At 72.3% G+C, this 94881-nt stretch carries 70 protein-coding genes and 1 pseudogene; 36 read left to right on the top strand and 35 right to left on the bottom strand.

The window, feature by feature from the left end:
- The 3 genes from P3T41_RS30700 to P3T41_RS30690 all read left to right on the top strand — a co-directional run bounded on the left by P3T41_RS30700 (position 1) and on the right by P3T41_RS30690 (position 3966).
- Positions 1-2550 carry an acyltransferase domain-containing protein gene (locus P3T41_RS30700; protein ID WP_348533708.1) on the top strand — a complete coding sequence of 850 codons (2550 nt, stop codon included), beginning with the start codon at positions 1-3 and terminating at the stop codon, positions 2548-2550.
- Positions 2551-2607: 57 nt separating this feature from the next.
- Positions 2608-2808, top strand: coding sequence for a ferredoxin (locus tag P3T41_RS30695; protein ID WP_280693838.1), 201 nt, complete (start codon positions 2608-2610; stop codon positions 2806-2808).
- Positions 2809-3363: 555 nt separating this feature from the next.
- Positions 3364-3966: a helix-turn-helix domain-containing protein gene (locus tag P3T41_RS30690; RefSeq protein ID WP_280693837.1), complete on the top strand. Its 603-nt coding sequence runs from the start codon at positions 3364-3366 to the stop codon at positions 3964-3966.
- An 18-nt stretch (positions 3967-3984) separates the two neighbouring features.
- Here P3T41_RS30690 and P3T41_RS30685 read toward each other — a convergent pair whose 3' ends face one another.
- Complete coding sequence (locus P3T41_RS30685; RefSeq protein ID WP_280693836.1) at positions 3985-4866, bottom strand: TetR/AcrR family transcriptional regulator; 882 nt, start codon at positions 4864-4866, stop codon at positions 3985-3987.
- A gap of 143 nt (positions 4867-5009) precedes the next feature.
- Between P3T41_RS30685 and P3T41_RS30680 the strand changes: the two genes are divergently transcribed.
- Positions 5010-5471: a nuclear transport factor 2 family protein gene (locus P3T41_RS30680; protein WP_280693835.1), complete on the top strand. Its 462-nt coding sequence runs from the start codon at positions 5010-5012 to the stop codon at positions 5469-5471.
- An 89-nt stretch (positions 5472-5560) separates the two neighbouring features.
- Here the strand turns inward: P3T41_RS30680 and P3T41_RS30675 are convergent, their stop codons facing one another.
- From P3T41_RS30675 to P3T41_RS30665, 3 genes are all read right to left on the bottom strand, one after another.
- On the bottom strand, positions 5561-6151 hold the full coding sequence (locus tag P3T41_RS30675) for a TIGR03086 family metal-binding protein (RefSeq protein WP_280693834.1): 591 nt from the start codon (positions 6149-6151) through the stop codon (positions 5561-5563).
- A gap of 88 nt (positions 6152-6239) precedes the next feature.
- A complete protein-coding gene (locus P3T41_RS30670) occupies positions 6240-7463 on the bottom strand; it encodes a cytochrome P450 (protein ID WP_280693833.1) in 1224 nt (407 codons plus the stop codon).
- Positions 7464-7544: 81 nt separating this feature from the next.
- Positions 7545-9071 carry an FAD-dependent oxidoreductase gene (locus P3T41_RS30665; protein ID WP_280693832.1) on the bottom strand — a complete coding sequence of 509 codons (1527 nt, stop codon included), beginning with the start codon at positions 9069-9071 and terminating at the stop codon, positions 7545-7547.
- 274 nt (positions 9072-9345) lie between these two features.
- On the opposite strand from P3T41_RS30665, the gene P3T41_RS30660 reads away from it, so the two are divergent.
- The 3 genes from P3T41_RS30660 (at position 9346) to P3T41_RS30650 (ending at position 10942) form a co-directional block, all read left to right on the top strand.
- On the top strand, positions 9346-9534 hold the full coding sequence (locus P3T41_RS30660; protein ID WP_280693831.1) for a ferredoxin: 189 nt from the start codon (positions 9346-9348) through the stop codon (positions 9532-9534).
- 150 nt (positions 9535-9684) lie between these two features.
- Entirely contained in the window at positions 9685-10149 is a 465-nt protein-coding gene (locus P3T41_RS30655; protein ID WP_280693830.1) for a nuclear transport factor 2 family protein, read from the top strand.
- Between the two features lie 199 nt (positions 10150-10348).
- Positions 10349-10942 carry a nuclear transport factor 2 family protein gene (locus tag P3T41_RS30650; RefSeq protein ID WP_280693829.1) on the top strand — a complete coding sequence of 198 codons (594 nt, stop codon included), beginning with the start codon at positions 10349-10351 and terminating at the stop codon, positions 10940-10942.
- A 101-nt stretch (positions 10943-11043) separates the two neighbouring features.
- Here P3T41_RS30650 and P3T41_RS30645 read toward each other — a convergent pair whose 3' ends face one another.
- From P3T41_RS30645 to P3T41_RS30630, 4 genes are all read right to left on the bottom strand, one after another.
- Entirely contained in the window at positions 11044-12498 is a 1455-nt protein-coding gene (locus P3T41_RS30645) for an MDR family MFS transporter (RefSeq protein ID WP_280693828.1), read from the bottom strand.
- A 170-nt stretch (positions 12499-12668) separates the two neighbouring features.
- Positions 12669-14171 (bottom strand): MFS transporter, encoded by a 1503-nt coding sequence (locus P3T41_RS30640; RefSeq protein ID WP_280693827.1) that lies wholly within the window; start codon positions 14169-14171, stop codon positions 12669-12671.
- A gap of 22 nt (positions 14172-14193) precedes the next feature.
- Positions 14194-14730 (bottom strand): hypothetical protein, encoded by a 537-nt coding sequence (locus P3T41_RS30635; RefSeq protein ID WP_280693826.1) that lies wholly within the window; start codon positions 14728-14730, stop codon positions 14194-14196.
- Positions 14731-14767: 37 nt separating this feature from the next.
- Entirely contained in the window at positions 14768-15976 is a 1209-nt protein-coding gene (locus P3T41_RS30630; protein ID WP_280693825.1) for a cytochrome P450, read from the bottom strand.
- Between the two features lie 249 nt (positions 15977-16225).
- Between P3T41_RS30630 and P3T41_RS30625 the strand changes: the two genes are divergently transcribed.
- The 5 genes from P3T41_RS30625 (at position 16226) to P3T41_RS30605 (ending at position 49801) form a co-directional block, all read left to right on the top strand.
- Positions 16226-16810: a hypothetical protein gene (locus P3T41_RS30625; RefSeq protein ID WP_280693824.1), complete on the top strand. Its 585-nt coding sequence runs from the start codon at positions 16226-16228 to the stop codon at positions 16808-16810.
- Between the two features lie 168 nt (positions 16811-16978).
- A complete protein-coding gene (locus P3T41_RS30620) occupies positions 16979-17800 on the top strand; it encodes an alpha/beta fold hydrolase (RefSeq protein ID WP_280693823.1) in 822 nt (273 codons plus the stop codon).
- A gap of 77 nt (positions 17801-17877) precedes the next feature.
- Entirely contained in the window at positions 17878-42261 is a 24384-nt protein-coding gene (locus P3T41_RS30615; protein ID WP_280693822.1) for a type I polyketide synthase, read from the top strand.
- A gap of 38 nt (positions 42262-42299) precedes the next feature.
- Entirely contained in the window at positions 42300-48872 is a 6573-nt protein-coding gene (locus P3T41_RS30610; protein WP_280693821.1) for a type I polyketide synthase, read from the top strand.
- Between the two features lie 188 nt (positions 48873-49060).
- Positions 49061-49801, top strand: a complete 741-nt coding sequence (locus P3T41_RS30605) for a chitinase (RefSeq protein ID WP_280693820.1) — start codon at positions 49061-49063, stop codon at positions 49799-49801.
- 166 nt (positions 49802-49967) lie between these two features.
- On the opposite strand, the gene P3T41_RS30600 is transcribed toward P3T41_RS30605, so the two are convergent.
- Positions 49968-50678 (bottom strand): hypothetical protein, encoded by a 711-nt coding sequence (locus tag P3T41_RS30600; RefSeq protein WP_280693819.1) that lies wholly within the window; start codon positions 50676-50678, stop codon positions 49968-49970.
- 76 nt (positions 50679-50754) lie between these two features.
- On the opposite strand from P3T41_RS30600, the gene P3T41_RS30595 reads away from it, so the two are divergent.
- A complete protein-coding gene (locus tag P3T41_RS30595; protein ID WP_280693818.1) occupies positions 50755-51672 on the top strand; it encodes a LysR family transcriptional regulator in 918 nt (305 codons plus the stop codon).
- Here P3T41_RS30595 and P3T41_RS30590 read toward each other — a convergent pair.
- Positions 51665-52159: a universal stress protein gene (locus tag P3T41_RS30590; RefSeq protein ID WP_280693817.1), complete on the bottom strand. Its 495-nt coding sequence runs from the start codon at positions 52157-52159 to the stop codon at positions 51665-51667. The two genes, P3T41_RS30595 and P3T41_RS30590, sit on opposite strands and share 8 nt — an antisense overlap.
- Before the next feature lie 142 nt (positions 52160-52301).
- The gene (locus P3T41_RS30585; RefSeq protein ID WP_280693816.1) at positions 52302-52445 is read right to left on the bottom strand and encodes a hypothetical protein; all 144 of its coding nucleotides are present in this window, start codon (positions 52443-52445) and stop codon (positions 52302-52304) included.
- 225 nt (positions 52446-52670) lie between these two features.
- Between P3T41_RS30585 and P3T41_RS30580 the strand changes: the two genes are divergently transcribed.
- Positions 52671-53252, top strand: a complete 582-nt coding sequence (locus P3T41_RS30580) for a DUF5994 family protein (protein WP_280693815.1) — start codon at positions 52671-52673, stop codon at positions 53250-53252.
- A gap of 15 nt (positions 53253-53267) precedes the next feature.
- Here the strand turns inward: P3T41_RS30580 and P3T41_RS30575 are convergent, their stop codons facing one another.
- Positions 53268-53519, bottom strand: coding sequence for a hypothetical protein (locus P3T41_RS30575; protein ID WP_280693814.1), 252 nt, complete (start codon positions 53517-53519; stop codon positions 53268-53270).
- A 272-nt stretch (positions 53520-53791) separates the two neighbouring features.
- On the opposite strand from P3T41_RS30575, the gene P3T41_RS30570 reads away from it, so the two are divergent.
- Positions 53792-54148: a PRC-barrel domain-containing protein gene (locus P3T41_RS30570; RefSeq protein ID WP_280693813.1), complete on the top strand. Its 357-nt coding sequence runs from the start codon at positions 53792-53794 to the stop codon at positions 54146-54148.
- Positions 54149-54180: 32 nt separating this feature from the next.
- Positions 54181-54345 carry a hypothetical protein gene (locus tag P3T41_RS30565; protein WP_280693812.1) on the top strand — a complete coding sequence of 55 codons (165 nt, stop codon included), beginning with the start codon at positions 54181-54183 and terminating at the stop codon, positions 54343-54345.
- 38 nt (positions 54346-54383) lie between these two features.
- Here the strand turns inward: P3T41_RS30565 and P3T41_RS30560 are convergent, their stop codons facing one another.
- A complete protein-coding gene (locus tag P3T41_RS30560; protein WP_280693811.1) occupies positions 54384-54977 on the bottom strand; it encodes a helix-turn-helix domain-containing protein in 594 nt (197 codons plus the stop codon).
- Between the two features lie 124 nt (positions 54978-55101).
- Here P3T41_RS30560 and P3T41_RS30555 point away from each other — a divergent pair, with 124 nt between their 5' ends.
- Positions 55102-56214 (top strand): NAD(P)/FAD-dependent oxidoreductase, encoded by a 1113-nt coding sequence (locus P3T41_RS30555; RefSeq protein ID WP_280693810.1) that lies wholly within the window; start codon positions 55102-55104, stop codon positions 56212-56214.
- 49 nt (positions 56215-56263) lie between these two features.
- On the opposite strand, the gene P3T41_RS30550 is transcribed toward P3T41_RS30555, so the two are convergent.
- A complete protein-coding gene (locus P3T41_RS30550; protein ID WP_280693809.1) occupies positions 56264-56857 on the bottom strand; it encodes a cupin domain-containing protein in 594 nt (197 codons plus the stop codon).
- 37 nt (positions 56858-56894) lie between these two features.
- Positions 56895-57017, bottom strand: a complete 123-nt coding sequence (locus tag P3T41_RS30545; protein WP_280693808.1) for a hypothetical protein — start codon at positions 57015-57017, stop codon at positions 56895-56897.
- A gap of 147 nt (positions 57018-57164) precedes the next feature.
- On the opposite strand from P3T41_RS30545, the gene P3T41_RS30540 reads away from it, so the two are divergent.
- A complete protein-coding gene (locus tag P3T41_RS30540; RefSeq protein ID WP_280693807.1) occupies positions 57165-57767 on the top strand; it encodes a TetR/AcrR family transcriptional regulator in 603 nt (200 codons plus the stop codon).
- A 25-nt stretch (positions 57768-57792) separates the two neighbouring features.
- Positions 57793-57945 (top strand): annotated as a pseudogene (locus tag P3T41_RS30535) (IMP dehydrogenase); the annotation flags it as partial.
- Here P3T41_RS30535 and P3T41_RS30530 read toward each other — a convergent pair.
- Both P3T41_RS30530 and P3T41_RS30525 read right to left on the bottom strand, forming a co-directional pair.
- Positions 57885-58025: a hypothetical protein gene (locus P3T41_RS30530; RefSeq protein WP_280693841.1), complete on the bottom strand. Its 141-nt coding sequence runs from the start codon at positions 58023-58025 to the stop codon at positions 57885-57887. The pseudogene P3T41_RS30535 and the gene P3T41_RS30530 sit on opposite strands and share 61 nt — an antisense overlap.
- A gap of 328 nt (positions 58026-58353) precedes the next feature.
- A complete protein-coding gene (locus tag P3T41_RS30525; protein ID WP_280693806.1) occupies positions 58354-58824 on the bottom strand; it encodes a MarR family transcriptional regulator in 471 nt (156 codons plus the stop codon).
- A 115-nt stretch (positions 58825-58939) separates the two neighbouring features.
- Here P3T41_RS30525 and P3T41_RS30520 point away from each other — a divergent pair, with 115 nt between their 5' ends.
- Complete coding sequence (locus tag P3T41_RS30520) at positions 58940-59296, top strand: VOC family protein (protein ID WP_280693805.1); 357 nt, start codon at positions 58940-58942, stop codon at positions 59294-59296.
- 207 nt (positions 59297-59503) lie between these two features.
- Here P3T41_RS30520 and P3T41_RS30515 read toward each other — a convergent pair whose 3' ends face one another.
- On the bottom strand, positions 59504-59938 hold the full coding sequence (locus P3T41_RS30515) for a nuclear transport factor 2 family protein (RefSeq protein ID WP_280693804.1): 435 nt from the start codon (positions 59936-59938) through the stop codon (positions 59504-59506).
- A 184-nt stretch (positions 59939-60122) separates the two neighbouring features.
- On the opposite strand from P3T41_RS30515, the gene P3T41_RS30510 reads away from it, so the two are divergent.
- Positions 60123-60995, top strand: coding sequence for a helix-turn-helix domain-containing protein (locus P3T41_RS30510; RefSeq protein ID WP_280693803.1), 873 nt, complete (start codon positions 60123-60125; stop codon positions 60993-60995).
- Between the two features lie 53 nt (positions 60996-61048).
- The gene (locus tag P3T41_RS30505) at positions 61049-61198 is read left to right on the top strand and encodes a hypothetical protein (RefSeq protein ID WP_280693802.1); all 150 of its coding nucleotides are present in this window, start codon (positions 61049-61051) and stop codon (positions 61196-61198) included.
- Between the two features lie 64 nt (positions 61199-61262).
- Here the strand turns inward: P3T41_RS30505 and P3T41_RS30500 are convergent, their stop codons facing one another.
- From P3T41_RS30500 to P3T41_RS30490, 3 genes are all read right to left on the bottom strand, one after another.
- A complete protein-coding gene (locus tag P3T41_RS30500; RefSeq protein ID WP_280693801.1) occupies positions 61263-61853 on the bottom strand; it encodes a cellulase in 591 nt (196 codons plus the stop codon).
- A gap of 11 nt (positions 61854-61864) precedes the next feature.
- Complete coding sequence (locus tag P3T41_RS30495) at positions 61865-62371, bottom strand: SigE family RNA polymerase sigma factor (protein WP_280693840.1); 507 nt, start codon at positions 62369-62371, stop codon at positions 61865-61867.
- Positions 62372-62472: 101 nt separating this feature from the next.
- The gene (locus P3T41_RS30490) at positions 62473-63477 is read right to left on the bottom strand and encodes a YafY family protein (protein WP_280693800.1); all 1005 of its coding nucleotides are present in this window, start codon (positions 63475-63477) and stop codon (positions 62473-62475) included.
- Positions 63478-63569: 92 nt separating this feature from the next.
- Here P3T41_RS30490 and P3T41_RS30485 point away from each other — a divergent pair, with 92 nt between their 5' ends.
- The 3 genes from P3T41_RS30485 to P3T41_RS30475 all read left to right on the top strand — a co-directional run bounded on the left by P3T41_RS30485 (position 63570) and on the right by P3T41_RS30475 (position 65460).
- The gene (locus tag P3T41_RS30485; RefSeq protein WP_280693799.1) at positions 63570-63977 is read left to right on the top strand and encodes a VOC family protein; all 408 of its coding nucleotides are present in this window, start codon (positions 63570-63572) and stop codon (positions 63975-63977) included.
- Positions 63978-64120: 143 nt separating this feature from the next.
- Complete coding sequence (locus tag P3T41_RS30480) at positions 64121-64678, top strand: GNAT family N-acetyltransferase (RefSeq protein ID WP_280693798.1); 558 nt, start codon at positions 64121-64123, stop codon at positions 64676-64678.
- Positions 64679-64749: 71 nt separating this feature from the next.
- Positions 64750-65460: a class I SAM-dependent methyltransferase gene (locus tag P3T41_RS30475; protein WP_280693797.1), complete on the top strand. Its 711-nt coding sequence runs from the start codon at positions 64750-64752 to the stop codon at positions 65458-65460.
- Between the two features lie 93 nt (positions 65461-65553).
- Here the strand turns inward: P3T41_RS30475 and P3T41_RS30470 are convergent, their stop codons facing one another.
- On the bottom strand, positions 65554-66696 hold the full coding sequence (locus tag P3T41_RS30470) for a DUF5954 family protein (RefSeq protein WP_280693796.1): 1143 nt from the start codon (positions 66694-66696) through the stop codon (positions 65554-65556).
- Positions 66680-67759, bottom strand: a complete 1080-nt coding sequence (locus P3T41_RS30465; protein WP_280693795.1) for a bile acid:sodium symporter family protein — start codon at positions 67757-67759, stop codon at positions 66680-66682. Before P3T41_RS30465 ends, P3T41_RS30470 begins: the two co-directional genes overlap by 17 nt.
- 179 nt (positions 67760-67938) lie before the next feature.
- On the opposite strand from P3T41_RS30465, the gene P3T41_RS30460 reads away from it, so the two are divergent.
- Complete coding sequence (locus tag P3T41_RS30460) at positions 67939-68856, top strand: LysR substrate-binding domain-containing protein (protein ID WP_280693794.1); 918 nt, start codon at positions 67939-67941, stop codon at positions 68854-68856.
- A 99-nt stretch (positions 68857-68955) separates the two neighbouring features.
- Here P3T41_RS30460 and bla read toward each other — a convergent pair whose 3' ends face one another.
- Complete coding sequence (gene bla, locus P3T41_RS30455) at positions 68956-69903, bottom strand: class A beta-lactamase (RefSeq protein WP_280693793.1); 948 nt, start codon at positions 69901-69903, stop codon at positions 68956-68958.
- An 83-nt stretch (positions 69904-69986) separates the two neighbouring features.
- Here bla and P3T41_RS30450 point away from each other — a divergent pair, with 83 nt between their 5' ends.
- Together P3T41_RS30450 and P3T41_RS30445 are read left to right on the top strand one after the other, a co-directional pair.
- Complete coding sequence (locus P3T41_RS30450) at positions 69987-70874, top strand: LysR family transcriptional regulator (RefSeq protein ID WP_280693792.1); 888 nt, start codon at positions 69987-69989, stop codon at positions 70872-70874.
- Entirely contained in the window at positions 70871-71773 is a 903-nt protein-coding gene (locus P3T41_RS30445) for a class A beta-lactamase-related serine hydrolase (RefSeq protein WP_280693791.1), read from the top strand. Before P3T41_RS30450 ends, P3T41_RS30445 begins: the two co-directional genes overlap by 4 nt.
- 72 nt (positions 71774-71845) lie before the next feature.
- On the opposite strand, the gene P3T41_RS30440 is transcribed toward P3T41_RS30445, so the two are convergent.
- The 3 genes from P3T41_RS30440 to P3T41_RS30430 form a co-directional block, all read right to left on the bottom strand.
- Positions 71846-73957, bottom strand: a complete 2112-nt coding sequence (locus P3T41_RS30440) for an alpha-galactosidase (protein WP_280693790.1) — start codon at positions 73955-73957, stop codon at positions 71846-71848.
- A 300-nt stretch (positions 73958-74257) separates the two neighbouring features.
- A complete protein-coding gene (locus tag P3T41_RS30435) occupies positions 74258-75619 on the bottom strand; it encodes a tetratricopeptide repeat protein (RefSeq protein ID WP_280693789.1) in 1362 nt (453 codons plus the stop codon).
- Between the two features lie 60 nt (positions 75620-75679).
- Positions 75680-76519: a glycosyltransferase gene (locus P3T41_RS30430; protein ID WP_280693839.1), complete on the bottom strand. Its 840-nt coding sequence runs from the start codon at positions 76517-76519 to the stop codon at positions 75680-75682.
- 190 nt (positions 76520-76709) lie between these two features.
- On the opposite strand from P3T41_RS30430, the gene P3T41_RS30425 reads away from it, so the two are divergent.
- The 5 genes from P3T41_RS30425 (at position 76710) to P3T41_RS30405 (ending at position 80513) form a co-directional block, all read left to right on the top strand.
- Positions 76710-77126: a hypothetical protein gene (locus P3T41_RS30425; protein WP_280693788.1), complete on the top strand. Its 417-nt coding sequence runs from the start codon at positions 76710-76712 to the stop codon at positions 77124-77126.
- A gap of 91 nt (positions 77127-77217) precedes the next feature.
- Positions 77218-77787, top strand: a complete 570-nt coding sequence (locus P3T41_RS30420) for a hypothetical protein (RefSeq protein ID WP_348533707.1) — start codon at positions 77218-77220, stop codon at positions 77785-77787.
- Positions 77751-78602, top strand: coding sequence for a hypothetical protein (locus P3T41_RS30415; protein ID WP_280693786.1), 852 nt, complete (start codon positions 77751-77753; stop codon positions 78600-78602). Before P3T41_RS30420 ends, P3T41_RS30415 begins: the two co-directional genes overlap by 37 nt.
- A 2-nt stretch (positions 78603-78604) precedes the next feature.
- Entirely contained in the window at positions 78605-79054 is a 450-nt protein-coding gene (locus P3T41_RS30410) for a GNAT family N-acetyltransferase (RefSeq protein WP_280693785.1), read from the top strand.
- Between the two features lie 286 nt (positions 79055-79340).
- Positions 79341-80513, top strand: a complete 1173-nt coding sequence (locus P3T41_RS30405; RefSeq protein ID WP_280693784.1) for a glycosyltransferase 87 family protein — start codon at positions 79341-79343, stop codon at positions 80511-80513.
- Between the two features lie 68 nt (positions 80514-80581).
- Here P3T41_RS30405 and P3T41_RS30400 read toward each other — a convergent pair whose 3' ends face one another.
- Positions 80582-81925, bottom strand: coding sequence for a hypothetical protein (locus tag P3T41_RS30400; protein WP_280693783.1), 1344 nt, complete (start codon positions 81923-81925; stop codon positions 80582-80584).
- Between the two features lie 303 nt (positions 81926-82228).
- Between P3T41_RS30400 and P3T41_RS30395 the strand changes: the two genes are divergently transcribed.
- The gene (locus P3T41_RS30395) at positions 82229-84157 is read left to right on the top strand and encodes a ricin-type beta-trefoil lectin domain protein (protein ID WP_280693782.1); all 1929 of its coding nucleotides are present in this window, start codon (positions 82229-82231) and stop codon (positions 84155-84157) included.
- 124 nt (positions 84158-84281) lie between these two features.
- Here P3T41_RS30395 and P3T41_RS30390 read toward each other — a convergent pair whose 3' ends face one another.
- The 4 genes from P3T41_RS30390 to P3T41_RS30375 are packed head-to-tail and all read right to left on the bottom strand — an operon-like array spanning position 84282 to position 88798.
- A complete protein-coding gene (locus P3T41_RS30390) occupies positions 84282-85622 on the bottom strand; it encodes a GH1 family beta-glucosidase (RefSeq protein ID WP_280693781.1) in 1341 nt (446 codons plus the stop codon).
- 59 nt (positions 85623-85681) lie between these two features.
- Positions 85682-86560: a carbohydrate ABC transporter permease gene (locus tag P3T41_RS30385; RefSeq protein ID WP_280693780.1), complete on the bottom strand. Its 879-nt coding sequence runs from the start codon at positions 86558-86560 to the stop codon at positions 85682-85684.
- Positions 86553-87482: a sugar ABC transporter permease gene (locus tag P3T41_RS30380; protein ID WP_280693779.1), complete on the bottom strand. Its 930-nt coding sequence runs from the start codon at positions 87480-87482 to the stop codon at positions 86553-86555. The genes P3T41_RS30385 and P3T41_RS30380 overlap by 8 nt, the downstream gene beginning before the upstream one ends.
- A gap of 2 nt (positions 87483-87484) precedes the next feature.
- The gene (locus P3T41_RS30375) at positions 87485-88798 is read right to left on the bottom strand and encodes a sugar ABC transporter substrate-binding protein (RefSeq protein WP_280693778.1); all 1314 of its coding nucleotides are present in this window, start codon (positions 88796-88798) and stop codon (positions 87485-87487) included.
- A 168-nt stretch (positions 88799-88966) separates the two neighbouring features.
- Between P3T41_RS30375 and P3T41_RS30370 the strand changes: the two genes are divergently transcribed.
- Together P3T41_RS30370 and P3T41_RS30365 are read left to right on the top strand one after the other, a co-directional pair.
- Positions 88967-90274 carry an ROK family transcriptional regulator gene (locus tag P3T41_RS30370; RefSeq protein WP_280693777.1) on the top strand — a complete coding sequence of 436 codons (1308 nt, stop codon included), beginning with the start codon at positions 88967-88969 and terminating at the stop codon, positions 90272-90274.
- 293 nt (positions 90275-90567) lie between these two features.
- Positions 90568-92796 carry a discoidin domain-containing protein gene (locus P3T41_RS30365; RefSeq protein WP_280693776.1) on the top strand — a complete coding sequence of 743 codons (2229 nt, stop codon included), beginning with the start codon at positions 90568-90570 and terminating at the stop codon, positions 92794-92796.
- 69 nt (positions 92797-92865) lie between these two features.
- On the opposite strand, the gene P3T41_RS30360 is transcribed toward P3T41_RS30365, so the two are convergent.
- From P3T41_RS30360 to P3T41_RS30350, 3 genes are all read right to left on the bottom strand, one after another.
- The gene (locus P3T41_RS30360; protein WP_280693775.1) at positions 92866-93399 is read right to left on the bottom strand and encodes a nuclear transport factor 2 family protein; all 534 of its coding nucleotides are present in this window, start codon (positions 93397-93399) and stop codon (positions 92866-92868) included.
- A gap of 205 nt (positions 93400-93604) precedes the next feature.
- Positions 93605-94639 (bottom strand): alanine racemase, encoded by a 1035-nt coding sequence (locus P3T41_RS30355; RefSeq protein WP_280693774.1) that lies wholly within the window; start codon positions 94637-94639, stop codon positions 93605-93607.
- A gap of 59 nt (positions 94640-94698) precedes the next feature.
- A partial coding sequence (locus P3T41_RS30350; protein ID WP_280691332.1) for a peptidoglycan bridge formation glycyltransferase FemA/FemB family protein occupies positions 94699-94881 on the bottom strand: 183 nt, incomplete at its 5' end.

Genomic DNA, 94881 nt, shown 5'->3' with positions numbered 1-94881 from the left:
GTGCCGGATGTGGTGGGTGGTCATTCGGTGGGGGAGTTGGTGGCGGCGTATGTGGCGGGGGTGGTGTCGCTGGCGGATGCGTGTGCGTTGGTGGCGGCACGCGGGCGGTTGATGCAGGCCCTGCCTACGAATGGCGCGATGCTCGCTGTTCAGGCCGCCGAGGAGGCGATCCTTCCGCTGCTGGCGGGTCGGGAGGAACGGATCGGGATCGCCGCCGTCAACGGGCCCACCTCGGTGGTGGTCTCCGGCGAGCGGGAGGCCGTCGAGGAGTTGGCGGGCACGCTCGCCGCGCAGGGCCGCAAACTGCGCCGGCTCAACGTCAGCCATGCGTTCCACTCGCCGCTGATGGAGCCGATGTTGGCGCAGTTCCGGGCGGTGGCCGAGAAGGTGGAGTTCCGGCCGCCGTTGCTGCCGGTGGTCTCCAACGTGACCGGTGAGATCGCTGACCCGGACGAGTTGTGCAGTCCGGACTACTGGGTGCGGCACGTGCGCCAGGCCGTGCGCTTCGCCGACGGGGTCCGCGCCCTGCACGCCCAGGGCGTGCGCACCTTCCTGGAACTCGGCCCCGACGCCGTGCTCACGCCGCTGACCAGCGAGAGCCTCGGGCACGACCGCGACTGCACGGTCGTCGCCACCCTGCAACGGGACCGGGCCGAGCCGCGTGCGGTGGCGCTGGCGGCGGCCCGGCTGTACGTCCAGGGCCGGTCGCTCGACTGGAACGCGGTGCTGCCGGCCGGCGGGCGTCCGGTCGACCTGCCCGGCTACCCGTTCCGCCGTCGCCGGTACTGGCTGGACGCGCCCGCCAAGGCCGCCGCCGAGGACACCGGCTTCTGGCAGGCGGTGGACGGCAACGACCTCGCTGCCCTCGCGGCCGAGTTGGGCCTGCCCCGGGAGAGCCGGGCGGCGCTGGGCGAGATCGTCCCGGCGCTGGCCTCCTGGCGGCGGCACCGCCGCAGCTGGTACCGCGAGGTGTGGCGCCCGGTGCCCGAGCCCGCGGCCGCCACGCTCTCCGGGACCTGGCTGGTGGTCACCCCCGAGGCGGGCGGGGACGAGAAGCTGGTCGACGGGATCGTGGACTCCCTGACCCGGCACGGCGCGACGGTGCACCGGCTGAGCCCGGACGCACTGGACGAACTCGCCGTCCCAGCCGGCCCGCAGCCGGCCAGCCCGCAGCCGGTCGGCCCGCAGCTGGTCGGCGTGCTCTCGCTGCTCGCCGTCGGCACCGTGGGCGACGGGCCCGGGGCGGCGGCGCTCGCCGCGACCACGCGCCTGCTGGCCGCGCTGGAGTCCGCTGGGATCGACGCGCCGCTCTGGCTGGCCACCGCGGATGCGGTGGCCGCCGACCACCTGGACGAGCCGGCCGAAACCGAGGGCGGCGCGCTGTGGGGCCTGGGTCGCGTGGCGGCCGAGGGCAGCGCGCTGCATGCCGGCGGCCTGCTGGATCTGCCCGCCGTGCTGGATACCCGGGCGCGTCAGCGGCTGGCCGCCGTCCTGTCCGGAGCCAGCGGTGAACGGGAGTTGGCGATCCGCGCCTCCGGCCTCTTCACCCGCCGCCTGGTCGAGGTGTCCACCGAGGGCCTCGGGACCGAGCGGTGGCGCCCGCACGGGACGGTCCTGGTGCACGGTGGCATGCAAGGGCTCGGTGCGGAGGTCGCCCGCTGGCTGGCCCGGGAGGGCGCCGAGGAACTGCTGCTGACGGGTGCTCAGGACGCTGCGGCCGAGCTGGTGGCTGAACTCGGCGCGCTGGGCTGCCGAGTGAGGACGTCGGCGGGCGCGGACCGGGAGACGCTGCCGGCGCTGACCGCCGTGTTCTGCGTCGGGACGCCCGGCCCGAGCGCGGCCGACGGCCTGGCCGAGGCCGCCGCCATCCGCACCCTGGACGAGCTCACCCGGGAGAGCGGCCTGGAGGTCTTCGCGGTCTTCACCGGCTTCGACGGCGTCCTGGGTGCCGCTGACCAAGCCGGCACCGCCACCCTGGCCGTGCTGGCCGACACCCTGGTCCGGCGGCGCTGCCGGGCCGGACTGCCGGGCACCGCCCTCGCCTGGGGACCGTGGGCCGCCGCCGCCGCCGCCGCCGGCTTGGCGCCGGGACTGCGCCCGCTGGTCCCCGGTGCGGTGCTGGGCCGGCTGCCGGTCCGCACGGCGCCGGGCACGCTGGTCGCCGCCGACATCGACTGGGACGCCTTCCCCGCCGGTCATGCGCGCCTGCTGGCCGACCTGCCGGGCGCCCGGCAGGCGGCGGTCGGCGGTACCGAGGGCCGCGATCCGGCCGCGCTGCGGGCCGGCCTGGCCGGGCTGTCGGCGGAGGCCGCCGAGCGAGCGCTGCTCGACCTGGTCGACTCGCACGTCGCCGCGGTGCTGGGCAGCACGCCGGCGGAGATCGACGGCACCAGGAACTTCCTGGAGCTGGGGTTCACCTCGCTGACCGTCCTCGAACTGGGCAACGGCCTACAGGACGCACTCGGCATCGAGGTCGAGCCCCGCACGGTGTTCGAGCACCCCACCCCCGAGGCGCTCGCCGCCTACCTGCTCGGCCGACTCGCCGGCTGAGCACCCCGGGCCGGTCCGGGATCCGCCCGGCCGGCACTGTGAAGGAGCCTTGCACGAATGGACGTTGACGTCGACATCGACCGCGATGCCTGCGTGGGCGCCGGTCAGTGCGCGCTGACCGCGCCGAGCCTGTTCGACCAGGACGAGGACGACGGGCTGGTCGTCCTGCTGCGCCGTCCCGAGGCGGCGGACCGGACCAAGCTGAGGGAGGTCGTCTCGATGTGCCCGGCCAGGGCGCTGCGGATCCGGGAGAGCTGAGCTGGGCGGGCCGGCGGTGGTGCCGGGACTCGTTGACAAGCGGAGAGACCGCCCCGTATCGTCCAATCGGGGCGCTCGTTCCGATACGGCTGCCTGGAGCCCAACTGCTGATCGCTGAGCTGGAGTCGGTCATGACGGAGCAGAGCCAAGCCACTTCGACCGCGCGTGAGGTGGTCGAACGCTTCCTCGCCGCCGCGCTGGACCCCGCCGGGAGCAAGCTGGCCGATCTGCCCGATCGTCGCCTCGAAGGCCCTGGGTATGCTCCCCAAGCTCCTCGAGCTGCTCGCGGCCGACAGCGTGAACGATAACGCGTAGTGGTCGCAGGGCGGTTGGCGTCGACGGTAGTACCGCCCGGGGGTGGCGGCCGTCGGCGCCAACTGTCGTTCGGCCCCAGCGCCTGGGCCGGCGTGCACGGTGGCGAGGTGCCGCAAGGCGCCGTCCTCGCCGGGCTCACGGGGCCCGGCGAGCCGTGTACTAGCCTGTGACGTGCCAATCCGGCTGCAGTGATCACCGCGGGAGCCGCGCCTGACCGGCCACGATCCGAGGAGGACCAGAGTGAACGCGCAGTCGACACCCCCGATGAGAGCGGACGCCCGGCGCAATCGGGCGCGCGTGCTGAAGGCGGCTCAGGAGGCCTTCGCCGCTGACGGCCTGCTGGTCCCGCTGGACGAGATCGCTCGGCGGGCGGGGGTCGGTGCCGGAACGGTCTACCGGCATTTCCCGACCAAGGAAGCGCTCTTCGACGCGGTCATTCTGCATCGGATGCAGAGCCTGGTGGAGGAGGCCCGGGAGCTGGCCCTCGCCGGGCGGGACGACCAGGCGCTCTTCGACTTCGTCATCCACCTGACTCGGGAGAGTGCGGCGAAGAAGGACCTGATCGACGCGCTCGCGGGTGCGGGCATCGACGTCACGGCGAACCTGGCCGAGGTGAACCGCGAGTTGCGGTCCGCGATCGCGGAACTGTTGTCGAGAGGTCAGCAGATCGGTGCGGTTCGCTCGGACATCGACATCAACGACCTGATGGCGCTGCTGCGGGGCGTCTTCCTCGCCATCCACCAGGAGAGCGACGACAAGCAGCTGGCGGACCGGGTGCTGAGCGTCATGTGTGACGGCCTGCGGGCAGCCGCGAGCGGGAGCTCTGACCGTCCGGCTCGCTGACCGCGGCTCCGGCCCGGCTCAGGGGGTGCCGACGCGATTGCCGTGGCGCTGCCGGTGGGCCTTCTGGCGGCAGGCCGCGCCGCAGAAGCGGGCGCGCCGTCCCGTGGGTGCCAGCCGCAGTGGGCGGCCGCACACCTCGCAGTGAACGGTGCCCACCGGTCCGCCGGTCGGGGTTTCGTTCCACCGACCGGGCTCGGTTCCACTTCCGGTTTCGTTATGAAACGTTTCGCTACTCAGGTGGTCGGAGCCGCCGCTTTCGTTATGGAACGCCGCGCTGCCCGGGCGGTTCGTGACAAGCGGCCGGGAGCCCGGCGGGTCGGCCCGCAGGATGGCGCTGTGCAGGGCGGCCAGGCGGCCGGGGCGCGCGCTGTCGGCCCGGACCCGCTCGGTGGTCGCCGCGCCCACCACCAGGGCGCGCACGTCGGCCGCGTCGAGGTCGGTGCGGATCGCGCCGGTGGCCTGGGCGCGGGCCAGCAACTCGCCGAGCGCGGCCAGGAAGTCCCGCTCGGCCTCCGGGGCGCTGCGCAGGCCCGGATCGCCGTCGAGCGACTCGAGCCCCTCGCAGAGCGCTTTGTTGAGCATGGCCTGCTCGGTCATCCGGCGGAAGAAGTCGAGCAGTGCCTGCGCCGGGTCGCCGGCCTGCGACTGCCGGCGGGCCTCGTCGGTCAGCACGCGGATCCCGTCAGCGAGGACGGCGCGGAAGAGGTCGTTCTTGGTGGGGAAGTGCCGGTAGACCGTGCCGACTCCGACGCCCGCGTGCAGCGCCAGGTCGTCGAAGGAGACCCGCATGCCGTCGGCGGCCAGCAGCCGGTGGGCGACCGTCAGGATGTGCGCCCGGTTGCGCCGGGCGTCGGCCCGCTGGGACCCCACCGGCGCGGGTGTGGTGCTGCCGGATGTCATACCGCCTCCTCGGGCCGGTCAGGGTGTGACTGCTTGACATCCGGAGGATCCTCTCCGTATTGTCAAGCGGAGTTGTTTCTCAAGTTTTCCACCGGTCCTGGGCCCGGGGCAACCGGGTGCAGGCAGCTATCTGGGAGTGTTTCGTGACTGAAGCGACCAACGGCTCGGCGGCGACCCCTGTGGAGGTCGTCGAGCGGCTGCGCAAGGCCATGGAGGTCAAGGACCGGGCGGCGTTCGTCGACGAGTTCGCCGCCGACGGTGTGTACGAGCTGCCCTTCTCGCTCGCCGGCGCCCCCTCGACGTACACGGGGATCGACGAGGTCCGCGCGCTGCTGGTGCGGGACAACCCGATGTCGAAGGTGATGGAGTTCAACCGGGTCTCGGCCGAGGTGCACCAGAGTACCGACCCCGAGGTGGTGACCGTCGAGTTCACCATCGACGGCAAGAACAACAGCAGTGGGGAGTCGTTCACCTTCCTGTCGTCGGTCGGCGTGATCCGGGTGCGCGACGGCAAGATCGTGCACTACCGGGACTACCCCAGCATGCTGCGCGGCGCGCAGGTCGCCGGGATGCTCAAGCCGTTCGCCGAGTCGCTCGCGAAGTAAGCCCAGGCACCGGACCCGGGAGACAGCACAACGGCCGCCGAGGAGTTCGGCGGCCGTTGTGCTGTTCGGGGTCCGGGCCCCGGCCGGGGTCAGCCGAGCCCTGGACGGTCCCACTGGGGGTCGCGGCCGCTGCAGGCCAGTGCGCGGTCGAGCGCCGAGGCCGTGGCGGGGACGGTGACCGGCGGGCCGAACATGCGCATCGCCCGGGTCTCGTCCGCGGTGGCCAGGATGATCCGGTTGGCGTGGTCGGCGACCGCGTCCGTGACCTGGAACTCCTGCCCGGTGGCGCGGGCCAGATCCCAGCCGTGCACCGCCAGTTCGACCAGCGTCTTCTCGCCGATGACCGCCGCCGGCACGGTGGCCGGGCCGAGGGTGGCCGTGCCCTCCCAGGCCGAGTCGCTCGCCCAGGCCCGGTCGATCCGGTCGAGCCAGCCGAGGTAGTCCGCCTGCCAGTCGCCACCGGTGTGGTCGTCGCGGCCCTCGGCCGCCCGGTCGATGACAGCGGTCTTGTGCAGGCCAACTCCCTCGATGATCGGTGCCCAGAAGAGCAGATGGTTGACCAGGCCGCGCACGTCGTACTCGGCGCAGGGCGTCGCCGCGGACAGCCGGGCGGGGTCGACCGAGCCCACCACCGTGGCCATGCGGGCGACGGCGTCGGACAGCGGTTGGTGCAGGTTCACTGATGCTCCCTGAGATCCGGGATGGGCCTCGTCCGGAACGGACGGGGCCGATGAACGTGGTTCGTCGGCTGGACGTGGTTCGTCGGCGTCACCAGGCGACCGGGAGGGTGTGCACACCCTGGACGTCCCCGGCGCCGCGCACCGGGAGGCTCGCGAAGGGTTCGGCCAGGCGCAGCGTGGGGATCCGCCGGAACAGCGCCTCCAGGGCGACCTCGATCTCCAGCCGGGCCAGGTTCTGGCCCAGGCACTGGTGGACGCCGTGGCTGAACGCCATGTGCGGCCGGGCGTCGCGCTGGATGTCCAGGCTGTCCGGGTCGGGGAAGACCTTCTGGTCCCGGTTCACCAGCGTGCTCGACACCACGACGCCCTCACCGGCGCGAATGGTCTGGCCGGCGATCTCGATGTCCGCCGTCACCACCCGCATGGCGGCGACGTCGGTGATCGCCAGGAGGCGCAGCAGCTCGTCCACCGCGCCCGGGAGCTTCGTGGGGTCGGCGCGCAGGATCGCGAGCTGTTCGGGGTGCTCCAGCAGCGCGGCGACGCTCAGCGAGATCATCGAAGCGGTGGTCTGGTGCCCGGCGACCAGCAGCAGCATGGCCATCTGGACCAACTCGTGGTGGGCCAGGGCGCCGCTGCCGACCTGCTCGACGGCGAGTCGGCCGATCACCCCCTCGTTCTCCCCGCTCGACTCCTGCTGCTTGGAGATCAGCTCGTTCAGGTAGCCGGCCAGCTTCGCCCCGGCGGCCTTGGAGCCCTCGGGGGTGGTGGCCTGGACCATCTGCAGGCTGTGCTCTTCGAAGAACGCATGGTCCTCATAGGGCACGCCGAGCAGGTCGCTGATCACGATGGCTGGCACCGGCAGGGCGAACTCGGTCACCAGGTCGACTGGTTGCCGCATCGCCAGCATCCTGTCGATGCACTCCTCGACGACCCGCTCGATGCCGGGCCGCATCGCGCGCATCCGCTTGACGCTGAAGTCCGGGATCAGCATGCGGCGGTGGACGGTGTGGGCGGGCGGGTCCATCCCGATGAAGGACGGCGGCTGCGCCTTCATCCCCTCCATCCGGGGCGCGACGAACGGGTAGCCGTCGGCGCGCGAGTTGGCCGACAGCCGGGAGTCGGTGAGCAGTTGGCGCGCCTCGGCGTGGCCGGTCACCAGCCATGCCGAGGTCCCGTTGTAGAGCGTCACCCGCTGCAGCGGCGCGTCGTCGGCCCGGTTCGCGAAGCCCTTCGGCGGTTGGAAGGGGCAGGTCCGTGCCTCGGGGAAGGCGCGGCCCCCGGAGTGGGCCGTTGAGGTGGTCACCTCGACCATGAAGTCTCCTAGAGCGATTGGAGCGAGCGGAGCGGTTGGACAGAACGAAGGGAGCGGAGGAATGCCGAACGGCGCCGGACGTCAGTCGATGGCCTGGCCGAACTGGAAGAAGCGGTACGGGTCGTACTGGGCCTTGGTCGCGACGAGCCGGGGGTAGTTCTCGGCGTAGTAGGCGGTGCGCCAGTCCGGCAGAGCCGTGTCGGGGTAGTTCTGGTACGTCTCGTGGTTGGAGTAGGCGTCGATGACCGCGAAACCGTTCGCCGCCCAGGCCTCGGCCGCGGCCTGGTCGCCGGGGGTCGGCGTGCCGGTCGGCAGCGAGTCGGCCATCAGCAGCAGGAACTGGGTGTCCCGGTGCACGTAGGCGGTGTCGGTCCTGGCCGGGTCGTTGGCCGCGCCGCCGAGCGCCGCGAAGTTGACGGTCCGGCCGTGACCGGCGGCCCGGGCCGAGTCGAACGCTGCCAGGATCTGCGCCACCCCGGTCTGGGGTATCCGGTTGCTCACCATCCGGCTGCGGGCGAGCAGGTAGTTGCCCCGGGCCAGTTGGCCCCCGGAGGTGGCGCCGATCGTGTGGCACTGCTCGACGCTCATGGTCGAGCAGCCGTAGGTGGTCAGCATCGCGTCGTGGTACGAGTAGGCGGTGGCGGACCTGGTGGCGGGGGCCGCGCCGGCGAGTGAGACCAGCTGATCCAGCACCGCGCCGAGCGCGTTCGGATCCCCGGACCACGCTCCGGCCACGATCGCCACCGGCACGTTGCCGGGGGCGGCATCGGAGAGCGCCACGGTCAGGTTGCTGGCCAACTCCCGTGGGCCGCCGATGATCCAGTCCTGCCAGGCGCCCATGACCGCGGCGGCGTTCGCCCAGGGCCAGGTCAGGGTGAACAGGCTCAACTGGGTGACGGCCACCGGGCTCAGCTCGAACCGGGTCACCACACCGAAGTTCCCGCCGCCACCGCCGCGCAGCGCCCAGTAGAGGTCGGGCTCCTGGTTGGCGGAGCAGACCACCGTGGTCCCGTCGGCCAGCACCACCTCGGCGGAGACGATGCGGTCGCAGCCCATGCCGTAGTGCCGGGTCAGCAGGCCGAAGCCGCCGCCCTGCAAGAACCCGGCCACGCCGACCGTAGGGCACGAACCGCCCGGCACGGCCAGCCCGAGCGGTGCCAACTGGGTGGTCACGTCCACTAGTTGAGCACCGGATCCGACGCTCACCGTCGCCCCGTCGGGCCGCACCGAGTTCAGCCGGGACACGTCGAGAACCAGGCCCGTGGTGGTGGAGTAGCCGGCCGGGCTGTGGCCGCCGCTGCGCGGCACCAGCGGGAGGCCGTTGTCCTGGGCGAAGCGTATGCAGGCGGCGACGTCCGCGGCCGACTGGCAGTAGGCGACGGCGCTCGGGTTCACCCCGTCGAACTCCGTCCAGTGCAGCTGCTTGGCCACGGCGTAGCCGGGATCGGCGGGCAGCACCAGCGTGCCGGTCAGTTGGCCGCTGAGGTTCCCCCAGGGGGCGGTGGCACGGCGCGCTCGCGGGGTGCTGAGCAGACCGGGAAGTCCTGGCGTCGCCAATGCGGTGACACCGGCTCCGGCGCGTAGAAACGACCTGCGGGCGATGGGCATCCGTACCTCCGGCTCTGCGGCTGCGACCTGTCTGCGGCCTCGCCCGGATCGGGCCGACGCCGCAGTCCGGCAGTCAGGATGGGGGGCTGCGCTAAACCGTGCCTAAACCTCCCGAAGGCCGGTGCCTGCGCTGTCCGGGTGGTGCCCGGCGTCCCGCCGTTGACCTGGGGCTTTAGCGGGCCTTTGGAGTCGGCTGCTGACGATGGGGCCCGCTGGAGTCCGAACCGGCTCGGCTGAGGCCTCAACGAGTAGGCCTTCAAAGAAGAGGCAGAGTATGGGTGTTGAGGTTGACAGGGATGTCTGCACGGGGGCCGGTCAGTGCACCATGATGGCCCCGCAGCTGTTCGACCAGGACGACGACGACGGTCTCGTGGTGCTGCTGCGGCAGCCGGGACCCGCTGATGAGGCGAACGTCAGGCAGGCGGTGTCCCTCTGCCCCTCCCGGGCGCTGCGGCTGCGCTAGGGCTGAAGCCCACGCCGGCGAGCGGGGCGGAAGACCATTGACTACCGGGGCGAGGGCCCCGCATAATCCGTAACCGGGCCAGCCGTTCCGGTTATCTGCCGCAGGCTCACCGGCCCCCGACGAACAGAAATGCCGAGCAGGGGAACTGTCATGAGTGATGATCAGAAGGTCCTGACGCCCCTTGAGGTCGCCGAGGCGATCGCCAAGAGCGTGGTGACGAAGGTGATGCCCGACGTCTTCGCCGAGGACGCCGTGTACGTGCCGCGGTTCGCGCTTCCCGGTGCACCGCAGTCCATCGCGGGCAAGGACGCGATCCTCCAGTACTTCGCGGCGGCCAGTTCGAGCCCGGCCTCGGGGATCCTGAAGATCGAGGATCTGGAGCCGGCCTACTACCAGGGCAAGGACCCTGAGGTCGTGGTCATGGAGTTCACGATCAAGGGTGTGAACAACAACTCCGGCAAGCCCTTCGGCTTCAACTCCTCGATCGGCATGCTGCGCGTGCGCCACGGCCGGATTGTGGAGTGGCACGACTACCCGAACATGATCGCTGGTGCCACGGCCGCGGGCACGCTGCCCCAGCTGATCTCGGTCCTGGAGAAGATCGCCGCCCAGTAGCCGGCGCCGACTTCGACCGACCCATCTCGCACGGGCGGTCTCTGCGAGCACGTACCACGGCTCGCGGGGGCCGCCCGTACGTCTGGCGCCACGGTACGTCTGGTGCCACCGGGCGCCGGTGCCGCCGGCGCCCGGACCGTTGCCGGCCGCGGGGAACGGTTCCCCGTCCGGCTCGACTCACCCATCTCCGGAGGTATGCATGCACATCGCCCGAAGACACTTCATGCGCGCCGGCGCCGGGGCCGCCGTGGCGGTGCCCGCCGTGTTCGGTGCAACGCAGGCCAGGGCGGCGGCCCCGACCGCCCCCCAGGCCCCGACCGTCCCCCAGGCGGTCACGGACGACACCGTTGCGACTCCGCTCCAGGTGGCGCAGCAGATCGCCACCAGCGTGGTGACGAAGGTGATGCCCGACGTCTTCGCCGACAACGCCGTGTACCTGCCGAAGTTCGCGCTTCCCGGTGCGCCGCAGTGCATCGTGGGCAAGGACGCGATCCTCCAGTACTTCGCGGCTGCCAGCTCCAGCCCGGCGTCAAGTGCCCTGCAGATCCAGGAACTCGACCCGGTCTACTACCCGGGCAGCGACCCCGAGGTCGTGACGATGGAGTTCACCATCAAGGGTGTGAACACCACCACCGGCAAGCCCTTCGACTTCAACGCCTCGATCGGTGTGCTGCGCGTGCAGAACGGGCGGATCGTGGAGTGGCACGACTACTCCAACTCGATAGGCGGGGCCACGGCTGCCGGAATGCTTCCGCAGCTGATCGGGGCCCTGCAGACGATCGCCGCTCAGTAGCGTCCGAAGGGCGGGAGCAGTACGCGGGCGGTCCCGTGCGGTGGTGCTCGACCACCCCGGGGCCGCCCGCGCTGCCGCCGCGCCGCCGTCCGCGGCTTGGGCTACTCGGCGCTCGACGTGCTCACGGTCGCGGGTGTCGGAGCGCTCGTGCCGGCGCTCTTCGCCGCCCGCCGGGGCAGCAGCAGCGCCGGGACCAGGGAGAGCACGGCGAAGGCGATCGTCCACAGGAAGGTGGTGCCGAACGCCGTGGCGCGCCCGGCCGGGTCCGCCGCGTGATCGGCGATCTGGCCCTGTAGGACGACAGCGAGCAGGGCGGTGCCGAACGACCCGCCCACCTGCTGCACGATCCGGGTGGCGCTGCTGGCATGCGGCACGAGCGAGGGCTGCATGCTCTGGAAGGCCGAGGCCATGACCGAGACGGTGGCCGCCCCGAGACCGGCGCCGCGCACGACCAGGCAGAGGTCGAGGAGCACGTTGTTCGCGTGCGGCTGGCCCAGGGCGAAGGGCACGGTGCCCAGGGCCGTGACGGCCATGCCGACCAGCACCACCGGCCGCGGGCCGAGCCGGTCGGTCAACCGCCCGGCCAGTCCCCGGGTCAGGATGCCGCCGATGCCCTGCGGAACCAGCAGCAGACCGGTGGTCAGCGCCGAGTAGCCGCGCAACTGCTGGTAGTAGAGCGGCAGCAGCATCAGCACGCCGTAGAGCGACAGGCCGGAGATGAAGAGCAGCACGGCCGCGCCGGTGAACGAGCGGATCCTGAACAGCCGTACGTCGACCACCGGTTCCTCGGTGCGCAGCGCGTGTCGGGCGAACACCGCCAGCAGCGCCGCGCCGGCCAGCAGGGGGGCGAGTACCTGGAGACGACCGAAGCCGCCGTGCCCGCTGATCTGGGAGAGCCCGAAGAGGAGGGCGGCCAGCGCGGGGGAGAGCAGCAGCAGACCGCGGACGTCCAACGGCTTGCTGCTGCGCGCCGTGGACCGGGGCAGTCCGCGCCAGGCCAGGTACATGGCGATGAGGCAGATCGGGACGTTGATGTAGAAGATCCAGCGCCAGCTCAGATTGCTGATGATCAGCCCGCCGACGAACGGCCCGAGGATCGGCACGATCATGGCGGGCATGCCGACGACGGCCATCACCCGTCCGATCCGCTGCGGACCGGCGGCCTGGACCAGCAGGGTCTGCATGATCGGGACCAGCAGGCCGCCGCCGACACCTTGCAGGATCCGGAACGCGATCAGGCTGCCGATGTCCCACGACAGACCGGACAGCACCGAGCCGAGCAGGAACACGGCCAGCGAGAACAGCCACATCCGCTTGGCACCGAACCGGCCGACGGCCCAGGTGGTCAACGGGATGACCATGCCCAGAGCGAGCAGGTAGCCGGTGTTCACCCACTGGATCATCGACACCGGCACGTTCAGGGACTGCCGCATCGTGTCGATCGCCACGTTGACGACCGTGGTGTCCAGCAACGCCGCGCTGGTGCCGATGATGAGGATCCACATCAGCCTGCGCAGCTCCGGTTCGAGCCCGGTCGTCTTGTTCGCCCTCGCCATGCTTTCGCGCGCTCCTAGGTAGGCGACGTCGCTGACGGGTAGTCGGCCCGGGGGCGGACGCGGCTGGGGCCGTGGTCGGGTGACCGGGCAACTCCCGCAGAGGGCAGAGAGATTGGTGCCCCATCAGAAAAATACGGGGCGGCCGCCCCGGTTGTCAACGTCGCCCCGCGCTAGCCGGCGGCCGCCCGCACGCCCGGCTGCGGCTCGTCCGGTCGTGACCGGTCCGGCTGTGGCATCTGGTCGGGTCGGGGGCCGGCGGGCTCGGCGCGCCGGCGCGGGATGCAGGCCGCACCGACGCCGCCCAGCGCGACGACCGCGGCACCCACGAAGATCACCCAGCGCATCCCACGGACGAACGCCTGCGCGGTGTCGACCGGTGACAGCAGGGTGGCGCGGAGCTTGTACAGGTCGCTGGTGTCGACGAAGTGGGCGTGGAAGACCGTGGTCAGCACGGCGATCCCGAGCGCTCCGCCGACCTCGCGGATGGTGTTGTTCGCCCCGGACGCCTTGCCGGCCTCGTGCGGCTGCACCGAGCCCAACACCACCGCCATGGTCGGGGCGAACACCAGCCCCATGCCGACCCCCGCGGCCAGCAGGGCCGGCACCAGCGCGCCGTAGTCCAGGTCGAACCGGGCGACCCAGGCGATCCAGGCGAGCGCACCGGCCTGGAGCAGCAGACCCGCGGTCATCAGCCGCCCGCCGCCGATCCGGTCGATGAACGGTCCGACCAGTGGTGCGACCACCATGGGCATCGCCGTCCACGGCAGCGTGCGCAGTCCCGCGGCGAGCGGGGAGAAACCCAGCGGTCCCTGGAAGTACTGGGCGAGGAAGAAGATCGAGCCGAACACGCCGAAGAACATGGCCAGCGAAGCGACGTTGCTCAGCACGAAGGCCCGCACCCGGTAGAAGCGCAGCGGCAGCAGCGGTGCCTTGGCCACCCGCTCCCACAGCACGAACAGCACCAGCAGGGCGGCCGCGCCCGCGCCCCCCAGCACGACCACCGGGGAGGTCCAGCCGGCCCGGCCGGCCTGGACGATCACCCACACCGCCAGCGTCACGGCGCTGGTCACCAGCAGCATCCCGGGCAGGTCGAGGCTGGCGTCCCGCCCCTTGGACTCGGTGATCACCCGCAGCACCAGGCCGATCGCCACCACGGCGACCGGCACGTTCACCCAGAAGATCCACTGCCAGGACATGCCTTCGGTGACGGCACCGCCGACCAGCGGCCCGAGTGCCACGCCGAGACCGTTGACGCCACCCCACATGCCGATGGCGGCGCTGCGCCGGTTCGCCGGGGCGGCCTCGGCGACCAGGGTGAGCGACAGCGGCTGCACCGCTGCCGCCCCGACGCCCTGGAGCACCCGGGCCGCCACCAGGGTCGCCACCGAGTGCGACAGCGCGCAGCCGATCGAACCCGCGGCGAACAGGGTGATCCCGCAGAGGAAGACCGTCCGCCGCCCGTAACGGTCGCCGAGCGCTGCGGCGGTGAGCAGCAGGCCGGCGAACGCGAGGATGTAGCCGTTCACCACCCACTGCAGCTGGGCCACGTCGGTCGACAGGTCACGGCTGATCTCGGGCAGCGCGTTGGTGACGACGAGGTTGTTCAGGGAGACCATCAGCATGGGCAGCGACGCGGCCAGGAAGGCCAGCGCGGTGCGCGCTCGTCCGGTCATTTCCGCTCCGATCAGTGTCTGGTCAGCCGAACATCCCGGTGGGGCACATCTGGATCTCGGCGCTGAACTCCCGGCCCGGCTGCACGGTTCGGAAGGTGAGGCGGCCCGCCTTGTTGTGGAACACCCCGGTGGCGCCGATGGTGGGGATGTACTGCGAGCCGCCCGCCGTCGCATCGGTGAGGTCGTAGAACCCCTGGGCCTGCACCGTCCCGTCGTCGAAGACGATCTGTTCGTCGGCGTAGGCCAGCAGGTGGCCGTCGGACTGGCGCAACTGCACGCCGCCGGCGCCGTAGACGGTCGCGGCGGGGCTGGTGCCGCCGTCGTAGAGCTCCCGCAGGTAGACCCCGCTGTCGCCGACACCGGGGGTACTTCCGCCGAGCGGACCCGCGACCTCGCCGATCTGCTGCTCGCGCAGGTTCTTCATGGTGATGCAGCCGGGGCGGGCCTGCGGCTCCGCCGCCCGGCTCCCGCACGACACCGTGCCGGCGGCGAGCGCCACGACGCCGAGCAGCACGGCCGCCCGGCGTCGTGGCGCACGGGGGCGCAGGCCCAGGGGCATGGGTTCCCTCTTCTCTGTCGGGCTGAGGTCGCGGGCCTCACCAGGTGACGGGCACCTCGTAGATGCCGTAGAAGGCCGCGTTGTGCTTGAACCGCAGTTGCTCCGCGGGAACGGTCAGCCGCAGGTCCGGGATGCGGCGGAACAGGGTGGTGTAGACGATCTCCAGTTCCAGCCGAGCCAGGCTCTGACCGAGGCACTGGTGGATGCCGTAGCCGAAGGCCATCTGACGGCGCGCATCCCGGTGGGCGTTGAACTCGGCCGGCTTCTCGAAGACCGTCTCGTCGTGATTGGCCGCCGAGTTGAGGGCGATCACCCCCGAGCCCTCGGGGATGACGACGCCGCCGATCTCGATGTCGGCCGTCGTCACCCGGCTGGTCGAGTAGTCGGCGATGCTGAAGTAGCGCAGCAACTCCTCGGCGACCTGCGGGGCGGTCTCCGGCCGGGCCTTGAAATCGGCCAGCACGTCCGGGTGTTCCAACAGGAAGACGGTGCCCAGCGAGATCATGTTGGCCGTGGTCTCGTGGCCCGCCACCAGGAGCGAATTGGTGAGACCGGTGAGCGTCTCCAGGTCGAAGATCTCCGCCTCCTGGTACTTCTTCACCAGCCGGCTGAGCAGGTCGTCCTGTGGCTGCGCCACCTTGCCGGCCACCAGGTCACGCAGGTAGCCGCGCAGCGCGCGCCAGGCGGTCATCCGCTCCTCGACCGAACTCTGGTGGTTGAGGATGACGTTGGTGCGCTGGTCGAACAACTCCCGGTCGTCGTAGGGCACCCCGAGCAGCTCGCAGATCACCCGTGACGGCACGGCCAGCGAGAGCGACTGGACCAGGTCGACCGGTCCGCCGGTGCGGAGCATCTCGTCCAGGCAGGAGTCGGTGATCTGCTGGATGTGCGGTGCCATCGCCGCGACCCGCTTGGTGGTGAACTCGTTGACCAGCATGCGCCGGTGAGTGGTGTGCTCCGGCGGGTCCATCCAGGTCAGCAGACCCTTCGCCTCCGCGCTCGACACCGGCTGGCGGGGCAGCATGGACGGGTAGGCCGGCAGGGTGCGATCGGCGCTGCCCCGCGGGTCGGCCAGGAACTCGCGGACCAGCTCGTAGCTGCTGAGCACCCAGGCGGTACTGCCGCTGGGCAGGGTGACCTGGGACACCGGCTGCTCGGCACGCAGTTCGGCGTATTGGGCGGGTGGCTGGAACGGGCACCCGCGGGCCATCGGAAAGTCTGGAAACGCGCCTGTGGTCTCGGTCAAGTCCCTCTCCTCTGCGCGAAGCTGTGGCGGCGGCAGCCCCGCAGAAGAGTTTCGAACGGGGCTAAAGGAAGACTTTCGCGCCGCTTAGGCACCCACTCCGGAAATGCGGGGGTCGGGATTTCGGGCTGCCGCCGCAGGCGTAAGGACGGCTTTAGCGTCGATGGCTAGCCTCCCGGCGGCAGCAGCCGTGATCCGGCCGCCGGGGGCGGGCGGACGCGGGAGGCAGACGACGGCGAGGGAAGGAAGGCCATGGCCTTCGGGTTTCGTTCACGCACTGGTCTGGCGGCGCTCGCCGCCCTGGTGGCGGCGCTTTCCACCGCCGCCGTACTGGTCGGGCCGACCAGCATCGATGCCGCCGCGGCCGGGGCGGCGGCGCCGGCCCCCGGGCAGACGTGCATCACCATGAAGGACATGACCGAGACGATCCTGGACGGCTCGGTTCGCGATCTCGGCGGCCCCTACCCGCACAGCATCGGCGGCAGTTCCACTTATCTGGACTACCTCTACGACTCTACGGGCAAGAAAGTCGCCACCCTGTACGGGAAGGCGAATGTCCCGCTGACGCTCCCGGGCGGGGACCTGGCCGAATTCTCCGACGAGCGGATCGAGTTCTCCGACGGTGTCATCGAGACGACGGGGTTCTACGACATCACCGAGGCCGAGACGGGGAGCTGGCAGTACCTCCCGGTGATCGGGGTGGAGGGGAAGTACCAGGGCATGATCGGGAAGCGCCATTTCCAGATCACCAAGATGGGCAAGTCCCTCAACGGGTGGATCGAGCTCTGCCCCGCCGGGCAGGCGGCCAGCCTGTCGAGCGGACCGGCGGCCCAGTGACCCGCCCGTTCTGACTCCCGGCGACCCGGGGTGCCGTGCTCGGTCTGTCCGGCCGAGGGCGCCCCGGGTCGCGGCCGTCGCGGCCCAGGGCCTGGGGAAGGTCCGCCTTAGAGCCGGTTAACCATCCCCGCTGAGCATGACGTGATGACGATCCGGGGGAGGCACACCGTGACAGCAGGACTGACGGCGGACCGGCTCGGCGGGCCGAAGCCGGCCACCGCCTATCTGGCCTCCCGCCCCGTGGCGGACGGACGGCCCCGGCTCTTCTGCTTCCACCACGCGGGCGGCGGCGCCGCGGCCTACACCGCGCTGCGCCGGGCCCTGGCGCCGAGCGTCGAGGTCCTCAGGGTCCAACTGCCCGGCCGCGAGGGGCGGATCGGGGACCGGTTGCCCGGGACCATGGCCGAGCTGGTGGCCGAGCTCGACGAGCAGCTCGACCCGTACCTCAGCGGACCGTACGCCTGCTACGGCCACAGCATGGGCGCGCTGGTGGCGCACGACCTGCTGGCGGTCCGGCAGGCCAGAGGAGCCGAGCCGCCGCTGCGGCTGATCGCCGGCGCGTGCCGGGCGCCGCAGTTGCCGGCCGCGTTCGTGAGCGCCTACGCCGGGTCCGACGACCAACTGGTGCGCACCATGCTCGACATCGGCGGCCTGTCGCGGCAACTGCTCGACTACCCGGATTGGTTGGCCGCCGCAGTGGCGCTGACCCGAGGGGACCTGCGGCTCTGCGCGAGCCGCGACACCGCGCCCGGCGCACCGCTGTCCTGCCCGATCGAGATCTTCCACGGCGCCGCAGACCCGTTGGTGAGCGAGAGTGACGCGCTCGCCTGGCGGGAGCGCGCCGCCGCCGGCTTCCGGCTGCACCGCTTCGAGGGCGGGCACTTCTTCCACCTGGGCGCCGCGCGTGCGCGGTTCGCGGACCGGCTGGCCCGGCTGCTGACCGACCCGCCGGTACCGGCGCGGAACGCCGGCCTGGTGAGCGGAGTGTGACGAGCCCGGCGCCGAGCGCTGGACGGAACCGAACGGGCCCGAAGAACAGCCTTTCTGACGAGAAAGAGACGAACACGGTGACGGCTGACATCACTTCCGCATCCCTTCCCCGGCACGCCGAGCACGAGCCGATCGCGGTGGTCGGGCTGGCCTGCCGGCTGCCCCGGGCCGCGACTCCCGAGGAGTTCTGGCGGTTGCTCAGCGACGGGGTCGACGCCATCACCGAGGCCCCCGAAGGCCGGTGGGAGAGCGCGGAGTTGCCGCTCCGGTACGGCGGATTCCTGGACCACATCGACCAGTTCGACCCGGCGTTCTTCAGCATCTCCCCGCGCGAAGCGGCCGCCATGGACCCGCAGCAGCGGCTGATGCTGGAACTGAGCTGGGAGGCCCTGGAGAACGCCGGCGTGGTGCCCGGTGCGCTGCAGGACAGCCGCACCGGCGTCTTCGTCGGCACGGTCTGGGACGACTACGCCACCCTCGCGTACCAGCAGGGCATGGCGGCGATCGGCCGGCACACCCTGACCGGTTCGCATCGCAGCATCATCGCCAACCGGGTCTCCTACACGCTCGGCCTGCAGGGCCCCAGCCTCACCGTCGACACCGGTCAGTCCTCCTCGCTGGTCGCCGTGCACCTGGCCTGCGAGAGCCTGCGGCGCGGCGAGTCCACCGTGGCCATCGCGGGCGGGGTGAACCTGAACATCCTGCCGCAGAGCACCATGAGCAGCGTCCGGTTCGGCGGCCTGTCCCCGGACGGGCGGTGCTTCACCTTCGACGCCAGGGCCAACGGCTACGTGCGGGGCGAGGGCGGTGGCGCGGTGGTGCTCAAGCCGCTGTCGCGCGCACTCGCCGACGGTGACCGGATCTACTGCGTCATCTCCGGCAGCGCGGTCAACAACGACGGGGCCTCCGAAGGACTGACCGTGCCGAGTGCCGAGGGGCAGCAGCGGGTGCTGCGCGCGGCGTACCGGCGGGCCGCCGTGGACCCCGCCCGGGTCCAGTACGTCGAACTGCACGGCACCGGCACCCGGGTCGGCGACCCGATCGAGGCGTCCGCGCTCGGGGCGGTGCTGGGTGCCGGGCGGACGGCGGACGCACCGCTGCTGGTCGGCTCCGCCAAGACCAACGTCGGTCACCTGGAGGGCGCCGCAGGCATCGTCGGCCTGCTCAAGGTGGCGTTGAGCGTCAGCCACCGGCAACTCCCGGCGAGCCTGAACTACCGCACGCCCAACCCGGACATCCCGTTGGACGAGTTGCGGCTGCGGGTCCAGGACGAGTTGCGCGCGTGGCCGGACCGCGAGGGCGAACTGCTCGCCGGGGTCTCCTCGTTCGGCATGGGCGGGACCAACTGCCATCTGGTGGTCGTCGAACCGCCGGCCGTCCTGCCGGTCCCCGCGCGGAGCATCCCGGTGGTGCCCGAGCCGCTGCCCGTCCTGGTCTCCGCCCGGACCCGGCCGGCGCTGCGTGCCCAGGCCGCCAAGTTGCTCGGTCACCTGCATGAGCAGCCCGAACTTCCGGTGTCTGAGCTGGCGTTCGGGTTGGCGACGGGGCGGTCGGTGTTCGGTGAGCGGGCTGTGGTGTTGGGGGGTGATCGGGCGGAGTTGTTGGCGGGTTTGGCGGCGGTGGCTGCGGGGGAGCCGGCGGCGGGTGTGGTGACCGGGAGTGCCGTGGATGGTGGTCGCACGGTGTTCGTGTTCCCGGGGCAGGGGTCGCAGTGGGTGGGTATGGCGCGGGAGTTGCTGGCTGAGTCTGCGGTGTTCGCGGCGGAGATCGCTGCGTGTGAGGAGGCGTTGGCTCCGTTCACGGACTGGTCGCTGACCGAGGTGCTGTGGGGTGCGGACGGGGCGCCGGGGTTCGATCGGGTGGATGTGGTGCAGCCTGCCCTGTGGGCGGTGATGGTGTCGTTGGCGGCGGTGTGGCGTTCGCTCGGGGTGGTGCCGGATGCGGTGATCGGGCATTCGCAGGGTGAGATCGCGGCGGCTTGTGTGGCCGGTGTGCTGTCGCTGAGCGAGGCCGCCAAGGTGGTGGCGTTGCGGAGTCGGGCGTTGGCGTCGGTGGCGGGGTCGGGTGGGATGGTCTCGGTGCCGTTGGCGGAGGTTGAGGTGGTGTCGCGGTTGGCGTCGTGGCCGGGGCGGATCCATGTGGCTGCGGTGAACGGGCCTGGGTCGACGGTGGTGGCTGGTGATGTCGAGGCGTTGGAGGAGTTGCTGGCGGCGTGTGAGGTGGAGGGGGTGCGGGCGCGGCGGGTTCCGGTGGATTATGCGTCGCACACGCCGCACATGGAGGTGTTGCGTGAGCCGTTGGCGGAGGCGTTGGCGGGTCTGACGCCGCGTCGGTCCGAGGTCGCGTTCTACTCCACGCTGCACGGTGCCCGGATCGAGACGGACGCGTTGGATGGTTCGTACTGGTTCGAGAATCTGCGCAATCCGGTGCGGTTCGAGGAGGCGACGCGGGCGCTGGTGGCGGATGGTCATCTGGTGTTCGTGGAGAGCAGTGCGCATCCGGTGCTGACGGTGGGCATTGGCGAGACGCTGGAGAGTCTGGGTGCGGGCGGGGTGGCGGTGGGTTCGCTGCGTCGTGACGACGGTGGGTTGCGCCGGTTGTTGACCTCGTTCGGTGAGGCGCTGGTGCGGGGTGCGGTGGTGGACTGGCAGGTGTTCTTCGGCGGCGCGTCGCGTCGTCCGGTCGACCTGCCGACCTACGCCTTCCAACGGCAGCGCTACTGGCTCGAGTTGTCCGACCCGGCGCCGACCGGCTCCGCTCGCCCCGCCGCCGCCAGGGCCATGGCGGCCGAGCCGGCCGACACCGATGACACCGGGACGCTCGCCGGGCGCCTGACCGGGCTGCCCGAGACCGATCGGACCCGGATCCTGCTCGACGTGGTGCGCACCGCCGTGGCGATCGTGCTCGGGCACGTCAGCGGCGACACCGTCGAGGGCGCCGACACCTTCAAGGGCCTCGGGTTCGACTCGGTGAGCTCGGTCGAGCTGCGCAACCGGCTGGCCGAGGCCACCGGCCTGCGGCTGCCGGCCGCCCTGCTCTTCAACCACCCGACCCCGAGCCGGCTCGCCGCCCACCTCGCCGCCGAACTGGCCGGGGCCGCTCCGGATCGCGCCACCGTGACCCGGTCCAGTGCCGGGCTCGACGAGCCGATCGCCATCGTCTCGATGAGCTGCCGCTACCCCGGTGACGTCCGCTCGCCCGAGGACCTGTGGCAGCTGGTGGCCGAGGAACGCGACGCGGTCGCGGACTTCCCGACGAACCGCGGCTGGGACCTGGACGCGCTCTACGACGCCGACCCCACCCGGCCCGGCACCACCTACACCCGCAAGGGCGGATTCCTGTACGACGCCGACCAGTTCGACCCGGCGTTCTTCGGCATCAACCCGCGCGAGGCCGCCGCGATGGACCCGCAGCAGCGGCTGCTGCTGGAGAACGCCTGGGAGGCGTTCGAGCGGGCCGGGCTGGACCCGGCCGCGCTGCGCGGCGAGCAGGTGGGCGTCTTCGTGGGCGCGATGGCCCAGGACTACGGCCCGCGGCTGCACGAGAGCGTCGAGGGCAGTGACGGCTACCTGCTGACCGGCAGCACCACCAGCGTGGCCTCCGGGCGGATCGCGTACGCCTTCGGCCTCGAAGGGCCCGCCGTCACCGTCGACACCGCATGCTCCTCCTCGCTGGTCGCGCTGCACCTGGCGACGCAGGCGCTGCGGCAGGGCGACTGCCGTCTCGCGCTGGCGGGCGGTGTCGCCGTGATGGCGAGCCCCGGGATCTTCGTCGAGTTCAGCCGGCAGCGCGGGCTCTCCGTGGACGGGCGGTGCAAGGCCTTCGCGGCCGGCGCCGACGGCACCGGCTGGGCCGAGGGCTCGGGCCTGGTGCTGCTGGAGCGGCTCTCCGACGCCCGGCGCAACGGCCACCAGGTGCTCGCCGTCCTTCGTGGCTCGGCGATCAACCAGGATGGTGCCAGCAACGGCCTGACCGCCCCCAACGGGCCCTCGCAGGAGCGGGTGATCCGGCAGGCGCTGGCCGGCGCGGGGCTCTCCACGGCGGACGTGGACGCGGTCGAGGCGCACGGCACCGGGACCACCCTCGGCGACCCGATCGAGGCGGGCGCGCTGCTCGCCACCTACGGCCAGGACCGACAGGCGGGCACGCCGCTCTACCTGGGCTCGCTGAAGTCGAACATCGGCCACTCCCAGGCGGCGGCCGGCATCGGCGGCGTGATCAAGATGGTCATGGCGCTGCGCCACGGCCGGCTGCCCCGCACCCTGCACGTGGACGCGCCCTCGCCGCACGTGGACTGGACCGACGGCGCCGTCGCGCTGCTCACCGAGGCCGTCGACTGGCCCGCCACCGGCCGCCCGCGCCGGGCGGGCGTCTCCTCGTTCGGCATCAGCGGCACCAACGCCCACGTGATCGTGGAGGAGGCGCCACAGGACCAACCGGTGGCGGCGGACGAACCCGCCTCGGCGCTGGGCGGCCCGCTGCCCCTGCTGCTGTCGGCCAAGGACGGCGCGGCGCTGCGTGCCCAGGCCGCCAAGCTGCTCGGTCACCTGCACGAGCAGCCCGAACTTCCGGTCTCTGAGCTGGCGTTCGGGTTGGCGGTGGGGCGGTCGGTGTTCGGTGAGCGGGCTGTGGTGTTGGGGGGTGATCGGGCGGAGTTGTTGGCGGGTTTGGCGGCGGTGGCTGCGGGGGAGCCGGCGGCGGGTGTGGTGTCGGGGAGTGCCGTGGGCGGTGGTCGCACGGTGTTCGTGTTTCCGGGGCAGGGGTCGCAGTGGGTGGGTATGGCGCGGGAGTTGCTGGCTGAGTCTGCGGTGTTCGCGGCGGAGATCGCGGCGTGTGAGGAGGCGTTGGCTCCGTTCACGGACTGGTCGCTGACCGAGGTGCTGCGGGGTGCGGACGGGGCGCCCGGGTTCGATCGGGTGGATGTGGTGCAGCCTGCCCTGTGGGCGGTGATGGTCTCGCTGGCCGAGCTCTGGCGCTCGCTCGGGGTGGAGCCGGCTGCGGTGATCGGGCATTCGCAGGGTGAGATCGCGGCGGCTTGCGTGGCCGGCGCGCTGTCGCTGAGCGACGCCGCCAAGGTGGTGGCGCTGCGCAGTCGGGCGTTGGCGTCCGTGGCGGGGTCGGGTGGGATGGTCTCGGTGCCGCTGCCCGAGGTTGAGGTGGTGTCGCGGCTGGCGTCGTGGCCGGAGCGGATCCACGTCGCGGCGGTGAACGGGCCCGGGTCGACGGTGGTGGCCGGTGATGTCGAGGCGTTGGGGGAGTTGCTGGCGGCGTGTGAGGTGGAGGGGGTGCGGGCGCGGCGGGTTCCGGTGGATTATGCGTCGCACACGCCGCACATGGAGGTGTTGCGTGAGCCGTTGGCGGAGGCGTTGGCGGGTCTGACGCCGCGTCGGTCCGAGGTCGCGTTCTACTCGACGTTGCACGGTGCCCGGATCGAGACGGACGCGTTGGATGGTTCGTACTGGTTCGAGAATCTGCGCAATCCGGTGCGGTTCGAGGAGGCGACGCGGGCGCTGGTGGCGGATGGTCATCTGGTGTTCGTGGAGAGCAGTGCGCATCCGGTGCTGACGGTGGGGATCGGTGAGACGCTGGAGAGTCTGGGTGCGGGCGGGGTGGCGGTGGGTTCGCTGCGTCGTGACGACGGTGGGTTGCGCCGGTTGTTGACCTCGTTCGGTGAGGCGCTGGTGCGGGGTGCGGTGGTGGACTGGCAGGTGGTCTTCGGCGCCGCGCCGCGTCGTCCGGTCGACCTGCCGACCTACGCCTTCCAACGGCAGCGCTACTGGATCACCGCGCCCGCCCGCACGGACGCGGCCGAGCTCGGCCTGGCCGGCGCCGACCACCCGCTGCTGGGCGCCCGGATCACCCTGGCCGAGGACGACGGGTTGCTGCTCACCACCCGGCTCTCCCGGCACACCCACCCGTGGCTGGCCGACCACGCCGTACTCGGCACCGTGCTGCTGCCCGGCACCGCCTTCGTCGAACTGGCGCTGGCCGCCGGTGACCACCTGGGTTGCGGGCAACTGGACGAGCTGATGCTCCAGGCACCGCTGGTGGTCGCCGAGCACGGTGCCGTACGGGTGCAGGTCCGGGTGGGCGCGTCGGACGAGTCCGGTCGACGGACCGTCAGCGTGCACTCGCACCTCGAAGACGACGACGATGAGGCGCTCTGGACCTGCCACGCCACCGGCCTGCTGAGCGCGGCCGCGACGGGCGAGCGCCCCGAGGGCCTCACCGCCTGGCCGCCGGCCGGCGCGCGGCGGCTCGACCTCGACGACGTCTACCAGCGGCTGGCCGACCGGGGTTACGAGTACGGGCCGGTCTTCCAGGGGCTGCGCGCGGCCTGGCGCGCGGGCGACGAGCTGTACGCGGAAGTCGCGCTCGCCGAGGAGCAGCGTGCCGAGGCGGCCCGCTACGGCCTGCACCCGGCGCTGCTGGACGCCGCACTGCATCCGCTGGTGCTGGACCTCGGCGGCGCCGGGACCGACCCCGGCGCGCCGCCCCGGCTGCCGTTCTCCTGGACGGGCGTGCGGCTGCACGCGGTGGGCGCCGGCACGCTCCGGGTGTGGATCACCCCGGTCGGCGAGGACACCGTGGCGCTGACCGTCGCGGACGCCACCGGCGCCCCGGTGGCCTCGGTGGACGCGCTGGGGCTGCGGGCGCTCGCCCCGCAGGGGCTGGGCGCGGGACGGCACGGCGGCGCGCTGTACGAGTTGGGCTGGCAGCCGGTCGCGCTGCCCACCGAGTCGGCGGGTCCGGCCGGTGCCGATGAGTGGACGGTGCTGGGCGGCGGTGCGCTGGCCGACGGCCTGTCGGCGGCCGGCGCCCGGGTCGCGCCCTTCGCCGAGCTGGGTGAGCTGCTGGCCGCGCACGACGAGACGGCGGAGCTGCCCGGCCTGGTCCTGGCCGACTTCACCGGCCTCGTCATGGAAGCCGGCCAGGGCGCGGCAGCCGACCCCGTCACGGCCGATCCCGTCACGGCTGTCCACCAGGTGGCCCACCGGGCCCTCGCCCTGGTCCAGCAGTGGCTGGCCGAGCCGCGCACCGACCGGACCCGGCTGGTGCTGGTCACTCGCGGCGCGGTCGCGGCCGGGGACGGTCGGGTCGACGATCCGGCGGCCGCCGCCGCATGGGGTCTGCTGCGCTCCACGCAGCTCGAACACCCGGACCGCTTCGGCCTGCTGGACCTCGACGACATGGCAGGGCCGGCGCTGTCGCCCGCCCTCTTGCAAGCCGAGCCGCAGCTGGCGCTGCGCGGTGGCGCGGCCTTCGTGCCCAGGCTAGGCCGGGCCGCCACCGCGGCCGCCGCCCCAGACGCCGCCACCGTGACGCCGTTCGACGGCGAGGGCACGGTGCTGATCACCGGTGCGACCGGCACGCTGGGCGCCATGCTGGCCAGGCACCTGGTCGCCGAACACGGCGTGCGGCACCTACTGTTGGCCAGCCGCAGCGGGCAGCAGGCCGCGGGCGCCATCGAGTTGGAGGCCGAACTTCTCGCGCACGGCGCCGCGGTCACCATCGCCGGCTGCGACGTCGGCGACCGCGCAGCCCTTGCGGAACTGCTCGAACTGGTCGATCCCGAGCACCCGTTGAGCGTGGTGATCCACGCGGCCGGGCTGCTGGACGACGGCACGGTGGAGGCGCTGGACGCCGACCGCCTGGACCGGGTGCTGCGGCCCAAGGCGGACGCGGCCTGGCACCTGCACGAGCTCACCGCGGGTCTCGACCTGCGGGCCTTCGTGCTCTTCTCCTCCGTGGTGGGGACCGCCGGCAACGGCGGGCAGGCCAACTACGGTGCGGCCAACGCCTTCCTGGACGCGCTGGCCGCCCAGCGCCGGGCGCTCGGACTGCCCGCGACCTCGCTCGGCTGGGGCCTGTGGGCCGAGGCCAGCGGCATGACCCGGACGATGGCCTCGGTGGACACGGCCAGGCTCGGCCGGGCCGGCATCGTCCCGCTCGGCTCCGAAGAGGGGCTCGCTCTCTTCGACCAAGCCCTGACCGCGCCGGCCGCGCACCTGGTGCCGGTCCGGCTCGACCAGGCCGGGCTGCGCGCCCAGGCCGCGGCGGGCACGCTCGCACCCGTCTTCCGCGCTCTGGTCCGGACGGCCCCCCGGCGGGCGGCCGAGGCGGCGGGCGGCGGCTCGGCCCTGGCGGAGCGGCTGGCCGCGCTGCCACAGGCCGACCGCGAGCACGAACTGCTCGACCTGGTCCGGGCGCAGGTCGCGATCGTGCTCGGTCACGCGGACTCCGCCACCGTCGACCCGGGACGGGCGTTCAAGGAGCTCGGCTTCGACTCGCTGACCGCGGTCGAGCTGCGCAACCGGCTGAACGCGGCCACCGGGCTGCGGCTGCCGGCCACCCTGCTCTTCGACCACCCGACCGCCGCCGCGCTCGTCGCCCAGCTGGACCGGGAACTCCAGGGCCGCTCCGCCGAGTCCGGCCGGCTCGCCGTGGTCGGCGCGGCCGCGCCGGTCGATGAGCCGATCGCCATCGTGGCGATGAGCTGCCGCTATCCGGGGGAGATCCGTTCGCCGGAGGACCTGTGGCGGGTGGTCGCTGAGGGCGGCGACGTCATCGGTGGTTTCCCGACCGATCGTGGGTGGGATCTGGAGCGGCTCTACGATCCGGATCCCGAGCACAGCGGCACGAGTTATGTGCGCGAGGGCGGATTCCTGCACCAGGCAGCCGAGTTCGACGCGGACTTCTTCGGGATGAGCCCGCGCGAGGCGATGGCCACCGATCCGCAACAGCGGCTGCTCCTGGAGACCGCCTGGGAGGCGGTGGAGGCCGCCGGGATCGACCCGGCCGCCCTGCGTGGCAGCCGGACGGGCGTGTTCACCGGGGTGATGTACCACGACTACGGCTCGCGGCTGCAGCGCGCGCCGGAGGGCTACGAGGGGCTGCTGCTGGTCGGGAACCACGGCAGTGTGGCCTCGGGGCGGGTCTCCTACAGCTTCGGGTTCGAGGGTCCTGCGGTCACGGTGGACACCGCGTGTTCCTCGTCGCTGGTGGCGCTGCACCTGGCGGCGCAGGCGCTGCGCAGCGGGGAGTGCTCGCTGGCGCTGGCCGGCGGCGTGGCGGTGATGGCGACCCCGCACACCTTCGTGGAGTTCAGCCGGCAGCGCGGGTTGGCGCCGGACGGGCGGTGCAAGCCGTTCGCGGCGGCCGCCGACGGCACCGGCTGGGGTGAGGGTGTCGGGCTGCTGGTGCTGGAGCGGTTGTCGGACGCGCGGCGTAACGGGCATCCGGTGCTGGCGGTGGTGCGCGGTAGTGCGGTGAATCAGGACGGTGCGTCGAACGGGTTGACGGCGCCGAATGGTCCGTCGCAACAGCGGGTGATCCGGCGGGCGTTGGCGGTGGCGGGGCTGTCGGCTGCCGAGGTGGACGTGGTGGAGGCGCACGGCACTGGGACGGCGCTGGGGGATCCGATCGAGGCGCAGGCGCTGCTGGCGACTTACGGGCAGGACCGGCCGGCCGAACGGCCGTTGTGGTTGGGCTCGATCAAGTCGAACATCGGGCACACGCAGGCGGCTGCGGGTGTGGCGGGTGTGATCAAGATGGTTGAGGCGATGCGGCATGGTGTGTTGCCGCGGACGCTGCATGTGGATGCGCCGTCGCCGCATGTGGATTGGTCGGCGGGCGGGGTGTCGCTGCTGACGGAGCCGGTGCCGTGGGAGGTGGACGGGCGCCCGCGTCGGGCGGGGGTGTCCTCGTTCGGGATCAGTGGGACGAACGCGCACGTGATCCTGGAGCAGGCTGAGCCTTTCGAGGTCGAAGCCGCGTCCGAGGATGAAGGCGGCCCGGTGGCGTGGGTGTTGTCGGCGAAGGGTGAGGGGGCGCTGCGGGAGCAGGCCCGGAGGCTGCACCAGCACGTGTCGGAGCGTGCGGAGTTGCGTCCGGCCGAGGTCGCGGCTGCGTTGGCGGCTCGGGCGGGGTTGGCGCATCGGGCGGTGGTGGTCGGTGCGGATCGGGCCGCTCTGCTGGTTGGCCTGGAGGCGCTGTCCCGTGCTGAGTCGGCTGCCCAACTAACTATCGGCGCAGCGCGGTTGGCGGCGAAGCCGGTGTTCGTCTTCCCGGGCCAGGGTTCGCAGTGGGTCGGGATGGCGCTGGAACTGCTGGACAGCGCGCCGGTGTTCGCCGAGCGGTTGGCCGAGTGTGCGGCGGCGCTGGCCGAGTTCACCGACTGGTCGTTGCTGGAGGTGCTGCGTTCCGCGCCGGGTGCGCCCGGCTTCGAGCGGGTGGACGTGGTGCAGCCCGCGCTCTGGGCGGTGATGGTCTCGCTGGCCGAACTCTGGCGCTCGCTCGGCGTCGAGCCGGCCGCGGTGATCGGGCATTCGCAGGGCGAGATCGCGGCGGCCTGTGTCGCCGGCGCGCTCTCGCTGCGGGATGCGGCCATGGTGGTGGCGCTGCGCAGCCAGGCCCTCGGCGCGCTGGCCGGCACCGGCGGCATGGTCTCCGTCGCGCTGCCGGTCGACGACCTGCGCAGCAGGCTGGCGCAGTGGGCCGGCCGGATCGGCGTCGCCGCGGTCAACGGGCCGCAGTCGGTGGTGGTCTCCGGCGAGCCGCAAGCGCTCGACGAACTCCTCGCCGCCTGCGAGGCCGAGGGCGTCCGGGCCCGCCGGGTGCCGGTCGACTACGCCTCCCACTCCGACCATGTGACGGCGATCCGGGAGCGCCTGCTGGCCGACCTCGCCGGGCTCGCCCCGACCACGCCCACCATCGCCTTCCGCTCCACCGTCGGTGGCGGCGAGGCCGACGCCGGCCTGCTCGACGCCGAGTACTGGTACCAGAACCTGCGCCAGAGCGTGGAGTTCGAGGCCGTCACCAGCGAGCTGCTGCACCAGGGCCACACGGTCTTCATCGAGGTCAGCGCTCACCCGGTGCTGACCATGGCGATGCAGGAGACCTTCGAGGCGCAGGGCGTGGCCGCAGTGGCGGTCCCCACGCTGCGCCGTGCGGAAGGCGGCCTCGGCCGGCTGCTGATCTCGGCAGCCGAGGGATACGTCAACGGGCTCGACGTGCGCTGGCCCACCGGGCCGTCCGGCCACGGCGCCCGGACCGTCCCGCTGCCCGGCTACGCCTTCCAGCACCGCCGCTACTGGCTGGAACCGGTTGCGGAGAACGCCGACGTCAGCTCCGCCGGACTGGCGACGGCGGATCACCCGCTGCTCGGCGCCTCGACCGAACTGGCCGCCGACGACAGCCTGTTGCTGACCGGTCGGCTGGCGCTGGACACCCACCCCTGGCTGGCCGACCACGCCGTGGCGGGGACCGTGCTGCTCCCCGGCACCGCGTTCGTCGAACTGGCCGTCGAGGCCGGCAACCACGTGGGCTGCGACACGATCGAGGACCTCACCCTGGAGGCGCCGCTGATCCTGCCCGAGCGCGGCGCGGTGCGCGTCCAGCTCGCGCTGGGCGCGCCCGACGGGCGGGGCAGCCGGCAACTCGGCGTCTACTCCCGCCCGGACGACGACGAGGACCCCACCTGGACCCGCCACGCCACCGGCCTGCTGCGCCCGGGTGACGGTGCGTCCGTTGCCCCGTCGCCCGACGCGGCCTGGCCGCCCGCCGGCGCCACCGCGGTGGCCCTGGATGGCGCATACCAGCGCCTGGTCGAGCAGGGCTACGGCTACGGCCCGGTCTTCCAGGGCCTGCGGGCCGCCTGGCAGGCGGGCGACCGGGTCTACGCCGACGTGGCCCTCGATGCCGACGACCGCGGCGCGGCGGCCGGTTTCGGCCTGCACCCGGCGCTGCTGGACGCGGCGCTGCACCCCGTGGTGCTCGGCCTGCTCGGTGAGCGCGAGCCCGGCCTGCTGCCGTTCTCCTGGAGCGGCGTCCGGCTGCACGCGGTGGGCGCCACCGCGCTGCGCGTCACGATCGCTCCGCACGGCCCGGGCGGAATCTCGCTCAGCGCCGTGGACGGGACCGGGCAGGCCGTGGTCTCGGTGGCCTCGCTGGAACTGCGGCCGATCTCGGCCGACGGGCTCACCGACGCCCAGGACCCGGCCCGCCAGGCGCTGTTCGGCATCGACTGGACCCGCGTCGAGGCGGTGTCCTCGGTTGAGCCGGGCCACTGGGCGGTGCTCGCCCCGCAGTTCGGCGCGGTCGAGTTCGGCACGCCGCTGGCCGACGTGCCGGCCGTGGCCGCGCAGGACCCGCTGCCCGAGGCGGTCGTGCTGCCCGTGCTCCCCAGCCCCGGCTCCGACCTGGCCGGGCCGATCGATGCGGTGGCCGAGTCGACCACCCGGGTGCTGCGGACGCTGCAGGACTGGCTGGCCGAGGAGCGGCTGGCCGGCACGCCGCTGGTCGTGCTGACCCGGGGCGCGGCGGCGGTCGGCGATCCGGCCGAGGTCACCGACCTCGCCGCGGCGGCGGTCTGGGGCCTGGTGCGCTCCGCGCAGAGCGAGCACCCGGGCCGGCTGATCCTGCTGGACGCCGACGAGTGGACCGCGCGGTCCGTCGCCGCCGCACTGGCGAGCGGCGAACCGCAGCTCGCCGTCCGGCGAGGGCACTGCCACGCCCCGCGCCTGGCCCGCCTCGTCCCCGCGCCCGATGCTTCGGCGCAGACTGCTCTGCAACAGGCCCTCCCCGCCGGTCGGTTCGGCGCCGACGGCACCGTCCTGATCACCGGCGGCACCGGCACCCTCGGCTCGCTGCTGGCCCGCCACCTGGTCGCCGAGCACGGCGTGCGCGACCTGCTGCTGACCAGCCGCAGCGGACCCGCCGCCCCCGGCGCGGCCGAACTCGTCGCCGAACTCACCGAGTCGGGCGCCCGGGTGACCGTCGCCGCCTGCGACGCCGGCGACCGCGTGGCGCTCGGCGACCTGCTCGCGCTGCTCCCGGCCGGCCGCCCGCTGCGGGCCGTCGTGCACGCGGCCGGCACGCTGGACGATGGGACGGTCGACCGGCTGACGCCGGACCAACTGGCCGCCGTGCTGCATGCCAAGGCCGCCGCGGCCTGGCACCTGCACGAGTTGACCGCGGACCTGGACCTCTCGGCGTTCGTACTCTTCTCCTCCATCGCGGGCACCCTGGGCACGGCGGGGCAGGCCAACTACGCTGCCGCCAACGCGGTCCTCGACGCCCTGGCCGCCCAGCGCCGGGCCGCCGGCCGGCCCGCCCTCGCGCTCGCCTGGGGCCTGTGGGCCGACGGCAGCGGGATGACCGGCCACCTCGGGCAGACCGAACACGCCCGGATGGCCAGGACCGGACTCGCGCCGATGCCGGCCGAGTTCGCCCTCGCGCTCTTCGACGCCGCGCTCGCCTCGGACACCCACCTCGCGGTGCCGGCCCGATTGGACCTCAGGGCGTTGCGGGCCCGCGCGGTCGCCGGCGACCTGCCGCCGCTGCTGCGGGGTCTCGTCCGCACCCCGGTGCGGCGCTCGGCCCAGGGCGGCGCCGACCCGGACGCGGCCACGCTGGCGGACCGGCTGCGGAACCTGCCCGAGGCCCAGCAGCGCGAGACGCTGCTCGCCCTGGTCCGCGGCGTGGTGGCCGCCGTGCTCAACCACGCCGGCGCCGAAGCGGTCGACCCGGCGCGGGCGTTCAAGGAGCTCGGCTTCGACTCGTTGACCGCGGTCGAGCTGCGCAACCGGCTGAACGCGGCCACCGGGCTGCGGCTGCCGGCCACCCTGGTCTTCGACCATCCCACCCCGAACGCGCTGGCCGGTCGGCTGCACAGCGAACTGCTCGGCACAGCAACGGCCTTGGTCCCTGTGACCGGGCTGCGTGGCGAGCTCGACGACGATCCGGTGGTGATCGTCGGCATGGCCTGCCGCTATCCGGGGGAGATCCGTTCGCCGGAGGACCTGTGGCGGGTGGTCGCTGAGGGTGACGACGTCATCGGTGGTTTCCCGACCGATCGTGGGTGGGATCTGGAGCGGCTCTACGATCCGGATCCCGAGCACAGCGGCACGAGTTATGTGCGGGAGGGTGGATTCCTGTACGAGGCGGCGGAGTTCGACGCGGACTTCTTCGGGATGAGCCCGCGCGAGGCGATGGCCACCGACCCGCAACAGCGGCTGCTGCTGGAGACCGGCTGGGAGGCGCTGGAGCGGGCCGGGATCGACCCGGCCGCGCTGGCGGGCAGCGACACCGGGGTGTTCACCGGCGTGATGTACGACGACTACGGCTCCCGGCACAACCAGGCCCCGGACGGCTTCGAGGGCTACCTGGTCAGCGGCAGCGCGGGCAGTGTGGCCTCGGGTCGGGTCTCCTACAGCTTCGGGTTCGAGGGTCCTGCGGTCACCGTGGACACGGCGTGCTCCTCGTCGCTGGTGGCGCTGCACCTGGCGGCGCAGGCGCTGCGCGGCGGCGAGTGCTCGCTGGCGCTGGCCGGCGGCGTGGCGGTGATGGCCACTCCGGCGGTGTTCGTGGAGTTCAGCCGGCAGCGCGGGTTGGCGCCGGACGGGCGGTGCAAGCCGTTCGCGGCGGCCGCCGACGGGGCGGCCTGGGCCGAGGGTGTCGGGCTGCTGGTGCTGGAGCGATTGTCGGACGCGCGGCGTAACGGGCATCCGGTGCTGGCGGTGGTGCGCGGTAGTGCGGTGAATCAGGACGGCGCGTCGAACGGCTTGACGGCGCCGAACGGGCCCTCGCAACAGCGGGTGATCCGGCGGGCGTTGGCGGTGGCGGGGCTCGCCACCGCGGACGTGGACGTGGTGGAGGCGCACGGCACCGGGACGGCGCTGGGCGACCCGATCGAGGCGCAGGCGCTGCTCGCCACGTACGGGCAGGACCGGCCGGCCGATCAGCCGCTCTGGCTCGGCTCGATCAAGTCGAACATCGGCCACACGCAGGCGGCTGCGGGTGTGGCGGGTGTGATCAAGATGGTAGAGGCGATGCGGCACGGTGTGTTGCCGCGGACCCTGCATGTGGATGCGCCGTCGCCGCATGTGGATTGGTCGGCGGGCGGGGTGTCGCTGCTGACGGAGCCGGTGCCGTGGGAGGTGGACGGGCGCCCGCGTCGGGCGGGGGTGTCCTCCTTCGGGATCAGTGGGACGAACGCGCACGTGATCCTGGAGCAGGCCGAGCCTTTCGAGGTCGAAGCCGCGTCCGAGGACGAAGGCGGCCCGGTGGCGTGGGTGTTGTCGGCGAAGGGTGAGGGGGCGCTGCGGGAACAGGCCCGGCGGCTGCACCAGCACGTCTCGGAGCGTGCGGAGTTGCGCCCGGCCGAGGTCGCGGCTGCGTTGGCGCATCGCGCGGGGTTGGCGCACCGGGCGGTGGTGGTCGGTGCGGATCGGGCCGCGCTGCTGGCAGGCCTGGAGGCGCTGTCCCGTGCTGAGTCGGCTGCCCAACTAACAATCGGCGCAGCGCGGTTGGCGGCGAAGCCGGTGTTCGTCTTCCCGGGCCAGGGTTCGCAGTGGGTCGGGATGGCGCTGGAACTGCTGGACAGCGCGCCGGTGTTCGCCGAGCGGTTGGCCGAGTGTGCGGCGGCGCTGGCCGAGTTCACCGACTGGTCGTTGCTGGAGGTGCTGCGCTCGGCGCCGGGTGCGCCCGGCTTCGAGCGGGTGGACGTGGTGCAGCCCGCACTGTGGGCGGTGATGGTCTCGCTGGCCGAACTCTGGCGCTCGCTCGGCGTGGAGCCGGCCGCGGTCATCGGCCACTCCCAGGGCGAGATCGCCGCCGCCACCGTCACCGGAGCGCTCTCGCTGCGGGACGGCGCACGCGTGGTGGCGCTGCGCAGCCAGGCGATCGGCGCGCTGGCCGGCACCGGCGGCATGATGTCCGTCGCGCTGCCCGCCGAGCAACTGACCGCCCTGCTCGCCGGCCGCGAGGACACCCTGTCCCTCGCCGCCGTGAACGGCGCCGCCTCGGCCGTCGTCTCCGGCGATCCCGATGCGCTGGCCGCGCTGCACGAGGAACTCACCGCCGCCGGGCACCGGGCCCGGATGATCGCGGTGGACTACGCCTCCCACTCGGTGCACGTCGAGCGGATCCGTGCCGAGATCCTGGAGCTGCTGGCGCCGGTCACCCCGCGCGCCACCACCATCCCGTTCCTCTCCACGGTCACCGGAACCGCGGTGGACACGACGGAGCTCGACGCCGACTACTGGTACCGCAACCTGCGTGGCACGGTGCGCTTCGACCTCGCCACCGCCGCGGCACTGGAGCTGGGCTGCTCGCTCTTCATCGAGTCGAGTGCTCACCCGGTCCTGGTGACCGGCATCCAGGAGACGCTGGAGCAGGCCGCCAGCCCGGCGGTGGCCGTGGGCTCGCTGCGCCGCGACGACGGCGGCTGGGACCGCTTCCTCGGCTCGCTGGCCGAGGCCCAGGTGCACGGCGGCACGGTCGACTGGCCCGCGCTGCTCGCGGCCCGGCCGGCCAGGCCGGTCGAGCTTCCGACCTACGCCTTCCAGCACGAGCGCTACTGGCTGGACGCGTCGCGGGAGTCCGGCGACGTGACCTCGGCGGGGTTGCACCGCGCCGACCACCCGCTGCTCGGTGCGGCGGTCGAACTCGGCGACGAGCAGGGCCTGGTGTTCACCGGGCTGCTCTCGCTGCGCACCCATCCGTGGCTTGCCGACCACGCCGTCACCGGCACCGTGCTGGTGCCCGGCGCCGGGCTGGTGGAGCTGGCCGCCGCAGCCGGTGCCACGGTGGGCTGCCCGCGGGTCGAGGACCTCACCCTGGAGAGCCCGCTGGCGCTGCCGGAGCAGGGCGGCGTCGAACTGCAGCTGTTCCTGGGCGCGTTGGACGAGACCGGCCGGCGCCGGATCGCCGTGTACGGGCGGGCGGCGGCTCAGCCGACCGAACAACCGTGGACCCGGCATGCGGCGGGCACCCTGGCGCCGGCCGAACCGGTCGGTCACGACACCGAGTGGGCCGCGCTCTGGCCGCCGGCCGGCGCCGAGGCCGTCGGCCTGGCCGATGCCTACGAGCGGCTCGCGCTGCGGGGCTACGACTACGGCCCCGCCTTCCAGGGACTGCAGCGCCTCTGGCAGCGCGGCCAGGAGGTCTTCGCCGAGGTGCGGCTCGCCCCGGACACCGCCGCCGACGGCTTCGGCCTGCACCCGGCCCTGCTGGACGCGGCGCTGCACCCGGTGGCGCTGGGAGTCCTGGCGCCGACCGGCAGCGGGGACGCGGGCCGGGCCGAGGAACTGCGGCTGCCGTTCGCCTGGAGCGGCACCGCAGTGCACCGCACGGGCGCCACCGAGCTGCGGGTGCGACTGTTGCCGGACGGCTCCGGCGGGGTGCGGATCACCGCGACCGACCCGCAGGCCGCCGCGGTGCTCAGCGTGGACGCGCTCTCGGTGCGGCCCATCTCGCCGGACCGGCTGACCGGTGGCACCGGCGGGACGCTCTACCGCACGGTCTGGACCGAGGCGGTGGGCTCGGCGGCCGATGGCCCGGTCACCGGCTCGGCGCTGGACGACCTCACCGTGGCCTGGCTCGACCCCTCGGCCGCGGGCGACGAGGACGCCGCCGACGAGGGCGCGGCCGACGAGGACGCCGCCCAGCCGCTGGACCTCGCGGCGCTCGGTGCCGCCGTCGAGGCGGGCGCCACGCTGCCGGACATCGTCGTGCTGCCGGTTCCGCCCGTTGCGGCGGACACGGTCGAGCGCCTGCATGCCTTGGCAGCAACCGTTCTGACGGTGATTCAGCAGTGCTCGGCCGGCCCGCTCGCCGGAGCCAGGCTGGTGGTGCTCACCCGGGGCGCCGTGCCGGCGCGGCCGGGCGAGCCGGTGGCGGACCCGGCCGCGGCGGCGCTCTGGGGACTGGTCCGTACCGCCCAGGCGGAGCACCAGGACCACATCGTCCTGCTCGACGCCGATCAGCCGGTCGACGGCCCGGCCCTGGCGGCCGCACTGGCCACCGGTGAGGAACAACTGGCGCTGCGCAAGGGCGCGTTCCTCGTCCCGCGGCTGTCGGCACGGGAAGCCGCCGAGCCGGCCACGGCGAGCCCGGCGTTCGCTCCGGGCGGCACCGTGCTGGTCACCGGCGGCACCGGCACCCTCGGCTCGCTGGTGGCCCGTCACCTGGTCGCCGAGCACGGCGTGCGCGACCTGCTGCTGACCAGCCGCAGCGGACCCGACGCCCCCGGCGCGGCCGAACTCGTCGCCGAACTCGGCGAGTCGGGCGCGCGGGTGACCGTCGCCGCCTGCGATGTCGCCGACCGCGACGCGGTGGCAGCCCTGCTGGCCACGGTCGCGGACGACCACCCGCTCACCGGGGTGGTGCACACCGCTGGTGTGCTCGACGACGCCACCCTCGACGCGCTGACCCCTGAGCGGCTCACCCCGGTGCTGCGCGCCAAGACCGACAGCGCCTGGCACCTGCACGAACTCACCCGAGCACACGAGTTGTCGGCCTTCGTCCTCTTCTCCTCGCTCGCCGGAACGGTCGGCAACCCGGGCCAGGCGGCCTACGCCGCCGCCAACGCCGGGCTGGACGCGCTCGCCGCGCACCGCCGGGACCAGGGCCTGCCCGCGGTCTCGCTGGCCTGGGGCCTGTGGGCCCAGGAGAGCGGGCTCACCGCCGGGCTGGGCGAGGTCGGCCGGGCCAGGCTGGCGCGGGCCGGGATCACGGCGATGAGCTCCGAGCAGGGTCTGGCCCTGTTCGACGCCGCGCTGACCGCCGTCGAACCCGCGCTGGTCGCGGCCCGGTTCGACACCGTGGCCCTGCGGGCGCAGGCCGCCGCGGGGACGCTGTCGCCGGTGCTGCGCGGCCTGGTGCGCACCCCCGCCCGCCGGGCGACGGCGCGCCCCGCCGCCGGCTCGGCGGCCGAGCTGCTGACCGGCCGCTCCGAGGCCGAGCAGCACCGGGTGCTGGTCGACCTGGTCCGCGCCGAGGTGGCCGCCGTGCTGGCGCACGGCAGCCCGGAGACCGTCGACCCCGAACGGGCCTTCAAGGACCTCGGGTTCGACTCGCTGACCGCGGTGGAGCTGCGCAACCGGCTCAGCACCAGGGCCGGCCTGAAGCTGCCCGCCACCCTGGTCTTCGACCACCCCAGCCCTGCCGCGCTGGCGGCCTACCTGCGCACCAGGTTGCTCGGTGCGGTGGTGGGCGGGCCGGCGGTGGCGCCCGTGGCGGCGGCTGTCGATGAGCCGATCGCGATCGTCGGGATGGCCTGCCGCTATCCGGGTGGGGTGCGTTCGCCGCAGGAGTTGTGGCGGCTGGTGGAGCAGGGTGTGGACGCGATCGGGGAGTTCCCGACCGACCGTGGTTGGGATCTGGCGGGTCTGTACGACCCGGATCCGGAGCGGTCGGGCAAGAGCTATGTGCGGGAGGGTGGATTCCTGTACGACGCGGCCGAGTTCGACCCGGACTTCTTCGGGATGAGCCCGCGCGAGGCGCTGGCCACCGACCCGCAGCAGCGGCTGCTCCTCGAGACCACCTGGGAGGCGCTGGAGAACGCCCGGATCGATCCGGCCGGCCTGCGGGGCAGCGCGACCGGGGTGTTCGCCGGGATCATGTACAACGACTACGCCTCGCGCGTCCAGCGGATCCCCAAGGACCTGGAGGGCTTCCTGGTCAGTGGCAGCGCGGGCAGCATCGCCTCGGGCCGGGTGGCCTACACCTTCGGCTTCGAGGGGCCCGCGGTCACCGTGGACACCGCCTGCTCCTCCTCACTGGTCGGCATGCACCTGGCCGCGCAGGCGCTGCGCCGGGGCGAGTGCGACCTGGCGCTGGCGGGCGGCGTGACGGTGATGGCGACGCCGGCGGCCTTCGTGGAGTTCAGCCGCCAGCGCGGCCTCTCCCCGAACGGGCGCTGCAAGTCCTTCTCGGCGGCGGCGGACGGCGCGATCTGGTCCGAGGGCGTCGGCATGCTGCTGCTGGAGCGGCTCTCCGACGCCCGGGCGCGCGGCCACGAGGTCCTCGCGGTGATCCGCGGCTCGGCGGTGAACCAGGACGGTGCGAGCAACGGGCTCACCGCGCCCAACGGCCCCGCGCAGGAGCGGGTGATCCGCCGGGCGCTGGCCGACGCCGGACTCGCCGCCACCGACATCGACGTGGTGGAGGCGCACGGCACCGGCACCACGCTCGGCGACCCGATCGAGGCGCAGGCGCTGCTGGCCACCTACGGGCAGGACCGCCCGGTCGACCAGCCGCTCTGGCTCGGCTCGATCAAGTCCAACATCGGCCACGCCCAGGCAGCGGCCGGGGTGGCCGGGGTGATCAAGATGGTGCAGGCCATGCGGCACGGTGTGCTGCCCAGGACCATCCACGTCGACGAGCCGTCACCGCACATCGACTGGTCGGCGGGCGCGGTCCGACTGCTGACCGAGGAACTGCCGTGGCCCCAGCAGGGCCGCCCGCGCCGGGCCGGCATCTCCTCCTTCGGCATCAGCGGCACCAACGCCCACCTGCTGCTCGAACAGGCACCGCAGCCGGCCCCCGAGCCGCAGCCGGTGCAGGAGCCGCGGCCCGACGCCCTCGGCACCCCGTTGCCCTGGCTGCTCTCGGCCCGCTCGGCGGCCGCGCTGCGCGACCAGGCCGGGCGGCTGGGTGAACTCGTCCGGCAGCGCACCGACCTCGCGCCGGCCGACATCGCCCACGCCCTGGTGACCACCCGCGGCACGCTCGGACACCGCGCCGCGATCGTCGCGGCCGACCGGGTGGGCTTCCTCGACGGGCTCGACGCGCTCGCCGCGGCCGACTCCGCCGAACAGTTGGTGCAGGGTCGTGCCGACGGCTCGGACGGCCGGGCGGTGTTCGTCTTCCCGGGTCAGGGTTCGCAGTGGGTCGGGATGGCGCTCGAACTGCTGGAGTCCGCACCGGTGTTCGCCGAGCGGTTGGCCGAATGCGCGGCGGCACTGGCCGAGTTCACCGACTGGTCGCTGTTCGACGTGCTGCGCTCGGCGCCGGATGCGCCCGGCTTCGATCGGGTGGACGTGGTGCAGCCGGTGCTGTGGGCGGTGATGGTCTCGCTGGCCGAACTCTGGCGCTCGCTCGGCGTCGAGCCGGCCGCGGTGATCGGGCACTCGCAGGGCGAGATCGCGGCAGCCTGCGTGGCCGGCGCGCTCTCGCTGAGCGACGCCGCCAAGGTGGTGGCGCTGCGCAGCCAGGCGCTGGCCGCGCTGGCCGGCACCGGCGGCATGGTCTCGGTGCCGCTGCCCGCGGCCGCGGCCACCGAACTGCTCACCGCGTGGCAGGGCCGGATCCACCTGGCCGCACTCAACGGCCCCGGCGCCACCGTGGTGGCCGGCGAGCCGGCGGCGCTGGACGAGTTGCTCGCCCGGTGCGAGGTGACCGGCGTGCGGGCCCGCCGCATCCCGGTGGACTACGCCTCGCACACCCCGCACGTCGAGGCGATCGAGGACCGGCTCGCCGAACTCCTCCAGGACATCACCCCGCGCCCGGCCGGCGTCCCGTTCTACTCGACCGTCAGCGGTGAGCTGCTGCCCGACACCACCGTGCTCGGCAGCCGCTACTGGTACCAGAACCTACGCAGTACCGTGCTGTTGGAGCCGACCGTCCGGGCGCTGCTCGGCGCCGGCCACCGCGCCTTCGTCGAGGTGAGCCCGCACCCGGTGCTGACCGGAGCGATCGGCGACACCGTGGACGAGGCGGGCGCCGTGCTCGGCACCCTGCGCCGGGACCAGGGCGGCCTGGACCGCTTCCTGCGCTCCGCGGCGGAGGCCCATGTCCAGGGCGTGGCGGTGGACTGGGCCGCCTTGGCCACCGGCGCGACCGGCCGGGTCGAGCTGCCGACCTACCCCTTCGACCGGCGCCGCTACTGGCTGGACGCGCCGGCCGCCGAGGAGAACGCGGCCGGTCTCGGGCAGACCAGCACCCACCACCCGCTGCTCGGCGCCGCGATCGAACTCGCCGACGGCCAGGGCGTGGTGCTCACCGGCCGGCTGGCCGCCGACACCAGCCCCTGGCTCGCCGACCACGCCGTGCTGGAGACGGTACTGCTGCCGGGCGCCGCCTTCGCCGAACTCGCCCTGCACGCGGCCCGGTACGCCGACTGCGCGGGCGTGGCGGAGCTGACCGTCGAGGCCCCGCTGGTGGTGCCCGCCGCGGGCGCCGTGCAGCTGCGGGTCACCGTCGGCCAGGCGGACGAGGACGGCCACCGACCGGTCACCGTGCACTCCAGGGCCGACGACGGCCCGGACTGGACCAGGCACGCCACCGGCACCCTCACGCCGGACGCCCCGCAGCCGGCCGCCGCGGACCTCACGGCCTGGCCGCCGCCTGGTGCCCAGCCGCTGGAACTCGCGGACCCGTACGCCGCCTTCAGCGGATTCGGACTCGACTACGGCCCGGTCTTCCAGGGGCTGCGCGCCGCGTGGCGCCTGGGCGAGGACCTGTACGCCGAGATCGCGCTGCCCGAGGAGACCGAGGCCGGCGGCTTCGGCATCCATCCCGCGCTGCTGGACGCGGCGTTGCACGTCGCGGCCCTGCAGACCCTGCGGGACGGCGAGGGCGGGCTGCGCCTGCCGTTCGCCTGGAGCGGGGTGGCCCTGCAGGCGGCCGGTGCGACCCGGGCCCGGGTGAAGCTGTCGCCCAGCGGACCGGACGCCTTCTCGGTGACCCTCGCGGACCACACCGGCGCGCCGCTCGCTTCGGTCGCGTCCATGCTGGCCCGGCCGGTCACGGCCGAACAGCTGGCCAGGGCGGGCAGCCAGGCCCCGGCGCCCACTGCGGTCGGCTGGGTCCGGCACGCCGTGCAGCCGGCCGCCGCGCCAGGGCGCTGGGCCGTCCTGGGCGACCTCGCCTGGGCCGACAGCGGCGCCCACGCCGACATCGACGTGTTCGCGGATCCGGCCGCCGTGGCCGAGGCGCTGGCCGGCGGCCTGCCGGTGCCCGACCAGGTGGTGCTGCCGGTGCCCGTCGAGACGGGCGCGGACGCCGAGGTCCCCGAGCGGGTGCACGCGACCACCCGGCGGGTGCTGGAGACCGTCCAGTGGTGGCTGGCCGACGAGCGCTTCGCGCGGTCCAGGCTGGTCGTGCTCACCTCGGGCGCGGTGGCCGCCGTCGACGGCGACCGGCTCGCCGACCTGGCCGGCGCCGCCGTCCGGGGCCTGGTGCGGGCCGCCCAGCAGGAGGAGCCGGACCGTCTGGTGCTGGTCGACGCCGACCGGGTGGACCGGACGGACCTGGCCGCCGCGCTCGCCACCGGCCTGCCGGAGACGGTCGTGCGGGCCGGGACGGTGTACGAACCCCGGCTGGCCAGGGTGCCCGCCGCCACCGCGCAGGCCGCCGCGCTCGACCCCGAGGGGACCGTGCTGATCACCGGCGCGGGCGGCACCCTCGGCGGCCTGGTGGCCCGTCACCTGGTCACCGAGCACGGCGTCCGCCATCTGCTGCTGACCAGCCGGCGCGGCCCGGCGGCCCCGGGCGCCGACCGGCTGGCGGCCCAACTCGCCGAGCTCGGAGCCGAGGTGACCACGCTGGCCTGCGACACCGCCGACCGCGTGGCGCTGGCCGCGCTGCTCGCCGGGATCCCGGCCGAGCACCCGCTCACCGCGGTGGTGCACGCCGCCGGTGTGCTGGCCGACGCCACCACCGCCGCGCTCACCCCGAAGCGACTCACCGAGGTGCTGCGCCCGAAGGTCGACGCCGCCTGGCACCTGCACGAGCTGACCCGGGACACCGGCCTCGCCGCCTTCGTGCTCTTCTCCTCGGCGGCCGGCACCCTGGGCAACCCCGGGCAGGCCAACTACGGTGCGGCCAACGCTTTCCTGGATGCGCTGGCCCGGTTCCGCCAGGACAGCGGGGTCGGCGCGGTGTCGCTCGGCTGGGGCCTGTGGGCCGACGAGAGCGAGATGACCGAGCAACTCGGCGCGGCGGGCCGGGACCGGCTGGCTCGCGGCGGCATCGCCCCGATGTCCGCGGCGGACGGGCTCGCGCTCTTCGACGCGGCCCTGCGGCTGCCCCAACCGGCCCTGCTCACCGCCCGGTTCGACACGGCCGGGCTGCGTGCCCGGGCCGCCGAGGGGACCCTGCCGGGGATCCTCCAGCAGTTGGCGGGCGCCGGTACCCGGCGGCGGGCCGCCGAGGGCGCGGGGCCGCTGGACGCCGAGCAGTTGAAGCAACGGCTGGCCGGCCTCGCCGGAAAGGACCGCCGCCAGGCGGTGATCGATCTGGTCCGGCGCCAGGTCGCGGCGGTGCTGGCCCACCCGACCCCCGACGCCCTGGAGATCCACCGCGGCCTGCTCGACCTCGGCTTCGACTCGCTCACCGCGGTCGAGCTGCGCAACCGGCTCAACCGGGTCACCGGGCTGCGCTTGCCCAGCACCGTGCTCTTCGACCACCCCACCATCAACGCCCTGTCCGAGCACCTCGATGGGCAACTCGGGGCCGGGGACAGCGATCCGCTGCTCCCGGTGCTGGCCGAGCTGGACCGCCTCGAAGGCACCCTCGCCGCCCTGCCCGCCGACAGCCGGATCGAGCTGCGGCTGGCGGCGCTGCTGGGCCGGCTGCGACCGGCCCAGCCGGCCGACGCAGGCGAGGAGGACCTGGAGTCGGTGACCGACGACGAACTGTTCTCCGTGCTCGACGACGAACTGGGGCGCTCGTGACCACAGCACCTGGCGGCCGACCCGAACGAGAGGCTCACGTGACCACCAACGAGGACCGGCTCCGCGACTACCTCAAGCGGGCCACCACCGAACTCCGCCAGACCCGGCAGCGGTTGACCGACACCGAGGAGCGGGTCAGGGAGCCGATCGCGATCGTCGGGATGGCCTGCCGCTATCCGGGTGGGGTGCGTTCGCCGCAGGAGTTGTGGCGGCTGGTGGAGCAGGGTGTGGACGCGATCGGGGAGTTCCCGACCGATCGTGGTTGGGATCTGGCGGGTCTGTACGACCCGGATCCGGAGCGGTCGGGCAGGAGCTATGTGCGGGAGGGTGGATTCCTGTACGACGCGGCCGAGTTCGACCCGGACTTCTTCGGGATGAGCCCGCGCGAGGCGCTGGCCACCGACCCGCAGCAGCGGCTGCTGCTCGAGACCACCTGGGAGGCGCTGGAGAACGCCGGGCTCGACCCGGCCACCCTGCGCGAGAGCGACACCGGGGTGTTCGCCGGGGTGATGTACAACGACTACGCCGAGCAGGCCAGGCCGGCCCCCGCCGAGTTGGAGGGGTTCCTGGGCGTGGGCAGCGCGGGCAGCATCGCCTCGGGGCGGATCTCCTACCAGTTCGGCTTCCGCGGGCCCACCCTGACCGTGGACACGGCCTGCTCCTCCTCGCTGGTCGCCGTGCACCTGGCGATGCGGGCGCTGCGGCTGGGGGAGTGCGGGCTGGCGCTGGCCGGCGGGGCGACCGTGATGGCGACGCCGGCGGCCTTCGTGGAGTTCAGCCGCCAGCGCGGCCTCTCCCCGGCTGGCCGCTGCAAGTCCTTCGCGGACGCGGCGGACGGCGCGATCTGGTCCGAGGGCGTCGGCATGCTGCTGCTGGAGCGGCTCTCCGACGCCCGGGCCCACGGACACCCCGTGCTGGCCGTGTTGCGCGGCTCCGCCGTCAACTCCGACGGCACCAGCAGCCAGTTGACCGCGCCGAGCGGCCCGTCCCAGCAGCAGGTGATCGAACGGGCGCTCGCCGACGCCCGGTTGACGACGGCGGACGTCGACCTGGTGGAGGCGCACGGCACCGGCACCACGCTCGGCGACCCGATCGAGGCGCAGGCGCTGCTGGCCACCTACGGGCGCGGCCGGGCCGCCGATCGACCGCTCTGGCTGGGCTCGATCAAGTCCAACATCGGCCACGCCCAGGCCGCAGCCGGGGTGGCCGGGGTGATCAAGGCGGTCGAGGCCATGCGGCGCGGCGTGCTGCCCGCGACCCTGCACGTGGACCGACCCTCCACTCACGTGGACTGGTCGGACGGTACGGTCGCGCTGCTCACCGAGGCCCGGCCGTGGCCCGAGCGGGCGCCCCGGCGGGCGGCGGTTTCCTCCTTCGGCCTGAGCGGCACCAACGCGCACGTGATCCTCGAACAGGCGCCGGCCGAACCGGTCGCCGAGCCTGCTGCTGAACCGGTCGGCGGGCCGGTACCGCCGGCCCCGGCGCTGCCCTGGCTGCTCTCCGCGCGCAGCGAGGCCGCGCTGCGGGCGAGCGCCCGGCGGCTGCTGGAGTCGGTGGCGGCCACCGAGCCGGCCGACGTCGGCCACGCGCTGGCGACCGCCCGCGGTTCCTTCGAGCACCGGGCGGTGGTCGTCGCGGCCGAGCCCGACGACTTCCGCCGGGCCCTGCTGGCCCTGGCCGAGCAGCGTCCCGCCGCCGAGTTGCTGACCGGCCGGACCACCACAGGCCGGACCGCCTTCCTCTTCCCCGGGCAGGGTGCCCAGCGTCCCGGCATGGGCCGTGAACTGCACGCCGCCTTCCCGGTGTTCGCCGCCGCCCTGGACCAGGCCTGCGCCGAGCTCGACCGCCACCTGGCGCGCCCGCTGCGCGAGGTCATGTTCGCCGACCCGGGCACCCCCGAGGCGGCGCTGCTCGACCAGACCGGCTACACCCAGCCCGCACTCTTCGCCTACGGCACCGCCCTGTTCCGCTTGCTGGAGAGCTTCGGCGCGGTGCCCGACCTGCTGGCCGGGCACTCCGTCGGCGAGCTCGCCGCCGCCCATGTCGCCGGCGTTCTGTCGCTGCCCGATGCGGCCGCGCTGGTCGCCGCACGCGGCCGGCTGATGCAGGAGCTGCCGGCCGGCGGCGCGATGGTCTCGGTCCAGGCGGCCGAGCAGGAGGTCCGCCCGCTGCTGGCCGATTACGGTGACCGGGTCGGGATCGCGGCGCTGAACGGACCGGGCTCCGTGGTCCTCTCCGGCGAGGCGGCGGCGGTCGCCGAGCTCGCCGAACACTTCCGTGAACTTGGTCGCAGGACCAAGCAACTGACGGTCAGTCATGCCTTTCACTCGCCGTTGATGGAACCGATGCTGGACGGGTTGCGCGCGGTCGCGGCAAAGGCGGCGTTCGCCGAACCGCGGATCCCGATCGTCTCCACCCTGACCGGACGGATCGAGAGCGGCGGCCTGGGCGACCCCGAGTACTGGGTGCGGCACGCCCGCGAGGCGGTGCGGTTCGCCGACTGCGTCCGCGAGTTGGTTGCGCAGGGCGTGGTGAACCACCTCGAACTGGGGCCGCAGCCGGTGCTCACCGCGATGCTGGCCGACTGCCTGCCCGACGACCCGGGCGCCGTGCTCGGCGCCGCGGGCCGCCGTGACGTGTCCGCCGTCCAAGGCGTGCTGCTGGCTCTCGCGGCGCTGCACGTCCGTGGCGTCGAGGTGGACTTCAGCGCCGCGTTCGGCACCGGGCGACGCCCGGTCGAACTGCCCAACTATCCCTTCGAGAAGGATCGTTACTGGCTCGGCTCGCCCCTCGTCACGGTGGATGCGGCGGGCCTGGGCCAGCGGGTGACCGGACACCCCCTGCTCGGCGCCACCCTGGACCTCGCCGGTGACCGGACCCTGGTCCTCACCGGCCGTCTCTCGCTGCGCACCCACCCCTGGCTGGCCGACCACGCGGTGGCGGGCACCGTGCTGCTGCCCGGCACCGCGTTCGTCGACCTCGCCCTGGAGGCCGGTCGGCAGGCGGGCTGCGACCGGGTCGAGGACCTCACCCTGGAGGGGCCGCTGGTGCTGCCCGTGGACGGCGACGTCCACCTGCAGCTCGTGGTCGGCGCCCCCGACGAGGCCGGGCGGCGGCCGATCGACATCCACGCGCGGCGCGCTGGGACCGATCAGGACGAGGAGGAGCAGCCCTGGACCCGGCATGCGACCGGGCTGCTCGACCGCACCGACCCCGACGGGCCGGCGCCGTGGGCGGCAGAGCAGTGGCCGCCCGCCGGTGCCACCGCGCTGGACACCGGCACCCTCTACCAGGAGCTGGCACGGCTCGGCCTCGGCTACGGCCCCGCCTTCCAGGGCCTGGCGGCCTGCTGGCGCCTGGGCACGGACCTCTACGCCGAGGTGGCGCTGCCCACCGACCTGCCCACCACGGGCTTCGGCGTCCACCCGGCGCTGCTGGACGCGAGCCTGCACGCGCTCCTCTTCCAGGACCGCACCGGGCCGGACGGCGCGCCACAGCCCATGCTGCCGTTCTCCTGGCGCGGCATCACCCTGCACGCCACCGGTGCCGCCGCGGCCCGGGTGAAGCTCTCCCCGGCTGGGCCGGACGCCGTCACGCTCACCGTCACCGACCCGGTCGGCGCACCGGTCGCCGTGGTGGAGTCGCTGGCGCTGCGACCGCTGGCCGCCGACCAGTTGGCGGCGGACCTGCGGGCGGCGGCCGGCACCGAGGCACCGCTCTACCGCCTGGAGTGGCTCCCGCTGCCCGAGCCGGCCACGGCGGGCGGCCGTGACGGCGACCCAGCGGCGGACACCTGGGGCACCGTCACGGCCGAGGAGCTGCCCGCGCTCGCCGAGTCGATCGCGGCGGGCGCACCGGCGCCGCAGACGGTGGTCCTCGCCTGGGCGGGCGGGGCCGGCGGTGGCGCGGAGCCCGGTGACGAGCTGGCCGAGCAGGTCCGCCGCGCGGTCCACGAGGTGCTCGACCTGGTCCGCCGCTGGCTGGCGGACGACCGGTTCACCGGCAGCCGGCTCGCCCTGCGCACCCGTGGCGCCGTGGCCGCCCGGCCGGGCGAGGATGTCGCCCAGCTGGCCGCCGCCGCGCTCTGGGGCCTGCTGCGCACCGCCCAACTCGAGTACCCGGACCGGCTCCTGCTGGTGGACTGCGACCCGGACCGCGAGGCCGACCAGGACCGCGAGACCGACCCGGACCGCGCGGTGGCGCGGGCGCTGGCCACCGGTGAGCCGCAGACCGCGATCCGCGACGGACGGGTGCTGGCACCGCGGGTGACCCGGGCCGACACCACCGGCCACCTCGTCCCGCCGGTCACCGGCCACTGGCGCCTGGACACCCTCGAACCCGGCACGTTGGAGCGGCTGGCGCCGGTCCCGGACGAGGACGCGGGGCGGCCGCTGGCCCGAGGCGAGGTCCGGATCGCCGTCCGCGCCGCCGGACTGAACTTCCGCGACGTGCTGGTCGCCCTCGGCATGTATCCGGGCGCTGCGGTGCTGGGCGGCGAGGGCGCCGGCGTGGTGCTGGAGACCGGACCCGGCGTGCCGGACCTGGCCCCCGGCGACCGGGTGCTGGGCCTGTTCGCGCCGGCTTTCGGCGCGACGGCCGTCGCCGACCGCCGCCGGCTCGCCCGGATCCCGGCCGGCTGGACCTTCGAGCAGGCCGCCGCGGTGCCGACGGTCTTCCTCACCGCCTATCACGGCCTGGTCGACGTGGCCGGGCTCAAGGCGGGCGAGCGGGTGCTGATCCACGCCGCGACCGGCGGCGTCGGCATGGCCGCGGTCCAACTCGCCCGGCACCTGGGCGCGGAGGTGTTCGGCACCGCCAGCCGGCCGAAGTGGGACACGCTGCGGGCGAGCGGACTGGACGACGCGCACATCGCCGACTCCCGCACCCTCGACTTCGAGCAGCAGGTCCGGGCGTCGACCGGCGGCCGGGGCGTGGACGTGGTCCTCGACTCGCTGGCCGGCGAGTTCGTCGACGCCTCGCTGCGGCTGCTGGCACCGGGCGGCCGGTTCGCCGAAATGGGCAAGACCGACATCCGCGACCCGCAGGCGGTCACGGCCGACCACCCCGGCATCAGCTACCAGGCGTTCGACCTGGCCGCGCTGGACCCGGACCGGATCGCCCAGCTGCTCGCCGAGGTGCTGGCGCTCTTCGAGGCCGGGGCGCTGCGGCCGCTGCCACTCACCAGCTGGCCGCTGCACCGCGCGCCCGAGGCGTTCCGGCACCTGCAACAGGCCCGGCACGTCGGCAAGGTGGTGCTGAGCATGCCGGCCCGGCTGGACGGCCCCGGCACCGTCCTGGTGACCGGCGGCACCGGCACCCTGGGCGCGCTGGTCGCGCGCCACCTGGTCACCCGGCACGGCGCCCGCCACCTGCTGCTGGTCAGCCGCCGGGGCCCGGACGCGCCGCACGCCCGGGAACTCGTCGCCGAGCTCACCGCGCTGGGCGCCCGGGCCACCGTCGTCGCCTGCGACACGGCGGACCGAGCGGCGCTGGCCGCGCTGCTCGCCGCGATCCCGGCCGAGCATCCGCTGACCGCCGTGCTGCACGTGGCCGGCGTCACCGCCGACGCCGCGCTGGCCGGCCTGACCGCCGATCAGGTCGACGCCGTGCTGCGGCCGAAGACCGACGCCGCCTGGCACCTGCACCGGCTGACCCGGGACAGCGGCCTCGCCGCCTTCGTGCTGTTCTCCTCGCTGGCCGGCACGCTCGGCAACCCGGGGCAGGCCAACTACGGTGCCGCCAACGCTTTCCTCGACGCGCTGGCCGCCCACCGCCAGGCCCGCGGCCTGCCCGGGACGGCGCTGGCCTGGGGCATGTGGGCGGCGGAGAGCGCCCTGACCGGCAAGCTGGGCAAGGCCGAGCTCGACCGGCTGCGCCGCACCGGCATCCAGCCGATCGAGGCCGAGCAGGCGCTGGACCTGCTCGACCGCGCGCTCGGCGGCCCGTTCCCGGTGACCCTGCCCGCCCGCTTCGACCACGCCGCCCTGCGGGCGCAGGCCGACGCCGGGCTGCTCCAGCCCGCGCTCACCACCCTGGTGCGGGCCCCCCGGCCCCGGGCCGCGGCCGGTGCGCCCGCGAACGCCAAGTCGCTGACCGACCGGCTGGCCCGGCTCCCCGCGACCGAGCAGCTGGACCTGCTGCTCGACCTGGTCCGCGGCGAGGTCGCCACCGTCCTCGCCCACGGCAACCCGGCCGCCGTCGACCGTGAACGCGCCTTCAAGGACCTCGGCTTCGACTCGCTGACCGCGGTGGAGCTGCGCAACCGCCTCAACGCGGCGACCGGCCTGCGGCTGGCCCCCACGCTGATCTTCGACCACCCGACCGTCGCGGCCCTGGCGGGCTACCTGCACGTCGAACTGGCACCGCGTGAGATCCCCTTCGTGGAACGGATGCGCGCCGAACTCGACGCCCTGGAGGCGGCCTTGCTCGCCGCTGACCCGGCCCCGGCCGAGCGCACCGAGATCCACCGCCGGCTCAGCTCCCTCACCGCCAAGTGGGCCGGTCCGCAGAACAGCGACGAGCCCACCGACGTCGACGACCTGCTCCAGGCCGCCGGCACCAGCGAGCTCTTCGCCTTCATCGACCAGGAGCTGGGCCGCACGGTGGACTGAGCAGCCGCGAGGCCGTCAACCCGTGGGCAAGATCGTCCCCGAGCGAGTGATCTACCGTCAATTCACGCTTGTTCGTGCCGAATTCATGAAAGGCTCCAGCCGTTGATTCGTCCTCGAAGCTCCGAGAATCCGAATCACTCGCCCCCGACGACTCGAGCAGCTCGGTCCCCGCCACCGAAGGAGTGCAGATGTCCCTTTCCCGTGCCGTATCCCGAACCCGGTCCCGCGTGCTGGCCATGCTGAGCGCCGCGGCGGTCGTCAGCGGGCTGGCGGTCGCCGTTCCGGCGGTGCCCGCCTCGGCCGCCGGGTCGTTCGTGGTCAGCCAGGCGCAGTTCAACCAGATGTTCCCGGCCCGGAACGGCTTCTACACCTACCAGGGCCTGACCAGCGCACTGAGTGCCTACCCGGGATTCGCCACGACCGGCAGCGATGCGGTGCGCAAGCGCGAGGCGGCCGCCTTCCTGGCCAACGTGAGCCACGAGACCGCCGGCCTGAAATACATCGTCGAGCAGAACCAGGCCAACTACTCCCACTACTGCGACCAGAGCCGGCCCTACGGCTGCCCGGCCGGTGTGGCCGCCTACTACGGGCGCGGCCCGCTGCAGCTGAGCTGGAACTTCAACTACAAGGCGGCCGGTGACGCCCTGCACATCGACCTGCTGAAGGACCCGTACCGGGTGGAGCGCGACGCCGCCGTGTCCTGGGAGACCGCCCTGTGGTTCTGGGACACCCAGAAGGGCGCCGGGACGATGACCCCGCACGACGCGATGGTCAACGGCAGGGGCTTCGGTGAGACGATCCGCAGCATCAACGGCGACCTGGAGTGCAACGGCAAGAACCCGGACGAGCGCAACGACCGGATCAACCTCTACAAGAGGTTCGTCGGCGTCCTCGGTACCGACGTCGGCGGCGGCAACATCTCCTGCTGAGCCGGCATCAGATTCTGCGGCGCTGAGCGCGCGGCACCGAGCGCGGCGTCCGGGAAGGTGGCGAGCGGGCTTCTGGCGTGGGCCTCGGGCACGGTGCACGCGCGCAGCCAGGCGCGGACGGGGACGCCTGCCCGGTCCAGCACGGTGCCCAGTACGGTGCGCGCGCTCATCGGGCGGCGGCGTGGTCGGTGGCGGCTGCGGCCAGTCCGGTGATCAGCGGGTGGACCCGGGTGCCGTCACCGTCCAGCTCGGGCTGGAAGAGGGTGGCCAGGAAGAAGGGGTGGGTGGGCAGTTCGGCGATCCGGACGTCGCCGGACTCATCGGTCCCCGTGAAGGCCAGGCCGTGCTCGCGCAGCACGTCCAGGTGTTGCGGGTTGACGCCGTAGTTGCAGTGGTACCGCGCCTGGGTGCGCTCCGCGCCGAGCAACTGGGCGGCCCGGGAGCCGGGGGTGACCCGGACGGCTCCCTCATGGCCGACCAGCGAGCAGGCCAGCGGGAGGATCACCGCGTCCTGGTCGGCGGTCGCCGGGTCGTTCTCGGCGTGGCCGGCGCGGTCGAGGCCGCAGACGTCGCGGGCGAACTCCAGTAGTGCGTGCTGGAAGCCGCCGCAGGTCCCCAGGAACGGGATGCGGCTCTCGCGTGCGGTGCGGATCGCCGCCAGGGCACCGTCCTCGCTGCGGTAGGGGCTGCCGGGCAGGACCCAGATCGCGTCGAAGCCGTCGAGGTCCTGGTCGGCGTCCTCGCTGGGGATCCAGTAGGCGTCCAGGTCCAGCCCGTCCCGTCCGCGCAGCGTCTCGAGCAGGCCGGGGATGCGGGTGTGGGCGCGGACGGCGTCGGAGCGGTCGCCGACCAGGGCGATACGTGCGGTGTGGTTCATGACCACCATCCTGCTGGCCCTCCAGCATCAGGTCCAACGATGTTCTCTGCACCGTGCATAAGCAACACTGATGCACGTGAATCCGCATCTGCTGCGCACCTTCGTCGCGGTCCTCGACCAGCGCTCCTTCTCCGCCGCCGCCTCGGTGCTCGGCTACACCCAGTCCGCCGTCTCCCAGCACATCGCCGCGCTCGAGGCCGACCTGAGCACCCGACTGATCGAACGCCGCCCCGTGGCCCCCACCCCGGCCGGAGCACGACTGCTGGAACACGCCCCCGCCCTGCTGCTGCTCCTGGACGCCGCCCGCGCCGACATCACCCGCCTGCGCCACACCCACCCCACCCGGCTGACCCTCGCCCACGCGCCCGCCGCCCTCGGTCCCGCCGTTGCCCGGGCCCTCGCCCAACTGCGCACCACCACCCACCCGCTGGACCTCGAGGTACGGGTCCTCGGCCGGGACGCGGTGATCGAGAACGTGCTCACCGGGGGCGCCGACATCGGCCTGGTCGACGGCGCCGCCGCCCCCAGCGACCCGCTCCCACTGCCCAACCTCGGCCCCACCACCACGCTCGCCGCAGCCGAGGAGACCCTGGCCGTGCTCTTCCCCCGCGACCATCCGCTGGCCGGGCGCGGGTCGGTGCGCCTGATCGACCTCACGCAGGCCCAGTGGATCGACGCCCCCGACACCGCGATCCCGCTCGACCGGCTGCGCGCCGTCTGCCGAGCCGACGGCTTCCACCCCCGCGTCCGCCACCGCGGGACCGATCTGCACGGCCTCGCCGCACTGGCCGCCGCCGGCCACGGCCTCGCCGCGCTCCCGCTGCCACTCGCCGCCACGCTTCCCGGCATCGCGGCCGTCCCGGTCGCCGCACCCCGCCTGGTCCATCGGACGGAACTCATCCACCCGGCCAACCCCACCGAGGCTGCCCGGCGGTTCGCCGATCTCGTGACCGATCGTCAGGTGCCGGACAGGCCCCAGGACATCGTCAGGTAGCGGCGGTGTCGTGCTCCACCGGTATGACCACGACGGGAAGGTGAGCGTGGTGGACGACCTCGGTGCTGGTCGAGCCGAGGGTGAGGCGTCCCCACGCACCTGATCCCCGGGAGCCGACCACGAGCAGGCAGGCACCCTTGCTCGCTTCGAGCAGGACCTGCGCCGGACGGCCTTTCTCGCAGACGATCTCCACGTCCACGGCGGGTCCGCCGAGCTGTTGCCGCAGTTGCTCGACGGAGTCGGCCACGGCCTGGGTGACGAGATCGCGCTGCTGGGGGATGGGGTTGCTGTCGGGGCCGGAGTCGACCGCCCGTTCGAAGCCTGAGTGCAGGGTGGGCGTGTACTCGTATGCGCAGACGGCTCGCAGCCCGGTGCCGCGCAGTTGGGCCTCGCGCAGCGCGAAGGTCACAGCCTGCCGGGCTGGGACCGAACCGTCCGTGCCGACCACGATCGGGCCAGCCGGGTGGGGGACGGGAGGATCGGTCATGGGGGACCTCCAGGGATTCGGCGGGCGTGCAGGCGCGCGTGGCCGTCCTGTTGCGGCCGGCGACGGGGCGGCCTGTGCGGTCGTCCGGCACCGAGCCACTTCTCAGCCTGCTCCTGTCCGTCTGCGGGCACCAGCGCTCGCATCACACGTGGAGCGGGACGGTGGTGACGACGATCTCCGGGAGGATGGGGGAGAGGGCGATCTTGAGTGGTAGGTGGTCGAGTGTGGCCAACGGGGCGTCGGGACTGGGCGCACCGCTGCCGCCGTCCTTCTCTGTGTTCGACACGCCACACAGTGTTACGCATGGCGTCCTCCGGTGAGGCAAGGCGCCCGCCGGGTCGCGACCAGGGCGTGGCTGCCGCGCCAGTGCTCGCCCCGGCCTTGCTCGGAGTAACCTGGGTGTCACCGAAGGCACTTCGAATGCCGGCACCGGACACTGGCGTCGTCTCCGGCGCGCGGCTCTGCCGGACCCCTGCTCCGGGGGTCCGGAGACAGGTGCTTGATCATGACTATGACCCTCGACCGTGCGATCGCGATGCGATCCATCGACTCCGACGTGCGGTTGTCGCTTGCGCCTGACGGCGTACGGCCGGGCCGCCTGGATGGTGCGTGGTGGCCCCGATCACGTGACCTTCTTCTCGAAATCCCCTCCCTGGCCGCGGCATTGGAGAAGCGCTGGGGTGAGGTCCTGCGGATCACCGTGAACCCGGCGCAGTGGCCGGTCATCCCGCGGCGGATCCCGGTCGCGGGACACCTCGTGCACGTGGGCTGGTTCAGTGAGGAACAGGACCAGCAGGAGATCGTGGTCTGTTCCTACGCCCCGCTCCGACTCGAGCTGCTGGTCGTCCCGCCGTCCACGGACGTGGTCGATGCCGCTCGGCTGATGTCGGCGGCTGCCGACCCGGCCAGTACCCGTACCGCGAGCGCCCTGATCGCCGGAGAGGGGAAGGGCGGCGTCGATGGGAACGCGGGCCGGGGCGTCCGCTCGGGCTTCCTCCCGTCGGCCGCCAAGCCCGCCGGCGGCGCCGACGAGGCCGCCGGCCGCGCGCGCGTCGCCCGGACGCGGGCGGCCGCGTGGTGCGGGGCGGCGTAACCAGGCGTTCCTGCCCTAGCCCTGTGACCACTCGCTCTCGGCCTGGGCACCGTCGGCGGGGTCGCCTTCCTCGCGGACGCGGACCCTGACAGCCCGGGGGCCGGGAGCGGGTTCGGACAGCGTGCGGACGAACACGTCCCGCAGGTGGTTCGCCGCCTGCTGGGGCGGCCCGTCGTAGTCCAGCGGATTCGACATCGGGGCACCAGTTCGCCGGGACCAGAGGCCCTCGTCGTCCTGGACCTCGAGGATCCACCGATAGTGCCGCACCTTGACCTCCCGCGACGACGATTCCGATCCTCCACCTGCACCCGACCGTACGGGCACGACGGCGGCGTGGCGACCGGTGGACTGTCGCCGACACCGAAGGGGGCCTGTGTCAGGACGGTTCATTGGTGACGGACCGTCAGGCGGGAGGGGTTGGTGTTCATGGAGCAGGAGGGGCTGGTGTTCATGGAGGGATCGGGCGCAAGCTGGAAGGTACAGGCCGGCGGAGGCCGGGCGGGGCCCGTCGTGCCCCGTGCGGTGTGAAGGGAGCCGAGATGATCGAGATGGGCGACATCCGTGAGTGGCGCACCCATGACGTCGTGGACTCGGGTGGCCACAAGATCGGCGCGCTGGAGGCGGTGTACGTGGACACCAGCACCGATGAGCCGGCGATGGCGACCGTCCAGATCGGCCTGCCCACCCGACATCGCCTGGTATTCGTGCCGTTGGACGGCGCGAGCGTGGGGCCCGGGTATGTGAAGGTCGCCTTCGACAAGGCACTGGTGAAGGGTTGCCCGGCGATCGGTATGGACGACATCCTGCCCGCCGAGGACGAGGAGGCCGTGTTCCGGCACTACGGCCTGACCTACCAGGTGGGCGCCGGCGGAGAGCGCCAACTCGCCCGCCGTTGAGCACTTCGGAACTACCACCGGGGAGTCATGCGATGGTCCTCTTCCTGTTCATCGTCATCGTGGCGATCCTGCTGGGTATCGTCGGCGCCGTCGTGCACGGGCTGATCTTCCTCCTCGTCATCGGCGCGGTCCTCCTCGTCGCCGACGTGGTGTACATCGCCGTGCGCTCGTCGCACAGCCGGCGTTCCCTGCGCTGACCCGCCCGCACATCGCACGTCGGCCCGCCTGCGCCGGGTCAGCTGCCCGGGTGGGCGGCCGCCCAGCCGTGTTCGAGCAACGCGAAGGCCTCGTCGGCGGCTCGGCGCGGCTCGGGGTGCCGCAGGATGAGGCTGCGGGACTCGAGAGCGAAACGCGCCAGGGCCGCGCAGCTGACCTCGTCCTCGGGGACGCCGACCGCCTCGGCGATGGCCCGCGCCAGCGCCGCTTCGTGGCGCGTCCACATCCGCTGGGCGTAGTCGCGCAGCGCCGGGGTCTCCTGCACCAGGCGCGTGAAGTCGGCGAACCGCGAGTCCGTGGCATGGACGGCCAACTGGGTCTGCTTCAGCAGGATGTGCTCGCGCAGCGCCTGCGGGATCGACTGCCCGTCGGTGCGGTCGCGCACGGCGGCGACGAGCGCGGCTTCCAGGTCGTCGTCCTGGTCGAAGACCAGGGCTTCCTTGCCGGAGAAGTGCTTGAACAGGGTGGTCACCGAGACGTCGGCGGCGTCGGCGACGTCCTTGACGCCGACCTGGTCGTAGCCGCACTCCAGGAAGAGTTCGAGTGCGGCGTCGGCCAGGGACTGGCGGGTCTGGGCCTTCTTGCGCTCGCGGCGCCCGGTGGGTTCGGTCACTCGCCCACTGTACTCCAGGGTGCAACGGCTATGAAAGTGTAGTCGTTGCACTTATTTCATGAGTGTGCTTTCTTGGTAGCGCCGGCCTCCCGGCGGCTCACCCAACCTCCCGAGGGACACTCCCATGAACTCTGCTCGTGACCCCCGCATCGCGATCGTCGGCGCCGGCCTCGGTGGCCTCATCTGCGCTCGAGTCCTTCAGCAACACGGCCGCTCCGTCACCGTCTTCGAACGCGAGGCAGCCGCCGACGCCCGCCCGCAGGGCGGCACCCTGGACATGCACGCCGACACCGGCCAGGCCGCCCTGCGCGCGGCCGGGCTGTTCGACCGGTTCCAGGCGCTGTCCCGCCCCGAAGGAGACGAGTGGCGCGTGCTCGACTTCGCCACCGCCGCCCCGCTGGCGCAGCAGGTGCCGGCCACCGGAGAAGGGCCTCGGCCGGAGATCGACCGAGGCCAACTGCGCGCGCTGCTCCTGGACTCGCTCACCGAGGACACGGTGCGCTGGGGCCACGCCGTCAGCGGGGCCACCCCGCTGCCGGACGGCACCTGCCGGCTGCAATTCGGTGACGGCACCGCCGAGGAGTTCGACCTGGTGGTCGGCGCCGACGGCGCTTGGTCGCGGGTCCGCCCGGCCCTGTCGGACGCCGTCCCCGGCTACACCGGTGTCACCTTCGTCGAGGTCGGCTTCGACCGCTGCGACACCCGCCACCCCGACCTCATGCGGCTGGTCGGCAACGGATCGATGCTGGCCAAGGGCGTCGACGGGACCCTGTTCGCCCAGCGCAACAGCAATGACCACATCCGCGCCTACGTCGCCTTCCGCGCGCCGGCGGACTGGCAGGTGGCCGCGGGTGTCGACCTCGACGACAAGCGGGCCGTGCGGACACACCTGCTGCGGATGTTCGACGGCTGGGACGAGAGCCTGCGCTACCTGCTGCGGAACAGCGACAGTGGGTTCGTCAACCGGCCCCTGTTCGTGCTGCCCGCTCCGCACACCTGGGCGCACGTTCCCGGCGTCACGCTGCTCGGCGACGCCGCGCACCTGATGCCGCCGGTCGGGCTGGGCGCCAACCTCGCCATGCTCGACGGCGCCGACCTCGCCCACGCCCTCGTCACCGAACCCACCGTCGACGATGCCGTCCGCGCCTACGAGAGCGTCATGCTGCCGCGCTCGAGCGAGGCAGCGACGGGCTGTGCGCAGGCACTCGACCACATGGTTCCCGCGCCGACCCGCTGAGCTTCCCTGAGCGTCCCTGAACGTCCCCCGGAGCGTCCCTGACGGATCGTCAGCGCGGCGGCCCCACGATGACGCTGCCGTACTTCTCGACGAGGGCGGGGTCGGGCGTCACCTGGAAGCCGGGCGGGCGCGGCGTGGACTTGTCGCGGCCGCCCTCCCGGAACATCTCCTCGATCCCGGCCGGCGTGTTGACCACCAGCAGGTCGGCCTTCTTGGAGGTGATGCGGTACCCGTGCGGCTTCAGCTTCGGCAGGAACACCACGCCGCCCTCGGCGAGTTCGTACTCCTGATCGTCGCACCACACCAGGGCGGTGCCCTTGATCAGCAGGAAGATCTCATCCTCACGGGTGTGCATGTGATACGGCGGCGCCTCGCCCTCGGCGACGTCGAAGCGCCCCATCATCAGCTGGCCGTCGGTGGCCTTGGCGTCGAGCAGCATCGCCAGCGTGCCGCCGCCGAGCCATTCGAGTTGTTGCTGCTGCTCGGGTTGCGCGAGGTAGAGCATGCTCATTGCGAGCTCCGTTCGAGGTTCGGGATCGGGTTCGGGTTTCGCGGTCAGTTCGGGGTCCTCGGCGCGGTGCGAGGCGCGCGGCCAGCCCTGGGTGACCTTGATCGGCAGCCCGGCGTCGGGGTCCGCGGACACCAACGAGACCTTGACGAAGACATCGAGGTCGCTCTGGTCACTCGAGGCGTAGCGGTAGGTGACGCAGCGCCTTCTGGTGGGGAGACGCGCCCAGCACGATCGGACAGGGGCCGCGCCCGCGCACCTCGACTTCGAACGGCGCTGCGTCCACGTCGACCATGTGGTCCCAACCTTCCGGTGGCATCGGGTAGTACGGGGAACCGCCGCCATCGACACGACTAAGCGGACAGTATCGTCCGTTTGATGGAGCGTCAATGACGCGGACGGGCTGTCGGACGAGGGCGGCGGTGGTGCCATCATCGACGGTGTGACGAAGGCAGAGTCGAACGAAAGCGCCCCGCGGCGGGAGCTGCGGCGTGACGCGGCCGACAACCGGGACCGGGTGCTGGCGGCGGCGGCCGCCGCTGTCAGGCGGGAGGGCACCGCAGTACCGATGGCGACCGTCGCGGCGGACGCGGGAGTCGGCGTGGGCACCGTCTACCGCCACTTCCCCTCGCGCGAAGCCCTGCTCGGCGCCCTGACGCACCGCTCCTTCCAACTCGTCCTGGGCGCGGCCGGCCGGGCCGCCGAGACCGATCAGTCCGGACTCGAAGCCGTGCGCTGCTTCCTCGACCAGACCATCGAGCACGGTCCCGACCTCGTACTGCCCCTGCACGGCGGTCCGATGCCCCTCGACCAGGACACCCTCGCCCTCCAGACCGAGGTGCACCGCGAGCTCGGCTCGCTGCTGAGCCGGGGCAGGCAGGACGGCACGATCCGGGACGACGTGCGCACGGCCGACCTGGTGATCTTCGGCGCGCTGATGGCGCAACAACTCCCGCACGTCACCGACTGGCACCGAGCCGCGCGACGCCTGGTGGACGTCTTCCTCGCCGGCCTGGCACCGACGGCCCAGCCGCTCAGGAGCTGAGCCGGAGCGAGGGGCCGCCGGCGAGTACGTGCCGATCTGCTCCGACGGCGGACTGGCGCACGACTACCACGTGGCCCTGGCGCTGGCGATGGGAGCGGACTTCGTCATGATGGGACGCTACTTCGCCCGCTTCGGCCAGGCAGCCGGCGCGAAACTCGTCACCCGGGACGGCTTCGTGTCGTCGACCGCGCTGAGCGGATCTTGGCGGCCTTCGCCTTCCTCGATCAGGCAGCGGCGCAGCAAGTCGGCGTCGGGCAGTGCGGTGTTCGCGCCGTTGCCGCAGGTCGGGGAGGCGGCGTGGATCGCGTCGCAGATGCGGGTGCCAACCTTCCATCCTGGACAGCACGGCGTCCTGCGCGGTCAGGTTCTCCAGCGAGCCGTTCGGCGGCAGGATCATGGCCCAGCGCACGTAGTCGCCGATGTCGGGCAGCGTGACTTCGGGGGCCAGTTGCTCTGGCTGAGCACCCACGCATCATGAGGCGCGCGAAGGCTGAGCCGCTCCGCCCTCCACCAGCGGCGGGGCAAGTGTCTGGCACGTTCTACCGCACAGGTGCGACCTGCCGGCCGGCTGGAGTGTTTCGGCCGGTCACGGCGCTTCGAGCGCCTCCGGTTGTGCGGGGTTCAGGGCGGCGATGCAGGTGCGCAGCGCCGTGGCGAGTTGGCGGCGCTGGCCGGGGTCGAGTTCGGCGAGCATGCGTTGCTCGATGAGCGTCACCGTGGCGTCGCAGGCCTGCAGGGTTGTGCGCCCCTGCTCGGTGAGCTCGGTCTGCCGGATCCTGCCGTGGGTGGGGTGGTGGCTGCGGGTGACCCAGGTGCGCTGTTCGAGCTCGCGCAGGTTCTCGTTCATGCTCTGCGGGGTGATGAACGCGCGTCGCGCCAGCTCGGCGTTGGACAGGCCTGGTTCCTCGGCCAGGGCCGTGAGCGCGGCGAACTGGGCGAGCGTGACGCCGTGTTGGTGCAGGGCCCGGGTCATCTGGGCGTTGAGTGCGGCCTGGGCCCGTTTGATCAGGTATCCGGGCCGGTCGGCGGTGTTCTCCGGCCGGTGTGAACCACTCATGGTCCCCTCCTTCGCCTTTGGTCTTGCCTGGCTTGTATCAGGTTACCTTGCATTGTTCGGGGTGCGGATCTACTCTTAATGTCAGGTTTCCTGATACTGAAAGGGTGTTCTCACCATGGCTGTCGTCGGACCGTCGTTCATCGCGCTTCAGGTACACGACCTGGAGGCCTCCGCACGCTTCTACGAAGAAAGGCTCGGGCTCACCCGCGCCCTCACCTCCCCGCCCCACGCGGTGGTCTTCGACACCCGGCCCGTCCCGTTCGCGGTGCGCGAACCCGTGGTCGACCTGGACGCCGTCGACAAGCTCGGCTGGGGCGTGGCGCTGTGGCTCAAGGCCGAGGACGTCGAGAAGATCCACAACGACCTGGTCGAGCACGGCGTGCGGATCGTGACCCCGCCGTTCGACGGCCCGTTCGGCCGGACCTTCGCATTCACCGACCCCGACGGGTACGTCGTCACCCTGCACGGCTGACGGCTCGGGCAGCGATCGCTGTCGAGGAGTGTCGGCTGACGGTTCGGCTTTGGACGATGGTCCTCGGGTCGCGCTGCGTCGACAGCCGGCCGAGCGTACAGGAGCGACGAAAGGCCCCGACCACCCCATCCAGGGGGCGGCCGGGGCCGCTCAGGACGCGATCGTCCAGGTCCGGGCGGCCGCCCACCTCGGTGAAGCGTGTGACCGTCAGCGGGTGCCCGCCTCGGCGCGTGCGTAGAACGCGGCGAGCTCGTGGGGGTTCTTGGCGTAGACGTCGATCTTGCGGACCATGCCGTCCTCGACCTGGTGGATCTCGACCAGGGTCAGCGGGAACTCCTCGCCGGTGGTGTGAGCCGTGAGCGTTCCGATGAGCGTTCCGATGACGCCGGCCGGGCCCTCGAACACCTCCGCCTCGGTGATGGCGACGTCGGCGTAGCCCATCATCACGCCCACGACCGACTGCACGAACGCCTCGCGGCCCTCGTGCACGCCGCCGTAGGGGAGTTGCTTCGGCTCGTCGACGATCACCTCCTGGGCGAGCTTGGCCAGGACACCCGGCACGTCGCCCTTGCGCAGCGCGTCATACAGCCCTCGCACGACATCCGACGGGCTCTGCGTCACCGTCTCGGTCAGGTTGCTCATCTTCTGTGCCCTCCAGTCTTGTTCAGGAAAGGTCGGCCGGGGCGCGAATGTCCTCGCACCGGCCGGGCCCCGGGGATCGGGGCACGCACCATGCAACGGGAGGTGGTCGTGGCGGGGGAGTCTCCGCCGTGAGGGGTACTTGCAGGGCCCCTCACCCGTCACGCGGCCCGCCTACCCTGTGCTCATGGACAACCGGGACGCAGTCAGCGCTTTCCTCCGCTCCCGGCGCGACAAGATCAGCCCCGAGCAGGCGGGTCTGCCGGCGTATGGTCAGCGTCGGGTGTCCGGACTGCGCAGGGGTGAGGTCGCGGCGCTCGCCGGGGTGAGCGTCGAGTACTACACGCGCTTGGAGCGCGGCAACCTCAAAGGTGTCTCCGACAGCGTGCTGGCCGCCCTCGCCCAGGCCCTGCGGCTCGACGACACGGAGCGCATGTATCTGTGCGACCTCGCCCGCGCTGCCGGGCCGGGGCCCGAGCCGCGGGTTCGGCAACGGGCGGTTCGGCCGACGGTGCGGCCGAGCGTGGCGCGGATCGTCGAGGGGATGCCGGAGCTGCCGGTGTACGTGATGAACAACCGTCTGGACACGCTGGCCGCCAACGCGTTGGGCCGGGCGCTGTACTCGGAGATGTTCGCCGACCCGACCTGCGGGGCGAACGTCGCCCGGTTCGCGTTCCTCAACCCCGCAGCCAGGCGGTTCTACGTCAACTGGGAACGCATGGCCCGTTTCGGCGTAGGCGCGCTGCGCATCGAGGCGGGGAAGAACCCCTACGACCGGGAGCTGTCGAACCTGATCGGCGAACTGTCCACCCGCAGCGATGCCTTCCGCGTGATGTGGGGATCCCACGACGTCCATGTCTTCCGCGAGAGCACGCAACGCCTCAACCATCCGCTCGTCGGCGACTTGGAACTCGATCAGGAGACCATGATCCTGCCGGACGAAAGCGGCCTGAGCCTGGTCGTCTACAGCGCGCCACCCGGAACCGCCGCGGCCGACGGCCTGAAGCTGCTCGCCGGCTGGTCCGCCACGGCCGGCCCGAACTCTGCGCCACATCCATGACGTCACGTACCTCGCGGGATGTGCCCACAGCCGGCGGAGCCTTCGGGTCCCGGGTGGACTTCAAGGCGCCCGGTCTGAACGATGGTCAGCCGTTCTCGGTGACCGTGCCGGCGGATCGCAAGCACGTCCTGGTCGTCCGCTTGACGAAGAACGCTGACGGCACGGTCACCGGGACGCAGGAACTGGTCCTTGCGCATGGATGAGCACGGCTATTGAGGCAGGGCTGATGCGTTCTCAAGCCGCAAGGTCGAGTTCACCCCCCGCTGACTACCGGGTCGTCGGTGTGGGCATCGGGTTACCGGCTTGCCCAGCCGAGGTGGGTGTGGGCGTCGGGGTACCGGGCTGCCCAGCCGGACTCGGAGTCGGCGTGGGGATCGGGTTGCCGGCCTGTCCGGCCGAGGTGGGTGTGGGTATCGGAGTACCGGGCTGCCCGCCCGGAGTCGGTGTGGGCGTCGGGTTGCCGGCCTGTCCGGCCGAGGTGGGTGTGGGCGTCGGGTTACCGGCCTGTCCGGCCGAGGTGGGTGTGGGCATCGGGTTGCTGGCTTGCCCGGCCGAGGTGGGTGTGGGCGCCGGGTTACCGGGCTGCCCAGCCGGACTCGGAGTCGGCCGGGGCACCGGGTTGCCGGTGGCCGTGGAGGCCGGGGTCGTCACAGCGTGGTGGTCCTGGGCGAAGGCGGCGGGCAGGCCGACGCCGACACCGGCGAGGATCAGGGCTGATCCGCCGGCCATGAGAGCCGCCCGGGTGCGGCGTCGGGCCCGCACGCCGGCCTGCAGGCGTTCCCGGTCCCGGGGTGCGAAGGGGGTGTCTTCCTGCGTGTCGCGCATCATCCGTGCCAGCTCCTGTTCGAAGTGGTCCATCTGTCTCTCCTTCACCTCACCGGCTCGCCGACCCCGGCCAGGACCTGCCGTAGTTTCGCCACTCCACGGGACGTCAGGGAGCGGGCGGTCCCTATGGGACAGCCCAGCACCTCTGCGACCTGCTGCTCCGGCAGGTCCTGGTAGTAGCGCAGTACCACCGCGGCCCGCTGCCGTATCGGCAGTAGGGCCAGCGCGCTCTCCAGCCGGGTGCGCTCCTCCACTGTCACGCTGAGTTCCATGTGGTCAGCCATCTCGGGCAGTTGTTCGGTGGGGCGCTCGCCCCACCACCTCCTGCGCGCCGAGCGGGCCGCCGCACGAGCAAGGATCTGACGCACGTACGCCTCCGGCGCCTGACCCGCGACCTTCGGCCAGGCAAACCACAGCTTGACCAGTGCTTCCTGCAGAAGATCCTCGGCCCGGTGCCGGTCCCCACCGGTGAGCAGGCGCGCCAGGTGAAGCAGCGCCGGCCAGCGAGCCGCCACGAACTCATCGAAACCATCCGCCCGTGGCTGCTTCACCAGCACCGCCCTTCCACCCTCCACACGCCTGTACTTCTGGAAAGGCAGTGGCAGTCGGCCCGCTATGCACCAGCCCCCTGTGACCTGGATCACCCATCGGGTCAGCTGGCTCGGCGGCCGTAGGACGCGAGGCGTTCGGCGAACGCGACGACGAGGTCGCGCAGTTCGTCGGGGCGCTCGATGACGAACGGCCGGTCGAGTGCGGCGAGCGTGGGAGGCAACCAGTCGAGCCGCTCCGCCCGTAGTTCGACGCGCAGCCAGCGCTCGTCCGTCCGGTCCTGGTCCGCCGTGGGCGCGGGTGCCTGCGCGTGCTCCGCCAGGCTCGCGACGCTGGCGGGAAGGTGGGCGCGGATCTGCTCGACTGTCCCGTGGATCCGCAAGGTCACCTCATGCCGGTACTCGGCCGTGGCGAACCCTGACAACACGCGCTGTGCCGGATCGGGACCCACGGGCGCCTCGAACGAGCCGGGCAGGGTCCTCGCGTCCGCGATGCGATCGAGCCGGAAGGTCCGGTCCTCGCCGATCTCGGGGTCCGTGCCCGTGACGTACCACCGGCCCGCGTGGGCGACGATCCCGTACGCGTGCAGCGTGCGTTCGCTGCGCCGGTCGTCGCGGTCGGTGTATCTGATCGAGACCGGTCGGCGGTGGCGTACCGCATCGGCGATGGTGAGCAGGACCTCGGCGTCCGGGGCGGCGAACTCACCGGGCTGGTCCGTGAAGGCGAGGGATTCCAGGAGGGTGCCGAGCCGGTGGGCGGCGTGTGTGGGCAGCACGCGCCGGATCTTGGCCGATGCCGTCTCGCTCGCGGTGTGCCCCGCCGTCAGCAACCCTGCTCGGCGGCCGGCGACCAAGCCGAGCAGCACGGCCAGCGCCTCGTCGTCACTGAGCATGAGCGGAGGCAACCGGTATCCGGGGCCGAGCCGGTACCCGCCGTAGCGGCCGCGCACCGACTCCACCGGCACATCGAGGTCGATCAGATGGTCCACGTACCGCCGCACGGTGCGCCCATCGACGCCGAGCCGGTCGGCGAGTTCGGCCACCGTCCGAGTGCCGCCCGACTGCAGCAGCTCCAGCAGGGTCAGCACGCGGCCGGTGGGTCGAGGCATGTGCAAAGGCTAGCGCGAATACCGGACCGATTCTGTCCACTATTTCTCCTAGCCTGCGACGTACAGCGATTCCATCAGCCAAGGAGATCACCATGGACTTCGTCTCGATCCGCATCATCACCGGCGACGTCGCGCGCCTCGTCGAGTTCTACGAGCGAGCCACCGGGGTGCGGGCGGTGTGGGCAACCGAGGACTTCGCCGAGCTCGACACCCCCAGCGCCACCCTCGCGATCGCCAGCACCCGGACCGTGCCGCTGTTCGCCCCGGGCTCTGCCCGTCCGGGGGAGAACCACAGCGTGATCACCGAGTTCCGCGTCGACGACGTGGACCGCGTGCACCAGAACCTGACCGGCTTCGTCACCGACTTCGTCGCCGAGCCCACCACGATGCCCTGGGGCAACCGGTCGTTGCTGTTCCGCGACCCCGACGGCAACCTCGTCAACTTCTTCACCCCCGTCACGCCGGCGGCCATCGAGAAGTTCGCACGTCGACTGAAGTAGGGCCGGTCCGGCGGATCTTCTCCGTTCGCACGCAACTGGCATCTCGTCGCAGCGCGTCCCGATGTGTGGCGACGTCAGAAGTCGTTGCCTGCCATGGTCATACGAGGTCGAACCGTGTGGCCGAGAGGATCAGGAGCCGTTCCATGTCGGATGAGATCACGGTGCACCCCGTCCCTTGGCCGCCTGCCCCGATCAAGACCGAGCGGCTCGTGCTCCGCGAACCCGAGGTCCGGGACCGCGCGGCGATCATCGAGCTGTTCACCTCGCCGGAGGTGGGCACCTACATCGGCGGCGCTCGACCGCGTGACGAGTTCGAGCGTTCGTTGCCCGAGGTGCCCAGGCGGCGCCCCGGCCTTTTCGTGGTCGAGCTGGACGGAGCGATGATCGGCGCCATCGAGCTCAACCGGCGCGAGCCGGAGCATCGCAGTCAGGTCCGTCCGGATGCCGGGGAGCCCGAGCTCGGCTACCTGTTCCTGCCGCAGGTGTGGGGACGCGGGTACGCCGCCGAGGCGTGCACGGCGGCGCTCGGCTGGTTCGCCGACGCGCGACCCGGCGAGCCGGTGGTCCTCGTCACCCAGACCGCCAACGACCGTGGGATGCGCCTCGCGGCGAAACTGGGGTTCACCGAGGTGCAACGGTTCGAGGAGTGGGGCGCCGAACAGTGGTTCGGCGTGTGGTCCTCGGCCACGCCGCCCGCTTGAACCCGTGGGCGCGGGGGCGATGTGGCTGGAGAGGCCCCGGCAGGCCGGGGCGCCTCCTCTACGCTGGGGCGGTGTTCTCCCCACAAGGCCCTTCGCTGCGCGGTCTGGTAGTCCAGGCGCTGTCCTCGGTCGAGCACGGCTACGACCTGCTCGCTCCCACGTTCGACCACACGCCCTTTCGCACCCCTGACAGCATCCTCGACGCGACCGCCGACGCGCTGCGCCCGCTCGGGCCGTTCGGGGAGGCACTGGACGTGTGCTGCGGCACCGGCGCGGGTCTGCGGGTGCTGGAGCCGCTGTGCCAAGGACGGATCACAGGTGTCGACTTCAGCGTCGGCATGCTCGCGGGGGCTCGCGGAGCGCACCCGGGCGCCGAGTGGGTACGGGCCGACGCGCGGGCCCTGCCCTTCGCCGAGGCGTTCGACCTGGCGGTCACCTTCGGAGCCCTCGGACACTTCCTGCCCACGGAACGGCGCGCACTCTTCGCCGGTGTCCACCGCGCCCTGCGGCCCGGCGGACTCTTCGCCTTCCCGATCACCGCGCCCCCGCGCATCACCTCGCCCGGCTACTGGGTGCTGGCCGGTTTCGACGCGGTGATGCGGGTGCGGAACGCGGTGTGGCGCCCGCCCTTCGTCATGTACTACCGCACCTGCCCGTTGCAGGCCTTGCGCACGGACCTGGCAGCGGCCGGCTTCACCGTCACGACGGCGCCGCTGGAGGACCTGGGACGGCGCGAGGACGGCAGCCCGCGGTGCCGGCTGGTGCTCGCGCGCAGGCCGTAGGCGGCAGGCCGACCGGGGTTCGCGCCGCGGCAGCCGCAGCAGCTGCGGCAGCTGCGGCAGCTGCGGCAGCCGAGGCGGCTGACGGGCGGGCTGTCACTCCCCGTCGTCCTCCGCATGCTGGACCGGCTTGCCGCGCCGGGCCATCTCGGCCTCGAAGAGGCGCTGGAACTCCTTCGCGGTCTCGTCGAGGACGATCGGGGTGTTCTCGTCCAGGACGACGCCCTGCGCCCGCAGCCGCTGGTCCAGCACCCTGCACGGGTCCTGCGGATCGTGGTCGGAGGGGCGCGGGCCCTCGGGGCCGTCCGGGCCGAACCGGACCGCCCGCTCCACCCGGATGATCCGCAGGAACCGGTCCTCGACGGCGAGTTCGTACGCCTGCTCGGCCTCGAGCTGGTCCGCCGCCTCGGTGTAGCGCACCCGCTGCTCGGAGGAGAGCCCGCGTTCGATCGGCTCGGCCACGCGCAGCCGCATCGAGAGGATGTCCCGGGCCTGGAAGGCGGTGGGCGCGTCCATCATGCCGCCCGGACGCCACCGGCTGCCCACCCGCTCGGCGACGGTGAAGGCGGCCGGAAGCAGCACCACGCCCGGGTGGGTCAGGCTCGCCCGCAGCGCGTCCTCATGGACCTCCGGCGGAAACTGGCCCTCGACGGGCCGCAGTTGGATCAGGTCGGCTTTCAGGATGCCCTCGGACATCCCGGTCGGCAGGGCGGGGTCCATGACGAAACCGGCGGTCGGTTCCAGGTCCTCGCTCCGGTCGCGCCTGTGGGGGTCGGCGCTGTCGCGCTCGGGGTGGTCGTCGGGGTCGCTGGGGCGGGGCGGCTCGGGGCCGTCGGGACCGCTGCGGATGTGCCGCTCGGCTCGTACCACGCGGTAGCGGGCGTCCAGTTCGACCTCGTCGATCTTCTCCCAGTCCAGCCGCTCGCCCAGCGCCGCGTACCGCTGCTGCGACTCGGCGTCGCCGGCCTCCCCCGCCTTGGCGGCCTGCTCGCGGCAGAGCATGCCCAGGTGCTCGCGGGCCGACTGCGGACAGACGTCGACCATGGAGGAGAGCAACTCCCAGCCGCCCTGCGGCCGCTCACGGGCGACGCCGAAGACCGGGCTCCCGCCCGACATGATCTGCGGATACTTCTCGCGCGCCGTCCACGCCTCGACATCGGCGAGCTCCGCCATCGGACCGTCCGGGGCGGATACTCGGATGGTCAGGTAGCCAGGAGCATCGTCAGCGAAGTTCACCATGCGCACATGATGCGACCGGCCGGCCACCCAGCGCAGTCAAATGGCCTGTTTGTCCCCTTCCGGGGGCCGGCTCGTGGTCCTCGCCTGCGGCTACCGCCTCGGCGCCCCAGCGGCGGGCCAGGACGGCGCAGACCATCAGTTGCAGCTGGTGGAAGAGCATCAGCGGCAGCACGGTCAGGCCCAGCGCGGGGCCGGGGAAGAGCACCGTGGCCATCGGGATTCCGGTGGCCAGGCTCTTCTTCGAACCGCAGAAGACGATCACCTTCCGGTCCCGCTGGTCAACGCCGAGCCGGCGCCCGATCAGTGCGGACGAGACCAGTACCAGCGCCAGCAGCACGGCTTCCAGCATCGCGAGTATCCCGAGCCGGGGTAGCGACACCTGCCGCCAGACACCGCCGAGCACGGCTTCGCTGAACGCGCTGTAGACCACCAGCAGGATCGAACCGCGGTCCACCAGGCCGAGTATTCGGCGGTGCCGGGTCAGTGCCCCGATGATCCGGCGTCGCAGCAACTGGCCTGCCAGAAACGGCAGTAGCAGTTGCTCGACGATGCCCAGCAGGGACCTCGAAGTGATCCCCGCGCCGTGGGTGCCGAGCAGCAGGGCGGCGAGCAGCGGGGTGAGCACGATGCCGAACAGGCTGGAGAAGGTGGCGCTGCAGACCGCGGCCGCGGTGTTGCCGCGGGCGATCGAGGTGAACGCGATCGACGACTGCACGGTGGACGGCAGCAGGCAGAGGAAGAGCAGGCCCTGGTAGAGCTGTTGGGGCAGCAGGGTCGGGACGAAGATCCGGCACGCCACGCCGAGCAGGGGGAAGAGTCCGAAGGTGATCGCGAGGACCACGCCGTGCAGGCGCCACTGCCGCAGGCCCTCCATCGCCTCGCGGGTCGACAGCCGGGCTCCGTAGAGGAAGAAGAGCAGTCCGACCGCGCCGACGGCCGCGTCCGAGGCGACGGGCGCCGCCGCGCCACCGGCGGGCAGCAGCAGGGCCAGGCCCACCACGCAGAGCAGCGCGGTGACGAACGGGTCCACGGGCAGGCGTCGGGTCGGTGTCGGACCGGGCATGGGGGCGCTCCACGGGCAGTTCGGGCGGTGACGAGGGCGGTGACGGGGGCAGCGGTACGGGCGGTGGCTCGGGCGGTGGTTCGGGCGCTCTCAGCCTTGCCGTCGGCCCGCTGATTGTGAATCCCGCTCACGGGACTCACTGTCATCACAAGATGTGATAAGCGCAGTACGATGGCGGTGTGTTCGATCCGGTCCAGCTCAGATCCTTCCTCGCGGTCGCCCAGACCGGCGGGTTCACCCGCGCCGCCCAGCGGCTGGGGCTGCGGCAGTCCACGGTCAGCCAGCACGTCCGCCGGCTCGAGGAGGCGACCGGGCGGCGGCTCTTCCACCGGGACACCCACACCGTGCAACTCACCGCGGAAGGCGAGGCGATGCTCGGCTTCGCCCGCTCGATCCTGGCGGCGCACGGGCAGGCCGCCGCGTACTTCGCCGACACCCCGGTCCGCGGTCGGGTGCGGTTCGGGGCATCCGAGGACTTCGTGCTGACCGAGCTGCCGCAGCTGCTGCGGACCTTCCGGCGCGGCCACCCCGAGGTCGACCTGGAGCTGACGGTGGGACGCAGCGCGCTGCTGTACGAGCAACTCGCCGACAGCAGGCTTGACTTGGTGCTCGGAAAGCGCCTGCTGGACAGGCCGGCGGACGGCACCGGGCCGGGGCCGGGCTACCCGGCGGACCGGCTGGTCTGGCGGGACCGCCTGGTCTGGATCGGCGCCGAGGACTACCGTCCCGAGCCCGGCCGGCCGGTCCCTTTGATCGTCTACCCGCCGCCCAGCCTCACCCGCTCCCGCGCCCTCGACACGCTCGATCGGGCCGGGCGGCCATGGCACATCGCCTGCACCAGCGCGAGCCTGTCCGGCGTACGCGCGGCCGCACTGGCCGGACTGGGCGTGGTGGCCCACGCCCAAGGCATGATCCCGCCGGGGCTGCGCGTCCTGCCACCCCAGTTCGGGCTGCCCGACCTCGGCGCCACCGAGTTCGTCCTGAGCACCGGCCGCACCACCGCCCGCGGCCCGGCCGCCGCGCTCGCCGACGCGATCCTGGCCGGCGGGGACCACCTGCAGCGGCTGGGCGGCCCGCTCTGGGGCGGCGGGGGTTAGGGCGGCCACCTGCCCGAAGTCCGCTGGCCTGCATCGCCGTTGACTCTGCGAGCTCGGCTGGCTCGGCGGGCCCGGCGACCGGCAGCCCCAACAGCACGATCAGTGCAGGGCGTCCAGGGCGGCCTTGGTGGCCTGCGCGATCAGGGCGTCGTCCGACGCGGCGTCGGCCTTGCCGCGGTCGGAGAGGACGGCGATGACGATCGGGCTGCCGCCGCCGGCCGGCCAGACGACCGCGATGTCGTTGCGGGTGCCGTACCCACCGTTGCCGGTCTTGTCCCCGACCTTCCAGCCGGCCGGGACGCCGGCCCGGATGTAGGGGGCGCCGGTCGTGTTGCCGAGCAGCCAACCGGTGAGCAGTTGCCGTCGATCGCCGGGAAGGGCGTCACCGAGGACGAAGCGGCGCAGGTCGGTGGCCATGGCCCGGGGTGTGCTGGTGTCCCGAGTGTCGCCCGGGGTCGCCTCGTTGAGGGTCGGCTCGGTGCGGTCGACGTTGGTGGTCGGGTCGCCGAGGGCGCGCACTGCCTGCTGGAGCGCGGCTGGGCCGCCGAGGTTGTCGGTGACCAGGTTGGCGGCCGTGTTGTCGCTGTACTGGATGGCGGCGGCGGCCAGGTCGCGCAGCGGCATGCCCGTGGCCACGTGCTGCGAGGTGATCGGCGCGTACTTCTGCAGGTCCGCCGAGCTGTAGGTCACCACCTTGTCCAGGTCCGCCTCGGAGGCGTGGCTCAGCAGGACGCCGACGGCCAGGGCCTTGTAGGTCGAGGCGTGCGCGAATCGGTCGTCGGCGTGGTAGGTCACCTCCCGGCCGGTGCCGGTGTCCACCGCGTCGATCCCCAGTCGGGCGCCGAAGTGCTGCTCGAGCTGCTGGAAGGAGGCGGTGGCCGGGGCGGCGGCAGCGGTGCTGCGGGACCCCGCCGGTGTCGGTGCCCGGGTGTCGTTCGCGGCGCAGCCGGCCAGCAGGGCGGCCGCGAGCAGGGGGACCGTGACGAGCAGGACGCTTCGGCGCTTCGTGAATGGCGCGGTCGTGAAGGACGCAGTCGTGAAGGGCATGCTCGACAGCCTGCCGCCGGACGTCTCATGCGGGCAAAGACAGAACTGGCGTTTCGCATGCGATTTGTGCATACGATGCGGCTGTGGATCTGGTGGGGGCGTGCCGCGTGTTCGTGCAGGTGGGTGAGCGAGGGAGCTTCACCCTGGGCGCCGCGGCGGCTGGCGTGCCGCAGCCGGTCGCGAGCCGGCGGATCGCCGCCCTGGAGAAGCACCTCGGTGGCCTGCTGTTCGACCGGTCCGGCCGTCGTGCCGTGCTGACGGCCTTCGGGCGGCAGTTGCTCCCGTCGGCGAAGAGGCTGGCCGAGCTCGCGGACGCGTTGGAGTGCGATGCCGAGCAGGCGCGACTCGAGCCGCTGGAATTCGCGGTCCCCGACATCTGCCCGGTCAGGCAGTTGGCCGCGCTCGACGCGGCGGCCCGTGAGCTGGGCATGGTCCTCCGTTTTCGCACCGCGGGCCCGGCCGGGCGGGTCGACCTCCTCAACACCCGAGAGGTGGGCCTGGTGCTCGTCGCCGTCCCCACCCCCGAGGCCACCTGGGCCGTTCCGCTCGGAGTGGCCGACACGGTCGGCGCCGATGCGCGACCGCTGCACCTCGAGACGCTTCGGCCCGGACGAGTGGAGCGCACGTTCCGGCGGATCTGGATCCAGCCGGAGGACGATCTGCCGCACATCCGGGACCAGTTGCAGCAGCTCGGACACCGCGCCGCCCTGCTGCCCGCGCAGATCGCGGTCGCGGCCTCACTGACCGCGGCCGTCGCCCACGCCCTGCGCAACGGCGACCTGCTGCTCTGCGCGCCCAGCCAGGCCGACGAGTTGGGACTGTCCTGGCGCGCACTGGCCGGAACATCCGTCGCCCGCGGGTACCAGCTGCGCGCCCGCAGCGGTGTCGACGCACGACGCGTCAGCGACGGGCTCCGGGAACCGATCGCGCGCTGCCTGGGCGTACCGACCGACGTGCGGGAGCGGGCATGAACTCCCAGCGGGCCATCCGGGCGCTTCGAGCCGTGCTCGCGGACGGCGGGCTGTCCGGCTCGTTCCTGGTGCGGGACCTGGCCACCGGTGAGGAGGTCGGCATCGACCCGGACGTCGAGCTGCCCCTTGCGTCGCTGGTCAAGATCCCGCTCGCGGCCGCCGTGCTGGAACGCATCCAGGACGGCCGGATCGACGCGGCCACCATGATCGACGTGCTACCGGAGCGCAGCACGGCGGCCGGCCCGGTGGGACTGAGCAGGTTCCGCCACCCCGCCCGGATCGCGGTCGAGGACTTGCTCTACCTCAGCACCGCGTTCAGCGACAACGCCGCAGCGGACGCCCTCTTCCACCTGGTCCCACCCGCCGAGGTCAACGACGCGCTGGCGAACGCCGGCCTCACGGGTATCACCGTTCGCCACCCGATGCGAGAGCTCACCCGCACTCCGGCGGAACGGTTCGAGCCGCGAGAGGTCCACCTCGCCCAGTCGCTGGCGATCGGTTCCCGCACGGCGGGGCACGGGCATCCGATCCCCCAACTGGACGTCAGCCAGGCGAACTCCGGGACCGCCCGAGCCTGCGTCGACCTGCTCCAGGCGCTGTGGCTGCCCACCCGCATCCCGCCGGCCGTCGCCGAACAGGTGCGAGCGCTCATGGGCCAGAACGTCATCCGGCACCGGCTCGCCCCCGACTTCAGCTCCGACGCCTCACGCTGGTCCTCCAAGACCGGCACCCTGCTCAACCTGCGCCACGAGATCGGGGTGGTCGAACATGAGGACGGCTCGCGGTACGCCATCGCCGCCCTGACCGAATCCTCCGTGCCCGCAGCCGCCCAGCCGATGGCCGAGGCGGTCATGGCGAGGGTGGCCCGAGCCCTGCACGACCTGTTGCGGGCGCGGTGACCACGGGATGCTCCGCCGGACGGTCCCGTCGCCTCACGGGACCGTCCGGCGGAGCATCAGCGGGTCGGCTTGTCAGGACAGGACGGTCCAACTCTGTCCAGCTGCACCCGTGTTGGCCGGGTTGGTCATCCCGGTCGAGCCGGCGGTGCTGCCGGCGACGTCCAGGGTCAGGCCGTTGCCGACGTTGGTGATGGTCAGCGCGCCGGCGCTGTTCTGGGTGACCTTCCACTTCTGCCAGGGGTTGTTGGCCGAGGGGTTGAGCAGGTAGGCGGTGCCGACTCCGCCGCCGGCCGCGAGCACCGTGTGGTTCTGGGCGGAGGTGTAGCAGTTGTCGGTGATCGTCACGGTGCCGTCCGCGTTGGGCGTGAACAGCCACTGCTGGGCGGCGTTGCCGCTCTGGTAGGCGTTGATGTCGGAGTTGCCGCCGACGTTGGCGTTGCAGCCGCCCTGGACTTCGAGTGCCTGGCCGGCGGTGCCGCCCGCGCTGATCGCGTGGTACTTGCCGTCGCCGACGATGCCCGTCTGGCCGCCACCGGTCCCGGTGCCGCCGCCGCTCATGCCGACGGCTCCGCCGGCGATGCGCAGGAGCGTGACGCCGTGCGCGGGGATCCAGCTGCCGCCGACGGTGCCGGTGAGGGTGCCGGTCGCGCCGGTCCACAGGTCCCGGTAGGAGTAGCTGGCGCCGGTCAGGCCGAGGGCGGCGAAACTGGCGCTGGGCATGGCCCAGTTGTTCGGGTCCTGGTTGATCAGCGCGACGGCCAGGTCACCGTTGGCGAGCCGGCGTTCGAGGATCACCGGGGCCGTCGAGGAGGCGGGCGGGTTGCCGACCAGGGTGGCGGGCTTGGCGAGGCTGTCCTGGTCGATGGCGATCATGTCGGGGTTCTTCAGCAGCCCCAGGGCGGAGGAGTTGATCCCGGTGGACCAGGTGTAGCCGCTCGCGGTGTGCTGCGAGTCGGCGGCGGTGCGCAGGTCGGCGCCGGAGATCAGCGGGGCGGCCATCATCGACAGGACGGACAGCTCGGTGCGCGACTCGTCGTCGGTGAACGGCTTGTTGCCCTTGTAGGTGTCGGTGACGCCCCAGACGCCGTACGGGTCCTGCCAGCCGGCGAACATCATGTCCATGTCGTTCCAGCTGCCGGGGTGCACGTTGCCCGGGTACTTCAGGGCGGTCTGCAACTGGCCGTTGTAGAGCACGCCGTCCAGCTCGCTGTCCCGGTCGCCGCCGATCCGGCACATGTTGGCGACCTGCCCGCACCACACGCCGGTGGGGTAGTAGCCGGCGGCCTGGTGCGGCTGGACTCCGGCGGCCACGATCAACGGGTCGGTGCGGGCCGGGTCGTTGGCGTTCAGCAGGTACGGGATTCCGGTGTGCGCGGGCTGCGCGGACAGGCTGAGGGTGACCTTCGGCCGGCCGGCAGCGGCGGTCGCCGCATCGAGGGCGCGCTGGAAGGTCTGGGTCCGGGCGTAGATGGACTCGGTGAGCTCCTTGCCCTCGCCCTGCGGGTAGTAGCTGTAGCCGTCGGGGCCGACGATCGTCGGGCCGTACGGGCAGTCGTCGTACTTCACGAAGTCGACGCCCCAGGAGACGAAGTCGCCGGCGTCGGTGCTCTCGTGGCCCAGGCTCCCGGGATGCCCCTGGCAGGTGGTGTAGGTGTCGGTGCCGTACAGCCCGAACTTCATGCCCTTGCTGTGGGCGTACCAGGCCAGGTACTGGATCCCGTTCATCGTCTGGCCGTTGACGGTCTGGCTGGGAAAGCTGCTCGGGTCCGGGACCAGGTGCCCGCTGGTGGGGTCGTTGCCGGTGCCGTCGGTGCCGGAGACCGGGTTGCCGTTGTTGTCGTACAGCTGCATGCCGTTGTCGGCGTTCTTCACGAAGTCCGTGCTCTGGCCGTCACGGTGGCGCAGCGACCAGCCGTCGTCGATGGTGACGGTGTTGTAGCCGGCCGGCACCAGGCCGTTGGACGACATGAAGTCGATGGTCTGCTTCACCTGTTGCTCGTTCACGCTGGGGCCGAGCGAGTTCCAGGAGTTCCAGCCCATGGGCGGGGTCAGGGCGTTGCCGTTGCCCAGCGCGGCGGCCGGGGGAGCTGTTGTGACCGCCAGGGCCCCCAGTCCGGGGGTAGCCAGGGTGAGGGTCAGCAGGAGGCTGGGCAGGCGGGTGGATCTGCTGCGTGTCGCACGCATGGATGCTGCTCCGAGGGGCGCGTCGGGGGTGGGGGAGCCAGGATGTCCCGGACGGGGTCGACAGAAACGCACACGTGGTTCCGCTGCCGGTTTCGCCGTCTCCGGGTCAGGTGGGGGTCCTGACTGGGGCGTTGTCGCTGCCCCGTGTGCGACTGTAATGGCACATGCGACATGGCGACAGTGCTCGTGCGGAACTTTGTTTGCTGGTGATGGATTCTGTTGGGTGGTCAGGGTTCGGCGTGCTCGCGCGGCCGTGCCCTCGCCGGCGGGACGTAGTCGTCGTTGTGGCAGTTCCGCGTTCTACGCCATGGCTCGGAGCACGTCCGCCGCCCGCTGGTCGAGTTCTGCGGCGCCGGCGATTCCGCGCTTCCGGTAGCCCACCAACACCGACCGCATGGTGGTGATTTCCTTCCTGTTGCGGTCCGAGGCGACACCGCCCATGAAGTCCAGGGACCGGTGCCACAGCCCCAGGGCCTCGTCGTGGCGCCGCTGGGCAGCCACCGACTTCGCGAGGTTCGCCATGGTCAGGCCGTGCACGCGCTGGTACGTCTCCGGCGTCCGATCCTTCAATGCCAGGCGGTAGTGCTGCTCCGCCGCCTTGTGGTCGCGCAACTCGGTCAGGGTCTTGGCCGTGTGGGAGGCGATCGTGGCTGCGACCGGTCCGGACGCGGCGGCGTACGAGGGGACGGCGTCGTCGGTGACGAGCATGGCGTCCTCGGCCGACACCAGCGCGGCGGCGGCCTTCGTGCCCTCGCCGCAGGCGCCATACGCCCGCGCGGCCGTCACCAGCAGCAGTGCCTCCGTGTTCCGATCCACCTTTTTCCGGGCCCGGGACAGTGCAGCTTCGGCCGACTCCACGCAGTGCGCGGGCTGTCCGACGTCAAGGGCCTGGTGTGTCAAAGCTCGCATCATCCATGCCCCGTGCCCGGCCGGGTCGGACTCGCATGCCAGTTGGTAGCCGAGGAGGTAGAACCGCTGAGCCGCGCCCTCGCGGCCGAGGTCGTGGTGCTTCCATCCGACCAGGCACGCCAAGGTGGCCGCCGCGCCGTAGGCGTCACGGCGGACCTGCTCGGAGGGGAAGCGGCCGGAGAGTAACTGAACGACGGTATCCGTGAAGTACACGGTGACTGCGGTCAGGCCGTATCCACCCCCAAGCCGGTCGTCCGCGCTCCTGAACATCTCGGTGAACCGCCGGATGCAGGAGACCTCCTCCATACCGATCCTGCCGCCGCTGTCGGCCGCCCTCAGCGTGGCGGCGGCGGCCTGATGGTCGTAGGTGAGGGGAAGGCCGACAGCGGCAGCCGCAAACGCGGCGGTGAGGAAGTCCCTGCGGTGCTGCATTGCGAATCTCCCGAGGTCTGCGGCAGCGGCCAGCGGATCGGCACTCATCGCCTCCCCGATCCCGTCGCAGCCCAGACGGATCTCGGTGACCGTCACCTTCCGCTTCGTCATTCTGCTCAGCGCCTCGGCGAGATAGGTCGCCGTCTTGCCGGTCGGCGTGCCGCCGTTCACCCAGAAGAAGACAGCCGACCGGGAGGTGCGCAGTGCCTCGCCCGCTTCAGCAGCGACGGTCCGGACCTGCTTTGCCAGCGCCTCGTACGTACACCCGGATTCCGCGATGACAGCCGCCAGCCGCTCGTTCGGTTCCCTGCGGACCGCCAAGTCAACCTCCTGAGAGGATCTCGAACCGAATGACCGGGCCGACCACGCCATCACCGGCCGTCAGATCACCGGAGGCCGCCCCAAGCGCGCCATCCGCCACACCGTCCGCCACCGCATCGGCCGGCGCGGCGGGCACGAAACCCGTACCCCCTCGAAGAACCCGGCCCACCATGCCTTGAGGCCGGCCAGCGGCGGCCTGCGGGCCACGGTGTAGGCACTCCACGACGCGAGGTACACCGGCACCAGGACGGCCGGCAGGTGCCTCTTGGCCAGCCACACCCGGTTGCGGGCCGTCAGCCGGTAGTACGTGGCATGGCGGGCCGGGTCGGTGCGCGGGTGCCTGAGCACCAGGTCGGCCCGGTAGTGGATCTCCCACCCGGCGTCCAGCGCGCGCCACGCGAAGTCCGTCTCCTCATGCGCATAGAAGAAGGACGCGGGAAACGCGCCCACTTGGTCGATCACGCTCATCCGGATGGCATGAGCGCCTCCCAGGAAGGTGGTGACCTCGGACGAACGCAGCGGATCGGAGGCACCCAGCCGGGGTACGTGCCGGCGCGCGGTCCGCCCCTCCTCGTCCACGATCCGGAAACTCACCACCCCCAGCCGGGAGTTGTTGGCAAACGCATCCCGCACGAGGCGGAACGTGTCGGTTCGGGGCAGCAGGCCGTCGTCGTCCAGAACCACCACCACATCCACGCCGCGGTGGTCACGAAGCCACTCCACGCCCTTGTTGCGGCCGCCCGGGATCCCGAGGTTCTCCGGCAGCTCCACCGCGTCGACCCCCGAAGGCAGCTCGGGGAGTTGCACACCCTGGCCCAGCACCACGACCTTCGCAGGATCGCCCTCCTGTGCCGCCACCGACTCCAGGAGAGCACGCAACTCTACGGAGCGGTCTCCCATCGTCAACACCACGACGCCCAGCGTGAGGTCTTGGTCATCCCCGGTCCGACAATCCGTCAAGGTGCGCTCCTGCAATGGATCTTGAACGCTTTGAACAAGGTTCCCGATGTCCAACGGTACTCCTGTTGCGTCACTGAGCGTTCACTGAGTGCAGCTGCCAGACGGCGGCCCCAACCTGTAGGAGGAGTACATGAGCACCACCACCACGCGCAGCGTCGAGCTGGTCGAGCTCGGGAAGTTCTTCGCCATCACCGCGCACCGCTTCGACACCGGCCAGAGCGCGCCGGAGATGTTCAGCGCGGCGATCGACGCCGTGTGGCACCAGCTCGCCGAGGACAGCCAGGCGCACACCGCGTTCACCGAGAGGCACGCCGGCCGCGAGATCGTCCACGCCGAGACGTCCGGGCGTGGGTTCGTCGCTTGGGTGACCGCGTACGAGGAGGCGTACGGCCCGCTCCCGGCGATCTGGTTCACCGACGGCAATGGCGCTGTCGACACCGCTGCGCTCACCGCCTACCGGGAGACCGGCCGCGTGGTCGCCGAATGGAACTGCTCGCCGGCCCCCGGCGACGGCGACGGCAACACCCCGGCCAAGACCGCCCGGTGACCTGTTGGCCACCATCCACGCCGACGGAGCGTCCCGGCCAACCGCCGGGGCGCTCCGCCTCGTCGAGTCCCGGTCGCCGAGTCCGACCGCTGTGGACGTCACCGGCTACACCGCCGCACTGTTCGGGCACTGCTCGTTCCTCGCACCGTCCGCCCAGCGCGGGCTGACCGGCTGGACGGTGTACGAGATCGCGCCCGGCGCCCACCGGTACGAGGTCGAAGCCGAGTTGTTCCACGCCGCCGTTCAGGCAGCCGAGTGGATCCGGCCGCTGATGAGTCGACCGCACGGCGCGTTCGTCTGCGAGAACATCGTCATCACCGGCGCCGCTCTGGACACCGACCACGGTGAACTGCTGTCCTGGCCGCACTGGGCGTTGAAACACCTCTACGGGCCGGTGGGCGTGATGTTCGGCAAGTTCACCCAGGGCGCCCGGGAGTGCGACAAGTTCGGCCGGAGCATCCCACCGCCGCCGTGCTCGTTCCTGCCGGTGCGCGCCGCCGTGCGGCCACGCGATCCGCAGTTCTTGATGGACACACCCGAGCTCGCGCGGGCGGTGGCCGTAGCCGACGACGATGGTCGAGACGTGTTCGAGCACATCCCCTGCGATTGGAAGGCGGTACGGGCATGGGCGACTTCGCTCCCTGTCCCCCCGAGGCGGTGACGGCCGCGCAGAACATCTGCGGGTCAGTCGAGTTGAGAGAGATCACCGACCGGCGAGGCTCGGCCGTGTGGCAGGCGACCGGACCGCTGGGCACGGTCGCGATCAAGCTCGGGTACGGCGCCGACGGCGAAGGCGCGGAGATCACCGCGCGGGAAGCCGCTGTACTCGACACCTTGCCGGACTACACCGTGACCGCCGGCCGCTCCGGCCCCCACGTCTGGTACGTCACGCCATGGCTGGACGGCCCGTCCACCTGGGAGCTGTTCCAGCCGGTGCGCGACGGTTCCGGCGCCCGCACGACCGCGCTCGCCGGGGCGGTGGCGCTGTGCCGGGCGGTCGGCGACTTCCATGCTGCCGGCTGGGTTCATGGCGACCTGCAACCGTCCCATGGCATCCACAACGCCACCGGCGTGAAGTTGATCGACTTCGGCTGGTCGTGGCGCGAGGGAACCGACCCGTGGCGGGAGTTCAACGGCGGCATCACGCACCTGGTCGCGCCGGAACTCGCCACCTGGATCAGCCTCGGCCCACAACCCGTGAAGCCCCCACCGGCGGCGGATGTCTACGCGCTCGCCGGGTTGCTCTGGACCTGCACCACCGGCCGCTGGCCGCTGGACTACGCCGCCACCGGCCTCGCTCTGAAGGACACCAGCCCGGCTGACCTGCGGAGGGCGATCGCCGCCGGCATCCCGCTGAGCGCGGCGCGGCCGTGGCCGCACCTGCAGACGGTACTCGCCGACGTTCTCACCGCACCCGCCCCCGAGCGCCCCACCGCCGGCGAACTCGCCGACCGCCTCGCGGAGGTGACCACCTGAACGTGCGCCCGGCATCCCCGGCCGACGCTGCCGAACTCGCCCGCATCCACGCCGAGATGGTGGGAGTCGATGCCACCGGGCCATGGCGCGACCGGCTCGCGGACCACCTACGCGAACAACTGGGTAGTGACCGGGTCGCCGCGTTCGTGATCGACGACCCGGCCGGCGGTCTCGCGGCCTGCGCGATCGGTGTCGTCCACCAGGGCCTACCGGGCCCCGACCACGCCGGGGTCTTCGGGCAGCTGCAGACCGTCGTCACCGAGCAGCCGTTCCGCCGGCGCGGCTACGGCCGGGCCGTCACTTGCGCGCTGGTCGAGTGGCTGACCGCCCGGGGCTGCACCCTGCTCACCCTCAACGCCAGCGACTCCGCCGTGCCGCTGTACGCCTCGCTCGGCTTCGCCTCGAGCTCCCGTGCGATGCGCTTCGTCGGCAAGCCTTACCACCGGGCGTGATCTGCCCGCGCCGGGGGCGCGTGCGCTGCCGTTGCCGAGCCCGTCACACAGGCCAGCCCCCGCCCAGAGTTCTTTATGAGAACCATCTGAACCTCCGTCAACGTCCTCCGTATCCCGGGGGGAGCCTCAGGGAAACGATCTGGTCTGTCTCAACGGGGGTGGCATCGCGGTGCGCGAGTTCGATCTGAAACGGTGGGCACGGCAGGCGGGTATCGATGAGCGCGTCGATACCTCCGGCCCCGCAGGATCGACACCTTGGACCGCGGCTGCGGCTTGCGTGGCAGCGGTGTCGCTGGTGGTGTTCGCCGTCGTGCGTCACTTCCACGGCTCGACCATGGTCGACATGCTGGTCTACCGAGGTGAGGGCGCCGCGGTCGTCCATGGCGCGGACCTGTACGCGATGCGGGTGTGGGACCTGCCGGCCACCTACCCGCCGTTCGCCGCGATGCTCTTCGTGCCGAGCACCTGGTTCGACGTGAGCACGTTGCGGGTTCTGGTGGTGCTCCTCAGCCTCGCCCTGCTCGCCCTGGCCGTCCACCTTTCCCTGCGCCTGATCGGGTGGCCTCACGCACGTCACCGTTCAGCCGCCGTCCTTCTCGCGACGGGCCTGGGCGTCTGGCTGGAGCCGGTGTACACCACCTTCCAGTACGGCCAGATCAACCTCGGCATCCTCTGCCTGGTCCTGTGGGACCTGACCCTGCCGGACCGGAGCCGATTCAAGGGCGTGGGCATCGGTCTGGCCACCGCCATCAAGATAACCCCGGGCCTGTTCGCCGTGTACCTGCTCCTCACCGGCCGGATCAGAGCCGCTCTGGTCTCAGGAGGCACATTCCTGGCGGCCGGCCTGATCGGCTGGCTCCTGCTGCCCGACGCCTCCTACGGCTTCTGGACCACGTACCTCTGGGACCCGAGCCGGGTAGGCGTCACGGTCCTCATGGACAACCAGTCCCTGCGGGGCGCGGTCTGCCGACTCCTCGACGTCAACGACCCGGGCCTGGTCGGCCTCGCCGCCTGCGTTGTCGTCGGGACGCTCGGCCTCGCGGTGGCCGTCCTGGCCGGGCGCTCCGCACGGCGACTGCGCCGGGCCGACGCCTGGGGCGCCGTCTGCACCGCGTTCACCGCGCTGCTGATCTCGCCGATCAGCTGGACGCACCACTGGGTCTGGTGCATCCCTCTCATCGCGCTGCTGGCCGTGGAGGCCAGGACCACAGGGCGGCGGGTGCTGCTCGGCATCACGCTGGCGGTGTTCCTCTGCCACGCCATGTGGATATCGCCCCACCGGTGGGGACGCGGCGTCGCCTGGTACTGGCAACTACCCGGCTCGATCTACCCGCCTCTGGCCATCGCCGTTCTCGTCGTCGTGGGGCTGCGCCTGTACGGCGCGCGGCGTCCGGTCGGCAACGAGTTCGAGGAGACCAAGGCATCCCAGCCGGCAGGACCGGTCCTGATGCCGCACTGACGCGGTGAACGTCACGGCCTGTCCGACCCCACCGGGCCGGACAGGCCGTGACGTTCGTGTAGTGCCGGCTAGCCGCCGACCGAGACGGTGGCGCTCGCCTGGGCGGCCGCCAGGTGGGCGTCACCGTCGTACGAGATCTGGTAGCTGACGGAGCCGGTGGCACACGGGGTGTCGGTGACGGTAAACGAGCCGTCGGCGGCCGTGGTCACGTCGGGCAGGTTGACGCCGTCCGGGTCGTCGGCGTCGACCCGGGTCACGTGCACGCTCCGGCCCGCCGCGTACGGGGCGCTGCCGGCCAGGGAGCCGGTCAGCGTGACCTCCGACTCGGGAGCCGCGCTGGTCGGCCCGGTGAGGGAGAGGCCGGAGGTGACCTGCTCGGGATTCGGCAGGATGTTGAGCACCGGGTGGCCCGAGGCGTCGCCGCTGATCGCGAACAGCTCGGTGCCGTCCGGGGTGACGGCCAGACCCGCGGGGGCCGGGACGCCCGAGACGTTGAACGCCTTGAGCGGGGTGGGGTTGCCCGGGGCGAAGACGTAGATGGAGTTCGCGGAGGGGTTGTCGACCCCGGCCAGCACCGTGCCGTCCGCGGCGACCGAGACCGCGTCGGGGTAGTTGGTGCTGTTGTACTGCCCGGCCGGGGTCAGGTCGGAGACCTTGAACACCTGTTGGTAGTAGGGGTATCCGCTGGCCGTCACCACCTCGGAGCCGTCGGGGGTGAGCTGCAGGTCGGCCAGGTTGCCGCCGGTCTGCATGAACCGCTGCGCGGCGAGCACGCTCGCGGTGCCGCTCGAGACGTCGTAGCTGGCCAGCTGGTCAGGGCTCTGGCCGGGCTCGCCGGCGACCAGCTCACCGTTCGGGCCGGCAGCGAGCAGCGGAGCCGCGTACCAGGAGCCCGGGGCCGCGGCGAGGGTGACGGCTGCCGGGCCGCTGCTCGGATCGATCGAGCCGATCCCGCCGTGGGCGGCGACGCCGTAGCCGAACCAGATCTCGCCGCCGGTGTAGGCCACGTACATCGGGTCGGTGCCGGCACCGGTGGCGTAACGGGCGCGCTCGGTGAGCGTGCGGGTGCTGATCGCTGAGACGGCGTCACCGTCCGCCAGCGCGGCGTAGACCGTGCGGCCGTCCGAGGAGAGCGCCAGCCCGGTGGCACCGGGCTCGTTGTCCACGGTCGTGACGGTCCGCCCGCTGTAGTCGGTGACCAGGATGCTGGTGCTGCCGGTGCCACCACTGATGAATAAGTGCCGATGAGCGGAGTCGATCAGGATGTGCGAGTAGTGCGCGAGCGGCAGGGTCACAGTGCTGGACGAGGCTTGAGCCTGGGCCTGGGCTGAGGTGGCGGGCAGGCAGACCGCGCCGGCGATCCCGACCGCCATCGCGATCGCCGCGGCTCGTGAGGTGCTCTTGTGAGGCATGGGGCTCCCGTTCGAACAGAAAGGTGACGAATGCTCAGGAGCGAGCAAGAGCTATCGGATCACACAGGACCGACACAGATTCTGCCGGGGCAGCGCACTGACTCAACGTCACTTCTCCTCTCATGGACTCCACTTGTCGGCCAGATCTCTTGTCATGCACGCCAAGACGTCACGTGCCGTACCTCTCCCGGTTCTCTCGAAGCCTCCTCGCGACGCCACCCTGTCCCGAGCTCGGAGGTGACATCGCATCCGAGCGGTCAGGGCACCACCACCCCCGCCCAGCCGTCGAGAGGCCTTCCCGCCATGTCGCACCCCCGCCCGAGGCGGTGGCGCTCGCGCACCAGCGCGCTCGCCGCCGTGCTCTCCTGTCTGATCGCCCTGCTCAGCGGCCTGACGGCGGCTCCGGCCTCCGCCGGCGCGGCGGGCACCGCCAGCGGCACCGTCACCGGGCTCGCCGGCAAGTGCCTGGACGACTCCGGCGCCGGCACCGCCGACGGCAACCAGATCATCCTGTGGCACTGCGACGGCGGCGCCAACCAGAACTGGACGCTGCCCGGCGACGGGACCATCCGCACCCTGGGCAAGTGCCTCGACGCCGGCGGGGGCGGCACCGCCGCCGGCACCTACGCCGACCTGTACACCTGCGACGGGCAGGCCCGCCAGCAGTGGACCGGCGGCAACGGCACGCTGGTCAACCCGGTCTCCGGTCTCTGCCTGGACGTGTTCGGCGGCAGCTCCAGCGACGGCACCCGGATCGACCTGTGGACCTGTGGCAGCGCCCAGGCCAACCAGCGGTGGACGGTGCCCGCCCCGAGTGGGAGCACCAGCGGCAACCTGATCGTCGACGCCGGCGGCGAGTCGGCCGCCATCTGCTCGCCCAACGGACTGGACGGCATGACCGTCCCGGGCTGGACGATCACCGGTGGCGAGCCGAACGTCGTCTGCTACGGCGCCGCGGGCGGCTTCCCCGACGCGAACACCCCGGGCTCCCCGAGCCGCGGCACCGGCTTCTTCGCGGGTGGCGCGACCGGCAACTCCGGTCTGTCGCAGACCGCTGACGTGTCGTCGGCCGCGAGCGCCATCGACGGCGGCGGTGTCGGCTACGACCTCTCGGGCTGGCTGGGCGGGTACGCCTCGCAGAACGACCGGGTCGGCCTGACCGCGACCTTCCGGAACGCCGCCGGCACCGCCCTGGGCAGCGCCCAGCTCGGCCCGGTCAGCAACACGGACCGCAACAACACCACCGAGTTCCTCCAGCGCACCGCGACCGGCACGCTGCCGGCCGGCACCCGCTCGATCAAGCTCGACCTGGCCTTCACCTGGACCGCCGGCAACACCACCGACGGCTACGCCGACGACCTCTCGCTGACTCTCTCGGCCCCGGTCGCGACCCCCGTGCTGACCGTCCCGGCCTCCGCCGTACCCGGCTACGACCACGTCTTCCTGGTCTACATGGAGAACCAGGACTACGCGAACATCATCGGCAACACCGCGCAGGCGCCGTACCTCAACGGCCTGCTGCCGAGCGCGACTTCACTGACCCAGTCGTACGCCACCACCCACCCCAGCGACCCCAACTACGTGGCCCTCGCGGCCGGCGGTCTGTACGGCCTGACCGGCAACAGCGTCTCCACCACCACCATCAACGCCCCGCACCTGGGCAACCGGGTCGAGCAGGCCGGCAAGACCTGGAAGGAGTACCTACAGGGCGCCAACGGCAACTGCGATGCCAGTAGCCACGGTTACTACGCCCCGGACGACGCGCCGTTCTACTACTTCCAGGACATGAAGAGCGACGCCGCCTACTGCCAGGCCCACATGCAGCCGCTCACCCAACTGCCCACCGACCTGCGGTCCGCGGCGACGACGCCGGCCTTCTCCTGGTTCGCCGCCGACGACTGCGACGACATGGAGGCCTGCGGCATCACGGCGGGGGACACCTGGCTGAGCCAGACCCTGCCGGGCATCCTCAACTCGCCCGCCTGGACCACCCAGCGGTCCCTGCTGGTCATCACCTGGGACGAGGGAGCGGTGAAGTCGTTCGGCCCCGGCTACCCCAACCGGGTGCCCACGTTGCTGCTCGGCTCGCAGAACAGCGTCAAGCCCGGCTACCAGAGCAGCGGCCGGGTCGACCAGTACGGCCTGCTGCGCACCATCGACGACGCGCTCGGCCTGGCCCCGCTGACCAACAACGACCGGTACGCCGCGCCGGTCAACGACGCCTGGCAGTAACGCCGGTGGGCTGACCCGCCCGACCCGCCCGACCCGCCCGACCCGCCCGACCCGCCCGACCCGCCCGACCCGCCCGACCCGCCCGATCCGGGCGGGCCGGGCGGGCCGGTGCCGGTGCCGCCGGTCAGCGGTTGCGGTGCTCGGCGATCAGCTCCGCGTAGCGGTGGCCGCTGGCTTTGATCGTGCGGCGCTGGGTGGCGTAGTCGACGTGGACCAGGCCGAAGCGCTTCTCATAGCCGTACGCCCACTCGAAGTTGTCCAGCAGCGACCAGGCGAAGTAGCCCGCGAGCGGGGCGCCCTTGGCGACCGCGCTGGCGCAGGCGGCCAGGTGCTGCTCCAGATAGCGCGCCCGCTGCGCATCGTGGATGCTGCCGTCCGCCGTCACGGTGTCGGGGTAGGCGGAGCCGTTCTCGGTCACGTAGATGCGCCGGGCGCCGTACTCCTCGGTCAGGCGCAGCAGCAGCTCTTCGAGACCGGGGGCGTGGACCTCCCAACCCATCGCGGTGCGTTCGGGGTTGGGGCCGGGGACCTGGCGGGTGTACGGCGCGGGGCCGGACGGGTCGGCCGTCACGTGCTGGCGGAAGTAGTAGTTGAGGCCGAGCCAGTCCAGGGGGGCGGCGATCAGCTCCAGGTCGCCGGGGTGGATCGGCAGGTCGACGCCGTAGAGGTCGACCATGTCCTTCGGGTAGCCGCGGCCGTGGATCGGGTCCAGCCACCAGCGGTTGACGTGCCCGTCGGCGCGCCGGGCGGCGGTGCGGTCGGCCGCGCTGTCGCTCGCGGGCAGGATCGGGCTCAGGTTGTTGACGATGCCGATCCGGGCGCCGGGGACCGCGGCGCGCAGCGCCTGGACGGCCAGTCCGTGTCCCAGGTGCAGGTGGTACGAGGCGCGGACCGCGGCGGTGAGGTCCCGCAGGCCGGGGGCCATCGCACCGTCCAGGTGGCCGATCCAGGCCGAGCAGAGCGGCTCGTTCAGGGTGGCCCAGTCGGTGATCCGGTCGCCCAGGCGCTCGGCCACCACGGCCGCGTACTCGGCGAACCGTTCGGCGGTGGCCCGCTCGGGCCAGCCGCCGCGGTCCTGCTGGGCCTGCGGCAGGTCCCAGTGGTACAGGGTGGGGAAGGGGGTGAGGCCGGCTTCCAGCAGCGCGTCGGTGAGCCGGTCGTAGAAGGCCAGGCCGGCCTGGTTGACCCGGCCGTCGGCCTGCGGCACCACCCGGGGCCAGGCGATCGAGAACCGGTAGGCCGCCAGGCCCAGTTGGCCGGCCAGGCGCAGGTCCTCGGGCCAGCGGTGGTAGTGGTCGCAGGCGGTGTCGCCGGTGTCGCCGGCGGCCACCTTGCCGGGGGTGTGGGAGAAGGTGTCCCAGATCGAGGGGGCGCGGCCGTCCTCGGCCACGGCGCCCTCGATCTGATAGGCCGCGGTCGCGGCGCCCCAGAGGAAGTCGTCGGGCAGGGCGGTGAGGTCGTTCACGGCGGGCGGCCTTTCGACGGAAGGGGCGAGGGGACTGCCGGAGTCGCGGGCGGGGCCGGTCATTTGACGGCGCCCGCGGTGAGTCCGGCGACCAGGTAGCGCTGCAGAAGCAGGAAGCCGACCACCACCGGCACGCTGACCACGAGCGAGGCCGCCATGACCTGGTTCCAGTAGACGTCGGTCTGGGTGGCGTAGCCCTGCAGACCGACGGCGAGCGTGCGCGTCGTGTCGTCGGTCATGACGGAGGCGAAGAGCACCTCGCCCCAGGCGGTCATGAAGGCGTAGACGCTGACGGCGATGATGCCGGGCACCGCGGCGGGCAGCAGGATCCGCAGCAGGGTGCGAACCGGTCCGCAGCCGTCCACCGCGGCCGCCTCGTCGAGATCGCGCGGGATGGAGTCGAAGTACCCGACCAGCATCCAGATGGCGAACGGGAGCGAGAAGGTGAGGTAGGTGAGGATCAGGCCGCCGCGGCTGCCCAGCAGCGCGATGCCGGTGGAGTTGCCGATGTTGACGAAGAGCAGGAAGAGCGGCAGCAGGAAGAGGATGCCCGGGAACATCTGGGTGGACAGCACCGTGACGGTGAAGAGCCTGCGGCCCGGGAAGCGGTAGCGGCTGACCGCGTAGGCGGCGAGGATCGCGATCACCACGGAGGCCGCGGTGGCGCTGACCGAGACGATCACCGAGTTGACGAAGTAGTGCCAGAGCGGCACGGTCGACCAGATGTCGAGGTAGGGCCGCAGCGTGATGGTGGTCGGAATCCACCGGAACGGTCCCTGGACGTCCTGCAGCGGTTTCAGCGAGGAGCTGATCATCACGAACACCGGGGTGAGCGTGAAGAGCGACAGCAGCGTCAGGAAGATCCGCCGGCTCCACCGGAAGGAGGCGGACGGCGCGGTCGGGGAGGCGGGCCGCCGGCGCCGGAACGAGTCAGGCATCGGCGCTCCTGCGGCGTGAGGTGACCAGCAGATAGGCCCCTGTCACCAGCAGCAGGAACAGCAGCAGAAGCACCGACATCGCCGAGCCGGTGCCGAAGTTCCAGGTGACGAAGGAGGATTGGTAGATGTGGATGGAGATGAGGTCGGCCGCCTGCGGGGCGGATCGGCCGAACAGCACGTAGGGGGTGTTGAAGTCGTTGAAGGTCCACAGGAACAGCACCAGGACGAGCACCTGGTTGACCGGGCGCAGCGAGGGCAGGGTGATCCGGCGGACCTGCTGCCAGGCGCCCGCGCCGTCCATCGAGGCGGCCTCGTAGAGTTCGCGGGGGATGTTCTGCAGACCGGCCATCAGCGTCAGGAAGGCGAACGGCCAGGTCTTCCAGACGGAGACGGTGACCAGCGCGGTGAAGCTGTTGTCGCCGATCAGCCAGAACGGCTTGCCGGAGGTGAGGTGGAGCTGGTCGTGCAGCACGTGGTTGATCAGGCCGGTGTCGTGCTGGAACATGAACGACCAGGTGATGACGGCGGCGTAGACCGGCAGCGCGTAGGGGATGAGGAAGATCGTGCGCAGCAGTCCCCGGCCGCGGAAGTTCTCCTGGAGGTAGATCGCCGCCGCCATGCCCAGCAGCCAGGAGAGGCCGACCGACAGCACGGTGAACTGGCAGGTGGTCCAGAACGAGTTGAGCAGCGAGCGCCCGACCGGAGCGCTGAAGTCCACCGCCGTACGGTAGTTGCCCAGGCCGCGCCAGGGCGCGGTGGACCAGTCGCGGATGAAGAACTGGGTGAGCTGTCTGAAGCTCATCACGACGCCGACCACCATCGGGACCAGGTGGATCAGCAGCTCCAGCAGGAGCGCGGGCACGAGCAGCAGATAGGGCAGGGCCGTTCGGGGAAGGCGCGGTCGGCGCAGGGGCTGTCGCACGGTCAGGAGGCCGGCATCTGCTGCTGGGCCTTGGTGAGTTCGGCCTTGACGGTGTCGTCGGTGATCGGCTGGCCCGCGGCGGCCGCGGCGAGCAGGTTCTTGACGGCGGTGCCGACCAGGGTCTCGAACTGGCTCTCATTGGCGACTTGCGGCAGCGGTGCCGCGCTGTTCGCGAGCACGCCGGCGATGGTCTTGAGCTCGGGCGTGCCGAAGGCCGGGTCGCTCTGCGCGTCCTTGACCGGTGGGATCGAGCCGTAGGCCTTGTTGAGCAGGGTGGACTCGTCGGTGCTCGTCATGAATTTGACGAAGTTCAGTGCGCCGTCCAGGTTCTTGGTGTTCTTGAAGACCGCCAGGTTGATGCCCGCCACCATCGAACTCGTCGCCATGGCGCCGGTGGCGCCGGGCGGGACCGGCACCGGGACCACCCCGAAGTCGTCGGGGTTCATGCCGTGGGACTTGAGGTTGGCGCCGGCCGCCTGCCACATCAGCATGGCGGCCTTGCCGGTGGCGAAGTCGGTGACGGACTGGTTGGCGGCGTACTCGGCGTCGCCGGGCGCGGCGATCTTGTCGGCGGCGATGAAGTCGACGTACTGCTTGACCGCGGCGACCGCCGCCGGGCTGTCGAACTGCGGCTTGCCGGCGGCGTCGAAGAAGCCGGTTCCGTGCTGCTGGCCCAGCGTGAACACGTTGTGCACGTTCTCCGAGACGTTGCCGCCCTCGATGGCCAGGCCGTACTGCGAGCCGGTGGTCAACTTCTTTCCGTCCGAGACCAGCTCGTCCCAGGTGGTGGGCGGGTTGGCGATCCCGGCGGCCTGGAAGAGCTTCTTGTCGTAGTACAGGCCGTAGGCCATGGAGTAGAGCGGCACGGCGGCCGGGCTCTGGCCCGCCGCGCCGGCCGAGGCGATGGTGGCCGGCATGAACCGGTCCGCGCCGCCGATCTTGGCGAAGGTGGCGCTGTCGAAGGGCAGCAGCGCGCCGGTGGCCTGCAGCGAGGCGGACCAGGTGTTGCCGATGTTGAGCACGTCGGGGCCCTGGCCCGAGGCGGTGGCGGCGAGGATCCGGTTGAGCAGATCGGACCACGGCACGACCTCGAGGTTGACCTTGATGCCGGTCTGTTGCTCGAACTTCTTCAACTCCGGGGTCAGCACCTGCTTGTCGATGTCCAGGCTGGCACCCTGGTTGGAGGCCCAGTAAGTCAGGGTCTTCGGGCTGGAGTTGCTCGCACCCGTGCTGCTCGACCCGCCGCCGCAGGCGGTGCCGGTGAGGGCGAGTGTGCTGGCCAGGGCGGTGCCGACGGCGATCCGGGTGAAGCGCATGACCGGTCCCCTCTCAGGGATGTGCTGGTGCGTCAGGTCGGGTGGAGTTAGCATCTCAAGCACTAACTTCAGGGCGTGATTTAACGTCTGAGAAAAGAGCGCGTCAAGACCTGGCGCCATGTCAGATCGCCGACCGAATGTCAGATCTCCGACCGATCGAGGAAGACCATGCCGAAGCGAGGCATTCAGACCGTCCGTGACCTGCGCCGGAGCAGCAGGTCGACGCTGCTGCGGCGGCTGTACTTCGACGGGCCGACCAGCAGGCAACAATTGGGTCACGCCACCGGCCTCAGCGCCGGATCGATCAGCAACGTGATCGGCGAGCTGATCGCCGACGGGCTGGTGGAGGAGGCCGGCACCGTCGAGTCCGACGGCGGCCGGCCCCGCATCATGCTCCGAGTCAGGCCCGACTTCGGCTACTTGGTCGGCGTGGACGTGGGGGAGACGCAGGTGCGGGTCGCGCTCTTCGACCTCGCCCGCACCGAGCTCGCCGCCGTCGACCAGCCGCTCTCCGACCACGGGCACGACGTCGACCACGTGGTGCGGTTGATCCTCAGCGGGCTGGCGCGGGTGCTCGCGCAGACCGGGACCGACCAGGCGGACGTGCTCGGAGTCGGGATCGGCGTGCCCGGCATCGTCGAGCAGCGCGAGCCCGCCGGGGACTGCCAGGGCATCGTGGTGCACGGCCCGACCGTGGGGTGGGACGCCGTCCCGCTGGGCCGCCTGCTGCGGACCGGCACCGACCTGCCGCTGCACGTCGACAACGGGGCCAAGACCCTGGGCCAGGCCGAGATGTGGTTCGGTGCCGGGCGCGGGGCCAGCCACGCGGTGGTGGCGCTGTTCGGCTCCGGGGTCGGCGCCTGCGTGATCGCCAACGGGGTGCCGTTCCGCGGGGCGACCAGCAGCGCGGGCGAGTGGGGGCACACCAAGGTGCACGTCGGCGGACGTCTGTGCCGGTGCGGCGCGCGTGGCTGCCTGGAGGCGTACATCGGCGCCGAGGCGCTGGTCGAGCGGTGGGGACGGGCGGCGTCGGACGCGGTCTCGGGCTCGGTTTCCGGCTCGGTCTCCGGCGCGTCCGGAAGCACCGTCTCCAGCGTCTCCAGCGCGGACGAGAAGGCCGGGCTCGCCGCGCTGCTCGCGGCCGCCGACCAGGACCCGGCCGCCGCCGAACTGCTCGGCGAGGCCGCCGAGTACCTCGGTGCGGCGATCGCCGACCTGATCAACCTGTTCAACCCCGAGCGGGTCATCATCGGTGGCTGGGCCGGCCTGCTCCTCGGGCCCCGGCTGCTGCCGGCCGTGCGGGAGGCGGCGACCGCCTACGCGCTCAGCTTTCCCCGGGCGCAGACCTCCATCGACCTCGGACTGCTCGGCCCCGACGCGGTGACGCTCGGCGCGGCCACCCTGCCGCTCGCCCGCTTTCTCGAGTCCGGAGGGGTCGTGCCGACGGGCGTGGAGTCCGTCCCGGCGCCGCGTTGACCTGCAACGGGGCGTCCCGGCGGGCAGCCGTGCGTCGGTCGGGAAGCGGGCGGCGCCGGGCTGCCGGTCCAGGCGGCAAGCTGCGTCGAGGGTCTTGACACCGGGAAAGAACCGCCCCGAGACTCGCTGCGAGAGCGCTCCCCCGAGTTTCGGGGCGAAGGCGCCGTCTCCTCCCCTGCGTGGCCGTCCAGGCCGAACCACCGCCTTCCCCTTCGGCGTGCCCGCGCACCGGCAACCTCGCTTCCACGCTCCCGCAAGGCCCTCCGCACCTCACCCACCCGCAGGAGAAGCCCGTGAGCTCAACCCCGACACGCCGCGCCGCGGCCCGCGAGCGGCGCGGTGCCGCCGCGCTGGTCGCCGCGGTGCTGGTCGCCGTCCTGGCGCTGGCCGCCCCACCCGCCGTCGCGCGCGCCGGCACCACCGCCCCGCGCTCCCACAGCGCGTCCGCCACCACCGCGCCGCCCGCCTGCGGCACCACCGACGCCGCCCAGGGCATGCCCGCCACGGCCTCCTCCACCGAGAACTCCGGCACCCCGGCCTCGGCGGCGGTCGACGGCAACCTCAACACCCGCTGGTCCAGCGCGTTCAGCGACCCGCAGTGGCTCCAGGTCGACCTCGGCAGCACCCAGCAGATCTGCCAGGTCGTGCTCAACTGGGAGACGGCGTACGGGAAGGCGTACCAGATCCAGACCTCCGCCGACGCCGTGAACTGGACCACGATCTACTCCACCACCAGCGGCCCCGGTGGCACCGAGACGCTCAACGTCACCGGCTCGGGGCGGTACGTGCGGCTGTACGGCACCCAGCGCGGCACCCAGTACGGCTACTCGCTCTGGGAGTTCGGGATCCACACGACCGGCGGCGTGCCACCGATCGCCGGCGGCGGCGACCTCGGTCCGAACGTGCTGGTCTTCGACCCGAGCACGCCCAACATCCAGGCCACCCTGGACAGCGTCTTCCAGCAGCAGCAGTCGGCGCAGTTCGGCACCGGTCGGTACGCGCTGCTCTTCAAGCCGGGGACCTACAGCAACATCAACGCCAACCTCGGCTTCTACACCTCGATCGCGGGTCTCGGCCTGAACCCGGACGACACCACCTTCAACGGTGACGTCACCGTGGATGCCGGCTGGAACAACGGCAACGCCACCCAGAACTTCTGGCGCTCCGCCGAGAACCTGGCGCTGAACCCGGTCAGCGGCACCGACCGCTGGGCGGTCGCGCAGGCCGCGCCGTTCCGCCGGATGGACGTGCACGGCGGACTCAACCTCTCGCCGACCGGCTACGGTTGGGCCAGCGGCGGCTACATCGCCGACAGCCGGATCTCCGGGAGCGTGGGCAACTACTCGCAGCAGCAGTGGTACACCCGGGACAGCTCGATCGGCGGCTTCTCCAACGGGGTCTGGAACCAGGTCTTCTCGGGTGTCCAGGGCGCTCCCGCCCAGAGCTTCCCGAGCCCGAGCTACACCACGCTGCCCACCACCCCGGTCTCACGCGAGAAGCCCTTCCTCTACCTGGACGGCTCGGGGAACTACCAGGTCTTCGTCCCGGCGCTGCGCACCAACGCCAGCGGCGTCGACTGGGCGAACGGGACCCCGCCCGGCAACTCGCTGCCGCTCAGCCAGTTCTACCTGGTCAAGCCCGGCGCCACCGCCGAGACCATCAACGCCGCCCTCGCGCAGGGCCTCAACCTGCTCTTCACGCCCGGCGTCTACCACGTCGACCAGACGATCAACGTGACCCGCCCGGACACCGTGGTGCTCGGGCTCGGGTTCGCCACGATCGTCCCGGACAACGGCGTGACCGCGATGGCGGTCTCCGACGTCGACGGCGTCAAGCTGGCCGGCCTGCTCTTCGACGCCGGCACCGTCAACTCCCCGGTGCTGCTTCAGGTCGGCCAGCCCGGCGCCTCGGCCGACCACACGGCGGACCCGACCACCGTGCAGGACGTCTTCGTCCGGGTCGGTGGCGCGGGCGCGGGCCTGACCACCACCGGCATGGAGATCAACAGCAACGAGACCGTCATCGACCACACCTGGATCTGGCGGGCCGACCACGGCACCGGCGTCGGCTGGACCGTCAACCCGGCCGACTACGGACTCACCGTCCACGGTAACAACGTGGAGGCGACCGGCCTGTTCGTCGAGCACTTCGAGAAGTACGACGTGGAGTGGTCGGGCCAGGGTGGCACGACGATCTTCTTCCAGAACGAGATCGCGTACGACGCGCCGAACCAGGCCGCCATCCAGAACGGCAACACCCTCGGCTACGCCGCCTACAAGGTGGACGACAACGTCACCAGCCACCAGGGCTGGGGGCTGGGCAGCTACTGCTACTTCAACGTCGACCCCACCATCCGGATGGACCACGGATTCGAGGCGCCGAACACCCCTGGCGTGCAGTTCCACGATCTCTCGGTGGTCTCGCTGGGCGGTGACGGCCAGTACAACCACGTGATCAACGGTGTCGGTTCGCCCACCTCGGGCACCGGCACGACCCCCTCCACCGTGGTCTCCTACCCCTGACCCGCGCACCACGCAGCGGCCACCGCCGCCCCGGCCCGCGGTCCGGCCGGGGCGGCGGTGGCCGGCGGCTCAGCGGCGACCCCAGCCGGCGGGCGGGTCGATCTTCCCGGTGAGGATCCGGGAGTACTCGATGTTGCGTGAACAGAGCGTGGGCGTCGCGAACTTGAGGACGTTCGTCTCGATCAGGGTGACCCACTGCATGGTTCCGTCGGTGTCGGACGGGACCTGCATGGTCACCCAGATCTCGATGTCCGCGCGGTCACCACTGACCAGCGGCGTGCCGTAGCGCCAGGTCATCCCGGCCTGCGGCGCGGTGACGCCGGTCCAGTACCGGTGGATCTCGCTGCGGCCGTGGAACGTCTGGTCCGCGACGCCCGGGACGGACTCGTAGAGGGCGTCGGGCGTGAAGAGCTTGACGACGGCGTCGGCGTCCTTGGTCTGCCAGGCCCTGAGGTAGGCCGCCATCCAGCGGGTCACGTCCTGGTCCCGGAGCACGGGCGTCCGGGCCTCGGCCGGCGTCGCCGCGCCCACGGCGACCGCCGCGGGGATCGTGGTCGCTAGTCCCACACGCAGAACCGCGCGGCGGTCGGGAAGAGCGGGCATGTCGTGGTCCCTCCTGGTAGGTGATCAGCTCTCGGGCGGCTCGGGCGGGCGTGCGGTCCGAATGAGCAACGCACCCTTACCGGAACCACGTTGATCTGTTGCCCGGTGCGCTGCAGCAGACTAGGGCGGTCCTGGCCGCCGCTGAAGGGGGACTTGGAGCAGTGCGCGTGACATTGTCCGAGCGGTCGTCAGGCGGGAGTCGTCCTCAACGGTCCACCACCCGGTCGAAGCGCGTGGTGGTGTGCCGGACGTGCAGGGGGAGTTCGTCACCGATCGCCGGGGGCTTGGTGTCGCGGGGGAGGAAGAGGATGCTCACCTGCATGTGCGGCGGCTCGGCGAACCAGAGTTGGCGGTCCTGCCAGCTGTAGGGGGAGAGGGAGCGGTTGACCGTGGCGAGGCCGGCGCGGGCGATGCCCTTGGCGCGAGGCAGCAGGCCGTGCACGTACTTGGGCGCCTCCAGGCCGATGCCGTGGGCGGTGCCGCCGGAGACCACCAGCAGGTGGCCGTCGGAGGGCGCCTTGTGCTGGCGGTAGCCGTAGCGCTCACCCTTGGCCAATGGGGTCACGTCGAGCACGGTGGCCCGGGCGCCCAGCGCCCCGACGTCGCCGAGCCAGAGCCGGGTGCCGATCCGGGAGTGGAAGACGGTGTCCGGACAGCGGTCGGCGAGCCGGGCCAGGTCGGCCGGGCTCAGGTGGCTCACGAAGATCTCGCCAATGGGCAGTCGGGCTGCCGCGATCGCGTCCACGGTGTGCGCCGCCTCCTCGACCGGGTCCGAGTTGTCGGGCCGGTCCAGCGGCAGGTGCAGGGCGAAGCCCTTCACCTGCAGACCGTTCAACACCCCGGGGAGTACGGGCAGTTCGGTGAGAGCGATGCCGTGTCGCTTCATGCTGGTCGCGCACTCGATCACCACTCTGGACCCGTTCGGCAGGGCCGACAGCGCCTCGATGTTCGCGACCGTGCGGATCACCTCGCGGGGCAGCGGCGGCGCGTCCTCGCCGATCCGGTACGGGGTGAGCACCAGCAGCTCGCCGCCGTACCAGCAGGCGGCCTCGGCGGCCTCGTGCGGGGTGCCGACGGCCAGCAGCTTCGTGCCGAGCCGGGCCGCCTCCGCGGCGAGCCGGCGGTTTTCCAGACCGTAGCCGTTGCCCTTGGCCACCGGCACCAGGTTGGCGAACTCGGCCTGGACGGACTGCTGATGAGTGCGCCAGCGGTCGGTGTCGAGGTACAGCGACAGGGTCATGCGGTCCCTCCGATGACGTTCGGACGTTCAGTGTTCGGACGTGGACTCACGGGTGGCAGTCAGCGGCGCGACATGTAGAGGTCGAGCGCCTTGTGCAGCAGCTTGTTGAGCGGGAAGTCCCACTCCCCGAGGTATTCGGCGGCCTGGCCGCCGGTGCCGAGCTTGAACTGGATCAGGCCGAAGAGCGGGTCCTCCTCCTGGAGCGTGTCGCTGATCCCGCGCAGGTCGTAGATTCCCGCGCC

Origin of the sequence: Kitasatospora sp. GAS204B (assembly GCF_029892155.1) — a bacterium.
In the GTDB taxonomy this organism is placed as follows: Bacteria; Actinomycetota; Actinomycetes; order Streptomycetales; family Streptomycetaceae; genus Kitasatospora.
This window is presented reverse-complemented; position numbering and strand designations above follow the sequence as displayed.

Coding starts and splice junctions, on each gene's coding strand:
- P3T41_RS30650 (WP_280693829.1), top strand. CDS start 10,349: ATGCACATCGCCCGAAGACACTTCATGCGCGCCGGCGCCGGGGCCGCC.
- bla (WP_280693793.1), bottom strand. CDS start 69,903: ATGCCCTTCACGACTGCGTCCTTCACGACCGCGCCATTCACGAAGCGC.
- P3T41_RS30425 (WP_280693788.1), top strand. CDS start 76,710: ATGAGCACCACCACCACGCGCAGCGTCGAGCTGGTCGAGCTCGGGAAG.
- P3T41_RS30385 (WP_280693780.1), bottom strand. CDS start 86,560: ATGCCTGACTCGTTCCGGCGCCGGCGGCCCGCCTCCCCGACCGCGCCG.
- P3T41_RS30370 (WP_280693777.1), top strand. CDS start 88,967: ATGCCGAAGCGAGGCATTCAGACCGTCCGTGACCTGCGCCGGAGCAGC.
- P3T41_RS30360 (WP_280693775.1), bottom strand. CDS start 93,399: ATGCCCGCTCTTCCCGACCGCCGCGCGGTTCTGCGTGTGGGACTAGCG.
- P3T41_RS30665 (WP_280693832.1), bottom strand. CDS start 9,071: ATGCCCATCGCCCGCAGGTCGTTTCTACGCGCCGGAGCCGGTGTCACC.
- P3T41_RS30465 (WP_280693795.1), bottom strand. CDS start 67,759: ATGCCCGGTCCGACACCGACCCGACGCCTGCCCGTGGACCCGTTCGTC.
- P3T41_RS30415 (WP_280693786.1), top strand. CDS start 77,751: ATGGGCGACTTCGCTCCCTGTCCCCCCGAGGCGGTGACGGCCGCGCAG.
- P3T41_RS30445 (WP_280693791.1), top strand. CDS start 70,871: ATGAACTCCCAGCGGGCCATCCGGGCGCTTCGAGCCGTGCTCGCGGAC.
- P3T41_RS30395 (WP_280693782.1), top strand. CDS start 82,229: ATGTCGCACCCCCGCCCGAGGCGGTGGCGCTCGCGCACCAGCGCGCTC.
- P3T41_RS30695 (WP_280693838.1), top strand. CDS start 2,608: ATGGACGTTGACGTCGACATCGACCGCGATGCCTGCGTGGGCGCCGGT.
- P3T41_RS30590 (WP_280693817.1), bottom strand. CDS start 52,159: ATGACCGATCCTCCCGTCCCCCACCCGGCTGGCCCGATCGTGGTCGGC.
- P3T41_RS30600 (WP_280693819.1), bottom strand. CDS start 50,678: ATGAACCACACCGCACGTATCGCCCTGGTCGGCGACCGCTCCGACGCC.
- P3T41_RS30580 (WP_280693815.1), top strand. CDS start 52,671: ATGACCCTCGACCGTGCGATCGCGATGCGATCCATCGACTCCGACGTG.
- P3T41_RS30660 (WP_280693831.1), top strand. CDS start 9,346: ATGGGTGTTGAGGTTGACAGGGATGTCTGCACGGGGGCCGGTCAGTGC.
- P3T41_RS30545 (WP_280693808.1), bottom strand. CDS start 57,017: ATGGTCGACGTGGACGCAGCGCCGTTCGAAGTCGAGGTGCGCGGGCGC.
- P3T41_RS30500 (WP_280693801.1), bottom strand. CDS start 61,853: ATGGACCACTTCGAACAGGAGCTGGCACGGATGATGCGCGACACGCAG.
- P3T41_RS30485 (WP_280693799.1), top strand. CDS start 63,570: ATGGACTTCGTCTCGATCCGCATCATCACCGGCGACGTCGCGCGCCTC.
- P3T41_RS30605 (WP_280693820.1), top strand. CDS start 49,061: ATGTCCCTTTCCCGTGCCGTATCCCGAACCCGGTCCCGCGTGCTGGCC.
- P3T41_RS30355 (WP_280693774.1), bottom strand. CDS start 94,639: ATGACCCTGTCGCTGTACCTCGACACCGACCGCTGGCGCACTCATCAG.
- P3T41_RS30430 (WP_280693839.1), bottom strand. CDS start 76,519: ATGGGAGACCGCTCCGTAGAGTTGCGTGCTCTCCTGGAGTCGGTGGCG.
- P3T41_RS30525 (WP_280693806.1), bottom strand. CDS start 58,824: ATGAGTGGTTCACACCGGCCGGAGAACACCGCCGACCGGCCCGGATAC.
- P3T41_RS30480 (WP_280693798.1), top strand. CDS start 64,121: ATGTCGGATGAGATCACGGTGCACCCCGTCCCTTGGCCGCCTGCCCCG.
- P3T41_RS30655 (WP_280693830.1), top strand. CDS start 9,685: ATGAGTGATGATCAGAAGGTCCTGACGCCCCTTGAGGTCGCCGAGGCG.
- P3T41_RS30635 (WP_280693826.1), bottom strand. CDS start 14,730: ATGCCCCTGGGCCTGCGCCCCCGTGCGCCACGACGCCGGGCGGCCGTG.
- P3T41_RS30645 (WP_280693828.1), bottom strand. CDS start 12,498: ATGGCGAGGGCGAACAAGACGACCGGGCTCGAACCGGAGCTGCGCAGG.
- P3T41_RS30440 (WP_280693790.1), bottom strand. CDS start 73,957: ATGCGTGCGACACGCAGCAGATCCACCCGCCTGCCCAGCCTCCTGCTG.
- P3T41_RS30555 (WP_280693810.1), top strand. CDS start 55,102: ATGAACTCTGCTCGTGACCCCCGCATCGCGATCGTCGGCGCCGGCCTC.
- P3T41_RS30400 (WP_280693783.1), bottom strand. CDS start 81,925: ATGCCTCACAAGAGCACCTCACGAGCCGCGGCGATCGCGATGGCGGTC.
- P3T41_RS30565 (WP_280693812.1), top strand. CDS start 54,181: ATGGTCCTCTTCCTGTTCATCGTCATCGTGGCGATCCTGCTGGGTATC.
- P3T41_RS30625 (WP_280693824.1), top strand. CDS start 16,226: ATGGCCTTCGGGTTTCGTTCACGCACTGGTCTGGCGGCGCTCGCCGCC.
- P3T41_RS30520 (WP_280693805.1), top strand. CDS start 58,940: ATGGCTGTCGTCGGACCGTCGTTCATCGCGCTTCAGGTACACGACCTG.
- P3T41_RS30375 (WP_280693778.1), bottom strand. CDS start 88,798: ATGCGCTTCACCCGGATCGCCGTCGGCACCGCCCTGGCCAGCACACTC.
- P3T41_RS30640 (WP_280693827.1), bottom strand. CDS start 14,171: ATGACCGGACGAGCGCGCACCGCGCTGGCCTTCCTGGCCGCGTCGCTG.
- P3T41_RS30670 (WP_280693833.1), bottom strand. CDS start 7,463: ATGGTCGAGGTGACCACCTCAACGGCCCACTCCGGGGGCCGCGCCTTC.
- P3T41_RS30470 (WP_280693796.1), bottom strand. CDS start 66,696: ATGGTGAACTTCGCTGACGATGCTCCTGGCTACCTGACCATCCGAGTA.
- P3T41_RS30510 (WP_280693803.1), top strand. CDS start 60,123: ATGGACAACCGGGACGCAGTCAGCGCTTTCCTCCGCTCCCGGCGCGAC.
- P3T41_RS30490 (WP_280693800.1), bottom strand. CDS start 63,477: ATGCCTCGACCCACCGGCCGCGTGCTGACCCTGCTGGAGCTGCTGCAG.
- P3T41_RS30515 (WP_280693804.1), bottom strand. CDS start 59,938: ATGAGCAACCTGACCGAGACGGTGACGCAGAGCCCGTCGGATGTCGTG.
- P3T41_RS30570 (WP_280693813.1), top strand. CDS start 53,792: ATGATCGAGATGGGCGACATCCGTGAGTGGCGCACCCATGACGTCGTG.
- P3T41_RS30685 (WP_280693836.1), bottom strand. CDS start 4,866: ATGACATCCGGCAGCACCACACCCGCGCCGGTGGGGTCCCAGCGGGCC.